The 112,582-nt window shown below is 68.5% G+C and carries 108 protein-coding genes and 3 pseudogenes (2 of these 111 cut by a window edge); 56 read left to right on the plus strand and 55 right to left on the minus strand.

Annotated features, from left to right (window positions below; all coding sequences use genetic code 11):
* Together AB0J95_RS21780 and AB0J95_RS21785 are read right to left on the minus strand one after the other, a co-directional pair.
* Positions 1-38 carry the beginning of an ABC transporter permease gene (locus AB0J95_RS21780; RefSeq protein WP_364760446.1) on the minus strand. The gene continues 1,309 nt to the left of window position 1, outside the view, so the window shows 38 of its 1,347 coding nt (coding positions 1-38); it begins with the start codon at positions 36-38; its stop codon lies beyond the left edge, outside the window.
* Positions 35-967 (minus strand): ABC transporter ATP-binding protein, encoded by a 933-nt coding sequence (locus tag AB0J95_RS21785; RefSeq protein WP_364760449.1) that lies wholly within the window; start codon positions 965-967, stop codon positions 35-37. Before AB0J95_RS21785 ends, AB0J95_RS21780 begins: the two co-directional genes overlap by 4 nt.
* 714 nt (positions 968-1,681) lie before the next feature.
* Here AB0J95_RS21785 and AB0J95_RS21790 point away from each other — a divergent pair.
* From AB0J95_RS21790 to AB0J95_RS21800, 3 genes are read left to right on the plus strand one after another with little or no spacing between them, the layout of a single operon-like run.
* On the plus strand, positions 1,682-2,944 hold the full coding sequence (locus AB0J95_RS21790; RefSeq protein ID WP_364760452.1) for an amidase domain-containing protein: 1,263 nt from the start codon (positions 1,682-1,684) through the stop codon (positions 2,942-2,944).
* A 12-nt stretch (positions 2,945-2,956) separates the two neighbouring features.
* On the plus strand, positions 2,957-3,271 hold the full coding sequence (locus AB0J95_RS21795) for a hypothetical protein (RefSeq protein WP_364760455.1): 315 nt from the start codon (positions 2,957-2,959) through the stop codon (positions 3,269-3,271).
* On the plus strand, positions 3,268-3,609 hold the full coding sequence (locus AB0J95_RS21800; RefSeq protein ID WP_364760458.1) for a hypothetical protein: 342 nt from the start codon (positions 3,268-3,270) through the stop codon (positions 3,607-3,609). Before AB0J95_RS21795 ends, AB0J95_RS21800 begins: the two co-directional genes overlap by 4 nt.
* A 1-nt stretch (position 3,610) precedes the next feature.
* Here AB0J95_RS21800 and AB0J95_RS21805 read toward each other — a convergent pair whose 3' ends face one another.
* On the minus strand, positions 3,611-3,976 hold the full coding sequence (locus tag AB0J95_RS21805; RefSeq protein ID WP_364760461.1) for a metalloregulator ArsR/SmtB family transcription factor: 366 nt from the start codon (positions 3,974-3,976) through the stop codon (positions 3,611-3,613).
* Positions 3,977-4,047: 71 nt separating this feature from the next.
* Between AB0J95_RS21805 and arsM the strand changes: the two genes are divergently transcribed.
* Both arsM and AB0J95_RS21815 read left to right on the plus strand, forming a co-directional pair.
* Positions 4,048-4,785, plus strand: a complete 738-nt coding sequence (gene arsM, locus AB0J95_RS21810; RefSeq protein ID WP_364760464.1) for an arsenite methyltransferase — start codon at positions 4,048-4,050, stop codon at positions 4,783-4,785.
* The gene (locus AB0J95_RS21815; protein WP_364760467.1) at positions 4,785-5,210 is read left to right on the plus strand and encodes an arsenate reductase ArsC; all 426 of its coding nucleotides are present in this window, start codon (positions 4,785-4,787) and stop codon (positions 5,208-5,210) included. Before arsM ends, AB0J95_RS21815 begins: the two co-directional genes overlap by 1 nt.
* Here AB0J95_RS21815 and AB0J95_RS21820 read toward each other — a convergent pair.
* On the minus strand, positions 5,195-5,605 hold the full coding sequence (locus tag AB0J95_RS21820) for a MarR family transcriptional regulator (RefSeq protein WP_364760470.1): 411 nt from the start codon (positions 5,603-5,605) through the stop codon (positions 5,195-5,197). The two genes, AB0J95_RS21815 and AB0J95_RS21820, sit on opposite strands and share 16 nt — an antisense overlap.
* Before the next feature lie 56 nt (positions 5,606-5,661).
* On the opposite strand from AB0J95_RS21820, the gene AB0J95_RS21825 reads away from it, so the two are divergent.
* The gene (locus AB0J95_RS21825; protein WP_364760473.1) at positions 5,662-6,453 is read left to right on the plus strand and encodes an alpha/beta hydrolase; all 792 of its coding nucleotides are present in this window, start codon (positions 5,662-5,664) and stop codon (positions 6,451-6,453) included.
* Here AB0J95_RS21825 and AB0J95_RS21830 read toward each other — a convergent pair whose 3' ends face one another.
* The gene (locus tag AB0J95_RS21830; RefSeq protein WP_364760475.1) at positions 6,454-6,672 is read right to left on the minus strand and encodes a hypothetical protein; all 219 of its coding nucleotides are present in this window, start codon (positions 6,670-6,672) and stop codon (positions 6,454-6,456) included.
* Positions 6,673-6,813: 141 nt separating this feature from the next.
* On the opposite strand from AB0J95_RS21830, the gene AB0J95_RS21835 reads away from it, so the two are divergent.
* Complete coding sequence (locus AB0J95_RS21835) at positions 6,814-7,245, plus strand: SRPBCC family protein (protein WP_364760477.1); 432 nt, start codon at positions 6,814-6,816, stop codon at positions 7,243-7,245.
* Between the two features lie 10 nt (positions 7,246-7,255).
* Here AB0J95_RS21835 and AB0J95_RS21840 read toward each other — a convergent pair whose 3' ends face one another.
* The 4 genes from AB0J95_RS21840 to AB0J95_RS21855 all read right to left on the minus strand — a co-directional run bounded on the left by AB0J95_RS21840 (position 7,256) and on the right by AB0J95_RS21855 (position 9,738).
* Positions 7,256-7,921, minus strand: a complete 666-nt coding sequence (locus tag AB0J95_RS21840; protein ID WP_364760479.1) for a dihydrofolate reductase family protein — start codon at positions 7,919-7,921, stop codon at positions 7,256-7,258.
* Positions 7,921-8,421 carry an SRPBCC family protein gene (locus AB0J95_RS21845; RefSeq protein ID WP_364760481.1) on the minus strand — a complete coding sequence of 167 codons (501 nt, stop codon included), beginning with the start codon at positions 8,419-8,421 and terminating at the stop codon, positions 7,921-7,923. The genes AB0J95_RS21840 and AB0J95_RS21845 overlap by 1 nt, the downstream gene beginning before the upstream one ends.
* On the minus strand, positions 8,405-8,767 hold the full coding sequence (locus tag AB0J95_RS21850) for a metalloregulator ArsR/SmtB family transcription factor (protein ID WP_364760483.1): 363 nt from the start codon (positions 8,765-8,767) through the stop codon (positions 8,405-8,407). The genes AB0J95_RS21845 and AB0J95_RS21850 overlap by 17 nt, the downstream gene beginning before the upstream one ends.
* Positions 8,768-8,829: 62 nt before the next feature.
* The gene (locus tag AB0J95_RS21855) at positions 8,830-9,738 is read right to left on the minus strand and encodes a hypothetical protein (protein WP_364760485.1); all 909 of its coding nucleotides are present in this window, start codon (positions 9,736-9,738) and stop codon (positions 8,830-8,832) included.
* Positions 9,739-10,003: 265 nt separating this feature from the next.
* On the opposite strand from AB0J95_RS21855, the gene AB0J95_RS21860 reads away from it, so the two are divergent.
* The 3 genes from AB0J95_RS21860 to AB0J95_RS21870 all read left to right on the plus strand — a co-directional run bounded on the left by AB0J95_RS21860 (position 10,004) and on the right by AB0J95_RS21870 (position 14,434).
* Positions 10,004-12,829, plus strand: coding sequence for a GH92 family glycosyl hydrolase (locus tag AB0J95_RS21860; RefSeq protein WP_364760488.1), 2,826 nt, complete (start codon positions 10,004-10,006; stop codon positions 12,827-12,829).
* 113 nt (positions 12,830-12,942) lie between these two features.
* On the plus strand, positions 12,943-13,569 hold the full coding sequence (locus AB0J95_RS21865; RefSeq protein WP_364760491.1) for an RNA polymerase sigma factor: 627 nt from the start codon (positions 12,943-12,945) through the stop codon (positions 13,567-13,569).
* A 34-nt stretch (positions 13,570-13,603) separates the two neighbouring features.
* Positions 13,604-14,434 carry a hypothetical protein gene (locus tag AB0J95_RS21870; RefSeq protein ID WP_364760493.1) on the plus strand — a complete coding sequence of 277 codons (831 nt, stop codon included), beginning with the start codon at positions 13,604-13,606 and terminating at the stop codon, positions 14,432-14,434.
* A gap of 125 nt (positions 14,435-14,559) precedes the next feature.
* Here the strand turns inward: AB0J95_RS21870 and AB0J95_RS21875 are convergent, their stop codons facing one another.
* Positions 14,560-15,462 (minus strand): NADP-dependent oxidoreductase, encoded by a 903-nt coding sequence (locus AB0J95_RS21875; RefSeq protein WP_364760496.1) that lies wholly within the window; start codon positions 15,460-15,462, stop codon positions 14,560-14,562.
* The gene (locus AB0J95_RS21880) at positions 15,462-16,919 is read right to left on the minus strand and encodes an MFS transporter (RefSeq protein WP_364760499.1); all 1,458 of its coding nucleotides are present in this window, start codon (positions 16,917-16,919) and stop codon (positions 15,462-15,464) included. The genes AB0J95_RS21875 and AB0J95_RS21880 overlap by 1 nt, the downstream gene beginning before the upstream one ends.
* A gap of 98 nt (positions 16,920-17,017) precedes the next feature.
* Between AB0J95_RS21880 and AB0J95_RS21885 the strand changes: the two genes are divergently transcribed.
* Entirely contained in the window at positions 17,018-17,686 is a 669-nt protein-coding gene (locus tag AB0J95_RS21885) for a TetR/AcrR family transcriptional regulator C-terminal domain-containing protein (protein ID WP_364760502.1), read from the plus strand.
* Here the strand turns inward: AB0J95_RS21885 and AB0J95_RS21890 are convergent.
* Positions 17,675-20,032: a hypothetical protein gene (locus AB0J95_RS21890; protein WP_364760505.1), complete on the minus strand. Its 2,358-nt coding sequence runs from the start codon at positions 20,030-20,032 to the stop codon at positions 17,675-17,677. The genes AB0J95_RS21885 and AB0J95_RS21890 overlap by 12 nt on opposite strands.
* A gap of 308 nt (positions 20,033-20,340) precedes the next feature.
* Positions 20,341-20,757 carry a hypothetical protein gene (locus AB0J95_RS21895; protein WP_364760508.1) on the minus strand — a complete coding sequence of 139 codons (417 nt, stop codon included), beginning with the start codon at positions 20,755-20,757 and terminating at the stop codon, positions 20,341-20,343.
* Positions 20,758-20,960: 203 nt separating this feature from the next.
* On the opposite strand from AB0J95_RS21895, the gene AB0J95_RS21900 reads away from it, so the two are divergent.
* The gene (locus AB0J95_RS21900; RefSeq protein ID WP_364760511.1) at positions 20,961-23,024 is read left to right on the plus strand and encodes a tetratricopeptide repeat protein; all 2,064 of its coding nucleotides are present in this window, start codon (positions 20,961-20,963) and stop codon (positions 23,022-23,024) included.
* A 31-nt stretch (positions 23,025-23,055) separates the two neighbouring features.
* On the opposite strand, the gene pafA is transcribed toward AB0J95_RS21900, so the two are convergent.
* The 6 genes from pafA to AB0J95_RS21930 form a co-directional block, all read right to left on the minus strand.
* Positions 23,056-24,414: a Pup--protein ligase gene (pafA, locus tag AB0J95_RS21905; RefSeq protein ID WP_364760514.1), complete on the minus strand. Its 1,359-nt coding sequence runs from the start codon at positions 24,412-24,414 to the stop codon at positions 23,056-23,058.
* A 70-nt stretch (positions 24,415-24,484) separates the two neighbouring features.
* Positions 24,485-24,916 carry a chromate resistance protein ChrB domain-containing protein gene (locus tag AB0J95_RS21910; protein ID WP_364760517.1) on the minus strand — a complete coding sequence of 144 codons (432 nt, stop codon included), beginning with the start codon at positions 24,914-24,916 and terminating at the stop codon, positions 24,485-24,487.
* Positions 24,913-25,398, minus strand: a complete 486-nt coding sequence (locus tag AB0J95_RS21915) for a Chromate resistance protein ChrB (protein ID WP_364760520.1) — start codon at positions 25,396-25,398, stop codon at positions 24,913-24,915. Before AB0J95_RS21915 ends, AB0J95_RS21910 begins: the two co-directional genes overlap by 4 nt.
* Positions 25,399-25,599: 201 nt before the next feature.
* Positions 25,600-26,340, minus strand: a complete 741-nt coding sequence (locus tag AB0J95_RS21920; protein ID WP_364760523.1) for a hypothetical protein — start codon at positions 26,338-26,340, stop codon at positions 25,600-25,602.
* Positions 26,341-26,517: 177 nt separating this feature from the next.
* Positions 26,518-27,498, minus strand: a complete 981-nt coding sequence (locus AB0J95_RS21925) for a cation diffusion facilitator family transporter (RefSeq protein WP_364760526.1) — start codon at positions 27,496-27,498, stop codon at positions 26,518-26,520.
* 209 nt (positions 27,499-27,707) lie between these two features.
* Complete coding sequence (locus AB0J95_RS21930) at positions 27,708-28,862, minus strand: permease (protein WP_364760529.1); 1,155 nt, start codon at positions 28,860-28,862, stop codon at positions 27,708-27,710.
* A 468-nt stretch (positions 28,863-29,330) separates the two neighbouring features.
* On the opposite strand from AB0J95_RS21930, the pseudogene AB0J95_RS21935 reads away from it, so the two are divergent.
* Positions 29,331-29,438 (plus strand): annotated as a pseudogene (locus AB0J95_RS21935) (GlsB/YeaQ/YmgE family stress response membrane protein); the annotation flags it as partial.
* 54 nt (positions 29,439-29,492) lie between these two features.
* Here AB0J95_RS21935 and AB0J95_RS21940 read toward each other — a convergent pair.
* The 5 genes from AB0J95_RS21940 to AB0J95_RS21960 form a co-directional block, all read right to left on the minus strand.
* The gene (locus AB0J95_RS21940) at positions 29,493-31,745 is read right to left on the minus strand and encodes a glycoside hydrolase family 9 protein (RefSeq protein WP_364760532.1); all 2,253 of its coding nucleotides are present in this window, start codon (positions 31,743-31,745) and stop codon (positions 29,493-29,495) included.
* A gap of 10 nt (positions 31,746-31,755) precedes the next feature.
* Positions 31,756-34,005, minus strand: coding sequence for a cellulase family glycosylhydrolase (locus AB0J95_RS21945; protein ID WP_364760535.1), 2,250 nt, complete (start codon positions 34,003-34,005; stop codon positions 31,756-31,758).
* Between the two features lie 71 nt (positions 34,006-34,076).
* Entirely contained in the window at positions 34,077-35,984 is a 1,908-nt protein-coding gene (locus AB0J95_RS21950; RefSeq protein ID WP_364760538.1) for a glycoside hydrolase family 9 protein, read from the minus strand.
* A 299-nt stretch (positions 35,985-36,283) separates the two neighbouring features.
* On the minus strand, positions 36,284-37,594 hold the full coding sequence (locus AB0J95_RS21955; protein ID WP_364760541.1) for an APC family permease: 1,311 nt from the start codon (positions 37,592-37,594) through the stop codon (positions 36,284-36,286).
* The gene (locus AB0J95_RS21960) at positions 37,591-38,466 is read right to left on the minus strand and encodes a carbon-nitrogen hydrolase family protein (protein ID WP_364760544.1); all 876 of its coding nucleotides are present in this window, start codon (positions 38,464-38,466) and stop codon (positions 37,591-37,593) included. Before AB0J95_RS21960 ends, AB0J95_RS21955 begins: the two co-directional genes overlap by 4 nt.
* Before the next feature lie 99 nt (positions 38,467-38,565).
* Between AB0J95_RS21960 and AB0J95_RS21965 the strand changes: the two genes are divergently transcribed.
* Positions 38,566-39,276 (plus strand): FCD domain-containing protein, encoded by a 711-nt coding sequence (locus AB0J95_RS21965; RefSeq protein WP_364760547.1) that lies wholly within the window; start codon positions 38,566-38,568, stop codon positions 39,274-39,276.
* Positions 39,277-39,282: 6 nt separating this feature from the next.
* On the opposite strand, the gene AB0J95_RS21970 is transcribed toward AB0J95_RS21965, so the two are convergent.
* Positions 39,283-39,675 carry a PPOX class F420-dependent oxidoreductase gene (locus AB0J95_RS21970; RefSeq protein ID WP_364760550.1) on the minus strand — a complete coding sequence of 131 codons (393 nt, stop codon included), beginning with the start codon at positions 39,673-39,675 and terminating at the stop codon, positions 39,283-39,285.
* Positions 39,676-39,764: 89 nt separating this feature from the next.
* Here AB0J95_RS21970 and AB0J95_RS21975 point away from each other — a divergent pair, with 89 nt between their 5' ends.
* Both AB0J95_RS21975 and AB0J95_RS21980 read left to right on the plus strand, forming a co-directional pair.
* The gene (locus tag AB0J95_RS21975) at positions 39,765-42,857 is read left to right on the plus strand and encodes a DUF4132 domain-containing protein (protein WP_364760553.1); all 3,093 of its coding nucleotides are present in this window, start codon (positions 39,765-39,767) and stop codon (positions 42,855-42,857) included.
* Positions 42,858-42,891: 34 nt separating this feature from the next.
* Positions 42,892-43,512, plus strand: coding sequence for a hypothetical protein (locus AB0J95_RS21980; RefSeq protein WP_364760555.1), 621 nt, complete (start codon positions 42,892-42,894; stop codon positions 43,510-43,512).
* Here AB0J95_RS21980 and AB0J95_RS21985 read toward each other — a convergent pair.
* Positions 43,507-43,830, minus strand: a complete 324-nt coding sequence (locus AB0J95_RS21985; RefSeq protein WP_364760558.1) for a hypothetical protein — start codon at positions 43,828-43,830, stop codon at positions 43,507-43,509. The genes AB0J95_RS21980 and AB0J95_RS21985 overlap by 6 nt on opposite strands.
* Positions 43,831-43,843: 13 nt before the next feature.
* Entirely contained in the window at positions 43,844-44,386 is a 543-nt protein-coding gene (locus AB0J95_RS21990; protein ID WP_364760561.1) for a hypothetical protein, read from the minus strand.
* A 503-nt stretch (positions 44,387-44,889) separates the two neighbouring features.
* On the opposite strand from AB0J95_RS21990, the gene AB0J95_RS21995 reads away from it, so the two are divergent.
* Positions 44,890-45,606: a hypothetical protein gene (locus tag AB0J95_RS21995; RefSeq protein WP_364760564.1), complete on the plus strand. Its 717-nt coding sequence runs from the start codon at positions 44,890-44,892 to the stop codon at positions 45,604-45,606.
* Between the two features lie 2 nt (positions 45,607-45,608).
* On the opposite strand, the gene AB0J95_RS22000 is transcribed toward AB0J95_RS21995, so the two are convergent.
* On the minus strand, positions 45,609-46,055 hold the full coding sequence (locus AB0J95_RS22000; RefSeq protein ID WP_364760567.1) for a nitroreductase family deazaflavin-dependent oxidoreductase: 447 nt from the start codon (positions 46,053-46,055) through the stop codon (positions 45,609-45,611).
* A gap of 105 nt (positions 46,056-46,160) precedes the next feature.
* On the opposite strand from AB0J95_RS22000, the gene AB0J95_RS22005 reads away from it, so the two are divergent.
* The 3 genes from AB0J95_RS22005 (at position 46,161) to AB0J95_RS22015 (ending at position 53,321) form a co-directional block, all read left to right on the plus strand.
* Positions 46,161-47,981 carry a LamG-like jellyroll fold domain-containing protein gene (locus tag AB0J95_RS22005; protein ID WP_364760570.1) on the plus strand — a complete coding sequence of 607 codons (1,821 nt, stop codon included), beginning with the start codon at positions 46,161-46,163 and terminating at the stop codon, positions 47,979-47,981.
* A gap of 604 nt (positions 47,982-48,585) precedes the next feature.
* Entirely contained in the window at positions 48,586-49,875 is a 1,290-nt protein-coding gene (locus AB0J95_RS22010; RefSeq protein WP_364760573.1) for an SGNH/GDSL hydrolase family protein, read from the plus strand.
* 50 nt (positions 49,876-49,925) lie between these two features.
* On the plus strand, positions 49,926-53,321 hold the full coding sequence (locus tag AB0J95_RS22015; RefSeq protein WP_364760576.1) for an alpha-glucuronidase family glycosyl hydrolase: 3,396 nt from the start codon (positions 49,926-49,928) through the stop codon (positions 53,319-53,321).
* Positions 53,322-53,325: 4 nt separating this feature from the next.
* On the opposite strand, the gene AB0J95_RS22020 is transcribed toward AB0J95_RS22015, so the two are convergent.
* On the minus strand, positions 53,326-54,669 hold the full coding sequence (locus tag AB0J95_RS22020; RefSeq protein WP_364760579.1) for an alpha/beta hydrolase: 1,344 nt from the start codon (positions 54,667-54,669) through the stop codon (positions 53,326-53,328).
* A gap of 79 nt (positions 54,670-54,748) precedes the next feature.
* Positions 54,749-56,026 carry an amidohydrolase family protein gene (locus tag AB0J95_RS22025; RefSeq protein WP_364760582.1) on the minus strand — a complete coding sequence of 426 codons (1,278 nt, stop codon included), beginning with the start codon at positions 56,024-56,026 and terminating at the stop codon, positions 54,749-54,751.
* A 79-nt stretch (positions 56,027-56,105) separates the two neighbouring features.
* On the opposite strand from AB0J95_RS22025, the gene AB0J95_RS22030 reads away from it, so the two are divergent.
* The 5 genes from AB0J95_RS22030 (at position 56,106) to AB0J95_RS22050 (ending at position 62,557) form a co-directional block, all read left to right on the plus strand.
* Positions 56,106-56,558: a MarR family winged helix-turn-helix transcriptional regulator gene (locus tag AB0J95_RS22030; protein ID WP_364760584.1), complete on the plus strand. Its 453-nt coding sequence runs from the start codon at positions 56,106-56,108 to the stop codon at positions 56,556-56,558.
* The gene (locus AB0J95_RS22035; protein ID WP_364760587.1) at positions 56,555-57,319 is read left to right on the plus strand and encodes a helix-turn-helix transcriptional regulator; all 765 of its coding nucleotides are present in this window, start codon (positions 56,555-56,557) and stop codon (positions 57,317-57,319) included. Before AB0J95_RS22030 ends, AB0J95_RS22035 begins: the two co-directional genes overlap by 4 nt.
* A gap of 127 nt (positions 57,320-57,446) precedes the next feature.
* The gene (locus AB0J95_RS22040; RefSeq protein WP_364760590.1) at positions 57,447-58,595 is read left to right on the plus strand and encodes a 4-hydroxybenzoate 3-monooxygenase; all 1,149 of its coding nucleotides are present in this window, start codon (positions 57,447-57,449) and stop codon (positions 58,593-58,595) included.
* A 257-nt stretch (positions 58,596-58,852) separates the two neighbouring features.
* The gene (locus AB0J95_RS22045; RefSeq protein WP_364760593.1) at positions 58,853-61,096 is read left to right on the plus strand and encodes a glycoside hydrolase family 6 protein; all 2,244 of its coding nucleotides are present in this window, start codon (positions 58,853-58,855) and stop codon (positions 61,094-61,096) included.
* Between the two features lie 93 nt (positions 61,097-61,189).
* Positions 61,190-62,557, plus strand: coding sequence for a cellulose binding domain-containing protein (locus AB0J95_RS22050; RefSeq protein ID WP_364760596.1), 1,368 nt, complete (start codon positions 61,190-61,192; stop codon positions 62,555-62,557).
* A gap of 54 nt (positions 62,558-62,611) precedes the next feature.
* Here the strand turns inward: AB0J95_RS22050 and AB0J95_RS22055 are convergent, their stop codons facing one another.
* The 6 genes from AB0J95_RS22055 to AB0J95_RS22080 form a co-directional block, all read right to left on the minus strand.
* A complete protein-coding gene (locus tag AB0J95_RS22055; RefSeq protein ID WP_364760599.1) occupies positions 62,612-64,168 on the minus strand; it encodes a carboxylesterase family protein in 1,557 nt (518 codons plus the stop codon).
* 124 nt (positions 64,169-64,292) lie between these two features.
* Complete coding sequence (locus AB0J95_RS22060; protein ID WP_364760602.1) at positions 64,293-64,523, minus strand: zf-HC2 domain-containing protein; 231 nt, start codon at positions 64,521-64,523, stop codon at positions 64,293-64,295.
* On the minus strand, positions 64,520-65,179 hold the full coding sequence (locus AB0J95_RS22065; protein ID WP_364760605.1) for a sigma-70 family RNA polymerase sigma factor: 660 nt from the start codon (positions 65,177-65,179) through the stop codon (positions 64,520-64,522). Before AB0J95_RS22065 ends, AB0J95_RS22060 begins: the two co-directional genes overlap by 4 nt.
* A gap of 41 nt (positions 65,180-65,220) precedes the next feature.
* Complete coding sequence (locus tag AB0J95_RS22070; protein WP_364760608.1) at positions 65,221-66,411, minus strand: cation:proton antiporter; 1,191 nt, start codon at positions 66,409-66,411, stop codon at positions 65,221-65,223.
* Between the two features lie 7 nt (positions 66,412-66,418).
* A complete protein-coding gene (locus AB0J95_RS22075; RefSeq protein ID WP_364760611.1) occupies positions 66,419-67,123 on the minus strand; it encodes a flavodoxin family protein in 705 nt (234 codons plus the stop codon).
* A gap of 11 nt (positions 67,124-67,134) precedes the next feature.
* Positions 67,135-69,081: a thiamine pyrophosphate-binding protein gene (locus AB0J95_RS22080; protein WP_364760614.1), complete on the minus strand. Its 1,947-nt coding sequence runs from the start codon at positions 69,079-69,081 to the stop codon at positions 67,135-67,137.
* A gap of 86 nt (positions 69,082-69,167) precedes the next feature.
* Between AB0J95_RS22080 and AB0J95_RS22085 the strand changes: the two genes are divergently transcribed.
* Positions 69,168-69,788 (plus strand): hypothetical protein, encoded by a 621-nt coding sequence (locus AB0J95_RS22085; RefSeq protein WP_364760617.1) that lies wholly within the window; start codon positions 69,168-69,170, stop codon positions 69,786-69,788.
* A gap of 54 nt (positions 69,789-69,842) precedes the next feature.
* On the plus strand, positions 69,843-70,388 hold the full coding sequence (locus AB0J95_RS22090; protein WP_364760620.1) for a DM13 domain-containing protein: 546 nt from the start codon (positions 69,843-69,845) through the stop codon (positions 70,386-70,388).
* A gap of 15 nt (positions 70,389-70,403) precedes the next feature.
* Here AB0J95_RS22090 and AB0J95_RS22095 read toward each other — a convergent pair whose 3' ends face one another.
* Positions 70,404-70,871, minus strand: coding sequence for a hypothetical protein (locus AB0J95_RS22095; protein ID WP_364760623.1), 468 nt, complete (start codon positions 70,869-70,871; stop codon positions 70,404-70,406).
* Positions 70,872-71,039: 168 nt separating this feature from the next.
* Between AB0J95_RS22095 and AB0J95_RS22100 the strand changes: the two genes are divergently transcribed.
* From AB0J95_RS22100 to AB0J95_RS22110, 3 genes are all read left to right on the plus strand, one after another.
* The gene (locus tag AB0J95_RS22100) at positions 71,040-71,459 is read left to right on the plus strand and encodes a nitroreductase family deazaflavin-dependent oxidoreductase (RefSeq protein ID WP_364760626.1); all 420 of its coding nucleotides are present in this window, start codon (positions 71,040-71,042) and stop codon (positions 71,457-71,459) included.
* A gap of 163 nt (positions 71,460-71,622) precedes the next feature.
* Positions 71,623-72,051, plus strand: coding sequence for an OsmC family peroxiredoxin (locus AB0J95_RS22105; protein ID WP_364760628.1), 429 nt, complete (start codon positions 71,623-71,625; stop codon positions 72,049-72,051).
* 247 nt (positions 72,052-72,298) lie between these two features.
* The gene (locus AB0J95_RS22110; RefSeq protein WP_364760630.1) at positions 72,299-73,447 is read left to right on the plus strand and encodes a hypothetical protein; all 1,149 of its coding nucleotides are present in this window, start codon (positions 72,299-72,301) and stop codon (positions 73,445-73,447) included.
* Positions 73,448-73,536: 89 nt separating this feature from the next.
* Here AB0J95_RS22110 and AB0J95_RS22115 read toward each other — a convergent pair whose 3' ends face one another.
* On the minus strand, positions 73,537-73,881 hold the full coding sequence (locus tag AB0J95_RS22115; protein ID WP_364760631.1) for a hypothetical protein: 345 nt from the start codon (positions 73,879-73,881) through the stop codon (positions 73,537-73,539).
* Between the two features lie 65 nt (positions 73,882-73,946).
* Positions 73,947-74,339: pseudogene (locus tag AB0J95_RS22120) on the minus strand (histidine kinase dimerization/phospho-acceptor domain-containing protein); the annotation flags it as partial.
* A gap of 86 nt (positions 74,340-74,425) precedes the next feature.
* On the opposite strand from AB0J95_RS22120, the gene AB0J95_RS22125 reads away from it, so the two are divergent.
* From AB0J95_RS22125 to AB0J95_RS22155, 7 genes are all read left to right on the plus strand, one after another.
* Positions 74,426-74,941 (plus strand): ribbon-helix-helix protein, CopG family, encoded by a 516-nt coding sequence (locus tag AB0J95_RS22125; RefSeq protein WP_364760633.1) that lies wholly within the window; start codon positions 74,426-74,428, stop codon positions 74,939-74,941.
* Between the two features lie 58 nt (positions 74,942-74,999).
* Positions 75,000-75,848, plus strand: a complete 849-nt coding sequence (locus AB0J95_RS22130; RefSeq protein ID WP_364760635.1) for a DUF4097 family beta strand repeat-containing protein — start codon at positions 75,000-75,002, stop codon at positions 75,846-75,848.
* A gap of 20 nt (positions 75,849-75,868) precedes the next feature.
* Positions 75,869-76,816 (plus strand): ATP-binding cassette domain-containing protein, encoded by a 948-nt coding sequence (locus AB0J95_RS22135; protein WP_364760636.1) that lies wholly within the window; start codon positions 75,869-75,871, stop codon positions 76,814-76,816.
* Positions 76,813-77,622 (plus strand): ABC transporter permease, encoded by an 810-nt coding sequence (locus AB0J95_RS22140; protein WP_364760638.1) that lies wholly within the window; start codon positions 76,813-76,815, stop codon positions 77,620-77,622. The genes AB0J95_RS22135 and AB0J95_RS22140 overlap by 4 nt, the downstream gene beginning before the upstream one ends.
* A 19-nt stretch (positions 77,623-77,641) precedes the next feature.
* Positions 77,642-78,853: a cytochrome P450 gene (locus tag AB0J95_RS22145; protein ID WP_364760640.1), complete on the plus strand. Its 1,212-nt coding sequence runs from the start codon at positions 77,642-77,644 to the stop codon at positions 78,851-78,853.
* 260 nt (positions 78,854-79,113) lie between these two features.
* Positions 79,114-79,650 (plus strand): hypothetical protein, encoded by a 537-nt coding sequence (locus AB0J95_RS22150; protein WP_364760642.1) that lies wholly within the window; start codon positions 79,114-79,116, stop codon positions 79,648-79,650.
* Between the two features lie 310 nt (positions 79,651-79,960).
* The gene (locus AB0J95_RS22155; protein WP_364760644.1) at positions 79,961-81,136 is read left to right on the plus strand and encodes a serine hydrolase domain-containing protein; all 1,176 of its coding nucleotides are present in this window, start codon (positions 79,961-79,963) and stop codon (positions 81,134-81,136) included.
* A gap of 247 nt (positions 81,137-81,383) precedes the next feature.
* Here AB0J95_RS22155 and AB0J95_RS22160 read toward each other — a convergent pair whose 3' ends face one another.
* Together AB0J95_RS22160 and AB0J95_RS22165 are read right to left on the minus strand one after the other, a co-directional pair.
* Positions 81,384-82,133, minus strand: a complete 750-nt coding sequence (locus tag AB0J95_RS22160) for an SDR family oxidoreductase (RefSeq protein ID WP_364760646.1) — start codon at positions 82,131-82,133, stop codon at positions 81,384-81,386.
* Between the two features lie 1,228 nt (positions 82,134-83,361).
* Positions 83,362-84,471: an FAD-dependent monooxygenase gene (locus tag AB0J95_RS22165; protein ID WP_364760648.1), complete on the minus strand. Its 1,110-nt coding sequence runs from the start codon at positions 84,469-84,471 to the stop codon at positions 83,362-83,364.
* Positions 84,472-84,538: 67 nt separating this feature from the next.
* Between AB0J95_RS22165 and AB0J95_RS22170 the strand changes: the two genes are divergently transcribed.
* A complete protein-coding gene (locus AB0J95_RS22170) occupies positions 84,539-85,222 on the plus strand; it encodes a TetR/AcrR family transcriptional regulator C-terminal domain-containing protein (protein WP_364760649.1) in 684 nt (227 codons plus the stop codon).
* Positions 85,223-85,240: 18 nt separating this feature from the next.
* On the opposite strand, the gene AB0J95_RS22175 is transcribed toward AB0J95_RS22170, so the two are convergent.
* A complete protein-coding gene (locus AB0J95_RS22175; RefSeq protein ID WP_364760652.1) occupies positions 85,241-85,795 on the minus strand; it encodes an AAA family ATPase in 555 nt (184 codons plus the stop codon).
* A gap of 59 nt (positions 85,796-85,854) precedes the next feature.
* Complete coding sequence (locus tag AB0J95_RS22180) at positions 85,855-86,439, minus strand: helix-turn-helix domain-containing protein (protein ID WP_364760655.1); 585 nt, start codon at positions 86,437-86,439, stop codon at positions 85,855-85,857.
* 86 nt (positions 86,440-86,525) lie between these two features.
* Between AB0J95_RS22180 and AB0J95_RS22185 the strand changes: the two genes are divergently transcribed.
* On the plus strand, positions 86,526-87,329 hold the full coding sequence (locus AB0J95_RS22185; RefSeq protein ID WP_364760658.1) for a nuclear transport factor 2 family protein: 804 nt from the start codon (positions 86,526-86,528) through the stop codon (positions 87,327-87,329).
* A 352-nt stretch (positions 87,330-87,681) separates the two neighbouring features.
* Positions 87,682-88,965, plus strand: coding sequence for a phosphopyruvate hydratase (gene eno, locus AB0J95_RS22190; protein ID WP_364760661.1), 1,284 nt, complete (start codon positions 87,682-87,684; stop codon positions 88,963-88,965).
* 46 nt (positions 88,966-89,011) lie between these two features.
* Here eno and AB0J95_RS22195 read toward each other — a convergent pair whose 3' ends face one another.
* Positions 89,012-89,521, minus strand: a complete 510-nt coding sequence (locus AB0J95_RS22195; RefSeq protein ID WP_364760664.1) for a GNAT family N-acetyltransferase — start codon at positions 89,519-89,521, stop codon at positions 89,012-89,014.
* Positions 89,522-89,705: 184 nt separating this feature from the next.
* Here AB0J95_RS22195 and AB0J95_RS22200 point away from each other — a divergent pair, with 184 nt between their 5' ends.
* The gene (locus AB0J95_RS22200) at positions 89,706-90,005 is read left to right on the plus strand and encodes a hypothetical protein (protein ID WP_364760667.1); all 300 of its coding nucleotides are present in this window, start codon (positions 89,706-89,708) and stop codon (positions 90,003-90,005) included.
* 243 nt (positions 90,006-90,248) lie between these two features.
* Here AB0J95_RS22200 and AB0J95_RS22205 read toward each other — a convergent pair whose 3' ends face one another.
* Complete coding sequence (locus tag AB0J95_RS22205) at positions 90,249-90,959, minus strand: class I SAM-dependent methyltransferase (protein WP_364760670.1); 711 nt, start codon at positions 90,957-90,959, stop codon at positions 90,249-90,251.
* Between the two features lie 158 nt (positions 90,960-91,117).
* Between AB0J95_RS22205 and AB0J95_RS22210 the strand changes: the two genes are divergently transcribed.
* Both AB0J95_RS22210 and AB0J95_RS22215 read left to right on the plus strand, forming a co-directional pair.
* Positions 91,118-91,984, plus strand: a complete 867-nt coding sequence (locus tag AB0J95_RS22210) for an alpha/beta hydrolase (protein WP_364760673.1) — start codon at positions 91,118-91,120, stop codon at positions 91,982-91,984.
* A gap of 77 nt (positions 91,985-92,061) precedes the next feature.
* Complete coding sequence (locus tag AB0J95_RS22215) at positions 92,062-92,835, plus strand: SDR family oxidoreductase (RefSeq protein ID WP_364760676.1); 774 nt, start codon at positions 92,062-92,064, stop codon at positions 92,833-92,835.
* Positions 92,836-92,887: 52 nt separating this feature from the next.
* Here AB0J95_RS22215 and AB0J95_RS22220 read toward each other — a convergent pair whose 3' ends face one another.
* From AB0J95_RS22220 to AB0J95_RS22230, 3 genes are all read right to left on the minus strand, one after another.
* Positions 92,888-94,069 (minus strand): amidohydrolase, encoded by a 1,182-nt coding sequence (locus AB0J95_RS22220; protein WP_364760679.1) that lies wholly within the window; start codon positions 94,067-94,069, stop codon positions 92,888-92,890.
* A gap of 11 nt (positions 94,070-94,080) precedes the next feature.
* The gene (locus AB0J95_RS22225; RefSeq protein WP_364760682.1) at positions 94,081-94,284 is read right to left on the minus strand and encodes a hypothetical protein; all 204 of its coding nucleotides are present in this window, start codon (positions 94,282-94,284) and stop codon (positions 94,081-94,083) included.
* A 189-nt stretch (positions 94,285-94,473) separates the two neighbouring features.
* Positions 94,474-94,695, minus strand: coding sequence for a hypothetical protein (locus AB0J95_RS22230; RefSeq protein WP_364760685.1), 222 nt, complete (start codon positions 94,693-94,695; stop codon positions 94,474-94,476).
* A 122-nt stretch (positions 94,696-94,817) separates the two neighbouring features.
* On the opposite strand from AB0J95_RS22230, the gene AB0J95_RS22235 reads away from it, so the two are divergent.
* Together AB0J95_RS22235 and AB0J95_RS22240 are read left to right on the plus strand one after the other, a co-directional pair.
* Complete coding sequence (locus AB0J95_RS22235) at positions 94,818-95,801, plus strand: response regulator transcription factor (protein WP_364760688.1); 984 nt, start codon at positions 94,818-94,820, stop codon at positions 95,799-95,801.
* A 220-nt stretch (positions 95,802-96,021) separates the two neighbouring features.
* The gene (locus AB0J95_RS22240; RefSeq protein ID WP_364760691.1) at positions 96,022-97,203 is read left to right on the plus strand and encodes a hypothetical protein; all 1,182 of its coding nucleotides are present in this window, start codon (positions 96,022-96,024) and stop codon (positions 97,201-97,203) included.
* Between the two features lie 68 nt (positions 97,204-97,271).
* On the opposite strand, the gene AB0J95_RS22245 is transcribed toward AB0J95_RS22240, so the two are convergent.
* Both AB0J95_RS22245 and AB0J95_RS22250 read right to left on the minus strand, forming a co-directional pair.
* A complete protein-coding gene (locus AB0J95_RS22245; protein WP_364760694.1) occupies positions 97,272-97,898 on the minus strand; it encodes a polysaccharide deacetylase family protein in 627 nt (208 codons plus the stop codon).
* Positions 97,895-98,983 carry a glycosyltransferase gene (locus AB0J95_RS22250; protein ID WP_364760697.1) on the minus strand — a complete coding sequence of 363 codons (1,089 nt, stop codon included), beginning with the start codon at positions 98,981-98,983 and terminating at the stop codon, positions 97,895-97,897. Before AB0J95_RS22250 ends, AB0J95_RS22245 begins: the two co-directional genes overlap by 4 nt.
* 152 nt (positions 98,984-99,135) lie before the next feature.
* On the opposite strand from AB0J95_RS22250, the gene AB0J95_RS22255 reads away from it, so the two are divergent.
* From AB0J95_RS22255 to AB0J95_RS22270, 4 genes and pseudogenes are all read left to right on the plus strand, one after another.
* Entirely contained in the window at positions 99,136-100,419 is a 1,284-nt protein-coding gene (locus AB0J95_RS22255; protein WP_364760700.1) for a HAMP domain-containing sensor histidine kinase, read from the plus strand.
* 210 nt (positions 100,420-100,629) lie between these two features.
* A complete protein-coding gene (locus AB0J95_RS22260; RefSeq protein WP_364760703.1) occupies positions 100,630-101,334 on the plus strand; it encodes a response regulator transcription factor in 705 nt (234 codons plus the stop codon).
* Between the two features lie 75 nt (positions 101,335-101,409).
* Positions 101,410-102,281, plus strand: a pseudogene (locus AB0J95_RS22265) (undecaprenyl-diphosphate phosphatase).
* Between the two features lie 179 nt (positions 102,282-102,460).
* The gene (locus AB0J95_RS22270) at positions 102,461-102,664 is read left to right on the plus strand and encodes a hypothetical protein (RefSeq protein ID WP_364760706.1); all 204 of its coding nucleotides are present in this window, start codon (positions 102,461-102,463) and stop codon (positions 102,662-102,664) included.
* A 194-nt stretch (positions 102,665-102,858) separates the two neighbouring features.
* On the opposite strand, the gene AB0J95_RS22275 is transcribed toward AB0J95_RS22270, so the two are convergent.
* Both AB0J95_RS22275 and AB0J95_RS22280 read right to left on the minus strand, forming a co-directional pair.
* The gene (locus AB0J95_RS22275; RefSeq protein ID WP_364760709.1) at positions 102,859-103,671 is read right to left on the minus strand and encodes an MBL fold metallo-hydrolase; all 813 of its coding nucleotides are present in this window, start codon (positions 103,669-103,671) and stop codon (positions 102,859-102,861) included.
* Positions 103,671-104,261 (minus strand): dihydrofolate reductase family protein, encoded by a 591-nt coding sequence (locus tag AB0J95_RS22280; RefSeq protein ID WP_364760712.1) that lies wholly within the window; start codon positions 104,259-104,261, stop codon positions 103,671-103,673. Before AB0J95_RS22280 ends, AB0J95_RS22275 begins: the two co-directional genes overlap by 1 nt.
* Before the next feature lie 73 nt (positions 104,262-104,334).
* Here AB0J95_RS22280 and AB0J95_RS22285 point away from each other — a divergent pair, with 73 nt between their 5' ends.
* Positions 104,335-104,838 (plus strand): helix-turn-helix domain-containing protein, encoded by a 504-nt coding sequence (locus AB0J95_RS22285; RefSeq protein WP_364760715.1) that lies wholly within the window; start codon positions 104,335-104,337, stop codon positions 104,836-104,838.
* 310 nt (positions 104,839-105,148) lie between these two features.
* Here AB0J95_RS22285 and AB0J95_RS22290 read toward each other — a convergent pair whose 3' ends face one another.
* Complete coding sequence (locus AB0J95_RS22290; protein WP_364760718.1) at positions 105,149-105,400, minus strand: hypothetical protein; 252 nt, start codon at positions 105,398-105,400, stop codon at positions 105,149-105,151.
* 35 nt (positions 105,401-105,435) lie between these two features.
* On the opposite strand from AB0J95_RS22290, the gene AB0J95_RS22295 reads away from it, so the two are divergent.
* From AB0J95_RS22295 to AB0J95_RS22305, 3 genes are all read left to right on the plus strand, one after another.
* Positions 105,436-106,659: an amidohydrolase family protein gene (locus AB0J95_RS22295; RefSeq protein ID WP_364760721.1), complete on the plus strand. Its 1,224-nt coding sequence runs from the start codon at positions 105,436-105,438 to the stop codon at positions 106,657-106,659.
* Between the two features lie 282 nt (positions 106,660-106,941).
* Entirely contained in the window at positions 106,942-107,214 is a 273-nt protein-coding gene (locus AB0J95_RS22300; protein ID WP_364760724.1) for a hypothetical protein, read from the plus strand.
* 42 nt (positions 107,215-107,256) lie between these two features.
* Positions 107,257-108,486 (plus strand): MFS transporter, encoded by a 1,230-nt coding sequence (locus tag AB0J95_RS22305; RefSeq protein WP_364760727.1) that lies wholly within the window; start codon positions 107,257-107,259, stop codon positions 108,484-108,486.
* 194 nt (positions 108,487-108,680) lie between these two features.
* On the opposite strand, the gene AB0J95_RS22310 is transcribed toward AB0J95_RS22305, so the two are convergent.
* Positions 108,681-109,196 carry a KH domain-containing protein gene (locus tag AB0J95_RS22310; protein WP_364760730.1) on the minus strand — a complete coding sequence of 172 codons (516 nt, stop codon included), beginning with the start codon at positions 109,194-109,196 and terminating at the stop codon, positions 108,681-108,683.
* 210 nt (positions 109,197-109,406) lie between these two features.
* Between AB0J95_RS22310 and AB0J95_RS22315 the strand changes: the two genes are divergently transcribed.
* Positions 109,407-111,155 carry a protease pro-enzyme activation domain-containing protein gene (locus AB0J95_RS22315; RefSeq protein WP_364760733.1) on the plus strand — a complete coding sequence of 583 codons (1,749 nt, stop codon included), beginning with the start codon at positions 109,407-109,409 and terminating at the stop codon, positions 111,153-111,155.
* On the opposite strand, the gene AB0J95_RS22320 is transcribed toward AB0J95_RS22315, so the two are convergent.
* Positions 111,125-111,355: a DUF6289 family protein gene (locus AB0J95_RS22320; protein ID WP_364760736.1), complete on the minus strand. Its 231-nt coding sequence runs from the start codon at positions 111,353-111,355 to the stop codon at positions 111,125-111,127. The genes AB0J95_RS22315 and AB0J95_RS22320 overlap by 31 nt on opposite strands.
* A gap of 209 nt (positions 111,356-111,564) precedes the next feature.
* On the opposite strand from AB0J95_RS22320, the gene AB0J95_RS22325 reads away from it, so the two are divergent.
* The gene (locus AB0J95_RS22325) at positions 111,565-112,509 is read left to right on the plus strand and encodes an acyltransferase domain-containing protein (protein WP_364760738.1); all 945 of its coding nucleotides are present in this window, start codon (positions 111,565-111,567) and stop codon (positions 112,507-112,509) included.
* Positions 112,510-112,579: 70 nt separating this feature from the next.
* Positions 112,580-112,582 carry the 5' end (the start) of a SigE family RNA polymerase sigma factor gene (locus AB0J95_RS22330; protein WP_364760741.1) on the plus strand. Its footprint extends 489 nt past the window's final position, so the window shows 3 of its 492 coding nt (coding positions 1-3); its start codon is at positions 112,580-112,582; its stop codon lies beyond the right edge, outside the window.

Below are 112,582 nucleotides of genomic sequence, written 5' to 3' on the forward strand. Positions count from 1 at the left end.
GGGACGGGACGGGCCACCGGGGCGTCGACCACGGTCATCGGCCGGCCTCCTGCTGTTCGGTGAGGTCCAGGAACGCGACTTCCAGCGGTGACACCGTCGGCGCGAACTCCCGCACTGCGATGCTCGCGTTCACCAGGCGCACCACCAGTTCGTCGAGCGCGGGCACCAAGCCGCGCACCACAAGCACGCCGTTGTCCTGCCTCCCGGTGTCCTCGGCAAGCTGCAGACCCGGTGTGTCGGCGGCGACCTTGCGGGCGGCGTCCGGGTCGGAGGTGCGCAGCCGGTAGTCGAGTTCCCGGTTGTCGGCGGAGAGTTTGCTCAGCGGACCGGTGAACACCACGCGCCCGGTGGCCAGAATCGTGACCTCAGAACACAATGCCTCAACGTCGTCCATCCGGTGGCTGGACAGCACAACCGCGGTTCCGTCCGCCGCCAATCGGTTGAGCACACCATGAACGTGCCTCTTGCCCGCGGGATCCAGGCCATTGGAGGGTTCGTCGAGCACCAGCAGCCGCGGTTTGGTCAACAGGGCCGCGGCCAGCCCGAGCCGTTGCCGCATCCCCAGGGAGAAGCCCCGGACCCGATCGTCGGCGACATCGGTGAGTCCCACGTCGTGCAACGCCTCATCGATCCCGCTCACACCCTCGCCCCGCAACGCGGCCAGCGCGGCGAGGTTGCGCCGGGCGGTCAACGACGGATACAACCCCGGCCCCTCAACAAACCCCGCGACCCCATCCGGAGCGGTCAACGCCCGCCCCACCACCGTGCCCAACACCTCGATCTGCCCCTCATCGGGCACCGACAGACCCAGCAGCAGACCCAGCAACGTCGTCTTCCCCGCGCCGTTCGGGCCGACCAGCCCGTGGATCCGCCCCTGCTCCACCTCCACGTCCACACCGTCGAGCGCGACGACCTCGCCGAAGTACTTGCTGATCCCTCGAGCCCGCACTGCGAGGGTTGTGCCCATTCGTCCCTCTTTCGTCGCCTAAGAAGTTAGGCGCAGCAAGCACGCCCCGAAGGAACCTAGGCACACCACATGAAATAGACAGGGACACCCGGTTGAACATTTCTGGAATACCCGCACGGTCACGTGCGGACTTGTCCAGGTCGGACCCAGCCGGGCGATATGCGAGGTTGACCACCAGCCGCGTACTACGGGCGCTTTACCCGCTTCAAGAGACGCAGGCTTGTACAGATAGTACGCGCGCCACAGGACGAATATCACGGCCGCGGAGTAGCACAGATACCCGGCGAACCAGTATGTGACCACCATCCCGAACAACCCCAGAAAATGGACTCCAGGTGTCCGGACGACCGAGGAGTCCGGCACCACACTCAGCAGCGTCAAGTACAGCTGCATGTAGTGCTGCCAACACACCGGAGCCGCAGTCGATTCTGCGGACGGTCAGATTGCCAGGTCTCGCAAAGCAGTGGCCACCGGGTCATGGACGGTGAACAGATGCCGGACGCCGGTGAATTCCAGCACAGGTACCACCGGCACCCGAGCGGCCAACAGCCGCATCGCGATCCACGCGACTCGGCATGGGCCCGTAGACCCGGCAACACTTCGGTTTTCGGACAATTCTCGCTAAGGCCCCATTCCGAGGTTCGTACCGGAGTTTGCCGAGTTTCGGAACCGTGGGCGGGTGATGTGCGTCCATCGTGGGGATGGGAGGGCTACATGGTCGACTTCGCCCAGTTGCGGGACGCGAAACCGGACTTATGGCAGACGGCGGCCGATGACTGGCTCACGCTGGCGAAAGAGGCCGAGCAGTCCGCGCGCGACATTTACGACAACGGCGCCAGTGCGCTCGACGAGCACTGGACCGACCAGGTCGGCCAGCACGCCGGTCAGACGCTGAAGGACCTGGCGAACCTGTTCGAGGTCGCCGCCGTGGAGATCCGGGCGGTGGTGTCCACTCTGGACGGTCTGGCCGACGCGGCGAAGCTCGCGCAGTCCTCGTTGCACAGCGCGGTCGACTACGCGCAGCGCAGCGGGATGGTGGTGGACGGCTCCGGGCACGTGACGATGTCCGACCCCCGCACGATGCACAACGACCCGGACGCCCAGCAGCTGCGCGGTGAGTCACAACGGCTGATCGACGAGGCCGTGGCCGAGGCCACCCGGATCGACCAGGACGCGTCCACGGAACTCAACCGGCTCAAGGACGCCGTCGGGGTCACCGACCTGGACAAGGCGATGAACGAGATCGGCGCCCAGGCCTCGCAGAACGAGGTCAAGCTGATGGCGGACGCGCTGCCCACGGACCAGGACGCACAGACCGTCGCGGCGTGGTGGAACGGCCTGACCCCGCAGCAGCGGGACGAGTTCGCCCGCGCGGTCCCGGTGCAGCTCTACGACCTCAACGGCATCCCGCAGGACGTCAAGGACCAGCTCAAGGGAAACTACGGCTACGACCGGGTCGAACTGGTCCGCTGGGCACAGGCGAACTGGGACAACAAGGACATCGACATCTTCGACAACAACTGCACGCAGTTCGTGTCCACCGGGCTGGAGCACGCGGGCATGAAGCAGACGATGAGCGACTGGACCGGCACGTTCGACGACGACGGCTGGGGCCACGGCGGGCAGACCGGCTGGGACTGGCTGGACAAGCACGACCACTCGCACACCGACAGCTGGGCGAGCGCCGACGCCAACCGCAACTTCATGGTCAGCCACGGCGGCCAGACCATCCCGCTCAACCAGGCGCGGCCGGGTGACATCGTCTACTTCGAGCAGGCGGGACCGGGCGGCCCGACCGATCCTGGCAAGGTGCACCACGCCGCCATCGTCACCTCGGTGACGCCCGACGGCGACATCCACTACACCCAGCACACCGACTCCCGGCTGAACGTCAGCCTGAACGACCGGTTGCCGCACAACGAGGTCACCGAAGGCGACCAGAACATCGTCATCGTCCGGCCACACCCCAACTACTAGGAGGAGACCCCGATGGTCATCGCGATGGACCCGGGCGGCGTCTCCGCCACCGGCGACGACCTGCACAAGATCGCCGGCGACGCCGGCACCCGGACCAAGGGGCTGTTCGCCTCGAGCGACGCGGCCGCGCAAGGCAACCAGGGCTGGGCATCCGGACCGGCGCTGACCGGGTGCAAGACGGCCTGGCAGGACCAGCTCGGCAAGCTGATCCAGAAGACCGTCCAGGCCGGCGACGGCCTCAAGGACTCCGCGGGCAACGTCGCGGGCACCGACCAGGAGGCGGAGAACCGCCTGGACCACGTGATGCACGACTGGTCGGGCAAATGACGACGACCCGCCCGGCGATCGCCGGGGGTCTGCTCGCCGTTGCCGGCGCCGTGCTGGCGTTCCTGGCCACCCAGGTCAGCACCGACCTGACCCACCAACGGTCGAGCACCTGCAACGGCCTGCTCCCGATGCCCACCTCCGCCTACGTTCTGGGCTGGACGGGCGTCGCGGCGGGCGTGATCGCGGTGGTACTGCTGGTTTCGCGGCTCCGCCAGTCCCGCGGCGGCTGGCCGGTGTGGGTGCTCGTGCTCGCTGTACTGGTCGTGTTGTTCGCCGGGTTCGTCGTCTACACCGTGTACGGAGACGCGCCCACCACCCGTTTCCAGTGCTCCGGCTGACTCACACGGACTCCAGCGCGGCGGTCCATTCGTTGGCGGGACGGGAAAGCAGGACCGCCAGCTGATCGGTGGTCTCCGGGCGCAGCCAGTAGTACACCCAGGTTCCCCGGCGTTCGCAGTCGACGAGCCCCGCTTGGCGCAACAGCTTCAGGTGATGGGAGATGGTGGGCTGGGACAGGTCGAAGGCTGGGATGAGTTCGCAGACACAGACCCCGGTGTCCCGTTGGGCCGCGGCGATCATGGACAGCAGCCGCAGCCGCACGGGGTCGCCGAGCGCCTTGAACACGACCGCCAGCTCGACGGCCCGCTCCTCACCCAGCGGAGCGGGGCCGAGGTTCGTGCAGCAGGCCACGTCCTGATTCGACATCTGTCTATATTGACGAACTTCGATGGCGCGAGCAAGATGCATCGAAGAACGTCGATGCAGGGAGCTGGGTGATGAGCGACTCGACCGATTTGCGCGAGGCTGTCCGGGCCCGATACGCCGCCGCGGCGACGGCGGTCACCGAAGACGGTGACTGCTGCGGTCCGGTCGAGGTGGACGACAACTTCGGCTCGACCTTGTACTCCGCCTCCGAACGCGACGAACTGCCCGCCGAGGCCATCGCCGCGTCCCTCGGCTGCGGCAATCCCCTTGCGGTGGCGGAGTTGCGCGAGGGTGAGCGCGTGCTGGACCTGGGGTCCGGCGGCGGGATCGACGTGTTGCTGTCCGCACGGCGGGTCGGGCCGACGGGTAAGGCGTACGGCCTGGACATGACCGACGAGATGCTCGCGCTGGCGTTGGCCAACAAAGCCAAAGCGGGTGCGCAGAACGTCGAGTTCCTGAAGGGCACGATCGAGGCGATCCCGTTGCCCGGCAACACGATCGACGTGGTGATCTCCAACTGTGTGATCAACCTGTCGACCGACAAACCGGCGGTGTTCGCCGAAATGTTCCGGGTTTTGGCGCCCGGCGGGCGGATCGGAGTGTCCGATGTGGTCGCGGATGACTCCTTGACCGCCGCGCAGCGCGCCGAGCGCGGCTCGTACGTGGGGTGCATCGCCGGTGCGCTGACGTTCACCGAGTACCGCGAAGGGTTGCAGGCAGCCGGGTTCGGCGACGTCGAGATCATCCCTACGCACGAGGTGGCCGACGGGATGCAATCGGCGATCATCCGCGCGGTCAAACCGTCATGATGTCTGCACGCCAACCGGATCGGCCGTCGGTACTGTTCGTGTGCGTGCACAACGCCGGGCGCTCGCAGATGGCCGCTGCCTGGCTGACCCACCTGGCCGGCGACCGGGTCGAGGTGCGCTCCGCCGGGTCCGCTCCGGCCGACCAGGTCAACCCCGCGGTGATCGAGGCCATGCGCGAGGCCGGGATCGACATCTCCGCTGAGACGCCCAAGATCCTGACTGTCGAGGCAGTCCAGGAGTCCGACGTGTGCGTCACCATGGGCTGCGGCGATGCCTGCCCGGTGTTTCCCGGAAAGCGTTACCTGGACTGGAAACTCGACGATCCGGCGGGCCAGGGTGTGGCCGCGGTCCGCCCGATCCGCGACGAGATCCGGTCACTGGTGGCGGGTCTGATCGCCGAGATCGCGCCCTATCCCCCGAGGTGACGGGCGAGGGTTTCCAGCGCGGCAAGGACTTCCGCGGCATTCCCGGCCCCGACGGCCGCTGCGACGGCGTCGTCGACCGGCACGGAGAACCGCTGCGCCCGCGCCGGGACATCGGGCGAGGCGCGCACCAGGGTTCTCCGGCGGTCCTTGGGATCCGTTGTGGTGATGAAGACCCCGCCCTCGCGCAGCCTGGTGACCGACGCCGACACGTGGCTCTGCGGGTAGCCGGTCCGCTGGATGATCTCCTGGATCGAGGTGCCGGGGTGCTCGAACACGTCGATCATGACCGCCCGCACGCTCACCGGCAGCGCGTGGAAGGACGCGTTGGCCGGGATGGCCGCCTCGGCGATCTTGACCAGCCTGCGTCCCAGGTGCAGCAACTCGATGCCGTCCATGACCCCAAGATACATCAACCTTGATACATCAGTTTTGATGCTTTACGGTCGACGCCATGACCAACCTGAACGTTTCCGGCGCGACCCTGCACTACCAGGTCCAGGGCGAGGGCCCAGTCCTGCTGATCGTCATGGGCGGTGGCGGTGACGCGGACGCCGCCGCAGGCATCGCCGAGCGCCTCTCCGCGCACTACACCGTGGTCACCTATGACCGGCGCGGCCTGTCCCGCAGCACTCTGAACGATCCCGCCGAACCGATGTCCATCCAGCAACACAGCTCCGACGCCCACCAGGTGCTGGCCGCGGTGACCGCCGAACCCGCGTTCGTGCTCGGCTTCAGCCTCGGTTCACTCATCGCGCTGGACCTGGTGGCCACCCACCCCGAGCAGGTCCGTCTGCTGGTCGCGCACGAACCGCCGGTCCCCTCCCTGCTTGCGGAGAGTGAACGCGCTGAGGCGCAACGGTTCCAGCGGATCATCGAAGGCGGCGGGAGCGGTCCGGAGTGGACAGAGACATTGCGTGCGGTCGCCGTCGACCACACCGACCTGGAGGAGGGCGTGACGCTCCCGGAGCCCAGTCCGCACCACCTGACCAACGCGGCGTTCTTCCGGGAGCACGACGCTCCGGCCGCCCACCGGTACCGCCTCGACCTGGACGCCCTCAAGGCCGTGTCCGACCGGATCGTGGCCGCCGGCGGCGAGAAGTCCCGGGCGGCCTTCCCGCACCGATCCACCCGCGCGCTGGCCGACCGGCTGGGCCTCGAGTTCGTCGAGTTTCCCGGTGATCACGCGGGGTTCGCGACCCGGCCGCGCGCCTTCGCCGACCGCCTGACCGAGATCCTCAGGTAGCTAGGACTGCTCGTTCTCCGGGACGTAGTCGTCCGCCGGGCCATCCCCGGAACCTTGCGCGGAGTCGTCCTGCGAGTGGGGCTTCGGGTCGCGGTACAGCAGGTCGCCGACCGGGTTCGACGGCTCCTCATCCCGCAGCTCCCGCTTGGCCTGCTCGATCTCCTCGTGCGTGCGCTTGAGGTCCTCAGGCAGCTCGTCCGGGTTCAGATGCGTGGACATGTCCCTCCTGCCCTCGAAAGCGACAGTTCTCCCCAGGCATACCACCCCACGGCCTGGCCAAACCCGGTCGGCGTCGACTATCCGGAATGGACGGTCGCCCGCCGATGCTTCGGGCCATGCCGACCGGGTACTCCCCCGGCCATGGGCGACTATGACGACACGATCACTGTCCAGGTACCACCACAGCAGCTGTTCGCATATCTCTCGGACGTACGCAACCTGCCTCACTACCTGCCACGCCTCACAGAGGCCACCCCGCAGGGCGGCGACAAGGTCGACGTGACCGCACACATCGACCCGGAGGGTCAACCGGCGCACGACGTGCACAGCGAGGCGTGGATGCGAGTGGTCAAGGACGAGCAGACCCTGGAATGGGGCGCGCCCGGTCCGGGCGACTACCACGGCCGGCTCGAAATCGCGCCGGGCGAGCACCGTGGCGAGTCCACCCTGACCGTGTACCTGCACACCGACCACGTCGAGGGCGACCAGATCCGCCAGGGCCTGGCCGAGACCCTCCGCGGCATCCGCGACACCGTCGAGAACACCCCCGACCGCCCCACCGACCACGCCTGAGTCCGTCCGGCTACCCCTTGCCGACGGTGTAGGTCAGGTGGGTCACCCGGGTCGAGGCGGTGGAGCGGACCTGGGTCAGGGCGAGGCGGTCGGGGTCCACGCGGTCGAACAGGTGGACGCCGGTGCCGAACAGCACGGGCGCGAGCGTGACCGAGAACTCGTCGACCAGCCCGGCATTCAGGTACTGCTGGACGGTCTCGCCGCCGCCGGCGATGCGCACATCGCGATCGCCGGCGGCCTCGCGGGCCTGGTCGAGCGCGCTGTGGATGCCGTCGTTGACGAAGTGGAAGGTCGTGCCGCCGGGCCGCTCCCACGGGTCACGCTTCTCGTGGGTCACAACGAACACCGAGGTGTGGAAGGGGGCCTCGTCCGGCCACGACGGCTCGCCGAGGTCGAACATCCGCTTGCCCATGACGCTCGCGCCGGTGCGCTCGTAGGTGGCCCGTGCGATGTCGTTGTCGATGCCTTCCTCACCGCCCTCGCCGATCTTGAGGTTCTCCCGGAACCAGCGCAGCGGGAACGCCCACGCCTGCAGTCGCGCCCACTTCGACATCCACCGCCGGACGCCCGGGTCGTCCTGCTTGCCGGGCGAGAAGGCGTCCTCGGGCCGCACGGCTTCGGGGGCCATGAAACCGTCGAGCGACATCGTCACGCTGAAGAAGACCTTGCCGGCCATCAGCTCCCCGCTCCTTTCGAGGTGAGGCCGGCAATGTAGGCCGCGAGGTTGCGCAGGGTCTGCTCGCCGCCCTCGATCGCGTGGTACTTCTCCACCGCTTCGTCGCGGAGTTCCTTGGTGGAGAACACCGTGCGCATCACGATCCGGGTCTCCGCACCGGCCTGCTCGAAGGCCAGGACCGACTCGAACGCGTTGGGGTCGTCGCGGGACTCGCCGTGCAGCAACACGATCCGCTCCGGCGGGACGATCTCCCGCCAGGTGATCCACTCCTGGTAGTCGGTCCCGTCCGGCCCGTGCATCACGAAGTCCCAGATCCCGCCGACGCGGAACTCGAAGGACCGTGTGGTGGTGGTGAAGCCCTCCGGTCCCCACCACCGCGACAGGTGCCGGACCTGCGTGAACGCCTCGAACACCAGCTCCCGGGGCGCGCTGATGACCCGCGACATCACGATCTCGCGGTCCGCCGTCGCGTGTCCGGGCCCGCTACTGGTCGTCGCCATCCGGTTGTTCCTCTCGCCTTGCCTGTTCCAGGTCCCGCACGTACTCGTCCAGCCGGTCGAAGCTGCCGCTCCAGAACCGCTCGAAGCCGCCCAGCCACTCGTGCACCGGCCGCAGCCCGCGGGCGTCCAAGCAGTACAGCCGTTGCTTGCCCACCCCGCGGACCCGCACCAGCCCGACCTCCCGCAGCACCCGCAGGTGCTTGGACGCCTGCGGCTGGCTCATCGACAGGTCCCGCGCCAGCTCGGTCACCGGCCGCTCGCCGCCCCGCAGCAGAACCAGGATTTGCCTGCGCTGCGGTTCGGCGATCGCGTTGAACGCGTCCGAGGTCGTCGCCGCTCGTGCCATGGCGGCCATCATATGCCTATATCGGAATGCGTCAACCGAGCCCGGCCGGCCGAGTGCACAGGTCAACGATCCGCGGTGTGATGTGGCCGGGTTTCCAGGCTCGCGGGCCACTCCCAGCTGATGCCCAGCACTCCGGCGGTCATGTCGGCGGCGGTGAGGTGGACGGCGTGGTGGTTGTTGAGGCGCAGGTCGGTGAGGCGGTGTTGTTCGGTGTAGAGATCCGCGCGCGTGTAGCCGTAGACGTTGCTGGGCAACAGATCCGGATGAAACCGGACCTCGAGGAGGTAGCTGCCTTCGGGGCGGCGGAAGCCGTGCGCGAAGTCGGATCGGCGGCCCGCGGTCGGGTCGGTGATGTGGGTTTCGAAGACCCAGGTCTCACCGCAGCGCAGCGGCTGCCCGAACAGCACCTCCGCGACCATCACGGATCCCTTGTGGTGCCGCAGGATCCGCCCGACGTGGCAGTTGCGCACCGGGTGGACCGTGACCCGGTCGATGGCGCATCCGGGCGCGCCGAAATACCGCAGTACCAGGCGGTCCACACCGTCCCGGCGGGCACGGACCAGGCTGCGGATCGCGATCAGCGACGGGCCGTGGTGGGCATCGACCGTCACGGTGTGTTCGGTGGTCAGCGTGTCCAGATCCCACGCGCGGGACCCGGGCAGCTCGTCGAGCAGCTCGCCCATCGGGCCGCTGTACTCGTCCACACCCTGCTGCGGCTGGAAAGGAAGCACCTGCCGCCCGGCCAGCAGGCCGCTCAGCGTGTGGGTGGGCAGGTTCAGGATCTCCTCGAGCGCGTCGATCGCGCGCAGCGAGTTCGGGTGCTGCGGCCACGCCCGGCCGTGCTGCCAGTCGCTCAGGCTCGCGAGCCCCACCTGGATGCCCCGCTCGGCCAGGCGGAAGCGCAACCGGTCCAACGGCAGGCCGCGCTGCTGGATCGCGCTGCGCAGCACGACATGGAATGGTCCGGACATCTCTGATCCCTCGCCGCAGGACTGGTGATTTTACCGTCGGGCCCGCGCCGAGCGGTATAGATCAGCGCCGGTGCGGATCGTCCACCGCCGCGCCCATGCCGAAATTTCGGTGCTTTCCGATGCCGTCCGCAGGGCCGATCCTCAATGACGGCAACGTTGTCATCTGTCAGCCCGCCCCTGCCCCGACCACCGGAGAATTTCCGCCGAAGGTCTCCGCCGCTCGATGACAACGTTGTCAGGCTCGGATACCCGAAGGAGGTCTCCCTTGTCCGCCCTGCATCCGTTCAGACGTGGTTTGACGATCCCGCTCGCGCTCGGCGTCGCGCTCGTGACGACCGGCCTCATCCCGCAGACCGCTTCGGCGGCGGTCGCCGACCCGGCCGCCACGGTCAACACGCTCATCGGTTCCACCAACAGCGGCGAGACCTTCCCCGGCGCGGACACGCCGTTCGGGATGGTGCAGTGGAGCCCGGAGAACACCCGCGGCGACCAGACCCGCACGCCGCAACCGGGCGGTTACGACTACAACGTGACCCGCGTGCGCGGCTTCAGCCTCACCCACATGTCCGGTACCGGCTGCGCGGGCGGCGCCGGGGACGTCCCGTTCCTGCCGTTCCCCGGCACCGTGTCCTCCTCCCCCACTGCCGACCGCACGGACGCCACCTACGCCAGCAACTTCGCGCACGCCAACGAAACCGGTACCGCGGGGTACTACCGGGTCGGCCTGGACTCGGGCGTCAACGTCGAACTGTCCGCCACCACGCGCTCGGGTGCGGGCCGCTTCACCTACCCGACTGGCAAAACCGCCTCGCTGCTGGTCCGCACGTCCAACTCGGAGGTCGGCAGCAGCGCCGCGCAGACCACCATCGACAGTGGTAACCGGGTGATCAGCGGCTCGGTCACCAGCGGCAACTTCTGCGGGTACATCAACAGCATCGGGCGGCGCAGCTACTACACCCTGTACTTCTACGCCGCGTTCGACAAACCGTTCTCCGGCACCGGAACCTGGCAGGACGGCACGGTCACCAACGGCAGCACCAGCTCCAGCGGCGGGACCACCTACGGCACCGACGGCTGGCCACCGGCGGGCAAGGGATCCGGCGGGTTCGTCACCTTCGACCTCAGCCAGGGCCAGACGGTCGGCGTCCGGGTCGGCATCTCGTACGTCAGCCTCGCCAACGCCAAAGCCAACGTGGACACGGAAAACCCGGCCGGCACGTCGTTCGACACCGTCCGCCAGCGAGCCCACGACGCCTGGAACGCCGAGCTGGGCCGCATCGAGATCACCGGCGGCAGCGCCGCGCAGCAGACCACCTTCTACACCGCGCTCTACCACTCCTTGTTGCACCCCAACGTGTTCAGCGACACCAACGGCCAGTACACGGGGATGGACCAGCGGGTGCACAGCGTCTCCGGCTCGCAGCACGCCCAGTACGCCAACTTCTCCGGCTGGGACGTCTACCGCGACCAGCTGCAACTGGTGACGTTGTTGAGACCCGACATCGGCGCGGACATCGCGCAGTCATTGTTCAACCAGGCCAGTCAGAACAACGGCGTGTGGGACCGCTGGACGCACAACCAGGGCGGCACCCACGTGATGACCGGGGATCCCGGACATGCTGCGGTGCCTAGCATCTACGCGTTCGGCGGCACGTCGTTCGACGCGGCGGGCGCGCTCACCTCGATGGTGCACGCAGCCACCACGGTGACCGCCGACGACCGCAGCAGCACTGGGTGGAACGTGATGGTGGTCGGCGAACGACCGTCGCTGGACCAATATCTGTCCCTCGGCTATGTGCCGTCCAACGGGCATGCGTGGGGCGGCGCCGGGGAGACGTTGGAAGACGTCTCGGCCGACTTCGGTATTTCCCAGCTGGCCCAAAGGCTTGGTGACGCGACCACCGCCAACCAGTTCCTGAACCGGGCGCAGAACTGGAAGAACGTGTTCAACCCGGGGACCGGATACATCCAGCAGCGCAACTCCTCGGGAGCCTGGGAGTCGTTCGACCCGGCCAGCGACGACGGGTTCGCCGAAGGCAGCGCCGCCCAGTACACATGGATGGTTCCGTTCAACGCCAAGGGATTGTTCACCAAGATGGGCGGCACGGCGTCCGCCATCACCCGGCTGGACCGGTTCTTCCACAACACCGACGGCAGCTGGGCGTTGTCCAACGCGGGCGGCACCCACTCCGATCTGAGCAACGAACCCTCGATCGGCGCTCCATGGCTGTACAACTTCGCGGGCCAGCCGTACAAGACTCAGCAAACCGTGCGCCAGGTCGTCACCACGTTGTGGTCCAACGGAACCGGCGGTATCCCGGGCCAGGACGATCTTGGGGCGATGTCGTCGTGGTACGTCTTCGCCGCCATCGGCGTGTACCCGCTCGCGCCGGGCCGGGCGGAGTTGTTGTTGTCCAGTCCGTTGTTCAGCCAGGTCGTCGTGCATCGCGGCAACGGCGTCACCCTGACGCTGCGCGCCACCGGCGCTGCTACCAACGCGCCCTACATCCAGAGTCTTCAGCTCAATGGCGCCGCGTCGACCCGCCCGTGGCTGCCCGAGTCGGTGGTCCGCGACGGCGGCACGGTCGACATGACTCTGGGCACGACCGCGAACACCTCGTGGGGCAGTGCGGCCGCTGACGCTCCCCCGTCGTTCGACACCGGTGCGACGTCGGCCAACGTGGCTCTCAACAAGCCGGCGACGGCCGATTCGTCCTGCAACACCAACGAAGGCCCGGCCAAGGCGGTCAACGGCAGCGTGTCGGGCGGCAACAGCGACAAGTGGTGCTCGACCGGCGCCAGCAAGTCGTGGCAGGTGGACCTCGGTAGCGCAACCGCGGTGAAGACCATCACCGTCCGGCATGCCGGTGCAGGCGGCGAAAGCACCGCGTGGAACACCCGCGACTACGACATCCAGGCCTCCACTGACGGCACCAACTGGACGACCATCGTCCAGGCCCGCGCCAACACCGCGAACGTCACCACACACACCGTCACCGTCACAGCCCGATTCCTGAAACTCAACATCCTGACCGCCGAACAAAGCGGCAACAACGCCGCCCGCATCTACGAATTCGAGGCCTACAACTAGGCCCGGGCCAGGCTCGCCGCGCGGTACCTGCGTCGCGCGGCGAGCCTGCATGGCTCACCCGGTTGCGGGCCCCGGTGTCGGCGGGCGATGGGCGATGGCTCAGGATGTCGCGGGTGCACAGTGCGGCCGCGTCCGAAGACGACGCCACACCCGTAACGTCCACAGCGGACTTGTCAGCGGACGGGCTGGCCGACGCGTTGCGGCGCGCGAAGAACGGCGAAGACCACGCGTTCCGGCTGCTCTACCGGGCGATCCAGCCTGGTCTGCTGCGGTATCTGCGGGTGCTGGCCGGGGCCGACGCGGAGGATGTCGCGTCGGAGGCCTGGCTGCAGGTGGCGCGGGACCTGCCTTCGTTCCGTGGTGAGCTGGACGGTTTTCGTGGGTGGGTGACCACGATCGGGCGTAACCGTGCCATGGATCACTTGCGGCACTTGCGTCGGCAGCCAGCGACCGATGGGCCGCTCGAGGAACTGACCGAGCGGCCAGGATCTTGCGACACCGAGCAGTCCGTTGTGGACGCCATGAGCACCGACGGGGCGCTGGCGCTGATCGCGAAACTGCCCCGCGACCAGGCCGAAGCCGTGCTGCTGCGGGTGGTGGTCGGGCTCGACGCGAAAGGCGCCGCGCAGGTGCTGGGCAAGCGGCCCGGCGCGGTCCGCACCGCCGCCCACCGGGGTCTGCGCAAGCTCGCCGAGCTCCTGGAAAACCAGCGGCGACCACGGGAAATCGGGTTGGAGTGACACTTTTGGACCCCTCGGCGCTGAAGGACATGAGATGAGCGCGCACCGTTCCGGCCGGATCGGCCGGCGCACCACCGAGCAACTGCTCACCGGTGCGCCGGGCCGGGAACATGCCTCGACTCCGCTGGGCAGGCTCCTCTCCGTGGCGTCAGCACCGCCTCGGGAGGGTGAGCTCGCCGGTGAACAGGCGGCTGTCACGGCGTTCCGGTCCGCTCGTCTCGCCGATGACCTTCAACGCGAGAGAGAGCCGATGCACAAGTCCACACTCGCCAAGCTGCTCACGGTGAAGATCGCGGCCGCCGCCGCTGGGGTCCTCACCGCAGGCGGTGTCGCCGTCGCGGCTGTGTCCGGTGCCCTGCCCGGTCAGGACCATGGCGCGGGCAGCGAGGAGCACGGCAAACCCGCCGGTTCCAGCGCGTCCGAGCACGCGCAGGACGGCAAGACCAACGGTGCCGAGCACCGCAACGACAACGCGACCGCCAAGGGTGACGAGCAGAAGTCCTCGCATGCCAACTCGCCGTCCGGGTCGCCGTCCCCGTCGCTCGAAGGCTTGTGCAACGCGGTGATGTCGGGCAACAAGGTCGAGCACGGCAAGGCTTTGGAGAACCCGGCGTTCGGCGCGTTGATCACCGCCGCGGGCGGCCCGGAGAAGGTGCCCGCCTTCTGCGCCGACCTGCTGGCCGGCAAGAAGCAGGAACCCAGCCACTCCACCGGAAAGCCTGCCGACCCGGGCAACGGCAACGGCAACGGCCCGGGTGACAACGGGAACGGCCAGCCCGGCAAGACCAACAACCCGCAGGACAAGGGAAATGGCCAGCCGGACAAGGGCAACGGCCCGCCTGCGTCGGTCCCGCCCACGCACTGATCCGACTTCTTCCCTCGACGGTGCCGGCCTCCCCACTGTCTGTACGGGCCGGCATCCGGGGCGAGCGGCGGTTGTACCCCCACTGCCGCTCGTCCCAGCCTCGTCCACATCAGACAGACGTTGCGTCACCCCACTAGCAGCACGAGCTTTCCCCGTCCGTGACCGGCTTCGCCGACGCGGTGCGCCCGCACGATGTCGGCGAGCGGGAACGTCTGGGCGACCGGGAGTGCGAAGCGCCCGGAGTCGATCAGCTCGCCGATCTCGGCGAGGACATGGACCGCGCGGCCGGTGTCCCCGCGGCTGAATGTCACGCCACATTCCTGCGCTCCAACGAAATCGGCGAGCGTCACCACGTGCTGTGGGGCGCCCGCGAGGTCGATCAGCTCGGCCAGTACCCCGCTCCCGGCGACATCGAGCGCCAGGTCGACGCCACCGGGAGCCAGCGCGCGAACCCGTTCGACGAGACCCGCACCATAGGCAACGGGCTCGGCGCCGAGCGAGCGCAGGTAGTCGTGGTTCGCCGGACTGGCAGTGCCGATCACGCGCGCCTCTCGTACCACGGCGAGCTGAACCGCTGCGCTGCCAACGCTTCCGGAGGCGCCGTTGACGAGCAGCGTGCAGCCGCCCTTGACGCCGAGTTGATCCAGCGCACGCGTGGCGGTCTCGATGGCGGCCGGGAGCGCGGCCGCCCCAGCGAAGTCCAGCGACGACGGGATCGGCGCGTAGTGCGACAGCACCGCCAGTTCGGCCTGCGCCCCGGCTTCGGCGGAGAAACCGAACACGCGATCACCAACAGCCACATCGGTGACGCCCGCGCCGAGTTCGTCGACGATGCCCGCCGCTTCGTGGCCGAGGGTCTGCGGGAGTTGCTCGTCCATCAGGCCTTGGCGTTTCTTCCAGTCGCTCGGGTTGAGGCCAGCGGCGCGCACCGCGATCCGGACCTGGCCCGGACCCGGGTGCGGATCGGGAAGATCCACTGTTTGCAGGACCTCTGGGGCGCCGAACGTGCTGAAACGGACTGCTTTCATCACTGAGCCTGTTCTTCTCGGGGCTGCATGGGCAGGCGGAACACCAGGGCGAAGGCGGCCGCCAGTGGTACCAGGCAGGCCCATGCGGTGACCTGAAGGGCGTGGGTCGGGATGTGCGAATTGAAGGCGGAGAAGAAGACCGTGCCCAGGACGGCGACGCCGAGCGCGGTCGAGAGTTGTTGCACGGCTTCGAGAACGCCCGAGGCCGAGCCGACCTCGTTCATGGTGACGCTGGTCAGGATGAACCGGAACAGCTGCCCGATGCTGGCGCCGACCCCGAGGCCGAGCAGGACCAGCCCGGGCACGAGGTCCCAGGTCGAGGCGGTGCGGGCACCGGTGAGGACCAGGGCCAGCGCGACCGCGCCGGCCGCGATCAGCAGGATCCCGATGTGCAGCAGGTGCCGTCCGAGCCGCTTGACCAGGACCATCGAGCCGACCATGCCGAGCACCATGCCCACGACCATCGGCGTCAGGGTCAGCCCGGCGTGGATCGGTGACCAGCCCTCGCCGAGCTGGCCGTAGAGCGAGATGCACAGCAGCAGCCCACCGAACGCACCGAACAGGGCCAGTGCGACCGCGATCCCGCTGAGGTAGGTGCGGTTGGCGAGCAGGGCCGGTTCGATCAGGGGGTCGTGCTTGCGGCGCCGCTCCCAGAACAGGAACGCGACGAGCAGGATCACCCCGGCGGCGAGCAGCCCGAACGCCCAGGCCGGCCAGCCGTCGGGCTGCCCCTGGATGAGCGGGTAGGTGATCGCGACCAGTGCCAGGCCGGCCAGCACGACGCCGACGATGTCGAGCTTGACGCCGGGATGGCTGGCGCCGCGGGGCAGCGACCGGACCGCCAGCGGCAGCATCAGCGCACCGATCGGCAGGTTGATCAGGAACACCAGGCGCCATCCGGTTCCCCACAGGTCGGCGTCGACGAGCCCGCCGGCAAGGATCGGCGCGGCGAGCATCGCCATGCCCGTGACGGGGCCGAACATCCCGGTCGCCCGGTCGAACTCGTCGTCGTCGAAGACCTGTTTCAGCAGGCCGAAGCCCTGGGGGATCATCAACGCCCCGAAGGCTCCTTGCAGGGCCCGTAAGGCGATGAGCACGCCGATGGTCGGCGCGACGGCGCAGGCGGCCGAGACGAGGGTGAACCCGGCCGAGCCGACGAGGAACAGCCGGCGGCGGCCGAGGATGTCGCCGAGCCGCGCACCGGCGATCAGCAGGACGGCGAACGCGATGGTGTAGCCCGCGCTCAGCCACTGGATGGAGCTGTCGCCGCCGCCGAGGTCACTGTGGATGGACGGGGCGGCGACGTTGACGATGGTGGCGTCGAGCAAGTCCACCATGTTGGCGGCCAGCACGACACTCGCTACGACCCAGCGCAGGCGGTAGGGCCGGGTGGTCGTCGTTGAGGTGATCATGAGGTCCTCCTGGCCGCGGACCAGCCGGGCAGGGTTGTCGTACATCGTTCGTCACGAACAACGTACGTTACGAACAGCGTTCGTGACAAACACCGTTCGTTCGGGGTACGGTTGCCATCAAGCCCGCACGGAAGGTCCACCTGATGAACGCCCCCCAGCGCCAGCGCTCGACCCGCGACCGCCCGGCCAAGGCCCCGCTCAGCGAGAACGCGGTCGTCGACGCGGCCCTGGCGATCCTCAAGACCGACGGTCTGGACGCGGTCACGATGCGCCGGGTCGCCACCGCCCTGGACACCGGCCCCGGTTCGCTCTACGTCTACGTCAACGGCCGCGAAGGCCTGCTCCAGGCGATGCAGGACCGCGTGATCGCCACCGTCGACCTCGACCCTGTGGACCCCACACAATGGCGTACCCAGCTGCATTCACTACTGGCCCGCATGCACGGCGCTTTCGTCGCCCACCCGGGAATCGCCGCGACCGCGATGACCACTCCCCCGCGGACCGAAGCGGCGCTGCGCCTCCTGGAGAACATGCTGGGCATCCTGCTCGCGGGCGGGATCGATCCGCAGCGCGCCGCCTGGGCCACCGACGTCCTCGCAGCCTTGGTGACCCACGCCGCCGTCGAAGACGACGTGCGCCGCACAGACGACGTCGGCGGCGAGTTGCACAAGACGTTCACCGGCCTGCCCGCCGACCGGTTCCCGCTCATCACCACGCACGCCGCGCAGCTCGTCGCGGGCGATGGCGAGCAGCGGTTCCGCTTCGCGGTCGACGTCGTCCTCGACGGCCTGCTCGCCGGGTCAGCCGCCTAGCGGGGCGAACTTCGCGCCCACCGAGATGTCGTGATCAAGGGTGATCGTGCAGGTCTTGCTCGTACCTGCGAACGCGCATTCGCCGACCCAGCCCTTGAAGGAGGCGATGCCGACCCCCGCGGTGAACGTGAGTGTGGCCCGGCCGCTGTTTCGCGGAATCGTGTAGTGGCACGCCGATGTGCAGTTGTGGCCGTCGCTGACGTCCACCCAGGCGTGGTGCGACGCCACCCGGTCGTATTGGTTCACCACGTCGACCTTGAACGGCGCCGGGGTGAACGTCGCCGACACGGTATGCGGACCGTCCATTGTGACCGAACACGCGGCACCACTGCAGTCGCCGGTCCACGTGCCGAACACGAAGCCCGCCGCGGGGGTGGCGGTGAGGGTGATCCTGGTGCCCTTGGGGACGTCCACGAAACACTTGCCAGGACACTGAATGCCGCCACCGGAGACCGACCCGTTCGCGGGCGACGCCACCGACAGCCGGACCGGCGGTTCGGGTTTGGGCGTGAACGTGTAGGTCACGCTGATCGGCGCGGTCCCCATCCGCACGTCGCACGCGGTGCTCGTGCCGTGGCAGCCGTCGCCCCAGCTTCCGGCGAGGTGGCCGGCGTCGGGGGTGGCGGTGAGGGTGATCTGCACGTCCTTGGCCAGGTCGACGAAACACGTTGCGGGGCACTGGATTCCGCCGCCGGACACGGTTCCGCCCGCTGAGGGGTTCACGGTCAGCCGGAACCTCGGGATCTCGCTCACCGTGATGTTGACCGACGTCGTGCCCTGGCGGCCGTCGGGCATCGTCACCTCGACCGCGACAATGTAGGGCGCCGGCCGTGCCTTGGCCCACTTGTGGTTCGTGGTCACGCCGTCGTTGACGTCACCGTCGCCGTATGTCCAATGTGCACTCTTGGGCGCCACCCCGGATGCGTCGGTGACGGTGAGCGTGATGGGTTCGTCGACCGTGGGCGTCGCCTTGTCCACCACGATCTGGAGTTTGAGCGGGGCAGCCGGGTTGCTGGGCTCGGTCGGTCCCGTGGGAACGCTGGGGTTCTGCGGGTTGTCCGGGACTTGCGGGTCGTTCGGGGCCTGAGGCTGGTTGGGGTTCTGCGGGTTGTTGTTGTCCGACGGGACAACGCCGGAGGGCTTGGGGTCGTTCACCGGCCCGCTGGGCGGGGCTGGCGCGCTCGGCTGTGAGCCGTCGCCATGGTTCGGATCCACCACACCCTTGTCGGGGTTGTTCCGGTCGTACTTCTTGATCCGGGTGAGGCTGCCGTCCACCTGGACCACACCGGCGTCCTCGGAGTTGGTGTCGTTGTAGAACACGACACCGTCGCGGGTCATCAGCTGGAACCTCACGTTCGGCTTCAGCACGGTCGGCTTGGCGATCACCCGCGAGTCCCGCAGGTTGATCACCCACACCTGACCGGTGGTGTAGTCCGGGACGAACACCCGGTCGCCCGCTTCCACCGCCGGGCCGAAGTCGCTGCCCGCGGTCAGCGGGATCGCGTTGTCACACCGCGCTTTCGCCAGATCACAGACGTCCAGCACACCGCGGGCGGCCACCACGTAGATCCGCTCGGTGTGCGCGGAGCCGCTGACCTGGAACTTGTCGTCCGGCCGCAGATCGAGGGCGAACGTGCCGGTGACGCGGCCGGTGTCCCGGTCGATGCTGACCGCCTTGCGGTCGGTGGGATCCACGATGACCGGGTGGCCGTCGGCGATGGTGATGACACTGTTGCCGGGTTTCACGACGCCGGTACGGATCGTCTTGTCCTGGCCGATGACCCGGTCGACGTCGCCGGTGGCCACATCGACCGCCCACAGTGTGCCCGTGTCGTCCACTGTGACCGTTCCGGCCGCGAGCCTGCTCGCCACCGACAGCATGCCGCCGCGCCGGTCCAGGGTCTTCGGGTCCGCGGCCGCCAGCAGCCCGCGGGTCGTGTCCAGGGCATAGACCGTGCTCGGCCCCGCGACCAGGCTCAACGCGCTGCCACGGACATCGGCGATCGGCGCGGACGGCGCCGTGGGAACGAAGTTCACGCCATCGACGCGGCGGACGGTCCCAGTGGTCTGGTCAACTGTGTACGCGGTCGCTCCTTGTTGGACCACGCTCAGCGCGTCACCCGGCTCGGCGACCCGGACTTGCGCGGACACCTCCGCCGATGCCCCGTCCAGCAACGTGATCTGCCCGACCTTGGCCGACGCGAACCATGCCGAACCGGACAGCAGGCGCACCGTGTCCACGTCATTGCCCTGGTCAAGCCCTACCAGGACCGCGCCGCCGACAGCCACCATCGCCACCACACCGGCGATCGCGCCCCGGCCGCGGACTCCCCGGAAAAGCCGCATAACAACGTCCCCTCGCAGTACCCGCGCGATCACCGGGCGGGAACACTGTCACGAAACCCAAGCGGAGCAACAGGAAACCCCTGCGAGTTCGCCAGGCTACGGAACGTGCGCCAGTATACGAACCAGACCGGCCCGGGCCACCAGTTGGCTCGTTCGCCAGCGAACCCTGACGCCCAGACTTGCCCCACTGTCCACATGTGACAGTGGGGGCACGGCTTAGGACAAGCCGTTGGCTTGCGGCTTCGTGGCCGGCAACCGCCGGACGGACTCGGTCAGGTTCTCCTGGCTCTGGTCGAGCACGTCGGGCGTCAGTTGATGCACCACTTGCCGTCGGCTTGTTTCATGTTGATTTTCTGGTCGACGGACTTCTTGTCCTCGTCACGGACCATGGTGACCGCCGCGACCGCGGTGTCGCCCGATTCGGTGACGTCATTGAGGGTGACCGTGAGTTTGGTGCCCTCCAGGCCGCGCATCGACCGGAGGAACTTCGAGTCCGGCTTGCAGACGAGCTTCTCCGCCTCCTCCATGGCGTGGTTCTGGATCACGTCGACCGCTTTCTGGCCGAGCGCCTTCGCACTTCCGGTGCTGTCGCCACCGAAATCACCGCTGCTGCTCGAGCCACCAGCCGGAGTCGTCTGCCCGCTCGACGACTTGTCGCCGTCTCTGAGCAGGAGCACCAGCACCAGCGCCACCACCGCGCCCACAATGACCACGATGAGCCCCACGATCAGACCGGTAGTGCTTTTCCGCGGTGGCGGGTACGGCGGCGGATATCCCGGCGGACTTTGGTACTGGTACGACATTCGCCTCAAGCGCTCCTGCACGGACGGCCACAGATCGATCGCACGCTATCCGAAGGCGGTTTCACGGCCTTTTCACCGGCCTGACGCCGCCATCTTGGTCACCTCGCCGTTCTACCATCGGCGTTGTGGACGAGCCTGCTGTGCGCAACGAGGTGTCCGGGACTGTCTTCGGCGCCGTGGTGCAGACGAACGCCGTTCACGGCGGCCTGCACATCCACCAACCCGAGCCACCTCGTGTCGTGCCACGGCAGTTGCCGGCCATGGCGAACCGGTTCGTCGGGCGCGCGAGCGAACTGGCCGAACTGGACACCGGCGGGGACGCCGGGATCTCGGTCATCGGCGGCCCGGGTGGTATCGGCAAGACCTGGCTGGCGGTGCACTGGGCACGGGAACACGCGGACCGCTTCCCGGACGGCCAGCTGTTCGCGGACCTCCGCGGGTTCAGCCCGGACAGCGCCCCCATGCCGCCTGAAGTCGCGTTACGCGGATTCCTGAGCGCTCTGGGCGTTCCGTCGCCGCACGTCCCGGCGGATCCGCACGCGCAAGCCGCCTTGTTCCGCAGCCTCACCGCGGACCGCCGGCTGCTCGTGATCCTGGACAACGCACGAGATTCCGCACAGGTGAGCCCGTTGCTGCCGGGTGGCGACCGCTGTCGTGTCCTGATCACCAGCCGAGACCGCCTGGCCGGACTGACCGCGACCCGCGGTGCCCGCTATCTGCGCGCGGACGTCCTGTCCGATGTGGACGCTCATGCCCTGCTTTCCCTGCAGTTCAACACCTCTGGCCCGGTTGGCGAACTGGCCCGGCTGTGCGGCGGGTTTCCGTTGGCACTGAGCATCATCGCCACCCGGAGCCACCTGGACGTCGCCGAACTGGTTGCGGACCTGCGCGAGGCCGGGCTGGACGCCCTCGACGACGGCGACCCGGCGGCAAGTCTCCCGGCCGTGTTCTCCTGGTCCTACCAGGCATTGCCGGCCGATCAGGCGCGGGCCTTCGGGCTGCTGGGCATCGCGCCCGGCGCCGACATCGGGCCCCATGCGGCGGCGCGCCTTCTCGATCAGCCGGTCTCATCGGCCAAGCGGTTGTTGCGCAGCCTGGTCGACGCCTCGTTGGCCGGTCAGACTTCCTCCGGCCGGTATGAGATGCACGACCTGCTGCGTCAGGACGCCATCGCCCGTGCCCGCAAGAACATGCCCGAGGCGGATCGCGATGCGGCACTTCGCCGGGTGGTCGAGTTCTACAACTACGCCGCACAGGTCGCCGAGCACGCATTGGGTGTGCCGGGCACCGACGATGAGTCCGACCAGGTTCGTCCTGGCTGGGAGATCTCGCGGTTCGACGATCAAGCGTCCGCGATGGCGTGGTTCGACGCCGAGTATCACAACTTGCTGGCCGCGCAGCACGTCGCGGTCGGGCACGGGTGGCATGAGGCCGTGTGGCGATTCGCCTGGAACCTGGTCACTTACCGGGAACGGAGAGGGCGCACGCACGACAGTCTGGCCGATTGGGCGGCGGCGCTGGCGGCGGCGGAGCAGCTCGGCAACAACGGCATGCGCTGCACCGCGCACCGGTTCTATGGCAACGCCCTGGCCGAACTCCGGCAGTACGACGACGCGCTCGACCACCTGCGACGCGCCCTCGACCTGTCCGACGACCGGCTGGCCAATGCCGAGACCCGGCGCACCCTGGCGTGGATCTACGGCCAGCAAGGCGATTTTCGCCAAGCCCTCGACCAGGCCACCGTCGCACTGACCACCTACCGGCAGGCCGGCGACCGGCTGGGCGAAGCCATCGCCCTCAACGCAACCGGTTGGTACACAGCACATCTCGGCGACCACGAGCGGGCCCGGCAGTTGTGCACGGAGGCGCTCGTCCTCAACCGGCTCCACCACAACCGCGACGACGAAGCCAACGCCCTGGACAACCTCGGCTACATCGCCCACCACACCGGCGCGTACGCCGAAGCGATCGAGCGCTACCACCAAGCCCTTGCGCTGCACCGGGAACTCGACGACACCTACTTCACGGCCCTGACCCTTGAACAGCTCGCGTTCAGCCACAATGCGCTTGGCCAGCACGAACACGCCGTTGCCGCGTGCCAGGAGGCGTTGCGCCTGTATCTCGCCCAAAACTGCGCCGAAGACGCGGCACGAGTCCAGAACCAGCTCGACGCACTCGGTCCGCGATGATCCCGCAACGACCGTTGTGAGTGGGTGTGGGTTAGAGGCTGGCGATGAGGCGCTCGACGCGTTCGTCCACGGCCCGGAACGGGTCCTTGCACAGCACCGTGCGCTGGGCCTGGTCGTTCAGCTTCAGATGCACCCAGTCCACCGTGAAGTCCCGGCCGGCTTCCTGGGCGGCGGCGATGAAATCACCGCGCAGCTTGGCCCGGGTGGTCTGCGGCGGAGTGTCCTTGGCCGCCTCGATCTCCCCGTCGTCGGTGACCCGGGCGACCAGATCCTTACGCTGCAACAGGTCGAAGATGCCCCGGCCGCGGCGGATGTCGTGATACGCCAGATCCAGCTGGGCGATCCGGGCACTGGACAACTCCAGCCCATGCTTGGCCTGATACCGCTCCACCAGCCGGTGCTTGATCGCCCAATCGATCTCCCGGTCGATCCGCCCCAAATCCTCCTGCTCCACCGCCTCCAACGTGCGCCCCCACAACTCGATCACCCGGTTGGTCACCGGATCGGCACCACGCCGCTCGACATGCTCGACCGCCTTGGCGTAGTACTCCCGCTGGATATCCAGCGCCGAGGCCTCCCGGCCACCCGCGAGACGCACCAGCCTGCGGCCGGTCAGATCATGACTGATCTCCCGGATCGCCCGGATCGGGTTGTCCAGGCTGAAATCCCGGAACTGCACCCCATCCTCGATCATCTCCAGCACCAGATTCGCGCTGCCCACCTTCAGCAGCGTGGTCGACTCGGACATGTTCGAGTCACCCACGATCACATGCAGGCGGCGGTAGCGCTCAGCATCCGAGAGGGGTTCGTCGCGGGTGTTGATGATCGGCCGCGACCGGGTGGTCGCGCTGGACACGCCCTCCCAGATGTGCTCGGCCCGCTGCGACAAGCAGTACACCGCGCCCCGCGGGGTCTGCAGCACCTTGCCCGCGCCGCAGATCAGCTGACGCGTGACCAGGAACGGCAACAACACATCCGCGATCCGCGAGAACTCCCCGGCCCTGGTGACCAGATAGTTCTCATGACACCCGTAGGAGTTACCCGCCGAGTCGGTGTTGTTCTTGAACAGGAAGATATCCCCGCCGATACCCTCATCGGCCAGCCGACGCTCGGCATCCACGAGCAGGTCCTCCAGGATCCGCTCACCCGCCTTGTCATGCGTCACCAGCTGCACCAGGTCGTCACACTCCGCCGTGGCGTACTCCGGGTGCGACCCGACGTCCAGGTACAGGCGCGAGCCGTTGCGCAGGAAGACATTCGAGGAACGTCCCCACGACACGACCCGCCGGAAGAGGTACCTCGCCACCTCGTCCGGGCTCAACCTGCGCTCCCCATGGAAGGTGCAGGTCACCCCGAACTCGGTCTCGATGCCGAAGATCCGCCGCTGCATGCCTCAAGCCTAGGGGTCGACGACCCTTTACCGGAGATGTCGCACGATATCTTCGCCCACCCGGGCAGCGTCAGGCAGGCTCACGGCCGAGTAGGCCCGCCCGGCGGTAGAACTCGTACAGGCCGTCGAAGACCGGCCCGGTGTGGTCCAGTGTCTGCCCGTCCGTGCACACCATGGACAGGCCGCGCAGCACCACATCCAGGCCCGGCGCCTCCGGGGCGTCGTAGCGTTCGTCGTCGACGTCGGCCTCGTGCACGATCTGGGCGATCCGCCACAGCACCGGATCGTCCAGGTCGTAGCGGCGCAGGATGGTCTCGAAGGTGCAGTCGCCGCCGTGGTGGGACAGCTCGACGCCACGCATGTCGAACGGCGTGGCGTCGGCCGGGACCTCCGCGGGGTCTCCGACGAACACGAACTCCGCGTCCGCGTCGATGTGGCGGCGGATCAGCCAGGCGCAGGCGGCGCGGTCGACGTGAACGCCCGCGCGGGTCGCCCACTTCACGAGGGCTGCTCCCGCTGGCTCATGGCCGGGGCGACGAGTGCCTCCACCGCCGCCATCGCCTGGTCACGTTCGTTGGGCGGGAAGTAGTCGCGGCGGTAGATGCGGCGGAGCTCCGCACGCAGCCGCCGGGCGAGGGACATCCGCGCCAGGTCGCCGAGCCCGGACCCCTCCAGGGCTTCGGCCGTGACCTTGGTGTACTCGTTCGCGCGTGACTTCGCCATGGCCTTGGCCAGGTCACGCTCGGTCGCCACGGCGCCGGGTTCGGCGATCCAGATCGCCGCGTTCCCACCCGCCTCCACCACCTCGTCCGCGATCCACTCCAGCTGCTCACGGGTCCGGGCATCCGCGGGCAACGCCACCAACCCATCGGAGATCAACGCGACACCCAGCCGCTTGAGCTTGCGCCACACCGTGATCCGAGGCGTCGACGGCTCACGCGGCAACCGGTAGCTCAACAACACCCACCGCCCCACATCCGCCATCACACCCTCCCGCCATGCCCGGCCATCACCCCTACTGTAACCCCGGTTACAGTCTCTCTTCGAGGCATGCCGGTGGCCGAGAGGGTGCTAGCACACCGCGGTGTTCAGGCCAGGGCAAACCACCAGCTCCCCCACCCAGCACACCCCGCAACCACGTCTACGCCTCGAGGTAGGCCGACACTTCCGCAGAAGCGTCAGCCATCACCTGCCTCCGGTGTGGCGGTTCGTCATCCTGTCCGGAGGAATCTCGACCCACGTCCTGGTTCCGTCCCATGCTGACGCACCGTCGAGGGTCTTGACCTTGGTGTTGCGGGTGTAGGAGCCGAACGAGATCCGCTTCAGCTTCGGGTTCCTGGCCGCCTCCGGGGTCTTGACCACGAGCACCTGGCTGAACCCGTCGACCTCCGCCGTGACCTTCAGGTCCACGCCCGGCAGCACTTCCGGGTACGTCGCCGTCGGGCCGGCCAGCCGCGGCTCGGGCAACGCCTCCGGCCAGCCGAGACCGACCTCGGTACCGGCCTTGCCCACCTTGACGATCGGCGAGCCGGTGCCGCCGTTGGACAGCACCACGTCGATCGGCGCGACCTTGGGACCCACTGTCCCGTCCGGACGCCGCACCAACGTCAGGTCCACCGGTGCCCACTTGCCGGACTGTTTCACCCGGACCGGTTGGCGGTGCACGGTCATCGTCATTGAGCCGTTCGGGTTCGCCCGTACCTCAGTGGACTCGTCCGTCTGGCTCAGCACTCGCACGGACTTGTTCGCGGCACGGGCGGCTAGCAGGGCCGACGCCGCATCGGGGGTCTCGTCCGGGACGGCAGCCGGGGCGGCCACAGCGGTGACCGCTGGAACGACCAAACCGGACAAACAGACTGTGAGTGAGAGCAGCATGACCGACAGTGCTCGTCTTCGGGCGCGCGGCATCGCGAACTGACGACTCATCAGGTGCCCCCCATTGGCAACCTCGGTGGTGAGCGATTGGCTCACCCGCCTTCGACACGGCCAAGAGATGACCTTGCCTGGTGTGACCGCCGGTCACAATCCGCCAAAGGGAGCGCACCAAAAAGTTCGTACCCTGCCGGTCGCGGTTGTGAACAGCCCTGTCCTATCTGGACCGGGTCAGTTCTCGCGGTGGTGATGGGCGACGAGTTCGTGTTCGCCGTCTCCGTGCGGACCGGCCGGGTGGACGTGCAGCACCGCCCGGCTCAGCCGCGGCAATGCGTGCAGCAGGCGGTGTTCGGCCTCGTGTGCGATCCGGTGGGCGTCGCTGAGGCTCAGGCCCGGATCGACCTCCAGGTCGGCTTCGGCGTGCAGGGCGTGCCCGACCCAGCGCATGCGGACCTGGTCCACCGCAAGGACTTCCGGTGTGCCCGCCAGGGTCCGCTCGGCCTCGTCGACGAGGTGCGGGTCGACCGCGTCCAGCAGTCTTGCGAACACCTCCTTGGCCGCGCCCCACAGCACCGACAGGATCGCGGCGGTGATCAGCAGGCCCACCACCGGATCCGCCCACCGCCAGCCGATCGCCGCACCTCCCGCTGAGACAAGCACGGCCAGGCTGGTGAAGCCGTCGGTCCGAGCGTGCAACCCGTCCGCGACCAAAGCCGCCGAGCCGATCTGGCGGCCGACGTTGATCCGGTAGCGGGCCACGATCTCGTTGCCCAGAAAGCCGATCACACCCGCGGCGGCGACCCAGCCGATGTTGCGCATGTCCTGCGGCTCGATCAGCCGCCTGACCGCTTCCCACCCGGCCAGTCCGGCGGAGGTCGCGATGACGGCCAGGACAACCAGGCCAGCGAGATCCTCGGCGCGGCCCAGGCCGTAAGTGAACCGGCGCGTCGCGGCCCGACGCCCCAGCACGAACGCGATGCCGAGCGGGACCGCTGTCAGCGCGTCGGCGAAGTTGTGCAGCGTGTCCCCGAGCAGCGCCACCGAACCGGTGAACGCGACCAGAACCGCCTGCCCGACAGCGGTGATCATCAACGCGGTGAACGAGATCCACAACGCGCGCATCCCCCGGCGGCTGGCCTCCAGCGCGCTGTCCACAATGTCAGCCGTGTCATGGCTGTGCGGCACCACCGCATGCCGCACCGCTGCCCACATCCGGGCTTTCGCACTGGCTCGGTGCCCATGCCCATGCCCATGACCATGACCGTGCCCGTGGCCATGCCCGTGTCCGTGCTCGGCAGTCACGCGCTCGCCCCTTCGCCTGGTCGATTCGATCCTTGTCGCAGACGGTACGGGTCCAGGTAGGTACGCGACAACGGCGTAACAGCCATCTACCTGCAACAACCAAAGAGTGTCACAGCAGACTAGTCCACTGTGGATGATTGGGCGTCCGGGGAGCCGCCCATCATGCGCAGCATGTCCCGGCCACCGCTGCGGAAGAACCGGACCAGCAGGACCACGGCGAGGGTGAGGAACGCGATGTTGAGCCAGGTGGTGTAGTTCCACGAGATGCCCTCGTTCATCACCGTCGCGGAGCGCTCCCCGGGAATCAGGCCGGTGACACCGAACAGCAGCTCGACCAGGTAGCCGGCGCCGACCATGGCCGCATAGAAGGTGCCGAGCAGCACCAGCGTCATCCGGGCGCCGTAGTACTTCCGGTAGATGTTCAGGATCGGCAGGATGAGCAGGTCGGCGAAGATGAACGCCACCACGCCGCCGAAGCTGATGCCGCCGTTCCACAGCACGGCCGCGAGCGGGACGTTGCCGATCGAGCAGACGAACGACAGGATCGCCACGATCGGCCCGACGATCGGTCCCCACACCGCGGAGACGACCGGGTGGTCGGTGAAGAAGAACGCCCGCCAGAACGATTCCGGCACCCACGCCCCGATCGCCCCGGCGATCAGCAGCCCGATCACCAGGTCGCGCAGGATCGCCGCCCACTCCATGACGAACACGTGTGACACCGAGGTGAACCCGCGCGGCGAGAACAGCCTGCGCCAGAACGAACCCTCGCCCTGCACGGACATGTCCATCGCCGCGTGGCCCTCCATCGACCCGGCCAGCCCGCGTTCGGCCTGCTCGCGCGCTTTGGCGAGCAGACGCTCACGGACGAGGATCCGGAACAGTACGGCCAGCAGCACGATCATGATCGGCCCGCCGACGAACTCGGCGGCGGTGAACTGCCAGCCCATCAGCAACGCCATGATGATCCCGAGCTCGACGACCAGGTTGGTGGAACCGATCTCGAAGGCCATGGCCGCGGTGAAGTGCGCGCCCTTACGGAACAGCGAGCGCGCCAGCGCGACCGCGGCGTAGGAGCACGACGACGACGCGGCGCCGAGCAGAGACGCCACCGCCAACGTGCGCGGCCGGTCATCGCCCATCAACCGCACGATCGTGGACTTACGCACCACCGCCTGCACCACAGCGGACAACAGGAACCCAAGGATCAGCGCCCACAAGATCTCCCAGGTCATCGACCCGGCCAGCGCCAGCGCGTGCCCTATCGCGCCCACAACCACCACCCCTTCATACCCGCATGGGGTATCCGCCCCGCGCGAAGACAACCCCCATCGTCCTCGCCCTCACCACGACTCGCAGAAGATGCCCGGACCACGATTTCGTAGTCCACAAAGCCCATCGGACAGGTGTGGGATCGGGTGCCCGCGGTCCAACTCGGCGCGAGGGGGAAGTTCGGCTGGTAACTGAGGTCGCGCCTCGGCGACGGTCAGCGTCCAGTCGGCGACCGTCCGCTGCTGCCTCCTCGGTCACATCGAGCGGACTGGTGACCGGCGACCACCGGCAGCTCGGTCATCGGTGGTTCACCGGGAGGGTGCCTACCAGGAGCAACATGCCGAGGCCACCGAGCAGCGTCTGCCCCGCGAGCATCCCGAGCAGACAGATCATGCCCCACAGGGCGATTTTCACGAGACAAGTTTACTGGCCGCGCCAGGAGTTTCCGGCCGGGAAAACGGGTATCGCTCGCGGAGGTGACCAACGGAATCGACTGGATCGAGATCATCATCCAGGTCGTGCTCGCCGGGATCGGCGTCAGCCTGGTCGCCGGCCTCTACGGACGACGAAGGGTCTAAGCGCCCAATCGGTGATGCCACCGCCCGGGAGCGGGCGGTGGCATCACCTGTCCCTCAGCGGACCGACCGGCTCACTGGCCCGCAGTGCTGCCGTTCGGCCTGGTCGGCGGCGAACCCGGCGACCCACGCCAACGCGGAGTTCCAGTTGATGGCGACCTCGTTGGTCGACCAAGACCCGTTGTCGTCGATGTAGCACATCGCCGCCGCGCAACCCTTGAGCTTGTCCTGCGCCACCGGATCCTGGATCCCCGAGTTGGGGCCGCCGGCGAGCGAACCCGCGGGCGGGTTCGGCAAAGCCGGATCGGACTGGTGGGCCCAGAAGCGGTGGTGCTCGTTGTGCGAGTCCCGCTCGCCGTAGCCGGTCACATAGGACTTGTTCAGCGGGTTGCGACCCAGCAGATAGTCCAGTCCACTGAGGACAGCGTCCCGGTACGCGGTCTTGCCGGTCAGGTCAAACCCAGTGGCCAGCACCACCAAGTTGTTGAGCACCTGGCTGTTGGAACCCCACACGTACTGTCCGCCGCTGGGCGCGTACGCGACCTCGTACGCCTGTCCACGCGCCGCGGCCAGCATGGTGTCAGCCCCAGTGACGACCGAACGCCGGACACGCTCACGGTCGGGCAGACGGCTGGGCACGGTGGCCAGATCGAGCCGGCCGAGCGCGGCGACCGACTGCCAGGAGAAACCGTCCACAGTGAACACGTCGGCGGTGTGCAGTGGCGACGACAGCACCGCGTCGCGGTACTCGGGCGCACCGGTGCTGAGGTACAACTCCGCTGCCGCCCAATAGAACTCGTCGGTCACGTTGGTGTCGTCGTAGGTGCCGCCGCCGTTGCCGTCCGAAGGCGAGGCGTAGACTGCCGGATTGGCTTTGGCGGCGGTCCAGGCCTGACGGGCCGCCGTGCGGCACCGGTCGGCGAAGGCCCGGTCGTAGGGCGCGAACACCCGTGCGCACTGGGCGGCCGCGGCGGCCAGGTTCAAGGTCGCCGCCGTGGACACCGGGTGCAGCTCACGCAGCTTCGGGTCCAGGTTCGGCAATTGCGGGATACCGGTCCACTCGTTGTCGTGCACCTTGTGGTGTGCCATCCCGGCGAACGGCTGGCCGGCCGGAACCTGCATGCGCAGCAGGAAGTCCAGCTCCCAGCGGGCCTCGTCGAGAATGTCGGGAACACCGTTGGCCCGCTCGGGGATGCGCAGCCTGCCATCGCCGAGCCCACCCGGGTGGGTACGCACGCGTTCGAACTCGCTCATCAACTGGGCGACCGAGATCCCGCCGTTCACCACGTACTTGCCGTGGTCACCGGCGTCGTACCAGCCGCCGCGCACATCCAGCCGGTAGTCACACACCCCAGGCTGGCAGGCGACGTTCGTGTCACCTTGGTTCGGTGCCACGCCGAGATGTCCGGCTGGGCGGGCGTAGGCGGCGCCGACCAGCGCCGCATCGATGGGGATCCCGCTGCGCTGGTGGTAGAAGAACGCCAACGAGTCCGACCGCAGGCGCTGGTAGAAGTCGCCGCCGATGTCGAAGGGAACGCTGGTCTCACCGTCGGCGCTGAGCGTGTACCCGGTGCCGGTACCCGCCGAGCCGAAGTCGATCAGGTGCGTGTTCTGCCGCGAGGTCGGGTCGATTCCTTGCGGCTTGGTCATTCCGTGCGCCGCGACTGTCCCGTTCGGACGTTTCAGCTGCCACGCCACCGGTTGCGTGGCGTCGGTGACGAGCGTGGCGTGCTTGGCGGAACTGGGCAGGTAGCCGGACTGGTTGACGCGCACTCTCGGTCCGGTGTCGGGAATGTAGGGCGGCGGTGCCGTCCCGCCCGCGAGCGACACGTCATCCAGGCAGAAGGTGAACCCGTCCGGGTTGCCACCAATCTGGAACACCACTTGGGCTTTGGCGGTGGAGACCGACGAGGTGAACGCGAACTCCGATCGGCCGGGCGTCTCGGTCAACGGCACCTGCTGGGAGGTTTCCGCGGTATAGGGCGGATCCGCCAGCTGGACGTTGGCCCGGACGGTGACCGGGGCGGACGCCGACGCGGTGAAGGCGAACGCGTAGGGCTCCCCCGCGACCAGGTCGATCTCGTTCTGGCCGATGCTCACATCCCAGGGATTGGTCGTGCCGGCCGGAACGGTCGTACACAGCCGGCCGTCCACCACCGCGGCGGGCGCGTTGGCCGACCACCACCAGGGCGCGGTGCCCTCGTCGAACCCGCCGTTGGCGACTTGTTCGGCTGGGGCAGCCGACGCCGCGACCGGTGTCGTCAACACCAGCGTCATCGCCAGCAGAGCAGTGAGGGTCTTGCGGGACATCCGTTTCCTTTCAGCCTGTGGTGCAGGCACTTCCGTTGAGGGTGAACGACGCCGGCGCCGGGTTGGACCCGTTGTGCGTGCCGTTGAAGCCGATGCCCGTCGAGGCATTCGGTGCCAGCGTCCCATTCCAGGCGAGGTTGGCCGCAGTCACGTTCGCGGCGGACTGGGTCCAGGTGGCGCCCCAGCCGGGCAGGGTCACCTGCTGGCCCGCGGCGTAGGCGAACCCGAGGGTCCAGCCGTTGATCGTCGTGCTGCCGGTGTTGGTGATGGTCACGTTCGCCGTGAACCCGTTGGCGCCGCCCCAGTTCGAGGCCGCGTAGACGACCTTGCAGGTGGCGGTTCCGGGAGTGGTCGTCACCGTCAGGGTGCCTGAGTTGGCCGAGAAGTTGGGGACCGCGTCACGGGCCCGTACCTGGTAGCGGTAGCTGGTCGAGCCGGCCAGGCCGGTGTCGGTAAACGTGGTCGTCGCGGTTGAGCCGACCTGGCTGAAACTGCCGCCGGTGCCGGGCGCCCGGAACACCTCGTAGCCCGTCACGCCGACATTGTCCGTGGAAGCGCTCCAGGACAGCGTGACGCTCGTGGACGTCACTGAGGAGGCCGTGGGTGTGCCAGGAGTGGTCGGTGGCTGAGTATCTCCCCCGTTGCCGCCGCCGTAGATGGTGGCTTCCTTGGCGGTCTGACGAACTCCGTTGGGACCGTTGAGGAACCGCTCGCCCCACGGGGTGAGGCTGGCCGGGTTGAAGCCGTTGACCATGTCGAGGTACTCCACGCCGCCGCTGTTGCCGCTCCACGACCAGCCGAGGTAGCCCAGGCCGCGGGCCTGCGCCTGGGCCATGATCGTGTCCTCGTCCGGGTCGCCGTCGGAGTGCCGGTTGCCGAACTCGCCGACCACCAGCGGCAGCCCGGCGGTCTGGAACGCGTCGAAGTAGGCGTTGATCTCGGCCACGGTGTCGTAGACGCCATACATGTGGATGGAGAACACCGTGTTGTGCTGCGGATCGGCGTTGAACACCGCGGCCGCGTCGTCCCGCATGACGTTCTGCCAGTCCTGGCCCCACATCGGCGCGTCGGCCATCAGCAGGTGCCGCAGGCCCGCGGCGCGCAGCCGGCCGATCGCGCTGCTCGTGGCACTGGCCCAGGTCGCGCTCACCTGCTGGTTGTTGCCGAACGGCTCGTTGCCGAGGTTGATCACGACGTAGTTTTCCTGGCCCTGCAAGGCGTTCGCGACGCTGATCCAGTAGCTGGCGGCCTGGTCGAGACTCGCCGCCGCGCCTTCCTCGCCGAAACCGGTGGTGTCATGGACTTCCAGCACACAGATCAACCGGGACTGCTTGCACAGCGAGATCACGTTCGTGACCTCGGCGGCCGAGGTCGGCCCCCAGCGCTGGCCGCTGCCGAGAACGACCCGGACGGTGTTGGCGCCGAAGGACTTGATGTTGGCGAACGAGCTGGTTTGACTGGGGTACCAGACATGTGCGTGGTTGACTCCGCGCATGACGAAGGCGGCCCCGTTGGCCTCGGTGATCTTGGTGCCGCTGATCCGCAGACCACCGGCGTCCGCGCGCGGAAGGGCGGCCACCAATGCGGGATACCATCGGGCCTCCATCTTCTGGATGCCGGTGGAACTGTTGGGGTGCACGCCATCGGTGGTGTCGGCGGCGGTGTCGAACCCGGTCCACTGGTCGGCCACGGTGATCGGCGAGGCCGCGGTGCTGTGTGCCTGAGCCCATGCGGGGATGGCGTTGTTCAGGGCGGCCACGCGCTGGCCGCACGCGGAGCAGTTGGCCGGGTTCATCGGGATGATCTGGGCGACGATGAGCTTGATCGCCGGGTTGCTCGCACGCATCTGGCCGAGCAGCGTCGTGTAGGCGTCGAGGATCGTGCTCGCCGGGATGTTGTTCCAGACATCGTTGGTACCCAAGTGCATCAGCACGATGTCCGGCTTGGTGGCTGACAGCCAGCCGGGAAGCTGGTTGTCCCGCACGATCCCGGTCGCCAGGAAGCCACCGTGGCCCTCGTTCTCGCCGTCGTAGGGAAATCCGCACCCTGGAGCGGGCAGGGTGCCGACGAAGTCGATGTCGGTGTGCCCGGTGTCGCGCAGATGCTGCCAGAGCAGGGCCCGCCAGCAGCCGGGTGAGCCGGTGATCGAGTCACCCAGGGCCATGATCCGCGTCGGCGCGGCGGCCTGGACTGGCGTGCCCACGGCGAACGCCGTCAGCAACACGCCGATCATCATCGCCCGGAGCAACCGCCAGATCATGCCTACCTCCTCGTAGCCGATCTGGGAGCGCTCCCAGTCGGGATCGTCGCGGGTCTGACGTCGTCCGGCGCTCAGCCGGGCGGGGTGCCCCAGACGGTGGTCGTGCCCTGCACGAGGGTGAGATGGTCGCTGGTCACCGGGGTCGCGCCGCTGGGCGCCAGGCCGGTCCGCGACCAGTCGTTGGCCGGGTCCCAGGTGCCGGAGCTGGTGATCCGGAACTGGATCTCCTTGCGGTACCGGGACTGCCCGCCCGGCGCGACCCCACTCGAGCAGCTGACGTCGACGTAGTACACGGCGCCGGAGAACTGTTTGACGGCAGGGGTTCCGCACTGGTTGTACGGGGACGTGACGGTGATCTGCGCGGGTGTCGTGCTGCCGTCGAGGGTGAAGTAGTAGCGCAGCGATCCGGTGAACGTGCGCGCGGGCCAGGCCGATTTGTTCAGCACGAACGCTTTCACCTCGGTGAAGCTGGGCCCGTCCGGCTGGTTGAGCGCGCCCTGGGCGAGGATCTCCGGGCCATCAGGGGTCTCCGGCTGCGGGAACGAGCCGAGCGGCGTGCCGCCGTACTCGCCGTAGAGCCGGGCCAGCGCGCTGGTGAAACCCGCGTTGTAGTCCAGCGCGACCTCGTTCATCGTGTAGTTCGTGCGGTCGTCGGTGTAGGCGTCGTTGGGCCCGGTGGGCCCGCCGACCAGGGCGCCGTAGAGCACGTGCCTGCTCGTGGCCGGTTCGTTGATGTTGTCCGACCAGGAGCCGTGCGCGGTGCGGTGATGCGGGTTGCGTGGTGGGGTGGCGCCGAAACCGACCATATAACTGGATTTCCGTGGGTTGTCGCCGAGCGCGTAGCCGATCTGCCGGACACCGAAGTCGTGATACCGGGTGGCGCGCGCGGAATCCGCGGTCTTGAGCCAGTCGCTGTAGGTCAGCGCCACGAATGCCGTGTTGGCGGCGTAGCGCAGTGACCCCCACGAGTCCAGCACCGCTTGCCCGCCGGGCGAATACGGCACCCGTTGCCCGTTCACGCCGACGGTCCAGTAGTCCAGCCACCGGTTGGTGTCGTCGATGTAGGTCTGCTTCCCGGTCAGCCGGGCCAGCAACGCATACGCGCCATAGGATTTGTCGTCCCAGGCGATGGTCCACTTGTAGGAACGCGTGCTGCTCTGCGGTTCGGTGGACAGCTTGGGGTATTCCGCCTCGGCCTTGGCCAGGTAGGCGGCGTCACCGGTCGCGCGATACAGCCAGATCGCGCCCCACACCAGTTCGTCCTGGTAGCCGCTCCACGAGCGGTAGAAGTTCTGCGCGTCGGTGATGCAGTTGGAGTACGCGCCACGGTAGGTGTCCGCGAACGTGTAGAGCTGCTTGGCGTGCGTGAGCAACGTGGTGGCGTAACTTGGATCACTGGCCTTGAACACCATCGACGTCGCCGCCAGCTGAGCCGCGGCCTCACCGGCCAGGTCGGAGCCCGGGCAGGAGGCCGTGATCTTGTACGACGGACGGGGCATCGCCATCGTCTCGGCCGGGCCCCACCACCTGTGGTCCTCGTCGCCCTTGCCGACCTGGCCGTACAGCACGTTCGGCTGCGGATGCGCCTTGACCAGCCAATCCGCACCCCACCGCAGGTTCGAGGTGATGAACGGCAACTGGCCGGAGCGCTGATAGGCGGCCTGGTCGTCCACCACGCCCCACGCCAGCATGGTCATGCTGAACTCGAACGGCAGACCGAACTTCACGTGGTCACCGGCGTCGTAGAAACCGCCGGTCAGGTCCACGCCGACATCCTGACCGTCGGTCAGCGCGGAATCGCCGCGCCACGACACCCGGTTGCCGGCCGGCAGCCGGCCCGACCGCTGGGCGTCGTAGAACCAGATCGCCTTCTGCAGCGCCTCCCCATAGTTGAACGCCGCAGCGCCAACAGGATCGGCGGCCGCGGGCACGGCCACCACACCAGCGAACAGCAGGACGGACAGAACCCGAGACAGCATTGTCCACATGGGATGCCTCCGGCGGCAGGGGTTTTCTGGGAGCGCTCCCAGCTCCTGACCGTAGCGTCTCGTCTCCACGTTGTAAACCGGCACGAACACGACTACGGGATCGTGGGCGATGTGGCCGACCTGCCGGACGTCCGGCGGCGAACGCGTGGGCCGCCGCGAAACGGCTGCTGGCGTGGGAGCCAGGGACCGGGTGGGGTTCGGCGTGATGGAGCTGGAACGGCGCTATCGGCGGATCGGCGGCGAAGCCCAGTTCGTCGCCGAGTACTGCCGCCCGGACCTCGCCGAGGATGTCAGTCCTCGAAGGTCATTTCGGGTGGGGCGGTGCGGAACACGCGGGTGAGGACGGCGAGGTACACGACGCCGATGCCCAGCCAGATCAGGCCGAGGGTCAGCGCGATGCCGTCGAGGTTGGTCAGCAGCCAGATGTCCACCACGGCGCCGATCGCGGGGAAGACGAGTCTGGTCAGCACCGGGCCGCGTTCGCGCACGTACAACGCGATGACGCTGAGGTTGACGAACGTGAAGGCGGTGAACGCGCCGAAGTTGATGAACGACGTCGAGGTGCTGACGTCGAGGGTCAACGCGACGAGGCCGACCACACCGACCAGGGCGATGCCGAATATGGGGGTCTCCAGTCGTTGGTGGAGGTAGGCGAACACACGCTTGGGCAGCACGCCGTCGCGGCCCATGGCGTACATCAGTCGGGACGCGCCGGCCTGTGCCGCGATCCCCGAAGCGAACTGGGCGACGACGAGCCCGGCCAGGAACACCGCGCCGAACAGGGTGCCGCCAATGGTTTTGGCGATCTCGAAGGCGGCCGAGGAGGAGTCGTCGAAGGTGCTGCCCGGGTGCACCAGCTGGGTGGCGTAGGCCAGCAGGACGAAGATCGCGCCGCCGATCAACGCGGTCAGCAGGATGGCGCGGGGTATGGTCTTGCGCGGCTCGTGGGTCTCCTCGATCAACGTGGTGACCGCGTCGAACCCAAGGAACGCGTACGCCGCGAGCGCGGCACCCGCCGAGATGGTGGTCAGCGACGAACCTTCGTGCAGGAACGGGGTCGTGCTCAGCAGGCTGCCGCCGTCCACCACGACCTGGCGCAGGGACAGCACGAAGAAGAACACGATCACCAGGATCTGGAAGGCCATCAGGACGAAGTTCGCGCCCGCGGCGACCTTGATGCCCAGGATGTTGAGCACGGTGGTGGTCAGGATGAACCCGACCACCCACACCCAGGTCGGCACGGAGGGGAACTGCGCGTTGAGATACGCCGCGCCGATCAGCCAGATCACCATCGGCAGGAAGAAGTAGTCGAGCAGCACCGCCCAGCCGACCAGGAACCCGACGCGGGAGTCGATCGCCTTGCGCACGTAGGTGTACGCCGACCCGGCCACCGGATATCTGGCCGCCATCAAGCCATAGCTGGCGGCGGTGAACAGCATCGCCACCAACGCCAGCAAGTACGCGCTGGGCACGGTTCCGTTGGTCGACTCGGCGACGATGCCGTACGTTCCCAGCACGATCAGCGGAGCCATGTACGCGAGTCCGAAAAGGACAACCGAGCGCAGGCCCAGGTGCGGGGTCAAACCGGTACGCTGCTTCACGCGTCATCTCCTCGAGGCCGCCAACGGCCAGGGCTGATCCGCCCCTCGTACAAGGGAAGTTCGAGCGGGGCGTCGTGGTCGGTGAACTGGCTCCACATCCGGTTGAGCCCCGCCGTGCCGTGCTCCCGGACCTCTGCCACCCGCGCCAGATCCAGCGACGCGGTGAGCACAGTGGACTCGGTACCGGCCTCGGTCAGCACGTGGCCTTCCGGGTCGACTATCAGGCTCTGGCCCATCCCGGCTGGTGCGGCCGTGTTCACGCTCGCCACGAACACCTGGTTGACGATCGCGTTGGCACGGGCCAGGACCAGCTCCTGCGCGCGGTCGCGAGTCGTGGTCTGCACCGGGTTGAGGATCAGCTCGGCGCCCATCCAGGCGAGGTGCCGGGCCAGCTCGGGAAACCAGGCGTCGTAACAGATCGAGAACCCGACCCGGCCCGCGTCTGGCACGTCGAACACCACGAACCGATCGCCGGGATCATAGGGCTCATAGGGTCGCCACGGAAAAACCTTGCGGTACGAGGCAACCAGCGTCCCCTCAGGCGAGAACACCAAGGCGGTGTTGAACAGTTCACCGTTCGGGCCGCGTTCACAGACGCTGCCCGGAGCCAGCCAGATGCCGAGATCACCGGCCAGTTCCGCGAGCTGCGTAACCCGCGGCCCGGTCAACGGCTCGGCCGCCTGGCGCAGCCGGTCGTCGCATTCGGACCGTGAACCGGTGACTCCGCACAGGTGCAGTTCGGGGAACGCGAGCAGGCGCGCCTCGGGCTGTTCGGCGATCACCGCCTCGACCTCGGCGGCGAAGCCGGTCAGCGCGCGTTCGGCCGGGTGTGGCACGGCCTGGATCAGTGCGATCGGCAGCGGTCGCGGCATCGCGGCCCTCCTCGCTGGGGACAAGCCGAAAAATAGACCATCTTGACCACTTAAACAAGAGTGCTCACTTTGAACAGTTTTGTCCGGTACGGTGGCCGCATGGCCGACGCCGGACTCACCGCACCAGCGCTCACCGGCATCCGCCGTCTGTCCGCCCTGGACACCGTCCGGGCACGCATCGCGCTGGCCGTCGAACTCGGCCTGCTCGTCCCCGGGGAACGCCTGCCGCTCAACGCGGACATCGCCCGGGCGCTGGACGTCGGCGAGATCACCGTGCGCCGGGCGCTGGTCTCGCTGTGTGAGGACGGTGTGCTCGAACGGCGGCGTGGGCGCACCGGTGGGACCCTCGTCGCCGCCTCCCCCGCCACCGGCCGGGTCCAGGAGATCGCCGCCTACACCGGAGCCACGGCGGAGATCGGCGAGCTCATCGACCACCGGCTCGCACTGGAATGCGGTCTCGTCCACCTGGCCGCGTTGCGCCGGCCCCCGGAGTGCCTGGCGGAGCTGCATTCCCTCGTGCAGCGCATGGACCAGGCCACGAGCTGGGCCGAGTTCCACGACCTCGACGCCCGGTTCCACCTCGCCGTCGCCCACGCCAGCGGCTTGGCCTCATCGAGGTATGCCGAGGCGCTGCATGAGCTCTACCGGTACTACCTGCCCTACCCCATCAACTACCTGCGCGAGTCCAATGAGGAACATCGCGCGCTCGCGCGGGCCATCACCGGCCAGGACCCGGTCGCCGCGGTCGAGGTGGCCGGCCGGCACGTGGAAGCCTTGCGCCACACCATGCTTTCCCGTCCGCCGGAGTAGACGCGTTCACCCGGTGTAGCTGATCCGGTCGGCCTGGATGGTCAGCAGCACCCGGGTCTGGGTCTGGCCCGGATACCAGCTGTAAGGCGCACCGGTGTACCGCAACGCGACTTTGTCGATGTGCTCCGCCGCGCCTTCGGTCGTGATGCTCAGGACATGACCCCGGATCGCGTAGTAGCGGAACGGGTTGTCCGGGTCCAGGATGTTCACCGCCACCCGCGGGTCGCGCTCGAGATTCCTGATCTTCTGGAAGCCCAGGGCGCTGTTGATCAGGATGTGCTCGCCGTCGGTGTCCGCCCAGGTCTGGGTGAGGTGCGGCGAGCCGTCGGCCATCGAGGTGGCCAGGAAGCACTGGCTGGGCTGTTGGAGCAACGCGATCAGGCCGTCGGGGAGGTCCATGGCCGTATCTTGGCCTGTCCGGACGCGCTTCGCACGGAGTCATGCCTGGTAGCGCGGTTTTGTCGGTGCCGTCGGGCATGATGGCGCGCATGTCAGACGAGGACGAGATCGACATCCCCGACGCGTGGCGTCATGCCGTGCACCCGCGCCGTGGTGGGATATCGGCGCTCGAGTTGCCCGGCACCGAGCACGAAAACGTGGCGAAGCTCGCCGCACCTGGTGTGGACGTGCCGGACATCCGCGAGCGCACTCTCCGTCACGCGGACACCGATCCCGCGCTGAGCAGGTTGCCGCGGGGCGGGATCGAGGCTGACGGCGTTCTGCTGGCGCTCGCACCGCACCCGGAGCGCGGAGCCATCACGTACGGCTCGTCACTCGCGCCGATCGATGACCTCGTGGCCGGCCGCGGGCTCGCCCATGCGGCGGCCGCGTTCGTGGCGAGCTGCGGGTACTTCGTTGTCGATCGGTTCACCGCTGACCAGAGCACGCCCCTGTTGCGCCACAACGAGGCCACGGACGGCCAGTATTCCGTGTGGACGGACGCCGCGCGGCAGCTGCGGTCGATGCTGGCCATCGCACCGCAGGACGTGTACGACAGCACGATCGCCGCGCTGGCCCCATTTCGCGACGGGCTGCTGCGCCAGCGGATCGTCACCTCGTATCTCGTCCCCGCCCGGCCCGGGTGGGCGGACGCGGATGTCGACGATCTGCCGCCGAACTACCGGGGATCGGTCGGTCTGCTCTTCTACAGCATGGCGACGGTCGAGCAGCTGTCCCGGTGGCGGGCGACGTCGCTGGAGCAGTTCGTCACCGCGTATGACGCGGTCGGAAACGACGTGGTGCCACTGCTGATCCGCTGGCTCGACCAGTCGCGCTGGGAGGCCGAGGCTCGGCGCGATGCGCTCAGTGTGCTGACGCGGATCCCGGCGGACGCGGCGTTCGACGGACTGCTGCACCGGTTGGAACTGCCGGACGTGCCGGTTGCGGTGCGCACTGCGGCCGAGTTGTTCCCGAGGCGCGCGGCGCGGCTGCTCGGCACCCACCGGGACGGCGACATGATCGACGCTTTGTTGTTCAGCCACGTGCGCAGGCACCCGGATGTCCCCGAGGCCAAGCTGTTCACCCGCAAGCCGGACGCGGCACCTGAGGCCGTCCCGGTGCTGCTCGCCTCGCCGCCCTGGCGCCGTAAACCACCCCCACCGGTCAAGGTCGCTCCACTCACGACCGAACCGCGGATCGTGTGGCAGGACGGTGAACAGGAACGCTGGGCCTACGACTGGCGGGCGTTCACCGCCGACCGGACACTCGTGCACCTCCCGCTCGCCGAGAAAGGCATTGCGCCGCCTGAGTTCTACATCAGGGCGCCGGACGACCTCGTCCGTCCGCTGCTGGCCCGCTGGCAGGCCGAGTCGGCCTCGTTCTACCTCGAGGCGCCGCAGGTGGTGGTCGCCAAGTACGAACTGGACGCGCTGGCGCCCTTCCTGCGGCTGGCGCGGAAGAAACCGGTCGTGGGCGCGCGGCTGCTGATGCCCTACCTTGCCGTCGAGGTCGCCGAGCTGATGGCGGAATGGCTGACGCGGTCCCGTCAGTTCCGCCCGGTCGCGCAGGAATGGTTCACCCGCCACGGCGCCGCTGCCGCCGCGCTGCTCATCCCGGCCGCCCTCGGTGCGGCACAAGCGAATTCGATGACGGTATCGATTACAGCGGCGCTCGCGCTCAGCCGTCTCGACGCGGACGATGTGCGCGCCGCGGCCAAGGAACTCGGCTGTGTCGAGGCCGTCGAGACGTTCCTTGCCCGCGACCCGCTCGACCTCGTCCCGGCCAAGATCCCGGCCGTGCCGAAGTGGGCGGACCCCCGTCACCTCCCGCAAGTGCTGCTGGCCGGTGGCGAGTACGCCCTGCCCGTCGAACCTGTCACCGCGCTGCTGCGCATGATCGCGATGTCGCAGCTCGACATGCCTTACGAGGGTCTCCGGGTGGTCGCCGAGCAGTGTGATCCGGCGAGCCTGTCGGCGTTCGTGTGGTCGCTCTACCGGCTCTGGGAGGCCGAGGACCGGCCCTCCAAAGACGTGTGGGCCATGAACGCCCTCGGCTACTTCGGTGACGACGTGATCGCCGACCGGCTCGCACCGCGGATCCGGGCGTGGCCGTCGGAAGGGGCGGCGCCACGAGCGAAACGCGGGGCGGACGTGCTCGCCGCGATGAACTCCGACCGGGCCATCGGCCACCTGTCCGCGCTGGCGCGCAACGCCAAGTCCGGACCGCTGCGCAGCCACGCCGCCGCCGCGCTCGACCGGGTCGCCGCCAACCGCGGGCTGCTGCCCGAACAGCTCGACGACCTGCTGGCGCCGGATCTCGGCCTCGACGGTGATCCGGTCGAGTACCGCGGGGTGTCCTATGTGGTCGAGCTCGGCGAGAAGGGCGACCTCGTCCTGCGGGACCCGTCCGGACAGCGGCTGAGCACGGTGCCCAAGGCTGCCAACGAGGACGAGAAGGCCGTGGCGTCCGCGTGGAACAGCAGGCGCCGCAAGGCAAAACCGGTCATCGCCGACCAGGCGGCCCGTCTTGAGGAGGCGATGGTCGTGCAACGCCGGTGGACCGCCGGCGACTTCCGGACCCGGATCGCCGGGCATCCGCTGCTGGGCCGGTTCGCCCGCCGGCTCGTGTGGGCGCTCGACGACCGCACTGCCGTCATCGACGCCTTGGGCGACCTGGTCGGCCCCGACGGCGGGCTGATCGGTGACGGCACCTGGATCCGGCTGGCCCACCCCGCGACCGACGACTTCGCCCCGTGGGCGGTCTGGCTCGCCCAACGCGGTGAGCAGCCGTTCAGCCAAGCCGGGCGGGCGGTGTTTCCCGGCGAGGACCCATCGACCTACTGGCAGTGCACCGTCGAGGCCGCGCGGCTGTTCGGCCTCCTCCGCCGGGGCTGGCAATGGGGGCCGACCGGCCACGCCGCCATGCGCCATCAACTGTTCCGCGCGTTCGGCCCGGAAGGACGCGTGGTGCTGACCATCGATCCGGGCCTGTCCGCGGTGACGGACCCGAAGGCGGAACCCGGGCAGACGATCACCGAGATCACCTTCGAGTCCGCCGCGGGCGAACTCGGGGTGTTCAGCGACCTGCCACTCGTCACCCGCTCAGAGCTGATCCGGTCCCTGCGCACACTCGAGGAGGCCTAGACTGGACTTTCGCCTGCATTGCTGGGGAGGGCACGTGGATCGCAGGGCTTACACCAGCGCGGACATCATCGTGGTGTCGCTGCAGGATGCGGTCCGCAAGCGCACCGAGATGTGCTTCGGGGTCGCCCGCGACAATCCGGATCTGGCCACGAACATCCTTCGCGCCGTCATCGACGACGCTCTCCATCCGGCGGGCGGTGGCGCTCACCGCATGGTCGACATCGAGATCGTCGGCGACCTGCGGTTCACGGTCACCGACGACCTGCCGCCGCTCCTGGATGATCTCGGCGAGCCGCAGCCGGGCTTCTACGATTCCCTTCTCTGCAAACGAAGATTTGCCCTGGCGGCCGCCGCCGCGCTCAGCCGCCACACGCTCATCGAAGTACGGGCCGGCGGTCGCGGCTGGCGGCAGGAACTCACCGGGACCACTGCCACGGCCGCAAATCCGTTTGCCTGCCCTGGAACCGTCGACGGAACCGGCGTCACGTTCGACCTCGACGCCACCTTCCTGGCGCCCGGCTCGGTCATCTCCACCTCGCCGGAGCGTCTGCGGGCTGGCGGCACCTCCTGCGACACCTGCTCCGGCACCCTTCGGGCCGAAACCCTGACGATCCAAGACCGCCGTCCGTCAACCCGCTCGGCGCCCCAGCTATAGGCCTGGCATGGACCGGGGCTGGGATCCCCAGCTGGCGGGGATGTGGGCGCTGGTTTCGTCCGGCGTGACCTCATCGGTGTGCCAGACGGCGGTCAGTTCGACGCCGAAGGGGAACTCGCGCTGGACGCCGTCTTCGAACGAGATCACCACATGGGTGTCCGGGCCTGCTGGGTGGTTGTCGTCCCAGTGCACGTGCTCGACGATCGCGGTCAGCGAGCCGTCCGGGCCGATGAGACGGTAGCCCTCGTCGACGTCCTGTGACCGCACCGGCAGCAACTTCGGCTGGTATCTCGCGGCTCGTTCATCGCGTCGGTACACGCGGGGATCGTAACTAGCCCGCCAGCAGCGCGGGCAGGGACTGGACGGTAGGTGCCAGCTGTAGCCTTCCCTGCAGCATCCTGCCGCCAAGCCGGATGTCGACGCTTGCCGTGAACTCAAGATCGTCGATGCCGTCATAACCGTGCCGGATGACCGAGTGGTAGATGTGTTCGGACACCACGAGAACCACGGGCGCGATCGACTGCTCCAGGTGGTGTTTCACCGCGGGGGCGTCCAGCAGGCGGCAGGCGAGGTCGAGGTCTTCGCCATAGCAACCTCGGGAGTCGTGGTGTACCTCTCCGGCGTGCAGGACCGCGCGAAGACGGAAGGACCGATGCGGGTTGTGTGCGTTGTGCTCGGCCAGCATCCGGGCAAGCGCCGGGACGACCGTGGTGAGCAGCATGGTCTTGGGTATGTCGTCATGGGGATGGATGAGTGCAAGCACACCGTCGCCCCGGTCCACCAGCGGGTCGTGGTGCTGGGGTGCGATACCCGCCGCCCCCAGTGCGGACTGGAGCAGGTCGTACATGTCGGACCGGAACCGGCCCCTGCCCATGTTCGTGCGTGTGGTCGACCCCTCGACGTCGAGTCCGAGAATCGAGCGGTGACAAGGTTGTCCGTGCACGAGAGCCCCCTCGCTGACGGTTCAGCTGACCCCGTCAGCCAACAGCCTGACCTGAGTGGCACGCCAGTGGCTTAGGACCGGATCCGGGCACGGTCATAGGCAAGGGCCGAACGTCCTCACCCAGATGGACGCCGCCCGGCTCAGCGCGCCCGGCGGCCGTCCGCCGCGAGTGGACCTTCGCGTTCAGCCCTCCCTCTCGATCGCGAGGGCCTCACATGACCGGACACCGCATGAACCGGCCCGGTGCGCTACCGCCACACCCGCGCCTCCCAGGGCGCGATTGCCGACGGCAGACCTTCGCGGCCGAGCCCGACACGACCGCAAACAGCCAGCGGGCCTACCCGGACACACTGTCCGGACACTGTGTCTTGACATTGCGTCCGGTGTGCATGACGCTGATGGCATGGGTGGCTGCAAGGAGGGACGGCGAGCGCATGGTGGACTGGTTCTTCACTAACCTTCCGTGGCTGTGGCTGGGGTTCATCGTGCTCGGCAGCAGCCTGGTCAACGTGCTGTGGAGCGGTGTCGTCGTGCTCCGCGCCGCGGACGTCAGGTATGACCCGCAGGCGTGTCAGGAGCGGACTCCGGTCGTCGACCTGAAGAAGGCCTTGACCCGGCGGCACAGCTGGCCCCGGTTAGCGGTGCCGTTGTTCGTGATCTGCACGGCGTTGTACGGGCTTCAGCTGGTCTCGATGACCCTCACCACGTACACCCTGATCTCCATCGGCTGGTTGCTGACCATGCCGGTCCGCGAGATCTGGGGCATCTCGGTGGCGCGCCGGGTGTTCCGGGAACTGCACGGGCACGCCGGGCCGGCCAGGTTCTGGCGGGATGTCCGCGAGTACTACTCGCTGGGCCTCAAGATGCCGTCCTTGCCACCCGAGAAGCAGTGGTTCGTCGGCAGGTTCCGGTGGCTCAACAGGTTCCAGAAGTTCCGGTTCCTGGGCCAGGTCTACCGGTTCTGGGGGATCTTCGGGGCGGCGGCCATCTCGTTGCTGTGGCCGGTCGCGAGCGCTGTGGCGATCTTCCACCACCTCGACAAGGTCGCGGAGGACTCGTACCTGCGGCCATGGTGGCGGTTCGACCGCGCCAAGCCGCAGCAGCCCGTCCAGCAGGCTCGCGTCCAGGTGTACGAGCCCCTGTCGCGGTGAGGTCAGGCGGGGTTGGGCGGTTCGGCGACCTGGAAGACCGGATGCCGGGCCGCCTCCGCGGTGAAGGCATCGACCGGATCACCCGGCTTGGCGTCGAAATACGGCCTGGTCACGGGTTCCTTGCGGGCGTACTCCTTCAGCACCGGACCGCTTTGCGCGGCGTCGCTCTCGAACACGCTTACCGTTCGGACGCGACGCCCGTGCCGGAGCTGCACCTCGCCCGCCGCCCGTGCGTTACGCACCCACGCGACGTCTCCGTACGGCGCCACAAGCCATTCGCCGCCGTCGAAGTTCAGCAGCCGGACCGGTGTCGTGTGCGGCCGGCCGGTGCGTCTGCCCCGAACCGTCAGCAGCACGTAGCTGCGCGGCGCCACGCCCGCGCGCAGCAACGCGCTGATCGCGGCGTTGCCCGCCTTCCTGAGTGTCCCGTACTCGTATTTCCTGGCCACCCACCCGACAGTACATGCGGCCGATGGTCCGGACCACTGAGTCCACAGTAGATCGATCACGCAGGGTTCACCGGATGTTCGTGCCGGACCCATAGGTTCCCGGCCATGGACGTCGCCAGAAGAACATTGCTCCAAGCGGCCATCGGCACACCAGTCGCCGCTTCTGCCATTGCCGCAGGCACGGCGGATGCCGATGAGCTTTCTGCCCGCCAGACCGATCCCGGCAGCCCGCGATTCACCCTCGCCGTGCTGCCCGACACCCAGTACCTGCTGGACGAAGGCGGCTCGGATCCGGAGCCGGTCCGGGAGACGCTGCGCTACCTCGACCGACGGCGGAGCGAGGCGAACATCGTGTTCATGGCCCACCTCGGGGATGTCACCGAACACGGCACCAGCCAGGAAATGCAGGCCGCCGACAAGGTCTTCGCGACGATCGACCGCGCGCTGCCCTACAGCGTGCTGGCTGGCAACCATGACGTTCGCGGGGACGACCAACGCAGTGACACGCCCTACCTGCGGACGTTCGGCCCGTCCCGGTTCACCCGGATGCCCACGTACGGCGGGTCGTCGCCGGATGGCTACAACAGCTTCCACATCTTCTCCGCCGCGGGCCGTCGTTGGCTGCTGCTGGCGTTGGACTGGCGGCTGTCCGCGAAGGGAGTCCAGTGGGCGCAGCAGGTGATCGACACGCACCGCGACCTGCCAGTCATCCTGACCACGCACGAGCTGGTCTGGGCCGGTGACGACGGCGCCGCGCACCTGTCCGAGTATGGACAGACGTTGTGGGACAACCTGATCCGCCGCAACGACCAGATCTTCCTGACCCTCAACGGGCACTTCTGGCCGCCCGGGCGGACCACGCTCACCAACGACCACGGCAACGCGGTGCACCTGCATATCACGAACTACCAGGACCGCTACTACGGTGGCGCGGGCATGCTCCGGCTGTACTCGTTCGACTTGGCGCGCAACGTCATCGACGTCGAGACGTTCTCGCCATGGCTGCTCGCACAACGCGACCCGGCCCAGCTCGCGGCGGAGAACCTGGAGCTCACCGGCCCGGCCGACCGGTTCAGTGTGGAGATCGACTTCCGCCAGCGGTTCGCCAGGTTCGCCCCACCGGTCCTGCCACCACCGCGACCGGCGCGCGCCGTGCTCGTGCGGGACACGGTGGCGTACTGGCGTTTCGACAAGGAGGGGTTCCCGGTCGCCGACGGACCGGTCGCGGTGGGAGCGGTTGCACGGGATCTGTCCGGCAACGGCAACGACCTGCGGATGGAACGGCTGAACAACAGCACGCCCGATGTGCTGACCTGGTCGGCCGACCACGACGAACGCCAACCGGCGCACGCCAGCCTCCGGTTCGACGGCGGCCAGTCCCCCGATCGCGGCGCGGTTCTGCGCACGTCCGCGACCGCCCCGCTCAACAGCGCGAAGTTCGAGTCCGGGTACACCATCGAGACGTTCATCAAGCTGCCCGGGCCGTTCGCCGGGCAGCACGCGTTCATGGGCATCCTGAGCTGGGAGGGCCGCAGCGGCGACGCCGGAAAGCACAGCGGCTGGTCCCCCGATGAACCGACCTGCAGCCTCAACGTGTCCGGGGAACGGTTCCTGCAGTTCGTGGTCTACCCGGTGACCGTCGACGCCGATCCCACGTCCTGGAGCCACGCCCTGCCGGCCGGCCGCTGGACGCACATCGCGGTCGTCAACGACGGCCACCACACCGTCATGTACGTGGACGGCTCGAAGATCGCGCGCAACGCCGCCGAGGAGTCGCGCGGCATCACGACCCTCGGCCGCCCGTTCGCCCTCGGCGGCACCCAGTTCGCGTTGAAGTACGGCCAGGGCTTCTACGGCTGGCTCGGCGACACCCGGATCGTCGCCCGCGCACTGCGCCCGGACCAGTTCCTGACCGGCCGACGCTGATACTCGGAGCTGGCGTACATCGCGCCCTGGCCCGGTTGCGGGTCAGGGCGCTGCTCAGAGTTCCCAGACACCAAGCGGTTTCTCGCCGGTGTCCGTCCACCCACCCTGGCCTTGGCTCGTACGGACGTCTTGTTGATCTGCTTCGCCGAGGACTTGGCATCGGCAGCCGGCCCGGAGGGCGGCGCCGAGTCTGCCTTGGCGTCAGCGGAACCGCAGGCGCTGGCGAACAGGATGGCGCCAGCCAGCACGACGCCGGTGATTGCGCGAACCATCAGAGGAGGAACCTTTCGGACTGCCGAACGACACCCGGCGTTGCGGGCCGCGCCTACTGTGCCGCCGGCTCCATCCCCTTAACATGGGAAAAATACTTATAGTCCTGTTGGGACAGCTGTGGCCATCAGGCAGGCCTGGATGTCTGATCCGCTTGTCCGCGCAGGGCGGTCGGTCGCTCGACGATCTCGCCGGTTCGAAAGTTTCGACGCACAAGGCCTTGAGGTGACTGCTTGACGGGAACGGCGAGGCGGTTCTACGTTCGGGAACGGTTGTCACGCAAAGGCTTCGAAAGTTTCGGTTTCCCCGGTGCCGAGGGCGGGAGGCGCACGCGATGGCCGGCAGGTTTTCGGTTGTCTGCCTGGGATTGGCCGGTGTGGTCACGGCGGGCGTCCTGGTGGCGGCGAATGCGGTGGGCGGCGGCGCGGCCGACGCCGAAGGGTCCGCGAGGTGGGTGCATACGTGGACGGCGATGCCACAACTCACCGAACCGGCGAACATGCCGCCACCGCCGTTCACCCAGGACAACCTGGTGCTGGCGGACAGTACGCTGCGGCAGACCATCCGGGTCACCACGGGCGGCCAGGACCTGAGGTTGCGGTTCTCCAACGCGTTCGGCGGTGCGGTGCTGCCGATCACCGGGGTGTCGCTGGCGGTTCCGGCGGGCGGGCTGGCCGGTGTGAGCGCGATTCAGCCAGGCAGCACACGAGCGGTGACGTTCCAGGGAAAGTCCTCTGTGGACGTTCCGGTGGGCGCGCAGGTGGTGTCGGATCCGATCGGCTTCGCCCCCGCGCCACGGATGAACGTCACGGTCACGATGTACCTGGCGAAGGGGCAGGCGTCGAACAGCATCACCTCCCACCCCGGATCCCGCACGACGTCGTACCTGACGACCGGCGACCACCGCGCCGACGGTGACCTGCCCGGCGCGACCTCCGTCGCCCACTGGTACTTCCTGAGCGGTGCCGAGGTGCTCACCAGGCGCGCCACCGGTGCGGCGGTCATGCTGGGCGACTCGCTGACCGACGGCCGTGGCTCCACCACGAACCTGAACAACCGCTGGCCCGACCAGCTGCTCGACCGGCTGCAGACGCGCCCAGCGACGGACGGGACAGCCGTGCTGAACGAGGCCGCGGGCGGCAACCGGGTCCTCAACGACGGCCTCGGCCCGAACGCGCTGGCCCGGCTGGACCGCGATGTCCTTGCGCAGAGCGGGGTCAGGTGGCTGGTCGTGTTCGAAGGCGTCAACGACATCGGCACCGCCCCGGCCGACGCTGCCTCGCAACAGGACATCGCCGAGGACCTGATCGGCGCGTACGACCAGATCATCATCCGGGCACACGCCCAAGGCATCCGCGTCTACGGCGCGACCCTGCTGCCGTTCGGCGGCAACACCGCCTACGACGACCCGGCCGGAACCCGGGAAACGGCCCGGCAGACGGTCAACCGGTGGATCCGGACAAGCCACCGGTTCGACGCCGTCATCGACTTCGACGCCGTGACGCGTGATCCGGCCGACGCCCGGCGGCTGCTGCCCAGTGTCGACGACGGAGACCACCTGCACCTCAACCCGTTCGGGTACAAGGTGCTCGCCGATGCGGTCCCCGCCTCCCTGCTGCGGTAGCGGACCGATCCACATCGGACAGTGCGGCCACCAGCGAGGAGGAACCTGCGATGCGATCCGGCTCACCGTGGCGGCTTTTCCCGGTGCTCGTGATGCTCATCGGCCTGACAACGGCCGTGCCCGCGCAGGCCGCACCGGCGGACGCCTATGACGGGTCCAGCATGTGGCTGCGTTACGTGCCGGTGAGCGACCCGGGTCTGCTGCACAGCTACCGGCGGACGATCGGCTCGATCGTCGTGGAGAACGCCGATCGCGACGAGGTCCACCGCCACACCCCGAACCTGGCCATGGCGCCAGGATCGGCCGAGCACCTGGCGCGGACCACGTTGGCAGCGGCCAGGGACGAGCTGGACCGGGGGCTGGACGGATTGCTCGGCCGGGATGTCCCGGTCGAGACTCGCCCGCGCGACGGCGCCGTCATCGTGGGAACCCGCAGCAGTTCGACAGCCGTGAGCCGGTCCATCTCCGTGCAGGACTTGGCTTCCGCGGGCACTGACGGGTATGTGATCCGTTCGGTCGTCCAAGGCGGGCAACGGTTCACCGTCATCGCCGGCAACACCGACCTCGGCGCCCTGTACGGGTCATACGCGTTCCTCCGGCTGCTGCAGACGCAGAAACCGGTCACGAACCTCACCATCCTCGAAACGCCGAAGGTCAAGCACCGCCACCTGAACTACTGGGAGACCGAGCGCCTCTACGCGGGCAACAACGCGACCGGAACAGGCGGGCTCAACGGCGAAAACGGTGCCATCTTCGACTTCGCCGCCACCGGCGCCAGCGCCGGCAAGAACCTGCCCGTCATCCTCGACCGGTACATCGTCGCGGCGCGGTCGCTGGCATCGGTGGGGATCAACGGGATCACGATCAACAACGTCAACGCCAACACCGCCTACCTCACACCCGCGTACATCGAGCAGGAAGCCGCGCTGGCCGATGCGTTGCGGCCCTATGGAATCCGGATCGCCGTGTCGATCAACTACGCGGCACCCACGGATCAGCGGTTCGCGCCGGACACCTTGACGCCCCAGCAGCTCAACCCGTACAGCGCCGAGTTCCAGGGCTGGTGGAACCGCAGGGCACGGCAGTTACAAGCGGCCATCCCGGACTTCATCGGGTTCACCGTGAAGGCCAACTCCGAAGGCCAGCCCGGACCACAGGACTTCGGGTACGACCACGGCGACGGCGCGAACGGGATCGCCGCGGCGATCGCGCCCCTGGGGATGATGATCTACTGGCGCACGTTCGTCTACAACGCCGAAGTGGACAACGACCGGCTCAAGCGGCCGTATCTGGAGTTCGGCCACATCGACGACGAGGTCCAGCCGGACGGGACGCGGGGCCGGTTCGCGGACAACGTGTTCCTGCAGACCAAGAACGGGCCGCTGGACTACCAGGCCAGGGAACCGGTCCACCCGATGTTCGGCCGCATGGAGAACACCAACCAGGCGATCGAGCTGCAGGTCACCCAGGAGTACACGGGCCAGAACACCATGCTCGCGTACTTGGCGCCCATGTGGGAGGAGGTCCTGAAGACCGACACGTACGCCACGGACGCCCAGGGACGGTTGCTGGGCAAGCGGTTGGTGGGGAACATTGTGGACGGAACCGCGCAGGGCCAGCGGGACACCGCCATCGTGGGCGTGGCCAACCTGGGCAACGCGGACAACCTTACCGGCCACCACTTCTCGCAGGCGAACCTGTTCGCGTTCGGCCGGCTGGCCTGGAACTGGACCCTTGACTCGCGGAGTATCGCGGACGACTGGGTCCGGATGACCTGGAGCAACCGGTCGCACGTGGTCGACACGATCGTCCGGATGATGATGGGCTCCCGGGAAGCGCTCGTGAACTACCAGACCCCGCTTGGCATCGCGCACCAGTTCCGGTCCAGTGACCACTATGGACCGAACCCGGCGGAGTGGTTCATCAAGGACGACTGGAGCCCGGTGTACTACAACAAGGCGGACAGCGCCGGCCTGGGATATGACAGGTCCGCCACGGGAAGCAACTTCGTCGCGCAGTATTTCCCTGTGCTGGCGGCGAAGTACGGCAACATCGACACGGTCCCGGAGAACCTGATGATGTGGTTCCACCACGTGCCGTGGGACCACCGGATGCGCAGCGGCCGGATCTTCTGGGACGAGCTGGTCTACCGCTACCAGGTGGGCGTCCAGTACGTCACCTGGATGCGTCAGACCTGGGACTCCCTGCGGCCGTACATCGACGCGCGCCGGTTCGCGGAGGTCCAGGCGAAGCTCGCGGCCCAGGAAACCGATGCGGCCGCGTGGCGGGACACCTGCGTGAACTACTGGCGGGAGTTCAGTGGCCGCGCCAATCCCGTTGACGACGGGCCGCTGTCGATCAAGATCGTGGTCAACGGTCGAACGGTGGGCGGGTTCGACTTGTCCGCCTCGTCGTACACGATCCCGGTGTCCGCCGGTGGGTCGACGAGAATCAGCAAGGTCATCCCGGCCGATCCGCGTGTGCGCTACGAAATCCTTTCCCAGTCCGCTGAACGGGCTGTTGTGCGAGTCACCGGGGAGAGCTACTTCGGGCCGATCGTCAAGGACTACGTCTTCACGATGGTGCCTGACACCACCCTGAAGAGCCTCAAGGTGAACGGCCGGCAGCTGGCGTCCTTCGCTCCGAACATCCTTGATTACCACGCCGTTCTGCCGAAAGCCGGTGCCGCGGCGAAGGTGGACGCCGCCGCGAACGACCGGGCGGCCAGCGTCCACATCGAACAGACACCGGCGCAGGCGAAGATCACCGTCACGAACGGCCCCGCGACCTCGGTCTATACCGTGGAGTTCGACACCGCGATCCGGGGCAGTGACGAGTTCACCTCAGCGCAGCTGGGATCACAGTGGCGATGGGTGCGACCGGACAGCGAGACCTGGCGGCTGGGCAACGGATCGCTCGTGATCACGTCGCAGACCGGCGACCTGCAGGAGGGAGTGAACACCGCACGGAACGTGGCGTTGCAGGACGTGAACGGCGACTGGTCGGCGCAGACCCGGATCGTGTTCTCCCGCCCGGTCGCCGAGAACAACGAGCAGGGTGGCGTCATCGCCTACGCCGACGACGACAACTACGTGAAACTGGCCTGGGAGATGGGGAACGCGAGCGCCCCGGTCGACAAACGCCGCGTCGTGCTCCTCCGCGAACAGGCAGGCGTCGCGACCACCCTGCAGGTCACCGGATCCGACGCGCAACGGATCGTCGGGCCGTCCGGCGCCGTGTGGCTCAAGCTCACCAAGGCTGGCAACACCTACAAGGCTTACTATTCCGGCGATGGGACCGTCTACAAGTTCCTGGGATCCTCCACTTTGGACGCTGCGCCGCAGGGTGCCGGGCTGGTCGCCTTCAACCGGGGTGGAACGTCCAGGGACCTGAACGTGGCCTTCGACTACTTCCGGATCGAAAGCCGCGGTGACCGCATCCGCTGACGCGTCACGGTTCGACTGCCGGGCAGCTGCCGGTCGGAGCCGTAAGGGTGAGCAGATAGGTGTCGGCGCCACCGCGCGTACAGGAGCTGCGCGGATAGGCGACGTGACCCCAGCCTTCGTAGGTCAGCAGCACGGTGTGGCGTGGCGCTTGCCGGTGGAGGTTGACCGCCCAGGCGTACGGGGTGACCGGATCGTGTCGCGCGTTGAGCACCAGTATCGTTGGCGCGTCACGGATGTCGAGCCGATGCGGCGGGTTGGCGGGCGGCCCGGGCACGCCGATGCACGCGGTGGGTTCGTCGTGGCCGATGAGGCTGCCGCGCATGAGGGGAGACCGGCGGAGCTCGTAGGCGCGCAGCCGGGAGTACTCCTGGAAGGTCCTGATCCGCAGCGAGAAGTCCTGGCACACGGTCGCCAGCCGGACCGACTCGTAGTTCGGCTCGAAGGCCACGACCGGGGCCGGGGCGGCGATCAACTGCGCGACCCAGGGCCAGTCCGGGTCGCGCAGCGCGCGGTAGACATCGTCGATCAGGTCCTGCCTACCGGACGGTTGGCCATCCGCGCGCACGAGTGCGGCCTCCCACGCCTGGAACACGTCCTGTCCGTGCAGCGGACACGCGGTGGTGCGGTCGCACCAGCGCGCGAACTCGACGAACGAGTCGTCCACGGCCGCGGCGCGGTCGCCCATGAAGTGTTTCGTGTCCACGCTGTGGTCGACGACGCTGTCGAGGACCATGGCACGGACCCGGTCACCGAACTGCTCGGCGTACTGCTGACCGAACACCGTGCCGTACGACAGACCCAGGTAGCTGATCTGCCGCTCCCCCAACGCCCGCCGGGCCGCGTCCAGGTCGCGGGCGACGGTGGCGCTGTCGGCGTGGTCGAAGACCGGTCCGGTGCGTTCGCGGCACTGGCCGAGCACTCGCTGGTTGAACCGGAGCAGCGCGGTGAACTCGGTCTCGGTGGCCGGGTAGGTCGTGGGCCGGCCGGTCATCAGGTCGGCGCAGTGGATCGCGAGGCTGTCGCCGGTGCCGCGCGAGTCGACGCCGACGATGTCGAACCTGGCCCGGATCTCCGGGCTGAAGAACCCGGACAGCGCGAACTGGGCCGCCGATCCGCCAGGTCCGCCGGGGTCGACCAGCAGCACACCGAGCCTGCGCGCCGGATCGGTCGCGGTGTGGCGGGCAAGCGCGAGATCGATGTGCCGGCCCGTTGGCCTGTTCCACTCCAGCGGAACGCGCAGTGTCCCGCACTCGCCCGCCGGGTTGTCCGGACATGCCGCCCACCTGATGGCGGGCGCGGGTTCGGCGTTCGCCGTGCCGGCGCCGGTCACCAGCGTGATACCGGTCATGAGGACGACAAGGTTCCGCCTGATCGGCCGCACAGCTCCCCCAAACCGTCGTGGTACGGCCCATCCTAGGGAGGAATCCCTATGCGGGAGCCCACGATCCATCGATCGCGATGCCGGCCGCCGCGGCGATCCGGTCGCGAGACGCCAGCACCTGTGCGCGCAACGCCGGCAGATCCACGCCAAGCAGCCGCCCGTCGCGTTTGACCGCCTTGCCCGCGACGAACACGCTGTCCACCAGACCGGGATGGCCCGCGGCGACGATCGCGCCGACCGGGTGGCTGACCGGGAAGATCGCGGGATCCTCGGCGTCGAGCAGGATCAGGTCGGCGTCCTTGCCGACGGTGATGCTGCCGGTCCGGGCATCGAGTCCGCACGCCCGCGCGCCGTTCACCGTGGCGAACCCGGCAACGTCCCGCGCCGTCAGGGTGCCGTCCAGGCCGCGCTGCACGGCGAACACCGTGCGCATGGCGGCGAACATGTCGCCACCGGCGGACGGGCAGTCGTCGATCGACAGCGAGGGGCGGATCCCGGCCGCCAGCATGCGCCCGGTCTCCGGCCAGCCGAAGCCCATCTTCAGCTCCACGTCCGGACTGATCGACACCGAGCAGCCCGCATCGGCCATCATCGCCACCTGGTCGTCGGACAGGCCGTTGCCGTGCACGATGGTGGTGCGGTCATCGAGCAGGCCGCGGTCGCGCATGTCGGCGATCGGCCGGAGCCCGCTGGGCCAGCGGGTCGCACCGTGGACATGCACGCTTACCCGCAGCCCGAGTTTCCGTGCCAGCGCGACATCCGCGGCCGTAGTGTCCATTGTGGTCAGTTGCGGCCCGCGCAGGCCGAGCACCATGGCGTCATCGGGCAGCCGCTCACGCACGCGCGTGATCTCGGCCTCGATCGACCCGCCCGGGCAGTAGCAGAACAGCGAGCGGCCGGGCGCCTCGGCCAACGCCTGGATCGCGGCGTCGGCGTTCTCGGGACGATCCGAGCAGTGAAACCAGTCGAGCATGGTCGTGACACCCGAGCCGAGCGCCTCGATGCGGCCGAGCAGGTTGCCCAGATAGACGTCCTCCGGCCGGTAGTGCGGCTTGAGCGTGCCGTGCATGGCGACGCCATACTGGTCGAACGTCCAGTCCGCACCGATGCCGCGGAACGCGGTCTGCCAGGTGTGCCGGTGCGTGTCGACGAAGCCGGGCATCACGATCTTGCCTGTGGCGTCGACGATCTCGGCGCCGGCCACGTCGAGGGTGGCGGCGACCGCGGCGATCCGGCCGTCCTCGATGAGCACGTCGGCCTGCGGCAGGTCGCCCACGACCGGGTCCATGCTGACCACCATGCCGCCACGCAGCAGTGTCCTCATTGGCGTCCTCCTAGAGTTGATGTGTCAACTCTAGGATCGTGGAGTTGATGCGTCAACTCCACGCCGGTACGCTTCCACCATGCTCGAACCGGACGAGTGGGAGTTCTGGGCCACCTGGATGCGCGCGCAGCAGTTGCTCGCCCAGGAGCTCGATCGCGGCCTGCAACGCGACTGCGCCATCTCCAAGGCCGAGTTCAGCGTGCTGATGACGCTGTACCGGGCGCAGGGCGACGACATGCGGGTCAGTGACCTCGTCGACGCGCTCGACTGGGAGAAAAGCCGTGTCTCACACCAGTTGACCCGCATGGAGAACCGCGGCCTCGTGACGCAGACCGAGAGCGGCGCCAGCGGCCGCCGCACCCGGGTCGGCTTGACCACGGAAGGCCGAACCGTGGCGCAGAGCGCCATCCTCGTGCACGGCGCCAACATCCGCCGCCACTTCCTCGACCCGCTCACCCCCGACCAGGCCGCGACCATCCGGGCGTGGAGTGAGCAACTGGTCGGCCGCCTCGAACCGCGTCACGACACATGATGCCCGTTGGTGTTCCGGCCGGGTCGACACCGCAAGGCAGCGGCTGGCTTCCCCACGGCTTCCGCCTGAGCAGCCATTCCCATTCCGACGGGCAGCTGGTGTACGCGGCAGCCGGAGCCTTCGCCACCACGACCGAGTACGGGACGTGGGTGGCGCCTGCCAACCGGGTCACCTGGACGCCGCCGGGTTTCCAGCACTCGCACCGGTTCTACGGCCGGACCGACGCCCGCATCCTCGCCATCCCCGCCGATGAGTGCGGCGACCTGACGGACCGCCCCTGCGTGTACGCGGTGTCTCCCCTGCTGCGTGAAGGCATTCTGGCGTTGACCGGTCGCGGGACGAAATCGGCCGGCGCCGACCGACGGCTGCGCGCGGTGGTGATCGACGAGCTCGGCGAGATTCCCGAGCAGTCGCTGCATCTGCCCGAGCCGCGCGACGACCGGCTGCGCGCCGTCACCGATCTGCTGCACGCCGACCCCGGCCGGTCCACGACCCTGGCCGAGCTGGGGCGCGCCGCGGGTGCGAGCGAACGCACCCTCAGCCGTCTGTTCCACACCGACCTCGGCATGAGCTTTCACCGGTGGCGCACCATCCTGCGCATCCACCACGCCCTGATCCGGCTCACCGACGGCGATTCCGTCACCGACACCGCGATCACCTGTGGGTGGTCGAACCCGTCGGCCTTCATCGAGGCGTTCACCGCCGTCGTCGGGCAGACCCCGGGGCGCTACCAGGCCGAGCTGCGCGACCGCGCCGAGTAGAAACCAGGTTGGCGGGTTTTCGTTATCGGGCGTCCGGTTATCGGTGGACGGTCACCATCGACGGGTTCCACAGTGGTGATCAACAGTTCACGCGCCGGTTTCCGGCGATGATCATTCCGGGGAACACATGGCTCAGGCAGACGAGAACACCACCGTGGTCGTCGTGGGCGGCGGGGTGGCCGGGCTCGCGCTCGGCACCTTCCTGCTGCGCAGCGGAATCCGTTGCGTCATCTTGGAAAAGCACAGTCGCGAGCACGTCGAGCACCGGCAGCGAGCCGGTTCTCTCGACGCCCGCGGCGTGCGCATGCTGCACGACTGGGGAGTCGGCGAGGCCGTCGAGGGGCCCAGTCCCGGCTCCTTCGACGCGGCGATGCCGTTGATCGTCGATGGCGAGAAGCGCCAATGGAAGACGGCCGACTACGAGGACGGCGCCTTTGTCCCGCAACAGGTTCTCGTCCGCAACCTGATCAGGATCTTCCTGCGCGACGGTGGCGATCTCCGCTTCGAGGCCAGGGACATCTCGCTGGAAGGGCTGGACACCGAGCGTCCGCTGGTGCGCTATCGGGACGCTACGGGCTTGGCCAAGGTGATCGGCTGCGAGCTCGTCGCGGGCAGCGACGGCTACCAAGGCATCAGCAGGACTGCTGTGCCTGACGGGTTTCTCACCTGCCACACCCACGAGTTCGGGTACGCCTGGCTGACCGTCATGGCCGGCGTGCCCGCCGATCCGCCTGCCGTGATGGCGGTGCACTCCCGGGGTTTCGCCGCACAGATCACCCGGGGGCCCGAGGCGAGCCGCGTCTACCTGCAGTGCCCGGTCACGGACACGGTCGGCGACTGGCCGGACGAACGGATCTGGAGCGAACTGGGCACCCGGTTCGGCGAACCCGTCCGGAGCGGGCCGATTGCCGTGAAGCAGGTCGTGCCGCTGCGTGGTGTGGTGTTCAGTCCGATGAGCTACGGCAGGCTGCATCTCCTCGGCGACGCGGCGCACCTGATCTCCCCGATGAGCGCGGAGGGAATGAGCCTCGCTCTGCACGACGCCGACGTGCTCGCGCGTGCGGTCGTCCACCAGGTCGAGAAGGACGATCCCAGTCCGCTGGAGAGCTACTCCGCCACCTGCTTGACCCACACGTGGGCGCGTCAGGCGGCCGCGGTGTGGATGACCGACACCATGCACGACGCCGGTGACGTCTCCTACCGCGGCGAGTTCTTCCGGCAGGTCGCCCGGGCGAACCTGGAGAACCTCGTCCAGCCGCGCACGCCGGGGAATTGACTCCGCGCATGATCGAGACGCCGGCCGGCGGCGGTCCTGGCGGTGGCGTGGTCGTGGGATGAAAACTCGGCGCCGGTATGAAACTTTCGTCCCGCGATCCGCGCTGACCTCGGTGTCCGGCGGGTGACGTCCGCGGTTCGTTGACTTCTCGGGCGTGCTGGCTCAGTTTTCGCTCAGCCGCCCATTCCGGCGGCGCGCCTTTCGCCGCTCCCACCGCGGACAACGTGGTGGGTCTCTCCCAAGAAGTGAGGACCGAAGTGTCCCGAACCGTCCACAGGCTGCGCGTGGGTGTGGTGTCCCTCGCGGTCACCGCGGCGGTGCTTTCGCCGCCGATGACGACCGCGGCGCAGGCCGCCGCGCATGTGACCAATCCGTACGTGGGCGCGACGCAGTACGTCAGCCCCGACTACGCCGCCGAGGTCAACGCGCAGGTCGCCGCCGACCAGGCGACGAACCCGGCGTTGGCCGCGGCCGAGGCCAAGATCGCCAACTACCCGACCGCGGTGTGGATGGACCGGATCGCCGCGATCACCGGCGACAGCGTCCACCACGGCCTGCGGTGGCATCTCGACCAGGCGCTGGCCCAGCAGCAGGGCAGCACCCCGATCGTGGTCCAGGTGGTGGTCTACGACCTGCCGGGCCGTGACTGCGCCGCGCTGGCCTCCAATGGCGAGCTGCCGGCCACCGCCGCCGGCCTGGCGACCTACAAGACCGACTACATCGACCCAATCGCGGCGATCTTCGCCGACCCCAAGTACGCGGGCCTGCGGATCGCGGCCATGATCGAGCCGGACTCGCTGCCCAACGCCGTCACCAACCAGAGCAAACCGGCCTGCTCCACCGCCACCCCGTTCTACGAGCAGGGCGTCGCGTACGCGCTGAACAAGCTGCACGCGATCTCCAACGTCTACAACTACCTGGACATCGCGCATTCTGGGTGGCTGGGTTGGTCGAGCAACATGGGTCCGGCCGCCCAGGAGTTCGCCAAGGTGGCCAAGGCGACCACCGCCGGGGTGGCCAGCGTGGACGGTTTCGTGTCCAACACCGCCAACACCACGCCCACCACGGAGCCGTTCCTGCCCAACTCGACGATGCAGGTCGGCGGCCAGCCACTGGACTCGGCCAAGTTCTACCAGTGGAACCCGTACTTCGAGGAGAAGGCGTACGACGAGGCGATGTACTCGCAGCTGGTGGGCCAGGGCTTCCCGGCGACCATCGGCATGCTCATCGACACCTCCCGCAACGGCTGGGGCGGCCCGGCGCGGCCGACCGCGCTCAACCCCTCGCCGACCACACCGGATGCCTACGTCGCGGCCAACAAGATCGACCAACGGGCCTTCCGCGGCAACTGGTGCAACCAGAACGGCGCGGGCCTGGGCGAGCGGCCCGCCGTGCAGCCCTACGGCGCCTCCGCCCACATCATCGGCTTCGTCTGGGTCAAGCCACCTGGTGAGTCCGACGGCGACTACCCGACGGCGTCGCACAGCCACGGCGATCCGCACTGCGACCCGAACAGCACCAACAGCGACGGCAACGGCGGCACGTACCCGACCGGCTCCATCCCGGGCTACAACGTGCCCGCCGGCCAGTGGTTCGGCGCCCAGTTCCAGCAGCTGGTGACCAACGCCTACCCGCCGGTGACCGGCGGTACCGGTTCGGTGAGCGTGACCAACCCGGGCAGCCAGACCAGTGTCGTCAACACCGCGGTCAGCCTGCGGATCACCGCCACCGACACGGCCGGCGGGACCCTGGCCTTCAGTGCGACCGGGTTGCCGGCCGGACTGTCGATCAACGCCTCGACCGGCCTGATCTCCGGCACACCGACCGCGACCGGCACCTCGGCGGTGACCGTCACCGCCAAGGACTCCACCGGACCGTCGGCCACGGCGTCGTTCTCGTGGACCGTGACCCCGCCGGGCAGCAACACGGTCACGGTGACCAACCCCGGCGGGCAGAGCACCACGGTCGGTACCGCCGTCAGCCTGCAGATCCAAGCGACCGACTCCGCGGCCGGGCAGACGCTCACGTACTCGGCCACCGGGCTGCCGGCCGGATTGTCGATCAACGCCTCGACGGGTCTGATCTCCGGCACGCCGACCACTGCCGGCACCTCGTCGGTGACCGTCACCGCCAAGGACTCCACCAACAGCTCCGGTTCGGCGTCCTTCAGCTGGACGGTGACCCCATCCAACGGTGGCGGCGGATGTTCGGCCGCGTACGCGATCGGCAGCGACTGGGGCTCCGGCTTCACCGCGAGCGTCACGGTGACCAACACCGGCAGCACAGCCACCCGGTCGTGGAAGGTCACCTGGACCTGGTCGGGCAACCAGGTGATCACCAACAGCTGGAACACGGTGGAGAGCCACAACGGCGCGAACGAGACCGCCGTGAACGCGAACTACAACGGCGTGATCGCGCCGGGCGCGAACACCTCGTTCGGCTTCCAGGCGAGCTACAGCGGCACGAACGCCAAGCCCACCCTCACCTGCACCGCCAGCTAGCGATCCTCGTGGTGGGCCGCTCCGCGCCCGCGGGGCGGCCCACCACGGTTCCGGCCCGCGGCCGAAAACCACTTCCCAAGGAGTGACGCCCTGATGTCCAGATTTCGCACGGCCGCCGCGGCGGCCGCCCTGGCGCTGGCCGCCTGCGCGGTCACGTCGGTGGTCGCCGCACCGGCCGCGTCGGCCGACACGACCACCTGCTCCCCCACCGGGACCATCTCCGCCGGGGAGTACATCATCCAGGCCAACGAGTGGAACTCGGCCGACCGCCAGTGCATCACCTACACGTCCGGCACGGCGTGGTCGGTGAGCACGGCCAACTTCAACCTCTCCGGCGGCGCCCCGGCCACGTACCCGTCCATCTTCAAGGGCTGCCACTGGGGGCTGTGCACGCCCGGCAGCGGCCTGCCGATCCAGGTGAGCAAGCTGGGCAGCGCGGTCTCGTCGTGGAGCACCGTCCAGCCCGGTTCCGGTGCCTACGACGTCGCCTACGACCTCTGGTTCAACTCCACGCCCACCACCAGCGGCCAGCCCGACGGCACCGAGATCATGATCTGGCTCAACAGCCGCGGCGGCGTGCAGCCGTTCGGCTCACCGGTCGGCAACGCCACCATCGCCGGCCACAACTGGACCGTCTGGACCGGGCAGCAGACCGGCTGGAAGATCATTTCCTACGTGCTGAACCCGGGTGCCACCTCGGTGAGCAACCTGGACATCAAGGCGATGATCAACGACTCGGTGGCGCGCGGCTCGCTCAACCCCGCGCACTACCTGCTCGACGCCGAGGCCGGGTTCGAGATCTGGCAGGGCGGCCAGGGCCTGGCCACGACGAGTTTCTCCTTCGCCGCCACCACTGGCGGGGGCGGCGGGGACACCAGCCCGCCGACGGTGCCGGGCAATCTCGCGGTCACCGGCACGACCAGCTCCACGGCCGCGTTGTCCTGGTCGCCGTCCACCGACAACGTCGGGGTGGCCGGGTATCGGGTGTACCGCAACGGAACCCAGGTCGCCACCACCGCCGCAACCAGCTTCACCGACACCGGGTTGTCGGCCTCGACCCGGTACACCTACTCGGTCGCCGCCTACGACCAGGCAGGCAACGTCTCGGCGCAGTCCGCTGGCGTGACCGCCACGACCTCACCGGGCGGTGGCGGCGGTGGCGGATGCACGGCGACCTACACGGTGAGCAACCAGTGGGCCACCGGGTTCACCGCCAACGTGACGGTCACGAACACCGGGACCGCGGCCACCACCGGCTGGAAGGTGACCTGGACCTGGGCGGGCAACCAGCAGATCAGCAACACCTGGAACGGGGTGGAGAGCCACAGCGGCCAGAGCGAGACCGTGACGAACGCGAACTACAACGGAGTGGTCGCGCCGGGCGGTAACACGAGTTTCGGGTTCCAGGCAGGCTATTCGGGGACCAACACCTCGCCCACGCTGACCTGCACAGCGAGCTGAGGTGACGGGCGGATCGTGCCGACCGGCACGATCCGCCCTGTCAGTGCTTGTCCTCTACTTCCACAGATCGCAGTTGTGTTCCCTGGCAATGCTTTGGTCGGGCACGAGAGTGGAACCGCCGGTGTCGAGCGACATCACCAGTGCCGAACCGGTGAAACCGGGCCAGGGCGTCCATCCGGCGGCGAGAGGCCGGCCGGTGCGCACGAAGTTGCCCCAGGCGTCGACCATGTCCTTGGCCAGCCGCCGTTCGGCGGCGGTGAAGGTGGGCGCGATCGGCGTGCCGTTGTCGAAGCTCGGCCACAGGTAGGCCAGTTCGGCGGCGTGGCCGGCGCCCCAGACGTAGCCGGGGATGGGAGTCAGGCCGGGGCCGGTGCGGTGGGCGAACTCGTAGGCGAAAGTGGTGGTGTACCGGGCGAAGGTGCGGGTGAGCTCCCGGTTGGGGCAGCCGCCGATGCGGGCGATCAGGCCGGAGTCGGTCATGATCGCACCGGCCAGGTACGCCGCGGTGAACCGGTCGGCGTTGGCCGGCCAGGGGTAGCGCGCGAGCACGGCGTCGGCGCGGTCCGGGAAGCTCGATCGCACGAATCCCTCGTAGGCCTTCTGGTCCTGCCCGATGAACCCTTGGGCGAACGTGCGTCCCTCGTCCCGGTTCGCTCCGATCACGACCGGTACCCGGGCGAAGGTTCCGTTGTGCACGGCGACATCCGGGGCCTGTGGCAGCGCCGGAACGCCGTCCACGAACCGGGGGTTGACCTGGGTGTCGACCAGGCGGCCGGCCGGCAGTGCCCGCAGGCAGGCGACGGCGGTGGCCGGGTCCGTGCAGCCGAGTGCCTGTGCGGCGGTGGTGCCGGAGGTCTCGGCCTGGGCGAGGGTCTGGCTGAAGCACGAACCGCTCTGGATCATCGCCGCGTGGAACAGGCCGCGGGAGCCCGGTGCGGTCAGGTGGGCGCAGACCGACCAGCCGCCAGCCGATTCGCCACCGATGGTCACCTGGCGCGGGTCCCCGCCGAAGGCGGCGATGTTGCGCTGTACCCAGCGCAGCGCGGCCTGCTGGTCGAACAGGCCGTAGTCGCCGGACTGCCCGCCGCCCTCCGCGGTCAGGCCGGGGTGGGCGAGGAAACCGAACGCGCCCAGCCGGTAGTTGATGGTCACCACGACGGCACCCGTGCGGCTGACGATCAGGCTGCCGTCGTGCTGGTTGGAACTGCCGTTCTGCAGGCCGCCGCCGTGAATCCAGAAGTACACCGGCAGCTTGCGTCCACTTTGGACGAACTTGGGCCGCTGCACGTTCAGGAACAGGCAGTCCTCGGTCTCCGATCGTGGCCCGTTGGTGCTGGCAGCGGCGGGGCACCGGTTGCCGTAGGCCGTTGCGTCGCGCACTCCCGGCCAGCGGGGTGCAGGTTGCGGAGCCCGCCACCGCAACTGTCCGACGGGTGGCGCCGCGTAGGGCACACCGAGAAAGCTGTCCACACCGCCATTTTCGCTACCACGCAGAACGCCGGTGTCCACCCGCACAATGGGTGCTCGGTGACCGGTGTCCGCCACCGCGACGGTGGCGCTCGCCAGCGGCAGCATCCCGGCGAGCAGTCCCAGCACGATCCTCATCCGCATCTTCGCCTCCTGGCAGTTCGACGAACGATTCGAACCAACGCCGCTCAGGCTCTTAGTGCGCGCTTCGAGCTAGGTGGTGGCTGAAGAAACCACCACAGGACATGCGGTTCAGGCTAGCGATGGCTCAGCGTGCGTGCCAGTCGCGGAAGGCGTCGAGCAGGGTGTCATGGGCTTGCTGGGTCAGGGTTTCCGGTGGGAGGCGGCCGAGTTCGCCGATGGTGACGCGGAACTGGTCGAGGTAGCGTTCGCAGCCGTCGCATTCGCTGAGGTGATCGAGGAACGCGGCCTCGGTGTCCTGGTCGAGGCTGCCGTCGAGGAACGCGGTGACCAGTTCGACGAACTCGTCGCAGTTCATGCGCGCTGTCCCCCAGACGCCATCGGTGTCCTGCCCAGGTACTCCGCCAGCCGTTCCCGGATCGCGGCACGCGCCCGGTGCAGCAGCACCCGTTGGTTGGCCGCGGAGATCTGCAGGATGTCACACACTTCGTCCGAGCTGTGGTCGGCGACGTCGCGCAGGCTGATCACCGCGCGCTGGCGGGCCGGCAGGCCCTCGAGGGCGCCGGCGATGACCTCCCGGATCTCCACCGTCAGCGCGGAGTGCTCGGGGGACGCCCACGCTTCGGGGAATTCGCGCCAGTGGCCGGGGTAGGCGCCGTCGCGGCCCTGGAACCGCTCGGGGTCGACGGTGGGACCGTGCTCCTCGTCCCCGGCGACCAGGCTGGCCCATGGCACCGTGCGGTGCTCCTGGGTTCCGCGTTTTTTGGCCGTGTTGACCAGGATCCGGTACACCCAGGTCTTGAACGCCGACCGGCCCTCGAACCCGTCCATGCCCTTGATCACGGCCAGCCAGGTCTCCTGGACGACCTCCTCGGCCGAGGCGTCGGTGGACACGAACGACCGGGCGAGCCGCAGCATCGACGACGACCACGCCTCGAGGACCGACGCGAACGCGCGCTCGTCACCGGCACGCAGCGCGGCGACGAGGTCCTCGTCCGGCGGAAGCTGGATCACCAGGCGAATATAGCCGCGCGGACCGGCGAAAACGGTGACCGTCATCTTACGGCCGCCGGTTCGCGCGTCCGCAGCAACGCCAGCGCGCTCGTCGGGAAGACCAGGACCGACAGCAGACCGGCGCACACCAGCGCGGCCGCGGTCACCGGGTTCATCAGCCCGGTCAGCACCCCGATCTGGGAGGCGGTGACCAGGAACGGCAACGAGGTCGCTTGCAGCAGTCCGGCGGCCAGTACCGGACGACGGCCGAACTCCCGCCAGTACAGCAGGGCGGGAACGCCACGGGCCAGCAGCAGTGCGGCGAGGAACAGCGGCACGCGGGTCAGTGCCGCCGGGTTGGCCAGCAGGCCGGACAGGTCCAGCCGCAGCCCGCTGGTCACGAAGAACACCGGGATCAGGAAGCCGTACCCGATCGCGTCGAGCTTCACCCGGAAGTTCGGGTGCGACGCGGCGTCCTTGTCCAGCAGCCTGACCACCGCGCCCGCGAGGAACGCGCCGAGAATGCTTTCCAGTCCGAAAGTTTCGGCCAGGGCGGTGAACGCGACCAGAAGCACCACCGCCGCGCGGACCCTGATCTCGGCGGTCGTGTCCTGCAGCCGGATCAGGGTCGCGCCCAGCCGCCGCGACCGGCCCGCCAGCGACACGACCACAGCGGTCACGACGACCAGCAGGACGAACGCGGCCAACAGCACCACGCGGCTGCCCGTGCTGCCGCCCGACGCGGAGAACAGCAGCGACAGCAACACAACCGCGCCGAAGTCCGCGACCGAGCAGGCGGCGATCACGACCTGCCCGAGCCTGCTGCCCGCCTGCCCGGCGTCCTTCAACACCGGCACCACCAGCCCGAGCGAGGTCGCCGACAGCGCGACCGCGATCAGCAGCGGGCTGCGTACCCACCCGGCCGCGGCGAACGCCGTGCCCGCACCAAGCCCGACCGCCAGCGTCACGAGGTAACCGATGAGGGCCAGCCGCAGCACCGGACCGCGCAACCGGTGCACGTCGATTTCCAGGCCTGCCAAGAACAACAGGAACGCCAGCCCAAGCAGGGCGGCGATCTGCACCGGCAGGTCCGGTTCGACCCAGCCCAGCCCGGAGGGACCCAGCGCGATCCCGGCCACGATCTCCAGCACCACCGCCGGGATGCGCAGCTTCGGTGCGAGCCCGAGCAGCAGCGGCGCGATCAGGGCGATCGCGGTGACCGCGAACAGGTTGACGAACCCGGTGGCGGGCATGGCGGCCTCAGCGGTACTCGGGGTTGGCGAAGTCGAACCGGCAGCCCGCGTCCCACTCGCTGCGCTGGTTGCCGTGCGCCGGTATCCCGCCGGCGTCCTTGAGCATCCGGGCCAGGTGCATCAGGTTCCAGGTCATGAACGTGGTGTTGCGGTTGGTGAAGTCGTTGTCCGGACCGCCCGAGCCGGGGTCCAGATAGGACGGTCCGGGCCCGGCCTCGCCGATCCACCCGGCGTCGGCCTGCGGCGGGATGGTGTAGCCGAGGTGCTGCAGGCTGTAGAGGACGTTCATCGCGCAGTGCTTCACGCCGTCCTCGTTGCCGGTGATCAGGCAGCCGCCAACCCGCCCGTAGTAGGCGTACTGCCCGGCTTCGTTGAGCAGGTGCGAGCAGGCATACAGCCGTTCGATCACCAGCTTGGTCACCGAACTGTTGTCGCCCAGCCAGATCGGCCCGGCCACCACCAGGATGTCAGCGGCCATCACCTTCTCGTAGATCGACGGCCACTCGTCGGTGGCCCACCCGTGCTCGGTCATGTCCGGCCACACACCGGTGGCGATGTCATGGTCGATCGCCCGCAGCACCTCCACGGCCACGCCGTTCTTCTGCATGATCTGGCGGCTGACGTCGATCAGCCCCTCGGTGTTGCTGGTCTCCGGCGAGCGTTTCAACGTGCAGTTGATGAACAGCGCACGCAGATCGTCGTAACTGGGCACGGATCGTCCTTTCAGAGCAGTTCGGCGTCTTGCTCGACGCAGAGCAGGGTGGGGCCGTCGGCGGCGAACATCGCGGTCATCGCGTCGTCGAGCTGGTCGCGGCTGGTGACGCGGATCCCGGTGGCGCCGCACAGTTCGGCGTAGGCGGCCCAGTCCGGGTTGCACAGGGAGGTCTGCCAGACCGGGTAGTCGCCGGCGAGTTGTTCCTTGCTGATCTTGCCGAGCGCGTTGTTGTTGAGCAGCACGTGTTTCACCGGGATCCCGTACTTGACGGCGGTGGTCAGCTCGGTGGCGTACTGGCCGAACCCGCCGTCGCCGGTGACCGCCACGATCGGCCGGCCTGGTGCGGCGGCCCACGCGCCGAGCGCCGCCGGGTAGCCGAACCCGATTGAGCCGAGGTACCCGGACATCAGCACTGGCTGGCCCTTGGACTCCAGGTACCGGCCAAGTGAGTAGGCGTGGTTCCCGACATCGACGGTCACCACGGCGTCCTCGGGCAGGTGGCGCGACAGCGCGTCGAACACCGCCGCGGCGGCGACTCCCCGGCCGCGGTCGTCACGGGCCCGCCGGGCCTTCTCGGCACGCCAGATCTCCTGGCGGGCGGCCACATCCGGCCGCTGGTCGGTGGCCTTGGTCTCGCCCAGCGCGTCGGTCAGGGCGGCCACGGTGAGCTGCGCGTCGCCCAGCACGGCCGCGGTGACCCCGTTGAACCGGCCGATCGCGGCGTGGTCGTCGTCGATCTGCACGATCGGTTTGTAGGTGGCGATCCCGGTGTGGTTGGCGAACGATGCGCCGACCACGATCAGCAGGTCGGCCTCGTTCATCAGCCAGCTGGCGACCGGGGTGCCGCTGCGGCCGAGCACTCCGGCGCCGAGCGGGTGGGTGTCGGGGACGAGTCCCTTGGCCTTGAAGGTGGTCAGCACCGGCGCGTTGAGTTTCTCGGCCAGCGCCAGGGCTTCTGTGGCCGCTGTCCGGGCGCCGTGTCCCACGATGATCACCGGCCGCTGGGCGTCCCGCACCAGACCGGCGGCCGCGGTCAGCGCGAACGAATCCGGCCGCGCGCGACGGTCGGACCGTCGTCCGTCCGGTGTGGACGCCGCCGCGTCGCTGGGCTGGACCTGCACCTCGTCGGGCAGCACCAGATGCGCCACACCGCGGCCGTCCACCGCGTGCTTCACCGCCAGCGCCGCCAGCTCGGCGTGGTCGCTTCCACTGTGGACGGTTGTGGTGGACACCGCCACATCCCGGAAGACCGCGGAGAGGTCGACGTCCTGGAACGCGCCGCGACCGAGCACTTCGGACGGCACCTGCCCGGAGATCGCCACTACCGGGGCGCCGTCGAGTTTCGCGTCGTACAAGCCGGTGAGCAGGTTCGTGGATCCGGGTCCCGCGATGGCGAAACACGCGGCCGGCCGGCCGGTGAGCTTGCCGTAGGCGCTGGCCGCGAACGCCGCCGCGCCTTCGTGCCGGATCCCGATGTACGTCAGCTCGCCGCGGTCCTCCGCCCGCCGCAACGCTTCGGCGAACCCGAGGTTGGAATGCCCGACCATGCCGAACACATACCGCACGCCCCACGCGACGAGGCTCTCCACCAGCACATCCGCGACCGTCCGGCTCGGCGGCACCACCGCCGGGAGTTCCACGTACACGCCATCGGCGCGCTCCTCGACCGGGAAGGTCGCGACCGAGTCGCCGAAGCCTTCCGGTGGCAGGCCGGACACCGGGTGGTAGTCGTAGCCGTGCCACGGGCAGCGCAGCCAGCCCTTCTCGATCGACCCCTCCCCCAGCGGCCCGCCCTGGTGCGGGCACCGGTTCTCCAGTGCGCCGAGCCGGTCGCCGCAGCGCGACATCGCCACGCTCCGGCCATCGACCGTCACGCTGCGAACCCGGCCGTCCGCGGGCACGTCCGCCGGATCCACCCGGTGCCACGACCTGTCCGGTGTGTCACGCTCAGACATGTAACGCCTCCCTGGCTCGCCGACACTGCGGTGACGGCATGCTCAGTGCCACCAACCCACCCAGGCGTTACACGAGGAGTCCGGACATGACCGACGCGGCACTGACCACCACCCGGCGTTTCCTGCACGGCGCCGCCGAACTGCTGCTCGCCGGACCGCAGTGGCGCACCAGCAAGAGAATCACGCTGACCGTTGTGGACGGCGGGTTCGCCACGATCACCCTGCCCGAGGTCCGCGTGGAAAGTGACGAACTTCTTACGTCATCGGCCCGCGTGCCCCTCAACGGCCGCACCTATGCCGACGTCGGCGCGCAAGCGGGTCTCGAGGCAGCCGCGCCCACGGACATCTACCACGACGGCTCGGGCGTGGGACCGGACGAAGTGATCACAATGGACACTGCGGCGCTCGGCAGGTTGCTGTCGGCCTTCGCTGAGGCCGACCGCGCGTTGCGGGACTTCGCCCCGGACCTCACGCCGGTGCTGTGGCCGGAGCACTTCGACGTCGCCATCAGTCTGGACCAGGTGAACTATGGCGTGTCCCCCGGCGACGGCTACCTCGCCGAGCCGTACGCGTATGTGGGCCCGTTCGAACCCCGGCAGGGCGAGTTCTTCAACGCTCCGTTCGGCGCGGCCCGTCCCGTCAGTGATCTGGGTGGTGCCGAGGCGATCGCGGAGTTCTTCCGGACCGGGCGGAGCCTGCTGTCCTGAGCCGTAAGCATCCGGTAAGGGCCTTTTGCGGTGTTTGTGCGGTCTAATCGGGACATGACTCGTCGTCGGAAGATCATCTGGGCAGTCGTCGCGGTCGTTGTCGTCGGCGGCGGGTTCGGTCTCTGGGCGTTCCAGCCGTGGAAGCTGTTCACCAGCAGCACGATCGACGAACCGGTGCCGGTCGCCGCAGTGTCCACTTCGGCCACTGCACCGGCCACTACATCGGCCACTGCATCGACTGCGGCGCCCGCTCCGGCTCCCAGGCAACTGGCGGCAGGCGCGTTCGTCTCCCAGGAACACAAGACCACCGGTCAGGCCGCGGTCCTGCAGCTCCCCGACGGCTCGCGCGTCCTGCGGCTGTCCGACCTCGCCGGCTCCGACGGCCCCGACCTGCACGTCTGGCTCACCGACACCCCGGCGGGTGCCGGCTGGAGCACCTACGACGACGGCCGCTACATCGAACTCGGCTCCCTCAAAGCCACCCACGGCAACCAGAACTACGCCATCCCCGCCGACGCGGCCCTCAGCGGCCTGCACAGCGTCGTCATCTGGTGTGACCGCTTCAACGTCGCCTTCGGCTCCGCCCCGCTGGACCTCTGACCCGCCGGCCGCCGATCACGAGAACGGGCATTGGTACCACTCGTTCTGCCACCCCTTGGGGAGCAGGTAGTCCTGGCACCACACGGTGTTACTGCTGCTCACGAACACCGCTACGCTGCGCGCCTTGATGGCCGGGTCTTCCTTGAACGAGTACCAGTAGGTGTTGTCGGCGTGCCCGTTGCCGCCCATCTGGTGCCAGCCGCCCGAGCCGGGCCATGTGTGCCAGATCGTGAGGTTGGGCGCGATGGCGAAGCACTCATCACTGCTGCTGACCCAGTCGACGACGATGACATCCGTGCCGGGCTTGAACGTTCCGTAGTAGCCGTAGCAGCTGACCCGGCCGGAGTCCGGCACGGGGGTGATGCGGAGGATGTGCGGGCGCTGCAGGTCCGCTGACGCCGGTCCGGGGTTGAGCACAGTGGACAGCAGGGCGGTGACGACCGCCAGGAGCACGCCCATGACGCGCATCCGGGATCTCCCCATGGTTTTCCCCTCGATTCGACTCGTGATCATGGCGCCGACAGCGTGGGTCACGTCCCGTACGAGGGACTTGCGGTTTTCTGCATTGCCCTGGTCAACGCCGGCGTCCGCGTGTCGGCGAGAATTCGCCTTGTCGATCGGTGAGGATGGCGGGGACGAGAAGGAGCCGACATGAGCGACTGGAACGACCAGACGATCGCGGAGTTCCGGGCGAACGAGGGCAGGGTCGGCGGGGCTTTCGAGGGTGCTCCGCTGGTCCTGGTGCATCACCGCGGCCGGACCAGCGGCCGGGAGTACGTCGCCCCGATGATGTACCTCCCGCACGACACCGACCCGGACGTCATCTACGTCTTCGCGTCCAAAGCCGGAGCGCCCACCGACCCGGACTGGTACCACAACCTGGTCGCAGCCGGGAACGGCAGCGTCGAACGCGGAACCGAGACGTACGACGTGACGGTCCGGGAGGTGACCGGAGCCGACCGCGACCGCATCTACGCCGAACAAGCGAGCCGCTACTCCGGTTTCGCCGACTACGAACGCAAAACCGCGGGAATCCGCACGATCCCGGTGCTCGAACTCACGCGGGCGTAGCCGGTCACACGGACGAGATCCGGGTGGCCATCGAAGTTCACCCGGAGCCACTCGCCAGGAGCACCGGTCGTCGAGTCCAGTCAGGGGACCCGGCCATGTGTTTCGCTACGCTGGCGAAGGCGATCCGACCCCGGGACGCACCGAAGATGATTGTGGAGGACGCATGCCCGTCTCGAAGGCCCACGCGAACTGGAACGGCGACATCCCCACCGGGTCCGGCCAGTTCACCGCCGGGCAGAGCATCAGCGGCGGCGTCACCTACAAGTCCCGTTTCGAGGACGGCCCCGGGTCCAACCCGGAGCAGCTCATCGCCGCGGCCCACGCCTCCTGCTACTCGATGGCGCTCGCGAGCACCCTGGCCAGCGCCGGTTTCCCCGCCGAGTCCATCGAGACCGACGCTTCGGTGACCCTGCGTCCGGTGGACGGCGCCCCGACGATCACCAAGATCGAACTCGTGACTCAGGGCCGAGTCCCCGGCGTGGACGAGCCGACCTTCCGCCAGTTCGCCGAGCAGGCGAAGGCGAACTGCCCGGTCAGCCGCGCGCTGGCGGGCGTCGGTGAGATCACCCTGGAGGCGACGCTCGCCGGCTGAGGATCGAGGTCGGTCCGTCAGGGCTGGGCGGCACACCCGGCCCTGACCTTGCCTCATCCTCAAGGATCAGGCGGCCAGCGGGTTGCGGCGGAAAGAACTCGCACCTGTTTGTCCAGCCCAGAAAATGCGACAGTGAACGCATAGCGGACAGTTCCCGCCGGCTTGCCCTTGTGGGCGGCGATGCCTGCCCAAAGGGTCGGCTCGCACGGCAACTGGCGGGCAAAGGCCTCTCCCTAACATTCGGGCCATGCCGACCCATGATCGAGGCGTGGAGCAGGATCCGGGCGTCCCAGGGGCACAGCGGCCGCCCGCTCGACTGCCTTTGGTGGGTGGACTGCCTGCGGCCGCGGGCAATCAGGCGGTTGCCCAGTTGCTGTCCGTTCAGCGGGACCCGACCGGACCCGGTACGAGCACGAGCACGGCGCCGCCGCTTGCCGATGCCGCGCTTCAACGTGCGGAGACGATCCGTGGCGCGGCGAGTGCCAGGCTGCTCAAGGTGGCCGCCTACAACGAGCGGGCCAGCGCCGCGATCGACGCCTTCCGGGCCAAACGCAGCGACTACGACCGCAACTGGGGACAAGCCTGGGGGCAGCATTCCGGTGTGCTCACCCGCGGCGGGCAACAGGCCGCGACCCAGAACCTCATCGAAGGCGTCGTGGTCGGCGCACTGGCGAGTGTCGTGGTCGCGGCGGCGGCAGCGGCGCTGTTTCCCGCCGCGGCAGGCGCGGCGATCTTCACCGGCACGTGGTGGGCGTTCAACGCGGGAACCGCGGTCGGCTCGTCGGTCGTCGGTACAGCGGCCATGACCGGAATGAGCGGCGACCCCTCACCCAACTCACTGGGCCGCCCCAGTGTGCCGGGTCCGACAACGGGCGAACACGACGCGGAGACCGACACCTGGCGCAGTGTGTCCACATTGGAAAGTCATGCCCGCGCGGTGTCGAACGCCGCGCCGCGGTTCGGACTCGAACTGGGCAACGCCGAGTACGCCATCGCCCAGGTACGCGCCCATACCGACGGCGGCACCCCGGACCAGAACTGGGACCACACCCTGGACATGGTGTCCACGCTGGCCAACTGGGAGAACGGACTCAGCGGTTTCGACACCGAGATCGACGCCAAACTCGCTGCCATGGCCGCCTTCCGCGACGCGGTGAACGCCTGGGAAGTGCCGTCGGCCACGCGGTTGGAGCGGGAGATATGGTACGCGTGGATGGCCCGTCTGGACGACACCACCGACGAAGCACTGGACCAGGACGCGATCCAGGACTACCTGACCGCCATGGGCCTGCTGCCGGACGTCTTCTACTTCAGCGACAACGACCAGCACCGCGCCGTCGCCGCCGCCCGGGCGCACGTCGCCCAGGCCACCAGCTCGGCACCGACACCCCCATAGCGGTGAGCCGCAAGCAGCGTGGGCAGGTCCGTCTTGCCTGCCCCGCTCGAGCCGCCTCGTAGTCCACGCCGCGCAGCACATGCAGCTCCTCAGATGGATGAAGCGACGAACTCGTGACGGTCCAAAGCGACGGCCGGGCCCGCAATCCCCGTGCAGGGCCTGCAGAAGCCTTGCAACTCGACCGGGTCGGTCCCCGACGACCTCGCGGATCGGCGTTCGGTCCGCCGCGGCCCGTTCGAACAGGTCGGCCAGGTCGTCGAGCAGCGATTCCGCGCTGGTGACGTCGAGCAAGCCGTGCCCTCGGCGATGTCGGAAAAGCCCTGGTCGCCCAGCCAGGCCGTGATCTCGTAGCCGTACGCCGGCCGTCCGGACAGGATCGCCAGAACAATCCCCTCCAGTACGCCCTTGAGGGTCTCCGTCACCTGTTTGCCCACCCCGCCGCACCTCCCGGGCTATTCAGCGTGGTCTTGGCGATCCGCGGCTGCACCCGGGCCTGTTCGTCCATACCGGACAGTGCGCGGGCGACGATCGCGCCGTACCCGGCCGGGTGCACGGCCGACTCGACCCCGCCCGTGGCCGGCTGCGGCGAGTCGAGCAGGTTGTCCACCAGGCCCGTGAGCCGGTCAGCGGACTCCGCCACACCCACGAGCAGCACCGCGGTGTCCTCGTGTCGGACAGGTCCAGATCCGGCGCCCTCAGGCCACCGCCAGCGGCCTTGACGGAGGTCAACGGCGTGCGCGGATCATGCCCGACCGCCGAGAGCAACGCAGTCCGCAGTTCGGCGCGGCGCCGTGCCGTACGTGCCTCGTTGGCCGTCCGCTGTTGCCGCAACGCGAGCAGTGCCTGACCGGTCCGCGGCCTCGAGCACTCGGCGGCCGTGCGCGGGCAATGCCCAGGTCAGCACCCTTGGTGCCATCTTGAGCCAGAGTGATGCCAGATAGGCTTGCGTCGCTGCCATGCCCATGCCATAGTGATGCCATGGACCTGACCTCGTATGTGGGCAACCTCGGCCGGGAGTTCGCGACGCTGGCCGAGGCCGGCGGCGAGGAGTCGCGCGCACTGGTCGAGCGGCTCACCGGGTCGCTGGAGCCGGCGATCCGGATGGCGATGCTGGAAGTGCTGTCGGCCGCCGCGGACGAGATCACCCAGGACCTGGTGCCGGGGTCGGTGGAGCTGCGGCTGCGGGGCCGCGATCCGCACTTCATCGTGACCGCTCCCCCGGCCGAACCGGCCCCGCCCATCGAGACCACCTCAGCGTCCACTGTGGACAACGAACCGCTGCTCAGCGAGGACGGCCCGGCCGCGCGGATCAACGTCCGGATGCCCGAACAGCTCAAGGCCGCGGTCGACGAGGCCGCCGCCAAGGAGGGCCGCTCGGTCAACGCGTGGCTGGTCCGCGCCGCCGCGGCCGCCCTGCGCACCGCCGGCAACCGCCCCGAGCCACGCACGACCGGCACACGGCACAAGCAACGCCTCACCGGCTGGGTCCGCTAGCCACCACACGTCTCTGACCTGCGGAGACGTTTCACCGCACCACTTTGAGGGGACAGCCATGCCTACTTTCGACACACCCCAACCCATTTCCGTCACGCTCGAGCTCGGTGTCGTGGGCCTCGTGCGGTTCGTCGCCAGTGACCGCACCGACACCGTCGTCGAGGTGCGCCCGACCGACGAGCACGACGAGTCCGATGTCAAGGCCGCCGCACAGGTCCGGGCGAAGTTCGTCAACGGCGCGCTGCAGATCGACGGAACGAGGATCCGCGCCTTCGACTTCTCCCGTAGGACCAGGTCGGTCGACGTGACCGTGGAGCTGCCCACCGGCTCGCGGGTGGACGCCGACGTGCAGCTGGGCGACTTCCAGTGCACCGGCCGGCTCAGCCAGACCAGGCTGAAGACCCCGACCGGCAACGTCCAGGTCGAGCAGACCGGTCCGCTGACCCTCAACACCGGCGCCGGTCACGTCACCATCGACCACGTCGCCGGCACCGCCGAAATCCACACCGGCTCCGGCAAAGTGAGCGCGGGCCGGATCGACGGCACCGCGACCGTCAAGAACTCCAACGGTGACATCGAGGTCGACGCGATCACCGGCGACGCCCGGCTGCGCACGTCCAACGGTGACATCTCACTCGACCGGGCGGGTGCGGGGGTCGACGCCAGGACCGCCAACGGCACCGTGCGCGTCGGCGAACTGGTCCGCGGCACGGTCAACCTCGCCTCCGGGATGGGTGCGCTGGAGATCGGCATCGCCGAGGGCACCGCCGCCTGGCTCGACGCGACCACGGGTTTCGGCCACGTGCGCAACGATCTGGAGGAGACCGCCAGCCCGCGGGAGTCCGACGAGACCGTCGAAGTCCGTGCCCACACCGGTTACGGCGACATCACCATCCACCGCGCCTGACCGTCCAAAGGAGACACACCATGTCCACCCAAGCCATCGCGGTGACCGGGCTGCGCAAGTCGTTCGGCGACAACCTCGTTCTCGACGGCATCGACCTGAACGTCCCCCAGGGCACGGTCTTCTCGTTGCTCGGCGCGAACGGCGCGGGCAAGACCACCACGGTCAAGATCCTGTCCACTTTGATCAATGCCGACGGCGGCGACGCCCGGGTCGCAGGCCACGACCTGGCCCGCGAACCCGACGCGGTGCGCGCCGCGATCGGTGTCACCGGCCAGTTCTCCGCCGTCGACGGCCTGCTCACCGGCGAGGAGAACCTGCGCCTGATGGCCGACCTGAACCAGCTCACCCGCGCCGACGGCCGCAGGCGCACCGCCCAGCTGCTCGACCAGTTCGACCTGGTCGACGCGGCCGGCAAACCCGCATCCACCTACTCCGGCGGCATGCGGCGCCGCCTCGACCTGGCGATGACGCTGGTCGGCAGCCCCAAGCTGATCTTCCTCGACGAGCCCACCACCGGGCTGGACCCGCGCAGCCGCCGGACCATGTGGCAGATCGTCCGCGACCTCGTCGCCAACGGTGTCACCATCTTGCTCACCACCCAGTACCTCGACGAGGCCGACGAGCTGGCCGACCGGATCGCCGTCCTGGACCACGGCAAGATCGTCGCCGAAGGCACCGCCGACGAACTCAAGCGCCGCATCCCCGGCGGGCACGTCCGCCTGCGGTTCGCCGACGCCCGCGGCCGCGAAGCCGCTGAGCGGGTGCTGAGCCACGCCACTCGCGAGAACGACGCGCTGGCGCTGCGGGTGCCGAGCGACGGCAGCATGCACGCCCTCAAAGCGCTCATCGACCAGCTCGACGACCCGGCCATCGAGGTCGATGAGCTGTCCGTGCACACGCCCGACCTCGACGACGTTTTCCTGGCCCTGACCGGAAACCCGAAGAACGAGAAGGTGACCACCTCATGACCACCCTCGCAGCCCCGGCCGCGGGCCTCCGGTTCCACCCGCTGCGCGACTCGATGACCATGTTGCGCCGCAACCTCAAGCACATGCTCCGGTACCCGTCGATGACCGTGATGCTCATCGGGATGCCGATCATCTTCCTGCTGCTGTTCGTCTACGTCTTCGGCGGCACGATGGGCGCCGGGCTCGGTGGCGGCGGACGTTCGGCCTACGCCAACTACGTCGCACCCGCGATCATCATCATGACCGTGACCGCGACGGTCCAGGGCACCGCGATCTCGGTGGCCATGGACATGACCGAGGGCATCATCGCCCGGTTCCGCACCATGCACATCGCCCGCGTGTCCGTCCTCACTGGACACGTCCTCGGCAGCGTCATCCAGGCCATGTTCAGCATCGCGATCGTCACCGGTGTGGCCGTGCTGGTCGGCTTCCGGCCCACCGCCGGAGTGGACGGATGGCTTGCGGCGGCTGGGTTCCTGGTGGCCGTGACGTTCGCGTTCGTCTGGCTGTGTGTCGCGCTCGGCCAGGCCGCCAAGACCGTGGAGGCCGCCAGCAACACACCCATGCCGCTGATCCTGTTGCCGTTCTTCGGCAGCGGCTTCGTGCCCACCGACTCCCTGCCGGCCGGGCTGCGCTGGTTCGCCGAGTACCAGCCGTTCACGCCGATCATGGAGACGCTGCGCGGACTGCTGATGGACAGGCCGGTCGGCGACAACTGGTGGATCGCGCTCAGCTGGTGCGCCGTCATCGCGTTGGGCGGCTACCTCTGGTCCAGGAAACTGTTCAACCGCGAGTACTCCCGCTGACCCCGAAGGGAATGTGACGATGGACCACGATCCCGTCGACCGGCTGCCCCTCGCGCGTGCCGCGGGCTGCCCCTTCGACCCACCCGCGGAGCTCGGGCGCATCCGGTCGGAAAGCCCGCTGGTGCGACTGACCTATCCCGACGGCCATGTGGGCTGGCTGATCACCGGCCACGCCCTGACCCGTGCGGTGCTGGCCGACCAACGGTTCAGCTCACGCTACGAGATCGCGCACTACCCGTTCCCCGGCTTGACAGAGTTCGCCGAACTGCCGCCCGCGCCGGTCGGCGACATGACCGGAATGGACGCACCCGAACACACCCGCTACCGCGGCCTGCTCGCGGGCAGGTTCACCGTCCGCCGGATGCGCCGGCTCACCGACCGCGTCGAGCAGATCACCGCCGAACACCTGGACGCCATGGAGGAGTCGGGTCCCGGGCTCGATCTGGTCGCCGCCTACGCGCAGCCGATCCCCGCGGTGATGATCTGCGAGTTGCTTGGCGTTCCCTACGCCGACCGCGATGCGTTCCAGGCCGACGCGGCGACGATCACCGCACCGGACGCCACTGTGGAGGAACGCACGAACGCGTACATCGGGCTGCAGACCTACATGCGGGAGCTGGTGCTCGCCAAGCGCGCCAAACCCACCGACGACATGCTCAGCGACCTGACGACCACTGATCTCACCGACGACGAGCTGACCGGCCTCGGCACCTTCCTGCTCGGCGCGGGCCTCGACACCACCGCGAACATGATCGCGCTCGGAGCGTTCGCTTTGCTGCGCAACCCCGGCCAAGTCCCTGCGCTTATTGCCGATCCAGGTAACGCCGTCGAGGAATTGTTGCGCTACCTGAGTATTGCGCACACCGGGTTGCGGACCGCGCTGGAAGATGTCGAACTGGACGGGCATGTCATCAAGGCCGGTGAGTCGATCGCCATCTCCATCCATGCCGCCAACCGCGATCCCCACAAGTTCGCCGATCCCGACACCCTCACCTTGAACCGCAATGCCGCGGGCCACCTCGCTTTCGGCCATGGCATCCACCAATGCCTGGGCCAGCAGCTGGCCAGAGTCGAAATGACCATCGCCCTCCCGGCGCTGTTCACCCGGTTCCCCACTCTGCGCCTTGCCGTCCCACCCGAAGATGTTCCACTCCGTCCCGAAGTCCAGAACATCTACGGCGTCGAACGCCTCCCCGTCACCTGGACTCGCGACACCCCTACGAACTCCTAACAGGACAGCCGCCGGTACGCGCAAGCTTCCGGCGGTTGTTTCTCGCGGAAATCCGTGTCCGCTGGAATGACTCCGCGTCCCACAGCCCCGCGTTCCAGCAGGTCAGCGACCTGATCTTGTCCCAGTGTCCCATCTTCGCCGCACCCGCTTCACCGGCTCGCGCAGCGATGCCTACCATCTCGCCGCGGCGATCTCGGCCGCCGCGGAGACCCGCATCGATGCCCCGAGGGTGAGCCCCATACAGCGATACGGGGCCATGGGTGGTGTACAGCCTGAATCCCGGGGGCATCAAGGGCGGCTTCGCGCACGACCGGATCGACGTCGACCAGGTCTTCGTCCCGCTGGGCTGCGTGGCCACGGTCACCATCACCGAATTGACCGGCGTCAAACATTCCATCTACTGGCCCGGGAACTGGGACAAGCTCGGCAGTGACCAGACCGTCGAAGTCACCGGATTCTCCTGCCACGACGGCTACGTCTACGCCTGGGACAACATCTGGAACGACGACAACTACGCGAACTTCTCCTGCCGCTGGCTCGACGACGACTACAACTGGGGCGACAACTGCGGCAACTTCCGCAACCGCGCCAGCGCGGTCCAGAACAACAGCGCCCACAACAACTCCATCAACCTGTACTTCCACCCCAACCTCACCAGCGCCTGGGCCTGCCCCGGCCCCGGCAGCGTCTGGCGAGACCTGAGGTACAACTACTTCAACCACGGATCGGGCCGCGACGGCTACACCTGGGCCATGAACGACGAGATCGCCTCCTCCAAGTGGGTCTCCTCCTGCTGATCAACCCTCGGCCGTCTGGTACCTCAGCGCGTTATCGCAGAGGTACCAGACAGTTTGGCCGTTCGGTGGACGGCGGCAGTGACGCAACAAGATCGGCGGCGGTTTCAGAGCCCCGGGTTGGGGGCTCACCGCCGTGAGGGCAGCGTGACGGGTAGCGCTGGCTACACCTTTGTTGGGGTGCCTGCTAGATCGACTGCGTGGGGTGAAGCGGGCAGGATTGATGCCCGCGACAGCTATCACCTGGAGGAAAAGGTCTATGCGCCACCATGTTTCTTCGTCGGATCGTGCTGGGCGGTCACGGTGGCGGCGTGTGGTTCTGGTGCCGATGCTGGCGGCGAGTCTGGTGGTCACTGGTGGGATTCCGGCGACTGCGGCGCCTCAGTACGACGGGCTGCGGCGGTTGGCGCGAGAGTTGGTGGATGACGGGGTGCCGGGGGTGATCGTGCGGGTGGACGATGGCAGTGGTCATCCGGTTGAGATCGCTGAGCAGGCGCGCTGGGCCAGGCGGGATCATGTGCTGAGGGCGGACGACGAGTTCCGGGTGGGGTCCAATACCAAGACGGTGATGGCCACGCTTGTGCTGCAACTGGCCGGTGAGGGCAGGGTGGCGCTGTCCGATCCGGTGTCGAAGTGGTTGCCGGGCATGGTTCCGGGCGGTGACGCGATCACGGTGCAGATGCTGCTCAACCACACCAGCGGCCTGTACGACTACACCGAGGACCCGGTGATGTGGCCGTCGGCCGTTGGCAAGGACCGGCGGATGTGGACGTCGGCGGAGTTGCTCGCCGTGGGGGCGGCGCACGATCCCGAGTTCCCGCCGGGCACGCAGTGGTCGTACAGCAACACCAACTACGCGGCGATCGGCGCCATCCTGGAACGGGTCACCGGGACCGGCCTGGCCGACCTGGTCCGGGACCGGATCGCCCGGCCACTGCATCTCGCCCACACCTACTACCCCACTGACGCCACCTGGCGCGGCCCGCACGCCCGCGGCTACGAACCGGACGCCGCACACATGCCGCCCGGTGTGCCGGCCGAGTTCCGGGACTTCGCCGGGCCGCACCGCGACGGTCATGTGAATGTCTCCGACATCAGCCCGTCCTGGGGCGGGGCGGCTGGGGCGATGGTGTCCACCGCACAGGACTGGTCCCGGTTCCACAACGCCTTGATGTCAGGGAAACTGCTGCCTGCCAACCAATTGAGCCAGATGCTCACTACCGTGCCGGTACGCTCTGACGCCGGTTACGGGCTGGGTATCCAGACGCGCACTACCGAGTGCGGCACGCTCTGGGGTCACGACGGCGGCATCCCGGGTTACCTGTCGATCGGCATTACCGACCGCACCGGCACCCACACAGCCACCATCCTGATCACGACCGAGTCCTGGGCCGAGTTCGGCACCGACCCGAAGATCAAGGCGGCCAGCGAAGCACTCCAGAACGCCACGATCTGCACCATGCTCGGCAAACCGTTACCCACCGGCTGACCGACGGGCGAGGCGAGGACGGTGCGGCCGATGCTGATCTGCTGGACACCGACAAGGCGTGGGACACCATCCACCGGTGCCTGTCGGACAGCACGTTGAACATCACCGGCGGCGACATCCGTTGATCCTCGACGGGATGCAGGTGGACGCGGGGGACGGCTACCTGCCCCGAGTAGGTCGGGGACGTCGCGCACGCCCTCGGCCCGCTCACCGATCTGTCGTCTGCAGGGAATTCAGAAGCGACGTGCTACAGGTCGAATCCGCCGGACACCTCGATGTTCTGCGCCGTGATCCACCGGCCGTCCTCGCCCACCAGCCCGGCGATCGCCAGCCCGATGTCGTCGGGTTCGCCGACGCGTCCGAGCGCGGTCTTGGCCGCGAGGACGGGGATCATCTCCGGGTAACGCTCGAAACCGTTGTCGCCGAGGCGGGTCCGGGTGGCGCCGGGCGAGATGCTGTTGACCCGGATGCGCCTCGGGCCGAGTTCCTTGGCCAGGTACCGGCTCAGGACGACCAGGGCGCCCTTCATGGTCGCGTAACCGGAGTAGCCGGGTTCGGCGCGATCCGTGGAACTGCTGGAGGTGTTGACGATCGCGCCGCCGTCGGACATGAGCGGCAGCAGAGTCTGGGTCAGGAAGAACGGGCCTTTCAACAGCACGCGGAAGAACTCGTCGAACAACTCCTCGGTCGTGTCGGCGAACATCGCGGTCTTGGCGAAGCCCGCGTTGTTGACCAGGACGTCGAAGGTGTCGCGGTCCCATCCCCGCAGCACCTCGACGACCTCCGCCCGGAAGGCGGCGAAGGTGTCGCTGCGGCCCACATCCAACGGCAGCGCCACAGCGGTGCCGCCCTCCTGCTCGATGGCCGAGACCGTGTCCTTGGCGCCGGCCTCGTTGGAGCTGTAGGTGAGGATCACCGCGGTGTCCCGCTTGGCGAGCTGGATGGCGGCGCTCTGTCCGATACCGGAGCTTCCACCAGTGACGATTGCGACTCGCATGTTCTTCCCGCCTGTTCTGTTCGGGCTGATTTCGACAACACCCATAAGACCAGCTCAGGCAGGTCAACCGGCAGACCGAAGCTCTCGACTTCTTGCCTGATCCTCCCACCATGGCGAGAAACGCACCACGCCGAAAACTGCAGCCAGCAGTGGCGCCTTGGCTGACGGCAGGCATCACGATGAGCGTGGTCGTCGTTCGGTCGCGGGAGTTGGTACTGCGTTGTTGATGCGCCGCAGGCAACCCGTGGTGACGATCCTGTCGCCACCGTCGGTGGAACTGGACGGCGCGGCGGTGTTCTGGTCGAACATGGTGGGATCGCTGCAATCCGGACCGAGTTCACCGCGGACCCGACCCAGTCAGTGGTCGCGTCGCTCTCCAGACTTCGCCGGACAAGCACGCCGTGGTGCAGATCCTGGCGCGCCCGGTCCCTGGCCGACGGGCGCGAATCGCCCGGTGCGGGAGATGCGCACCGGACAATCGGCGAACCCGTTGGTGCGATTGATCGACCAGCTCACCGCGACGCCACCCACACCGCGGCCGACACCGACGCGGCCGACGAGTACCCGGGATACGCAAGGGGTGCCGAAGTACGCGGCGCAGGACCGAGGTGATCGTGCCCAAGCAGCGCACCACACCGTTCGACACCGGAACATCGCGTCGGTGTTGCGCCACTGGCGTTCGTCGCCGCGCTTGCTCTTGATCCGCTACGCGGTGCCAATCGGCGCCCTCGGCGGGCGGGCCGCCGCCATCGCGACGACCACCGCAGGCCTCGGCGAGCACAACCTTCTATCCGCGCCAATGACTATGGCGATCGGTGCCCCCGGCGAGCGCTCCGCAGGCAGACCGCCGCCATCGCCGCGGCGACCGCGGGCTTCGGCGTGTACGACTTCTATCCGCGCCAACGACTGTGGCCGTCGGCGCGAGTGTTGGGTCGGCGATCCTCCCAGCGCGGCGACCTGTTGTCGGTCCCGGAGCCGAGTACGCCGGCGCATCTGCCGATCGACCAGGCGGCCCCCAGGATGCAGCGAGCCGGGGCGAAAGCCATCGTGCCCCGCCCGGTATCACGACGGCCGGGCTGGACGTCCTGCCGATCGGGACCGCGGACGCCGGAAGGAAGACCCAGCAGGCGTCCCGAACTGCCGAAACACCATGGGTCTTGCCTTCCGAGAGGAAGACCCAGGGTGCGCGGTGGCTGGACGGCCGGTGTCCTGACCGTATCCGGTTATCTCAGCCGGGTTGGAAGAACGCGAGCAATCGCTGGGCGGCGTCCGGTGACATGAGCAACTCCTGCATGTCCGCGGACATCCGGGCGGCGGCGCTGGTGCGTTCGAACATCTCGCGTTCGTATTCTGCGATCGCGGCGGGAAAATCGCCGGGGTGCGCGGCCAGGGCGAGTCCGAGCAGGGCGCCGTCGAGGAGGGCCATATTGGCGCCCTCGCCCACTGGTGGCATCAAATGCGCGGCATCGCCGACCAATGTGACATCTGGCTTCGACTGCCAGGTCAGGCCGACCGGAAGGGTAGTGATCGACCGCGGCACGACGGTGTCATCGCAGGCCGCGATCAGCGTGGTGAACCGCGAGTCCCAGCCGGGGAGCAGCTCGATCAGCCTCGCCCGGGCGGCGGCCGGGTCGTCGAACGGGATCCCGCTGGTGGCGAACCAGTCCTCGCCGGTGTTGTAGAAGCTCACGCCGATGCGAACCCGGCCATCGCCATTGCGTTGCGCGGCAAAGGACACCCCGTCGCCGAGCACCCAGTAGTTGCCGCGGCCGACCATCGCCGCGAGGTCGGGGTGCGTGCGGTCGATGTCGGGAATGCCTACCTCGACGACGTTCTGGCCGATGTGCGCCGGGCGGGCGTCGGTGAGCAGCGCGCGGACCCGGGACTGCGCGCCGTCCGCGCCGACCAGCAGGTCATACGGCGCAGTGCTGCCGTCGGCGAAGCGCAGCAGGCCGTTGCCGGCGGATTCGTACGCGTGTCCCCAGCGGACTGTGCCCGCGGGAAGGGAATCCAGCAGCAGGTCGCGCAGATCGGCGCGGTCGACCTCGGGCCGCGCCAGCGGGGCGTCGTCGGGTGTGTCCTCCTGGAGCAGCAGCGTGCCGTCCGGCTGGAGAAGACGCATGTCCTGGCCTTCGCGGCGGGCGATCATGAAGAACTGGTCGATCAGGCCGGCCTCGCGCAGCGCCCGCTGGCCGGAGTGGATATCGAGCATGCCACCCTGACCGCGCGCTTCGCGTGACGATTCACGTTCGTACACAACGGCTTCGATGCCGTTCACATGCAGCACCCGCGCAAGGGTCAAGCCACCTAATCCGGCCCCGACAATCGCGATCGTCATGCCTACCCCCGATTCACCGTATCTGTCGATACACTGTATCACCGCTGAACACTGTATCGTCCTGGGCATGTTGGTGTGGGAGCGGCCGGAGCCGCCGGATCGACCGACGCCCGCCCCGCTGAGCCGGGAACGCATCGTCCACGCGGCGATCCGGCTCGCCGACGCGGACGGCCTGGAAGCGGTGTCGCTGCGCAAGGTCGCCGCGGAGCTGGACGCTGGACCGATGCGGCTGTACGGCTACATCGCGACCAAGGAGGAGCTGCTCGACCTGATGGTCGACGCGGTCCACGCGGAGATCCACCCAGCCGGCACCGGGTGGCGAGAGGTGCTGCAGTCCCTCGCCGAAACCACCCGGCAGGCGGCCCACCGGCACGAATGGCTCGCCGACCTGCTCGGCGGCCGGCCCCAGCTCGGGCCGAACACGCTGGCCACGAGCGAGGCCGTGCTGGCCGCGATGGGCGACGTCGACCTGAACACCGTCATGCCGGCCGTCGCCGCCGTCAATGCGTACGTGACCGGCGCGGTCCGCCGCGAGATCACCGAGCGGCGCGCCGAGCGGGCCTCAGGGATGAGCAAGAGGCAGTGGCAAGCCACCTACGGGCCCTACCTTGAGCGGACCTTCGCGACCGGCCGATTTGCCGCGCTGGAGACGCTCGTCCGCGACGGCCCCCACCTGGACGCCGACCAGACCTTCCGCGCTGGCCTCGAGTTCCTCCTCGACGGCGTCGAAGCCCGCATCTCCGCTCGATAGCCGAAGCGGCGACTCACCTCAGTCTCCGGTGGAGCTTCGTCGCGGCACAGACGCATCCGCAATGGACAGACGGCCAGCGGCGGCGAGGATCGCGTCAGCAACCTCAGCCAGCGGCCGGGTTCCGTCGATGATCGTCGCGCCGAAGCGCCGGTAGGTGGCCTCGGCGCGATCATTGTCTTTGAGCGCGGCCGCCAGCTCCTCCGGGTGCTGGCCGAAGGTGTTCGTCGTGCGGGTCAGGAGACGGTGCCGGAGCGTCTCGTTGTCGATCACCAGGCAGATCACGAGGTCGAACAGGTCCCAGACCTCGTGCTCGTTCTCGACCGCTCCGAACATGAACGCGGTGCGGTCGTGCATCCCTGCCGCAAGGGTCTCGACCTCCGTGCGCCTGATCTTCCACCCGAAACGGTCAAGCCAGCCGGCCGGCACCGGATAAGGCGGATCGACGACCGCCTGTCCGCTCACCCGGTCGACCCAGTGGTTGTAGCCCTCCCAGTCCGCGTCGACCGCAAGCTCTCCCCGGTCCTTCAGCAGCTCGCAGACCGTCGACTTGCCCACGCCCGAGTTGCCGGTCACCCACACCAATGGCACCGGCGCAGCATCGCACGGGCGCCGGCGCGGACGCGCCCGACTTTTCAGCCGCCAGGCCGGGCCCGCAGTCCGTTCATCGACAGGGTCAGCAGTCGGCTGGCCTGAGCGGAATCGCCCTGCGCGGCCCAGGCGATGGCGCTGACCATCTTCAGCACGTCCGCCGCCTCCACGTCGGCCACGATCGCGCCGGATGCCTGTGCCCGCGCCAGCAACTGGGCACCCACGTCGAACATGTCCTTGTGCCACTTGGAGATCACGGCACTCCCCCGGTCGAGCGCCGAGTTCATCACCGCGGCGCTCAGGCCTCGGTACGTCACACCATGCTCGACCGCGGCGGTCAACCAGGTGAACAACGCGTCGACTGCGTCTTCGGCGTGCAGCAGGCCGCGGCCGTCGTTGACCAGTTCGCCGATCCGGTCGGCCAGCACCGCTTCGATGAGATCCATGCGCGTGGGGAAATGCCGGTACAACGTGCCGCTGGCCACCCCCGCCCGGCGCGAGATCTCGTCCAGGGAGGCGTCCGCGCCGAACTCGGCGAACGCGATCTTCGCCTGGTCGAGCAGGTGCTGGTAGTTGCGGCGCGCGTCGGCCCGCTGAGGACGCCCGCCGCGCGGATCCTCACCTGTCATCAACACACCCTTGCTAACCGGGGACACTCTCCGCTAGCGTCGCAGCTAACCGGACTGTGCCTCATCTTACTGGGAGGGCCGCCACCATGGCGCTGACGCACCAAGACCGGATCGACATCACCGACCTGATCAACCTGCACGGTCACCTCACCGACGCGGGCGAACTGGACCAAGCAAGCGAACTGTTCACGCCCGATGTCACCTACGACGTGAGCGACTTCGGCCTCGGCGAGCTGCACGGACCCGCGGCCATCCGGGAGGCCGCGCTGGCCCTGGGCGACGCGAACCCGGTCGGCCATCACGTCACCAACATCGTGATCACCCCGATCGACGACGATTCGGCGCGTGTGCGGTCCAAAGGCATCGGCATCATGGCCACCCACACTGCTGGCAGCGCCGTCTACGACGACATCGTCACGCGTCGGCCGGATGGCTGGAAAATCAGCTCCCGCAAGGTCTCCGCGCGTCGAGCGGCGCTCGGCAGGACCAGTCCGAGGGACGTGCTGGAACGGTTCCGCCAGGCCGCCATCACCCAGTCCGTTGAGGACATGCGGCGCCTGTACGCCGTCGACGCCGTGCACGAGTTCCCGTTCACCCGCCCGGGTCTGCCGTCCAGGCTCGAGGGGCGGGACGACATCGTGGCCTGGATCGCCGAGGCCTGGCAGGCCAACTCCCTGACGTTCAGCGGCTACCGCACCCTCGCCATCCACGACACCACCGACCCGGACACCATCATCATCGAACAGGAAGCCCTCGGCACCAGCACCGTCACCGGCGAGTTCACCCTGCCCAACCTCATCGTCCTCACCGTCCACAACGGACAGATCAGCCACCTGCGCGACTACGTCAACATCCTCGCCGCCGCGGCCGCCATCGGACGCGAACTCTAGTTCAGCCTTGCCAGGTAACGCTTCCTGAGCTTCTTGACGGCGGCGATCAGTCGCTCGGCCGTCTTGTCGCCGGAACCGACGCTTGTCACAACGGACTCACACACCCCAGTCGGTCAGCGCGAGCCAAGCTCTGGCCACCTGCGGTAGTACTCCTCCGGCGTACGAAGCTCGATCGCGGCCAGCAGCTCCGCGAACTCGTTGCGGCCGACAGCCGCATTGCATTGCGGCGGACTGCCGTCTCCGGATCACCAGGTCCAGCCATCTTGATCGGTTCTGATAGCCTCCTGCTGCCTGAGGGCGGCCCGGCGCTGCGCTGCTCTCCCTGCTCGAGAAAACTCAGTGAGGAGCGCACATGACCGCCATCATCGCTGTTCGCGGCCGCGAGGTGCTCGACAGCCGGGGCAACCCGACCGTCGAGGTGGATGTCCTGCTCGAGGACGGGTCGCTGGGCCGGGCCGCGGTGCCGTCCGGCGCGTCCACCGGGACCCGGGAGGCCGTGGAGCTGCGAGACGGTGACAAGTCGCGTTACCACGGCAAAGGCGTGCGCAAGGCCGTCGACGCGGTCAACGGCGAGATCAGCGAGGCGGTCGTCGGGCTGGATGCCGAGGCCCAGGCCGAGGTGGACCGGGCGCTGATCGACCTGGACGGCACCGCGAACAAGGCACGGCTCGGCGCGAACGCGACCCTCGGGGTGTCTCTGGCGACGGTCAAGGCGGCCGCGGCCGCAAGTGGTCTGCCGCTGTACCGGTATGTCGGTGGTGTGTACGCGCATCTGCTGCCGATGCCGATGATGAACATCATCAACGGCGGCGCGCACGCCGACAACTCGATCGACTTCCAGGAGTTCATGATCGGCCCGGTCGGCGCGCCGACGTTCGCCGAGGCCGTGCGGATGGGCTCCGAGGTGTTCCACACGCTGCGCAAGTCGCTGCACGACGCGGGCCACAACACCAGCGTCGGGGACGAGGGCGGTTTCGCGCCCAACCTCAGCTCGGCCGACGAGGCACTGGCGTTCGTGGTCAAGGCGATCGAGGACACCGGCTACACGCCGGGCCAGGACATCGCGATCCTGCTCGACCCCGCCGCGTCGGAGTTCTACGTCGACGGCGTGTACGACTACGTCGGCGAGGGCCGCAAGCGCAGCGTCGAGGAGCACGTCGCCTACCTCGCCGAGTTGACCGAGCGGTTCCCGATTGTGTCCATTGAGGACGGTATCGCCCAGGACGACTACACCGGCTGGAAGCAGCTCACCGACACGATCGGCGGCCGGGTCCAGCTCGTCGGCGACGATGTTTTCTGCACCAACGTGAAGCTGCTGCGCGACGGCATCGACCGGGGCATCGCCAACTCGATCCTGGTCAAGGTCAACCAGATCGGCACGCTCACCGAGACACTGACCACAGTGGACACTGCGCACAAGGCCGGTTACTCCGCGGTCATGTCGCACCGCTCCGGCGAGACCGAGGACACCACCATCGCCGACCTCGCCGTGGCCACCGGATGCGGGCAGATCAAGACCGGCTCGCTGTCCCGGTCCGACCGCACCGCCAAGTACAACCAGCTCATCCGGATCGAGGAGGAGCTGGGCGCCGAGGCGCGCTACGCGGGCCGCGACACCCTCCGCGGCAGCCGCTGACAGTGATCCGCGTGGTGCGCATACCCTTGCGCACCACGCGGGTCGGCTACAGCGCCAGGAGCATCACCGTGCTGGGATAGGGTTTCGTGGGCCACTGGATGGTTTCGCATCTCCGGAAACCCCAGTGTTCATACAGTTCGATCAAGGACGCCGCCGGGATCGCGGTGTTCAGCCCGACGTGTGACGCGCCGACAGACCGCGACCACCTCCGGCCCACTGCCCACAGCCGCGACGCCAAGCCCTCACCCCGATGACCGGGGTCGACCGCGAGCTGATTCAGCCACGTCCGCCCAGGAACCCGCGCCTCCCGGCTCATCCGCTGAATGGACAGCTCCGGCGGATACGTGATCGTCATCGTGGCGACGATATCGCCACCGTCGGTCAGCACCCACGAACTGCCGCCGCTCGCCCGCTCGAGCGTGGTGGCCTCATCCTGATCGATAGCGGCGAACCTCAGGCCCTGCTCGCCGAGTTCCGCATACGCCCGGTGCAGCATCCTGGTCACCCCCGGCGCGTCGCCGACCACGAACTCCCGAAGCTCGAACCTGTCCCTCATACCGCCATCGTTCCAACCGCCGGTCAAGCCGGAGTACCGTCAGGTCGCCCCGTTTTCGACATGACTAAGGAGTTCGCCGACGGACTGACGTACCTCGGCAAGCCGTGCGTCGGGGCATTCGACCGCACCTGACATTTGCCGAGATGCCGGTTGCTGCGACCAGCTTCACGCGAAAGGCAAAGTCGTGTACGGGATCTACCACCGCCCGGCTGGCGGTGTTCGGCTCGCCGTCGAGCCGCGGCTGGCCAGCTGGGACGCGACTGGGTCGCCTGGTCAGCTTCGACTGACCCGATTCCTTGATCATGTCGAGGACGTCACGCGACCGATGCTCGGCGCTCAGCCCGGGCCGGTCGCCCTCGAACTGGTCGTGGGTGTCCCGCCCGACGTGTCGCTCACGACCGGCGGGCGGGACCTCGACAACTACCTTTATCCGGTGGCCAAGCGACTCTCAACGCACCGATTCGCGGCCATCCGGGTCCGGTGACGATGGACATCCTGTTGACCACAGGCCCCGGCCGGAACTGGCGAACCTCTGGAAACCCCTGCTCGACGCTTTCGGTCCCATTTTGGGTGACAGCCCCACTCGGCTCTTCCACCCGCGGGACGACCGCATCACCAACCTCGGGCTGCATCATCACATCGACCCCGCCATCGGTCACGAGGTGGTCATCTCCGCGTGGTGGAAGGCAGGTACCTCGGCCTCGTAGGCGCGCGATCGTCGTCCACATCAGACTGGAGTTCGGACGGCATCCAGCACGAAGAACAGGAAGCCCAGGAACGCGCCGGAGGGGAACCTGGCCAGTTCATCGGCGAACAGCTCGTGGGCTTCGGGGGCTGGGGGTGGTTCGCTGATGATGGCGGTGCGGAAGCCGGCGGCGGTGAAGGCGTCGGTCATGGCGTGGAGGGGGCGGTGCCAGTAGGTGAGGACGGCGGGGTGGCCGTTGAAGGTGTACTCCTCGGAGTGCTTGCGGATGGCGAAGTAGTCGGCTTTGGGGTTGACCAGCTTGTAGATCATGGGGTGGTTGACGACCACGATCAGGCGGCCGCCGGGCTTCACCACGCGGCGTAGCTCGGCCAGTGGTGCGGTCCAGTCCTCCAGGTAGTGCAGTACAAGGGCGGCGACGACATCGTCGAACGTGCCATCGGGGTACGGCAGCGGGCCGGTGATGTCGGCGACCCGGAGGTCTGTGTCGGGGCCGAGGCGCTTGCGGGCCAGTTCCACCATCTTGGTGCTGGAGTCGAAGCCGGACACGATCGCGCCCCGGTCGCGCAGCCCTTCGGTCACCGTGCCGGCGCCGCATCCCGCGTCGAGAATCCGCCTGCCAGCCACGTTCCCGGCGAGGTTGAGGATGGCGGGCCGGGCGTAGTAGGCGTTGAGGAGGCTGGTCTCGTTCTCGGCGGCGTACGCCTCGGCGAAACTGTCGTAGTCGTTTTCCACGGCCTCGCCGGCACTCTCGGGAAGAACGGCATACACCCCATCGTGGCATAGCACGTTCGGGTGCCGTCACAACGGGCCCTTCCGTCCTGTCTTAAGGAGAGATGGGAGTGATCTGCGTGGCTGTAGGGGAACGAACGGCCTCCTCAGTGGAGTTCGAGGTGGACGATGCTGCGCTGGCCGCGGAACTAGGCGACTTCCGCAGCGCCTACGCCGAGGTGAACGGGACGAAGTTGCACTACATCACCGGTGGCCGGGGTGAGCCGCTGGTCCTGCTGCCCGGGTGGCCGGTGACGTGGTGGGAGTTCCGCCGGATCATGCCCGTGCTGGCGCAACGGTATCGCGTGATCGCCGTCGACCTGCGGGGCATGAACCTGTCGGCGAAACCTGCGTCCGGCTACGACAAGAAGACGATGGCGCAGGACATCTACGAACTCGTCCGCCACCTCGGCTACTCCACGGTCAACATCGCCGGGCACGACATCGGCGCCATGGTCGCGTTCAGCTACGCCGTCAACCATGCCGACGCCATCACCAAGATCGCGATGTTGGAGGTCTGCCACCCGGACCCCAGCCTGTACGACATCAAACTGCTCCCCCACAACGGCGCGCCGAACCTGTGGTGGTTCGCGTTCAACCAGCTTCGTGACCTGCCCGGGCAGTTGCTGGCCGACCGGATGCAGTTCGTCGTGGACCACATCTTCGACAGCCACCTGGTCGACCGGAGCAAGGTCGGCGCGCGCGACCGCTGGATCTACGCCCGCGCACACGACAGCGCCGAGGCGATCCGGGCCGGTAACGGCTGGTTCCAGTCCTTCGACCAGGACATCGCGGACTTCAAGTCCTACGGCAAGGTGACCGTGCCGATGCTGGGTCTGGCGTCTTCGCAGAACTATCCGGCCATGCGGCAGGCGTGGTCCGGGCAGGGCGTCGATGTGCGGGTCGCCAAGATCGGCGGTTCCGGGCATTTCCTGGCCGACGAACAACCCGAGGCCGTGGCCAAGGAGCTCATCGACTTCTTCGGCTGATCCGTCACAAGTGGACTGAAGGTTCTGTCTACTTAGGAGGGACCTACAACCGCCGAACACCGCAGAGGAAGAGAATCATGGATCTGAAGATCGCGGGACGAACCGCCGTGGTGTGCGCCTCGACCGCCGGGCTCGGCGAAGGAGTGGCTCGTGCGCTCGCCGCGGAAGGCGCGAACGTGGTGGTGACCGGGCGCCGGGCGGAGCTGGCCAAGTCGATCGCCGCGGAGCTGCCATCGGCGGTGGGCCTCGGCGTGGACATGATGAGCGAGGGCGCGCCCGAACAAATCGTCCAGGCCGCCACGGACGCCTTCGGTCCGGTGGACATCCTGGTGCTCAACGGACCGGGACCCAAGCCGGGCACCGCGCTGGAGGCGACCACCGAGGACATCGAGACCGCGGTGGACTCGCTGATCCGTCCACAGCAGAAACTGGTGTCGTTGGTGGTCGACGGAATGCGGGAACGCGGCTGGGGGCGGATCCTGTCGATGTCGTCCACGAGCCTGGTGGAGCCGCTTCCGCTGCTGACGTTGTCCAACGTCGGACGTGCCGCGCTCGGCGCCTACCTCAAGACCCTCGCCACCCAGGTGGCGCAGGACGGCGTAACGGTGAACCTCTTGCTGCCAGGGGGATTCCGCACCGCTCGCCGGGACGCGAACGAAGCCATCAAGGCCCAGCGGACCGGCCGGACCGCGGCGGAGATCCAGGCGGAGGAAGCCGCCCAGATCCCGATCCGGCGCTTCGGCAGCGTCCCCGAATTCGGCGCCGTGGCCGCGTTTCTGTGCAGCGACCTGGCCTCCTACATCACCGGCACCGCGGTCCGGTGCGACGGCGGCCTGGTCCACAGCCTGTGAGGTGCGCGAGCCCCAGGCCGGGTGCCCGGGGCTCAATAGTGCGCGCGTTGACTCAGCTTGCGGGGTCGAGCCAGGTTAGAGCAGCCGTGCGCAGGGCCTCGACGCCGGTGGTCAACGTCGGTTCGAGCACGGGGGCGAACTCGGGCGAGTGGTTGCTGGGCAATGCTTCGAGCCTGCCGTGTTGCAGCGCTTCGATGACGACGCCGAACTCGAGGCCGCCCCAGAACCAGAAGACCGTCGGCACGCCCGCGGCGTCGCCGAAGACGCCGACGTCCTCGCTCACCGTCAGCAAGGGCAGCGTCATCACCTTGTCGGCCCCGAGTTCCCGGGTGAACGCCGAGACGGTCCTGGTCGTCGGCTCCGGATCGTTGACCAGCACGGGAGAGCTCATGGTCCAGTCGAGCCGCGGGTCCTTCGGCGCACCACTGGCCGCCGCTTCGGCCCGGATGATCCGCTCGATCGCGGCGCGTACGACGTCGTGCGTGTGCTTGGTGTATGTCCGCATGCTGATACCCAGCTCGGCGGTGTCCGGGATGGTGTTGTCCGTGACACCCGCCTGCAGCCTGCCGACGGTGACGACCGCGGTCTCGCTCGCCGGGATCTCTCTGGCGACGATGCCCTGCAGGCGGGTGACGACGTTGGCGGCCATCAGGACCGGGTCGACCGTCGTCTCCGGTCGTGCACCATGGCCGCCGCGTCCATGCAGGACCACCTGGAGGGAGTCGGCGCCCGCCATGACCGGACCGGTGCGGTAGCCGATCACCCCGGCGGGAAGCGCGCCGACGTGCTGGCCGAAGACGATGTCCGGCTTGGCGAAGCGTTCGAACAGGCCATCCTCGACCATGGCCCGCGCGCCCTTGGCGGTCTCCTCGGCGGGCTGGAACACCAGCATCACCGTGCCGGACCAGTCGTCGTCCTTGAGCTTCTCCGCCGCACCGACCAGGCATGCCACATGCATGTCGTGGCCACAGGCGTGCGCCACTCCAGGAACCTTGCTGGCGTACGGCAAACCCGTCTTCTCTTCGATCGGCAACGCGTCCATGTCGGCGCGCAGCATCACCGTCGGGCCGTCGCCCCTGCGCAGCAGAGCGACGACACCCGTGCCGCCCACACCGGTCGTGACCTCATACCCCAGCGGCACAAGCGCTTGTGCGATCCGCTCGGCCGTCCGGTGCTCCTGTCCGGACAGTTCGGGGTGCTCGTGCAGGTCGCGGTAGAAATCAGCCAGGTCCACTCGATTTCCTTTCACGCGTGGGTGTTCTGCTTGAGCCAGTCGGCGAACGTCTGAGTGCCACGAGGGCCGGAGCCGGCCGGCAGTTCGGCCACTTCCCACACCGCGATGGGCTGGACCCCTCCGGTCGGCACCACCGCGACCGGCCCCGGCACACTGCCGAGCATCTGGCCCGCGAACTGGTGGAACTGTCTCGACCGCAGAATGGTCCACGGCACAGCCCGCCTTGTCGAAGAAGTTCACCGACACCGACTTGCGGTTCGTGATCACGTTGCTGACGTCGATCACCGCGTCCGCACCAAACGATCTTCATGGCCGCTCCGGTCCCACTCGACGCTGTACGAGAAGAGACAACGGGGCCGCGTCCGCTGTGACAGCTCGTCACAACCGCGGGGGATGTGCGGGTCTTAGCAGGGCTGATCCGGGGGGTCCGCCGGGACGCGGCCTCGCCGGGGTGTGTCCCGGTAGGCCTTGATCGCCGCCACCCGGTCCTCCTCGCGGGTATTGCGCAGCACCATCCGCAGTCCGACGAGGAACATGATGCGGTCGGCGACCCGCATGAGCACGTAGCCGAGCACCGCGACGACGGGCACACCGGTCATCGCCAGGTGCACCAGATCGCCGCCCACCTCGGCCTCCGCTCCTCACCGTCATCGCGCCACCGGGGTTATACTCGCAAGCAGTCGGGTAAACACGCTAGTGGGTCTGACAAAGCCGGACACACTCTGACAGCGACCGCTGCGAGGAGCCGATGGGACGACTGCGACGGCCGGACCTGCCCGGCGGGCCGGCGGCGGACTTCTTCCACGCCCTGTACGACCTCCATCTGCGCGCCGGCGAACCGAGCATCAGGGACATCGCGAAGTCGACCAACCAGCTCAGCCACGACACCGTGCACCGGACGCTGACCGGGCCCGCGGTGCCGAAGTGGGCGAACGTCGAGAAGGTCGTGCAGGCGCTGGGCGGCAGCCCGGAGACCATCCAGCCGCTGTGGCTGGCCGCGCGGGTGTCCGACGACGGTCAACCGGCACCGGACCTCCACGTCAAGGAACCGACGAACGCGGCGGACGCCGTCGTCCCCGACGTCTCGGACGCGTCACCTGCCCCGGGACGGATCCGGGTGATGATCGTCGACGACCATCCTCTGTTCCGCTACGGGCTGGCCGCTGTCCTCGCCCACGCTGGTTACGAGGTGGTCGCCGAAGCGGAGAACGGCGCCGAGGCAGTCGAACTGGCCGCGAAGTCCGCTCCGGACGTCGTGCTGATGGACCTCCACATGCCGGTGATGTCCGGCGTGGAGGCGACCCGGCAACTCGTCGAACGCAACCCGGCGGCTCGGGTGCTGGTGCTGACCATGTTCGACGACACGGAGTCCATCCGGTCGTCGTTGCGCGCGGGCGCCAAGGGCTACCTGCTCAAGGGAACCGGGCAGGAGCAGATCGTCGACGCCGTCCGGCGCACCGCACTCGGCGAACCCGTGCTCAGCGCCACCGCATCGGAAGCGATGCTCGCGCACTACCGCGAGGCAGACGACCAGCCTCCGACGCTGACCAGCCGCGAGCAGGAGGTCGTCCGGCTGGTCGCCCAGGACATGACCAACCGCGACATCGCCACGGCCCTGATGATCAGTCTCAGAACAGTGGAAATGCATTTGGTGCGGGCACTCAAAAAGCTCGGCTTGCGCAGCCGGGTCGGCCTCACGCGATACGCCATCGAACACGGCCTCACCGACTAGCGTCAGTATTCGAGCGTGCTCGAAACATGAGCCGTGCCTTGTGATCCAGCAGCCGCCGAACGGACTATGCCCTTGGTGGTTGTTTCGCTATACGTTGGTGTTCTTCGTTAGCAGGCATAGGCGGCCTTGGGGGGCTGCACCGCCGAAACTGCTCTTTTGTCTCAGGCACCATGTTTTGGGGAGAATTGTGCGCAGATCACGGAGAACTGTCCTACTTTCCATGGTTTTCACCGCGGTCACCGCGGTGACGATGCCGACGGTCGCCACGGCCGGCGGCAAACCGGCATCGGCCGAACCGACGCCGTTCAGCTATATGTCTCCAGATGTGCGGGCGAAGATGCTCGCACAGCAACCGATCAAGGCGGCCGCCAGCCGTATCCAGCGGACGATCGACAGTGCCGACAGCGCCGGATTCGCCGGTGTCGGCATCGGCGAGGGTCACGTAACGGTCTGGTGGAAAGGAAATCCGCCGGCCGCGGTGCAGGACACGATCGCCGAGGTGCGGCGTACGGCCAAAGTCGACCTCGTCGCGGCGGCGCATTCCCGGGCCGAACTCACCGCGGCGGCCGGCCAGGTCAAGCAGTACATCAAGGCCAACCCCAAGTCGCCTTACTACGGCGTGGAAATCGCGTACAACGGCAGCGGCCTGACCGTTGACGCCGACAAGGCCGACGGGAAGCTCAGCGCGGCGGCCCTGCCGTCCGCGCTGGCCGTGCCCGCCGGGATCAGGGTCAACGTCACGGAAAGCGCGCGGCCGACCCTGACGACCGGGCGTCTGAACGACACCGCGCCCTACTGGGGTGGCGGGCGAATTCAGAGCAACGATGGCGGCTGGTACTGCACAGCGGGCTTCCCGGTCTCGGACGGTGGGATCAGCTACATGCTCACCGCCGGCCACTGCGGCCGGCCCAACGGCAGCTGGAACAACGGCGACGACTCCGCTTACTTCGGCACGGGCAGATACGAGAACCCGAAGCACGACATCCTGCTCATCTATGCCTCCGTCGGGGGCCGGATGTGGGACGGCGGTGTGGGTTCCGGTGAGTTCAGCAAAGGCGTCGCGGGTTCGGACTACAACTTCCCGGGCGAGATGCTCTGCACCTCGGGTTCGACGACCGGTGCGTTGTGCAACTTCCGGACCGGCGAGAACTTCCAATTCAGCTACTGCTACACCGACGACTACGGCAACTACGAGTGCTACGACGACCTTCTCCTGGCCGACCAGCTCGACGGTCGACCGGGCTCGCAGGGCGGCGACAGCGGCGGCCCGGTGTTCAGCCTCTCCGGCACCGACCACGTCATCGCCGAGGGAACGATCAGCGGGGTGCGCGGCAGCCAGCTGATCTTCCAGGACTTCTTGACGGCCCAGCGTGACTTCGGGATCCACGTGATCACCGGCTGACCGGTCGCCCGGTGTGGCGCTGGGTGTCCCAGCGCCACACCGGGCTATCGAACCCGTTGATGATGCTGTCAAACAAGACCATGTTCGCCCAGTGGGCCGACGGTCAGTCCTCGGCGTTCGCATTCGTCCAGCAGCAAGGGAACCGCGCCCAACATCGAGCGCCACGATCCGGGGGACGCGAACCGGTCGGAGTCGTGCAGCAACACAGTCCCGCCACCACGAAGACTCCGAGTGACCGTTCGGAACACCGACGTCGGCGTCGCTCGCGCACTCCAGTCGCGACCCCACGCGGTCCACAGAACCGGCGTGAGGCCAAGGCGTCGCGCGGCGCTGTAGGCAGGCCAGGTCAGGACGCCGTAGGGAGGGCGGTACCACTGAAGCGGAGCCCCGATGACCTCGCCGATCAACTCGTGGGCGGCGGCGATGTCCTGGTGGGTGGCGCGTGGGGATCGGTACAGCAAGCAGCGGTGTTCCCAGCCGTGGACGGCGATTTCGTGGCCGGCTGCGGCGATTTCCTTGGCCAGTCCGGGATCGTCGCGGACCTGGATGCCGATCAGGAAGAAGGTCGCGGTCACGCCGCGCGATGCCAGCAGGTCCAGGAGTTGTGGCGTGGCTTGGCGGTCCGGGCCGTCGTCGAAGGTCAGTGCCACATGTGTGGGATCGCCAACTCCTCGCAGGCGCTTCAGGAAGGTCACGCCGCTGCCTCCGCGAGTTCCTGCACGGCGGCGAATGCCTCGATCACCTGGACCGGGTCGGCGCCGCACAGCTGCCGGTGAGGTCGTCGCACCGAAGCCAAAGCCTCGCGGAGGTCGTCCGGGCTGGTCACCCATCGCGCGATTCCGGCGCGGGCCCAGGCTTCCGCGTTCGTCTCGCCGTGTCCGGGCAGGCACCGGTAGCTCAGCACCGGCAGCCCACTGGCGCGCGCCTCCAGCAGGCCCAGACCACCGGCGTTCTGCACCACGACATCGCACGCGCGCATCAGCAACGGCATGTCGTCGACCCATCCCAAGGCCACAGCTTCGGGGATCTCACGGGAGATCCGGGCTCGCAGCGGCTCGTTCTGCCCACACACGACAACAGGCACCACGCCGGCGGCCACAACATCGCGTGTCGTCTCGAAAACGTCGCCCACGCCCCACGAACCGGACAACACCAGCGCGAGAGAACCGTTGTCCGGCAGGGAGAAGGCGCGTTTCGCCAGCTGTTGTTCGGCCGGTGATCCGGCCGGGCGGAACTTCGTGGGAACGGCGGGGGTGGTGATGGCGACGCCGACGGCGCCCAGATCGTGTGCTTGTTGCGCGGTGATCTCGTGCACGGCCAGGTAGAGGTCCACACCGGACGCGATGGCCAGCCGGTGCACCGACGGATCGGTGAGATAGGCCAGCAGCCGCGCCTGCAGCAGACCCTGTCGTTTCATCCGCGCCAAGGTCTGGGTCGCGAGCGGGTAGGTTGAGATGACGACCGTCGCTTGTGGATCCAACGCGGTCAGCAGACGAGACCGGCTGGAGGCCGACAGGCGGCCGATCGCGTTCGACAGCACCCGGCTGTGTTGCAGCCACCCGAGCAGCCAGCCCCAGCTGCGGGGCACGACCTCGAGCTGGCGGCGGTAGGCCGCCCGCAGCCTGCGGCCCCAGCCACCGGGGATCAGGTGGACGAAGTCGTGGCATTCGACCTGGTGACCGGCCGCGCGCAGGCGGCAGGCCAGTTCCCGGGCGAAGCCGTCATGGCCCGCGGCCACACTCGCGGACACGATCGCGATCCGAGTGGCGGCAACTGTCACGGTCTGTCAGCTCCTGGGTGTTCGACGCACGCCCGGCTGGGCGAGTCTCACGGTAGGAACCGGCAGGACAGCTGACCGTTCGGCGAAGGCAAGCGGACGGTAAACCTTCCCCGCAGAACGACCGTCCTGTATGGACCAGGCAGACTGGGCCCATGAGACGGCGGATTGTGACGCTGGCGATCGCCGCCGCGGTGCTGGCGATCAGCCTGTTCGGCCTTCCGCTCGCGGTCGGCGTGGCGAAGTACAACATCGACGACGAACGCGCGGAGCTGGAGCGGGTGGCGGCCCGGTCGGCGCTGTCGGTCGCGGACGACCTGTCCGCCGCGGTGTCGCCGGTGCCGCAGTACAACGAACCGCCGACCCAGATCGGGGTGTACTCCCCCGACGGCAGGCTGCTGTCCGGGCAGGGCCCCGCCGAACCGGACGAACTGGTCCGCCGGGCACACAACGGGGATGTCGCCACCGGCGGCAACCGTCACGAGATCGCGGTCGCCATCCCGATCGAGAACCACGGCAGCCTGATCGGCGTGCTGCGTGCCTCCACGCCACGCAACGAGATCACCCTGCGCACCGGACTGCTCTGGCTCGCCATGACCGGGCTCGCCATGCTTGCCGTGGCGCTGACCTGGCTGGTCGCCCGCAGGATGGCCGCCCGGCTGGCGCGGCCGCTGGAGGACCTGTCGAGCGCCGCGAAGATCCTGGGCGACGGCGACTTCACGGTTCGCACCACCAGGACCGGGATCGCCGAGATCGACTCGCTCGGCACCTCCCTGGACTCCACCGCGGAACGCCTCGGCGAGACCCTCGACCGCGAACGCTCGTTCACCGCCAACGCCTCCCACCAGCTGCGGACCCCGCTCGCGGGCCTGCGCCTGCAACTGGAAGCGGCTCTGGAGTCACCCGGCGCAGACCCCTATGCGGCGATCCGGGGCGCGATCAACGCGGCCGACCGGCTGGAGGGCATCGTCGACGACCTCCTGGCGCTCGCCCGTGACACCGGCCACGCGCATGCCACGGTGGCGGACCTGGACGGATTGCTCGACGAGGTCCGCCTGTGCTGGGACGACCAGCTCGCCCTGCGCGAACGAGACCTGCGGGTGACCGCGGGCGGCGCTCCGCAGCCGGACGCCGCGGCGGCCGCGATCCGGCAGATCCTCAACGTGCTGGTCGACAACGCGTTCACGCACGGCTCGGGCACGGTGACGGTCACCGCGCGGGACGCGGGCGGCACGTTGGCGATCGACGTGACCGATGAGGGACGGCTCGACGACGAGAACGCCGACCCGTTCGCGCGGCGCGGGCCGCGGCACAACGGCCACGGAATCGGCCTGGCCCTGGCCCGGAGCCTCGCCGAGGCCGAGGCAGGCCGCCTGTTCCTGGGCTCAGTCGACCCGACGACGTTCACCCTGCTGCTTCCGACCGGCAAGGACTGCTAGTGTCCCGCGCCGGCAGTCCGGCGCCTTTATTCGGCGGATCCAGGTTTCCGCTGGGCGTGCGGCCGGAAGGGGCTTGTACCGGGTTGTACCAGTGCCTTTCGGCCGTGCGGTCAGCGGGAAGCTGGGCCGTCGAGAAAGGTGGCGGACTTCCGGCGCGGGATACTAGCTCACGGACAGGTTGCGTCATGGGCCACGGGATACGCTCGGGCCATGTTCCAGGTGCTGTTGGTGGAGGACGATCAGGTCATCGGACAGGCCCTGGAGTCCAGCCTGCGGCTCAACGGCTACGGCGTGCGGTGGACGACCACCGGTGCCGACGCGATGGCGGCCGGTCGCGGCACCGGGTTCGACCTCGTCCTGCTCGACCTGGGACTCCCGGACATGGACGGCATCGACCTCTGCCGTCGGCTGCGCACTTCGCTGCCGCAGGCGGTGCTGGTCATCCTCACCGCGCGCCAGGACGAGATGGACGTTGTGGTCGGACTCGAGGCGGGCGCGGACGACTATCTGGTCAAACCCGTCCGGCTCGGCGAACTGCTCGCCCGCGTCCGCGCGCACCTGCGCCGCGGCCCGGCCGGACAAGCGGGTCAGCCGGTCATCACGGTCGGCGCGCTGCGGGTGGACACCGCGGGCCGCCGGGTCAGCATCGCCGGACACGAGATCACGTTGCGCGCCAAGGAGTTCGATCTCCTGGCCAAGCTGGCCGAGCAGCCCGGCGTGGCGGTCAGCCGGGACACGCTGATGACCGAGGTCTGGGACGCGCACTGGTACGGCTCGACCAAGACCCTCGACGTGCACATCGCGGCCCTGCGCCGCAAACTCGCCGCCGGTGCCCGTTCGACCGAGCAGACACCGGAGATCGCGACCCTGCGGGGGCACGGTTACCGCTTGGAGGCTCCGCAGGCCGCTCGGTAGGCGCTGGCCCGGGCAAACTCGGGTTAACCTTCGGCTTGCCGGGACCTGGCCGTGGTCTGCTTAGGGTCGCCTGGTGTGAGCCAGCTGAGCTATCTCGAAGCGATCGTGGTCGGCGCGTTCCAGGGGGTCACCGAGCTGTTCCCGGTGTCCAGCCTGGGGCACAGTGTGATCGTCCCGGCTGTCGTGGGTGGACGGTGGGCGCAGGACCTCAACGTGTCCACGCCGGAATCCCCGTATCTCGCGTTCATCGTCGGGCTGCACGTCGCCACGGCCGCGGCGCTGCTGGTGTTCTTCTGGCGTGACTGGGTGCGGATCCTCAGCGGACTCGTGAGTTCCGTCCGGTATCGCCGGGTCCGCACGGGTGATGAGCGGCTCGCGTGGCTGATCATCATCGCCACCATCCCGGTGGGTATCGCCGGTCTGCTGCTGGAACACCTTTTCCGCACCACGTTGGGGCGGCCCATCCCGGCGGCGGCGTTCCTGGTGGCCAACGGCGTGGTGCTGTTGCTCGGGGAGCGACTGCGGCGGCGCGCACCCGCTCAGCCGACGTCGGATCCGGATGAGCGGTTGGCGGCCATGCCGGTCAGGGACGGCCTGTTCATCGGCGCGACTCAGGTGCTGGCGCTGCTGCCCGGGATCAGCCGGTCCGGGATGACGATGGTCGCGGGTCTCGTGCGCGGCCTGTCGCACGAGGACGCGGCGCGGTTTTCGTTCCTGCTGTCCACTCCGGTCATCCTCGCCGCGGGTGTGCTGAAGATCCCTGACCTGTTCGGGCCGCTCGGCGCGGGTATCGGCGGGCAGGTCCTGGCGGGCAGTGTCGCCTCCTTCGTGACCGCCTACCTGGCCGTTCGCTATCTCACCACTACTTCCACACCCGCACCCTCACGCCCTTCGCCAGCTACTGCGTCGCCGCCGGGACGGCCGCGCTCGTCGTGCTGACGGTGTAAGAGAGCTGGGCAGATACACGTTGGTGACCAAAATCCGCAGCTGGCCGTGTTACGCTCAAAGCCCGTGCAGATGCACGTGCATCTGCACTCGATCGGCAGGTGGTCACGGTGCCCGGCGAGTCTCCAGGTGTGCGTGCAAGAGAGCTTGTCCGTCCTCTCCGCGTCGGCCGGGGCCTGCGATGATCCGCGCGCAGGCCGTCACCGGCGGCGATGTGGTTCATCTGTGGGCGCCGGATCCGGTCGCCGCATCCGGCAAGGCGTTGTGCGGTGAGGGCGGTCCCGCCATCGAGGACCAGGCAGGCGAGCTGTGCGCGACCTGCTGGCGGGTCCACGGCCGGCTGCTCGGCCTGGCCTTCACACGGGTCGCCACTGCACGCAGCTGACACATCGCCGGTCCGCCGCCGGGCCGACAATGCGTGCATGGCCCCTCATTGAGGTAGCGGACGCCGGAGCCCGCACATCGAGGTCCCCGGTCCGCAGTCCGGCACGCCGTTGATCTTCCATCCGCGGCTCTCCTCCCCCAACCGGGTCGCTGGCGTGCTGCCCACCTCGCCGAGGTCACCTGATCTCCAAAACGTCAGGGGGTCCGCCCGAGGTGTTGGGCTTGGCGCTCGTGCAGGTCGGGTAGCCAACCCTGGCCGAACGTCGCCGACGGGCCGAGCCGTGGGTCGTCGGGGACGGCAGCGTCGCGCAGGGCATTGACGTATGCCCGGTCCTGGTCGATCCGGGCACGGACCTGATCGGCTCCGCCGACGGATCCATGGCCGGGGATGACGACCTGGATGTCGTCTGCCATGGCCTCGAACAGGTGGAGCGCGGCGAGGTAGTCCTCGATCGGGCCGGGGGCCATCAGGTTGAGTATCGGAATCAGGATGTCGGAAAGCATGTCGCCCGCGACGAGCACACCGCGGTCCTCGATCACCAGCGCCGCATGGCCCGGGGCGTGGGCCCGATGCTCGACGATCCGGATTCCGGGGCCGTCCCAGGGAATCCGGGTCGTCCCGGCGGGCAGGCCGGTGATGCGGCCGAACAAGTCGTCGAGGGGGATCTCCTCGGCGATGTCCGGCGGCAGCATCCCGGCGACGCTGGTCCTCCAGTCGGGGGTCGACAGCCGGGCCGCGATGGCGGCCGCGCCAGGGGCCGTGCCGTACCGAGGCGCCGCACCGAACTCGGGGGACCAGAGCAGGTGATCCCAATGTGGATGCGTCGAGTAGCCCGCGACGACAGGCTTGCCCAGTTCGCGAAGGTCGTTGGCGAGGCAGGCCAATTCTTGGCTCCGCACCCCGGGGTCGATGAGCAGAACGCCGGCCTCGCCCTGCACGACGACAGCGTTGCTCTGCATGAACTCGCTCTGGTGCGTCAGCACACCCTCCGCGACCTGCTTCAGCATCAGCTTGCCTCTCTTACGTCCTGGATGGCGTAGCGGTGCATCGTGACGCCGCGCTCGAACGATCGCTGCTCGAGCAGGTCGAGCTCGATCGGCATGTCGTAGTCGTCGAACAGGGGCCTGCCGAAGCCGAGGACCGCGGGATGGGTGAACAGCAGCAGCTCGTCGAGCAACCCCGCCCGCAGCAGCTGAGTGGCGAGCGTCGCGCCGCCGACACCGATGGTGCCGTCGGTGTGGGCGCGGAGTTCGGCGAGCTGCTCGATCGCGTTGTCACCGCCGATGATCCGGGTGTTGTGATCGGCGCTGTGGCGGGTGCGGGAGACGAGCACCTTGGGTTTGGCCATCCAGATCTCGCCGTACTCGCGCAGAACGTCCGGCAGCGAGGTGTCCCTGGGCGCCCGCGGCCAGTACTCCTCCATCGTCTCGTAGACGATCCGGCCCTGGACCATCACCGCGAGATCCTGGGCCCGTGCGTTGAACTCGCGGTGCAGCTCCTCGGTGATGCGCAGCCATTCGCCCGCGCCGTTGTCCCCCGGAACCTGCTCGATCCGCAGGTCGAGGGACACGTTCATCCAGTACAGGAAGCGGCCCATCATCCCTCTCGCCCATAGTGATTGCGATTTGCAACTACTATATTGGGGGCGAACCACCTGTCAAGGAGGAGTCGTGGAACCACGGTCCGGGTGTCCGGTCAACGCCGCCATCGAGGTGCTCGGAGACCGCTGGTCGTTGCTCGTCCTGCGCGACGTGATCTTCAGCGACCGCCGCTACTTCCGCGCGCTGCTCACCGGATCGGCCGAGGGCATCGCCTCGAACATCCTCGCCGACCGACTCGTGCGGCTCGTCGAAGCCGGAATCCTCGCCCGCGGCACCGCCGCCCGTGGCCAGCGCGCCCGCTACAGCCTCACCGAAGCAGGCATCCAGACGCTGCCGATCATCCACGCCCTCGGCAACTGGGGCCTCGACTGGCGCGAAGGCAGCGCCGAACTGCGCGGCCGGCAGCAACTCATGCGCGACGAAGGTCCGGCCTTCATCGAGGACCTCATGGACGAGCTCCGCGTCCGCCACCTCGGCGCCGCACCGAAACCGCATGACGGTCCAGGCCCCTTCGAACGTCTCGACGCCGCCCAAACCGCTGCCGCTGAACAACAAGCCGCCGATCGACGGTGACGGAACGCCCCTGACGTCGCGTCTGGCGCCTACCCGGCGAGGTGATCTGGAAGGCGACGGCCGCGCTGTTCGTGCGGTTGTGCGAGGCGGCGTTGAGGATGCCTGTGGTGGGGTCGCGTTCGATGGCCACCCAGACGCCTTCGCCCCCGAACCGGGCCTCCTCGCGACCAACCTCCCGCCAGTGAACTCCGGCGGCATCCAGCACCGCGTGGTCGTACTCGCCCTCGGCGAAGGTCGCGATCGTCGCGCCATCGGCCGGATCGAAGGAGGGCAGGAAGAAGTCGGGCTTGTTCACCGCCTCCTCGAGGCGTCATACCGTCAGCGCGGCGTCCATGGCGTTCCCGCACTGTTTCATCGCCTCCAGACCCGCCCTCGCGGCGTAGGCGCCGTACGCGACGGTCACCGCGCCGTTCTTGCCGGTGGCGGTCCCGGCCCGGGTTCGCACCGCCGACTGCTCGGCGAGGTACTGCTCGCGCTCGGCCGGATCCCAGCTGGCGGTGGTGAGATCAACGTTCAACACGGACCTTCCGTCGTGGCGGGACAACACCCGTCGTGCACCCACGGCCACTAGGGTGTCGCCGGAGGTATCGACTGACGATGTGGCTGACGAACGCGACCCTGGTCGACGGTACCGGCGCGGATCCGGTTGACGGCCAGGCGGTTCTGGTCGAGGACGGGCGAATCTCGGCGATCGGCGGTACCCCACCGGCCGGTGCGGAGGTGGTGGACTGCTCCGGGCTGACCCTGACACCCGGGCTCATCGACGCGCATGTGCATCTCGGCTGGTCCAGCGACATGATCGCCACGGTCAGCCACACGCTGCCGGTCGCGGAGCTGGCGGCGGACATGTTCGCCAACTGCGCCCAGACGCTGGACGCCGGGTTCACCACGGTGCGTGACTGCGGCGGCATCGACGGCGGGCTCGCGGGCGTCGTGGCGAAAGGCAAGATCGCCGGGCCCCGGATCCTCCAATGTGGACCCATCCAGTGCCAGACCGGCGGGCACGGTCAGGTCGCGAACCCTTGGGAGCCAACCGAACTGTGGGCCACCCACGACGTTCCCGGTCTGCGGCATGGCGCGTTCCTGTCCAACAGTCCTGACGACATGCGCCGCAACGTCCGGGAGTCGTTCCGGCGCGGCGCCGACTTCATCAAACTGTGCGTCACCGGCGGCGTGGTCTCCTTTCACGACAAGCTGACCGACACCCAGCTGACCGAGGAGGAGATCCGGGTCGCCGTGGAGGAGTGCGCCGCACGCGGGACATACGTGACCGTCCACGCGCACAACAAAGTTGGGATTCAGCGCGCCGTCCGCGCGGGCGTCAAGTGCGTGGAGCATGGCACGGACATCGACGAGGAGACCGCGGCGTTGATGGCCTCGCACGGCGTCGCGCATGTGCCGACGCTCGCGGTGGTCCGGGACCTGCTCGACAACGCCGGCACCGCGGGCCTCCCGCCGGCGATCGCGGCTCGGGCACACGGTGTCTGGGAACGCATGCACACCGCCATCCTGGCCTCCCGGGCCGCGGGTGTCCGGGTCGGTCTCGGCTCCGACCTGATCGGGCTCGGCCAGGACCACCGCGGCAACGAGCTGGTGCTCCGGGCGGCGTTCGAGTCGCCGATGGCCGCACTGGTCTCCGCGACCGCCACCAACGCCGACATCCTCGGTATCGCCGACCAGGTGGGCACCGTCGAGACCGGCAAGCAGGCGGACATCATCGCCTTCGCCGGCAATCCCCTCGACACACCGACCCTGTTCGGCGACCAGTTCGCCGTCACACTCATCATCCACAATGGACGTGTCGTCAAGGACATCCGCTAGTGTCCCGCGCCGGAGGTCCGGCGCGGGACACTGGGAGGTGAGTACGGGCGGTACCCGGAGGGTTGCTTTCTCGCCGCGGCGTGTCATTATGGTGGCCGCAACGCCGTGCCGCTGGAGGTCAGATGTCGCGCTTGGACACCCGTCGGGGTGAGTGCGGCCGCGCCTTGGGCATTCGCATCATTATCGAGCGCATCGGCTGAGCCAGGCCGCCGGTGCGCCGAGCGTCGTGCCGCCGGAACCTGGTCCGGATCACCTTTTCGTTGCTTACCAAGGAGATCCGTGATGCCCAGCACCGAGTTCGACGACGGCTATCCCGCACACCGCCCCATCACGGTGTACGTCACCGGCGGCCTCAGGGAGGCCTTGCGCGTGGCGATGCTGTTGCACAGCCGTAACTATCGCGTCCGTGCGCTGTCCTTGGACATCCGTGAGGGAGTCGTCGAGAGCACGGTGAAATGCACGGTTTCGCTGACGATGGCCGAAACGGCGCTTCTGCTCGCCCGGTTGCGCCGGCTGCCTTCTGTGGTGTCCGCGGAGAACTGTTTGCTGGTATAAGGACTCTTGCTCACGAACACGCCCGTTGACCAGGGAGAGCGGATGTCCGCAGCACTCGCCGAGCCGGTAGGCAAGGTCTCCAGGCGCTGGATCGTGGCGTTCTGCGTCGCGGTGGTCGGCACGTTCGTCGGCTGGTACGGCCCGCTGCAGATCCTGCTGGCCAAGCAGGCGGACGCGTTCTTCCCAGCCGACAAGGAAAACGTGCTCGCCCTGGTGTCGTTGCTCGGCGCGCTCGTGTCCACGGTGGCCAATCCGGTCTGGGGAGCCTTGTCCGACCGCACGACCTCGCGCCTGGGCAGGCGGTTGCCGTGGGTGATCGTCGGCACGGTGGGCGGAGTGGCGGGGTTGCTGGTTCTCGCGATGGCGCAGTCGATCGGGGTGATGATCCTCGGCTGGTGCTTGGTGCAACTGGCGCTCAACGCGCCGTATGCCGCGTTGTCGGCGGCCGTCCCCGACCAGGTGCCGGTCGCTCAGCGTGGCACCGCGGGCGGGTACTTCGGTGTGGCGCAGACGGTCGGCGTGATGGCCGGCACCGGACTGGCCGTGCTGGGTGGGTCGATCATCGGCGGTTACCTGGCCTGCGCGCTGTTCGTTCTGCTGTCCGCGGTGCCCTATGTCCTGTTGCGCAAGGACATCGTGCTGACCCGCGAGCAGCGGCCGGCGTGGAGCTGGGCCCGGTTCGCCAGTGGTTTCTGGATCAGTCCGAGGGCGTACCCGGACTTCGCCTGGGCCTGGCTGACCCGGTTCCTGATCAACCTGGGCAACGCGCTCGCCTTGCTGTACCTGCTGTTCTTCCTCAAGGACGCGGTGCATCTCGCCGACCCGGACACCGGAGTGCTGATCCTGACCGTGTTGGACGCCGTCACCCTGCTGGTGGCTGTGATGGTCGGCGGCGTGTGGTCCGACCGGCTGGGCAAGCGACGGGTGTTCGTCGTCGGCTCGGGGGTGATCATGTCCTTGGCGTCGCTGTTGCTGGCGAGCTGGCAGACCTGGACCGGCGCGGTGATCGCGGCCATCGTGCTCGGCCTCGGCTTCGGCGCCTACACCTCAGTGGACTTCGCGTTGATCACCCAGGTGCTGCCGGAGGCCGCCGACCGCGCCCGCGATCTCGGGGTGCTGAACATCGCCAGCGCCTTGCCGCAGGTGCTCGCGCCGGTGATCGCCGCACCGCTGGTCCGGCACCTCGGCGGTTATCCCGCGCTCTACCTGGCGTCGGCGTTGGTCGGCCTGGCCGGCGCGCTGCTGGTGTACCGCATCAAGTCGGTCCGTTAGGACAGGCCGCGGGCAGGACGCGACGAACTTCAGTCCGGTGTGGACAGCGAGGAGCCTGGAACGACTGCCGCCACGCGTCAAGCACGGCAGGGAACACGGCCGCCCTCGATGCGCACCGCGCACCGGAACGGCCGCCGCAACCATTGGCGCCCATAGGAGTCGCGCTCACCGACGCCCGCGACCGCGTGGTAGCTCTACCGGCTGCGCTCCTCCCAGATGTTCAGCCGCACCCGCCTGCCGGTCAGCTCCTCGAGCTCGCCGCGGAGCCGGTCGGCCTCCGCACCGCGCGGACCGGCCAGCAGAATCGGCCGTGCCGCGCGGATGTCGACCCGCAGGTGATCCTCTTCCCGGCCGATCTCCACCGCCGAAACGCCCACCGCTCGTTCCGTGGCCCGTAGCACCACATCTCGGATCGCGGCGTCCTGGCTCGTCACCAGCTGCGAGCCGACGGCGAGCCGTGTGTCCCCGGACCCGGCCAGCAACCGATCCGCCAGCAACTGGCGGCCCTGCTCATCAGCCGTGGCATACGCGCTGGCCGTCTCATCGGTCAGCTCCAGATCCACGTGCGAGCGCAGGTACACCCGCAGCACCTCTGGCGGCCGGCCGGGATCACGTCCGGCGAGCACCATCCGGCGGGCCTCGGTGTACTTCTCCCCGGTTTCGGCCATCCTGGCCCTGACTTGCTTCTTGAACGCGCTGTCGTCAGTCACGCCATGTCCTTCGCAGCGACGCCGCCCCGCGCCCTGGTCGCTTGGCTCAGCAGTGACCGAAGCTACCGACAGCGCGAACCAGTGGCCCTTGTCCTCAACGCCACCGCGGGCGCGGGCCGCGGACAGCTCGGAGTGCGGCAGGCGCTCCTGCCTGTCCCCAGGCTACCCAGTGTCCCGAACGGTTTGCCGCGAGATGGCAAACAGCAGGGTGTGACGAGAAAAACGAAGCACTTCCGCAGAGGGGGTGTCCTGGCCGGTTCGGCGGTGCTGGCGTTCGGGGTGGCTGCCGCGCTGCCGGCCGGCGCGGGCACTCCAGCGCGAATCGACTTGCCCAATCCGATCCCGGACACCACCACTGGGACGTCCGTCAAGCCGCTTGACCCGGGCCAGCAGGTGCCGCTGCGCGTGTACCTCGCCGGACGGCCCGGAGTGCAGGCCGCGGCGCTCGCGGTGTCCGATCCGGCGAGTCCTCGCTATGGCCGTTATCTGACGCCTGCTCAGTTCGCCAACCGGTTCGGCCCGACCATCGAGCAAACCGGCCGGGTCCGCGACTGGCTGACCCAGCAGGGCATGGCGGTCACAGGCACCACGGCGCACTACGTGGCGGTGAACGCGACCGTGGCGCAGATCAACTCCGCCTTCGACACCCAGGTCAGCGAGTACGACACCACCGAGACCGTCAAGGGCGGTGGCACGGTCACCCACCGCCTGCCTGGCCTGGTGGGCAGGTTCTCGGGCAAGAACGCCACCATCGCCGTCCTGATCAACGGGCACGTGCCCACCCTGCTCGCGGACTCCAACCGGTTCTTCGCCGGTCACGGGCTGCCCGAGTTCCGGCCGGGACAGTACGTGGAGGACATCCCGCCGAGCGTGGAGCCCACGTGCGCGGCGACGAACGAGAGCAACGGCGACCCGCTGGAGACGGCCATCGACATCCAGTCCGCCCACATGGCGGCACCGGACGCGAAGATCGTCCAGGTCGCCGCCGACTGCTCGACCAACCCGAACGCCCTGCTCGAAACCTGGCTGGACGCGTCTGCCCGGGTGGTCGACCGGCATCTGGCCGACATCGTCACCAACTCGTTCGGCGGCACGGACACCTTGTACGCGCGCGGCGACGAGGTGGCGTGGGACCTGGTGTTCCAGCAGGCCGCGCTGGAGGGCATCGGCTTTCTGTACTCCACCGGCGACAACGGTGCCTTCGGCGAGGTCCACAACGCGCAGTTCCCCGCGAACCCCTGGGTCACCGCGGTCGGCGGGACGAGCATCGAGATCGAGAAGAACGGCAACCGGGCCAACGAGTACGTGTGGGGCGACAACAGCGCGCGGATCACCGAGGACGGCAGCGGGTACGAGCAACCGCCCCCCGGCGGTCACAGCGGCGGCTCCGGCGGTGGAATCAGCCGGGTCTTCCCGCAGCCCGCGTACCAGAAGCCGGTGGTACCGCACGCCATGGCCACCAGCGAGGGCACTACCGCCCCTGCCCGCGTGGTGCCGGACATCTCGGCCAACGCCGGTAACGCGTGGCTGATCGGCGTCAGCGGCGCGCTCGACGCGGACGACCCCAGCTACGCGGAGTTCGGCGGCGGTGCCGGTACGAGCGCGTCAACACCGCTGATGGCCGGCATCCTGGCCGACGCGATCCAGGCGGCGGGCAAGCCCCTCGGCTTCGTCAACCCGCGGCTGTACCGGCTCAAGGACACCCCGGCGATCAAGGACATCCTGCCGGTCAACCCCGCGAGCCCACCGATCCTGCGAGGCGAGCGCAGCATGGACACCATCGACCCGAACGTGCTGACCACACTGGGCGAGGACTGGACTCTGACCGCCGAGATCGGCTACGACAACGCAACCGGTCTCGGAGTACCGACGGCGTCGTTCATCCCCATGCTCGCCGGACACCGCCGACCAGTGTCCACATCGGACACTCAGCAGGCTGGGAAGTACAAGCTGAGGTAGGGGGTGGTGTCGCCCCACTGGCCGCTGGGCCGGCCGCAGCCGGACCACTGCTGGCCGACCACGGTCTGTTTCCCGCTGTCGCTGAAGTATGCGATCACGGTCAGTGTGTTGGGCCCGCCGATCGCATGCGCGGAGGTGGCCGGGATGACAGCGAAACCGGCGCCGAGTACGGCGGCACCGAGCAGCTTTTGCAGTTTCATAAGGCATTGCAACATCAACTCCTAGCACGACGCGAGCTGCTTCCGGCTCAACCCGGTGCGCCCATTCACGCCGAGACACTCCCCTGGTGTCGTCGTGATGTCATCCAAAGGCCCTGTGGGTCTCCGGAATCCGGCCGGAGCCCCACAGGGCACAGCCTGACGCCCGGAATACTGGGCCGTGGATCCCGTTGGCCAGTAAGGTCGTCCGCGTGGATGTGGAGGACATTGCCGCCCGGCTCGGGGTGCCCTTCGAGGACGTCGACCGCGTGCACCGGCTCGCCAGCGACTTGCCGTCGGCTCCGTTGCCCGGCAAGGCCGACGTGCCCGCGATTCTCGCCCGGCTCGCGGTGCCGCCGGACGACGCCGCCGAGATCATGGCGGGGTGGCCCGACCCGGACTCTCCACTGTGGACTCCGGAGTTGCGCTGGCTGCTCGACCGCTCGATCGCCCTGGTTCGCGCCGATCTCGGCGGCACCGGCTGGCTGCCGCCCGGTCCGGAGCTACCGCGCGAACGCGGCCCCGCCTGGCGGCACCTGTATGTGTACGCGTATCTGGCCCTGATCGACGTGGTGCGGGGATATCACCGTGACCACGGGATCGCTGATGCCGTGTCGTGGGCGACCCTCGCGGACCTGGGCCGCAACCTCGCGATCGACCGGCGGATGCACGGCGAGGGCTGGCCGGTCATGCAGAGCTGGCTGACCCTGCACGCGCGCGGCGGCGTCTACGAGCTGGGCCGGCTGCAGCACCAGCGCGGCGGCACGGCCATTGGCCTGCACATCCCCGAGTCGGGACCGTTGACTCCCGAGGCGGTCGACGCCTCGCTCGACGAGGCCCGCGCGTTCTTCCCGCGCCACTTCCCCGACGAGCCCTACACGGCGTTCTCCTGCGGCTCATGGCTCCTGGACCCGCAACTGCTGGAGTACCTGCCCGCGGACGGCAACATCGTCCGGTTCCAGCAGAGGTTCGAGCTGGAGCCCTACGAGGAGCCGGAAGGGCTGGACGCCGACGTCGAGGTGCGGCGGTTCGTGTTCCGCGCCCTGACCACTCCGCTCGGCCAACTCCCGCGCCACACCGTGCTCCAGCGCGCGGTCATCGACCACCTGAAGGCCGGCCGCCACTGGTACTGGCGCCGCGGCCACTTCCCGATCTAGTGCTGTGACCGGATGGGGCAACCCATGGCGGTGGTCGTTGCGTACTAAGCGGCGACCGAGGAGGGATCCGTTG

It is taken from the genome of Actinocrispum sp. NPDC049592, assembly GCF_040675465.1.
Classification (GTDB): Bacteria; Actinomycetota; Actinomycetes; order Mycobacteriales; family Pseudonocardiaceae; genus Kibdelosporangium.

What these genes read in the sequence shown, in the direction of transcription:
- AB0J95_RS21785 (WP_364760449.1), bottom strand. Translation starts at nt 967, where the DNA reads ATGGGCACAACCCTCGCAGTGCGGGCTCGAGGGATCAGCAAGTACTTC.
- AB0J95_RS21790 (WP_364760452.1), top strand. Translation starts at nt 1,682, where the DNA reads ATGGTCGACTTCGCCCAGTTGCGGGACGCGAAACCGGACTTATGGCAG.
- AB0J95_RS21795 (WP_364760455.1), top strand. Translation starts at nt 2,957, where the DNA reads ATGGTCATCGCGATGGACCCGGGCGGCGTCTCCGCCACCGGCGACGAC.
- AB0J95_RS21800 (WP_364760458.1), top strand. Translation starts at nt 3,268, where the DNA reads ATGACGACGACCCGCCCGGCGATCGCCGGGGGTCTGCTCGCCGTTGCC.
- AB0J95_RS21805 (WP_364760461.1), bottom strand. Translation starts at nt 3,976, where the DNA reads ATGTCGAATCAGGACGTGGCCTGCTGCACGAACCTCGGCCCCGCTCCG.
- arsM (WP_364760464.1), top strand. Translation starts at nt 4,048, where the DNA reads ATGAGCGACTCGACCGATTTGCGCGAGGCTGTCCGGGCCCGATACGCC.
- AB0J95_RS21815 (WP_364760467.1), top strand. Translation starts at nt 4,785, where the DNA reads ATGTCTGCACGCCAACCGGATCGGCCGTCGGTACTGTTCGTGTGCGTG.
- AB0J95_RS21820 (WP_364760470.1), bottom strand. Translation starts at nt 5,605, where the DNA reads ATGGACGGCATCGAGTTGCTGCACCTGGGACGCAGGCTGGTCAAGATC.
- AB0J95_RS21825 (WP_364760473.1), top strand. Translation starts at nt 5,662, where the DNA reads ATGACCAACCTGAACGTTTCCGGCGCGACCCTGCACTACCAGGTCCAG.
- AB0J95_RS21830 (WP_364760475.1), bottom strand. Translation starts at nt 6,672, where the DNA reads ATGTCCACGCATCTGAACCCGGACGAGCTGCCTGAGGACCTCAAGCGC.
- AB0J95_RS21835 (WP_364760477.1), top strand. Translation starts at nt 6,814, where the DNA reads ATGGGCGACTATGACGACACGATCACTGTCCAGGTACCACCACAGCAG.
- AB0J95_RS21840 (WP_364760479.1), bottom strand. Translation starts at nt 7,921, where the DNA reads ATGGCCGGCAAGGTCTTCTTCAGCGTGACGATGTCGCTCGACGGTTTC.
- AB0J95_RS21845 (WP_364760481.1), bottom strand. Translation starts at nt 8,421, where the DNA reads ATGGCGACGACCAGTAGCGGGCCCGGACACGCGACGGCGGACCGCGAG.
- AB0J95_RS21850 (WP_364760483.1), bottom strand. Translation starts at nt 8,767, where the DNA reads ATGGCACGAGCGGCGACGACCTCGGACGCGTTCAACGCGATCGCCGAA.
- AB0J95_RS21855 (WP_364760485.1), bottom strand. Translation starts at nt 9,738, where the DNA reads ATGTCCGGACCATTCCATGTCGTGCTGCGCAGCGCGATCCAGCAGCGC.
- AB0J95_RS21870 (WP_364760493.1), top strand. Translation starts at nt 13,604, where the DNA reads ATGAGCGCGCACCGTTCCGGCCGGATCGGCCGGCGCACCACCGAGCAA.
- AB0J95_RS21875 (WP_364760496.1), bottom strand. Translation starts at nt 15,462, where the DNA reads ATGAAAGCAGTCCGTTTCAGCACGTTCGGCGCCCCAGAGGTCCTGCAA.
- AB0J95_RS21880 (WP_364760499.1), bottom strand. Translation starts at nt 16,919, where the DNA reads ATGTACGACAACCCTGCCCGGCTGGTCCGCGGCCAGGAGGACCTCATG.
- AB0J95_RS21885 (WP_364760502.1), top strand. Translation starts at nt 17,018, where the DNA reads ATGAACGCCCCCCAGCGCCAGCGCTCGACCCGCGACCGCCCGGCCAAG.
- AB0J95_RS21890 (WP_364760505.1), bottom strand. Translation starts at nt 20,032, where the DNA reads ATGCGGCTTTTCCGGGGAGTCCGCGGCCGGGGCGCGATCGCCGGTGTG.
- pafA (WP_364760514.1), bottom strand. Translation starts at nt 24,414, where the DNA reads ATGCAGCGGCGGATCTTCGGCATCGAGACCGAGTTCGGGGTGACCTGC.
- AB0J95_RS21915 (WP_364760520.1), bottom strand. Translation starts at nt 25,398, where the DNA reads ATGGCGGATGTGGGGCGGTGGGTGTTGTTGAGCTACCGGTTGCCGCGT.
- AB0J95_RS21920 (WP_364760523.1), bottom strand. Translation starts at nt 26,340, where the DNA reads ATGAGTCGTCAGTTCGCGATGCCGCGCGCCCGAAGACGAGCACTGTCG.
- AB0J95_RS21925 (WP_364760526.1), bottom strand. Translation starts at nt 27,498, where the DNA reads ATGTGGGCAGCGGTGCGGCATGCGGTGGTGCCGCACAGCCATGACACG.
- AB0J95_RS21940 (WP_364760532.1), bottom strand. Translation starts at nt 31,745, where the DNA reads ATGTCCCGCAAGACCCTCACTGCTCTGCTGGCGATGACGCTGGTGTTG.
- AB0J95_RS21945 (WP_364760535.1), bottom strand. Translation starts at nt 34,005, where the DNA reads ATGATCTGGCGGTTGCTCCGGGCGATGATGATCGGCGTGTTGCTGACG.
- AB0J95_RS21950 (WP_364760538.1), bottom strand. Translation starts at nt 35,984, where the DNA reads ATGCTGTCTCGGGTTCTGTCCGTCCTGCTGTTCGCTGGTGTGGTGGCC.
- AB0J95_RS21960 (WP_364760544.1), bottom strand. Translation starts at nt 38,466, where the DNA reads ATGCCGCGACCGCTGCCGATCGCACTGATCCAGGCCGTGCCACACCCG.
- AB0J95_RS21965 (WP_364760547.1), top strand. Translation starts at nt 38,566, where the DNA reads ATGGCCGACGCCGGACTCACCGCACCAGCGCTCACCGGCATCCGCCGT.
- AB0J95_RS21970 (WP_364760550.1), bottom strand. Translation starts at nt 39,675, where the DNA reads ATGGACCTCCCCGACGGCCTGATCGCGTTGCTCCAACAGCCCAGCCAG.
- AB0J95_RS21975 (WP_364760553.1), top strand. Translation starts at nt 39,765, where the DNA reads ATGTCAGACGAGGACGAGATCGACATCCCCGACGCGTGGCGTCATGCC.
- AB0J95_RS21990 (WP_364760561.1), bottom strand. Translation starts at nt 44,386, where the DNA reads ATGGGCAGGGGCCGGTTCCGGTCCGACATGTACGACCTGCTCCAGTCC.
- AB0J95_RS21995 (WP_364760564.1), top strand. Translation starts at nt 44,890, where the DNA reads ATGGTGGACTGGTTCTTCACTAACCTTCCGTGGCTGTGGCTGGGGTTC.
- AB0J95_RS22005 (WP_364760570.1), top strand. Translation starts at nt 46,161, where the DNA reads ATGGACGTCGCCAGAAGAACATTGCTCCAAGCGGCCATCGGCACACCA.
- AB0J95_RS22010 (WP_364760573.1), top strand. Translation starts at nt 48,586, where the DNA reads ATGGCCGGCAGGTTTTCGGTTGTCTGCCTGGGATTGGCCGGTGTGGTC.
- AB0J95_RS22015 (WP_364760576.1), top strand. Translation starts at nt 49,926, where the DNA reads ATGCGATCCGGCTCACCGTGGCGGCTTTTCCCGGTGCTCGTGATGCTC.
- AB0J95_RS22020 (WP_364760579.1), bottom strand. Translation starts at nt 54,669, where the DNA reads ATGACCGGTATCACGCTGGTGACCGGCGCCGGCACGGCGAACGCCGAA.
- AB0J95_RS22025 (WP_364760582.1), bottom strand. Translation starts at nt 56,026, where the DNA reads ATGAGGACACTGCTGCGTGGCGGCATGGTGGTCAGCATGGACCCGGTC.
- AB0J95_RS22030 (WP_364760584.1), top strand. Translation starts at nt 56,106, where the DNA reads ATGCTCGAACCGGACGAGTGGGAGTTCTGGGCCACCTGGATGCGCGCG.
- AB0J95_RS22035 (WP_364760587.1), top strand. Translation starts at nt 56,555, where the DNA reads ATGATGCCCGTTGGTGTTCCGGCCGGGTCGACACCGCAAGGCAGCGGC.
- AB0J95_RS22040 (WP_364760590.1), top strand. Translation starts at nt 57,447, where the DNA reads ATGGCTCAGGCAGACGAGAACACCACCGTGGTCGTCGTGGGCGGCGGG.
- AB0J95_RS22050 (WP_364760596.1), top strand. Translation starts at nt 61,190, where the DNA reads ATGTCCAGATTTCGCACGGCCGCCGCGGCGGCCGCCCTGGCGCTGGCC.
- AB0J95_RS22055 (WP_364760599.1), bottom strand. Translation starts at nt 64,168, where the DNA reads ATGCGGATGAGGATCGTGCTGGGACTGCTCGCCGGGATGCTGCCGCTG.
- AB0J95_RS22060 (WP_364760602.1), bottom strand. Translation starts at nt 64,523, where the DNA reads ATGAACTGCGACGAGTTCGTCGAACTGGTCACCGCGTTCCTCGACGGC.
- AB0J95_RS22070 (WP_364760608.1), bottom strand. Translation starts at nt 66,411, where the DNA reads ATGCCCGCCACCGGGTTCGTCAACCTGTTCGCGGTCACCGCGATCGCC.
- AB0J95_RS22080 (WP_364760614.1), bottom strand. Translation starts at nt 69,081, where the DNA reads ATGTCTGAGCGTGACACACCGGACAGGTCGTGGCACCGGGTGGATCCG.
- AB0J95_RS22085 (WP_364760617.1), top strand. Translation starts at nt 69,168, where the DNA reads ATGACCGACGCGGCACTGACCACCACCCGGCGTTTCCTGCACGGCGCC.
- AB0J95_RS22090 (WP_364760620.1), top strand. Translation starts at nt 69,843, where the DNA reads ATGACTCGTCGTCGGAAGATCATCTGGGCAGTCGTCGCGGTCGTTGTC.
- AB0J95_RS22095 (WP_364760623.1), bottom strand. Translation starts at nt 70,871, where the DNA reads ATGGGGAGATCCCGGATGCGCGTCATGGGCGTGCTCCTGGCGGTCGTC.
- AB0J95_RS22100 (WP_364760626.1), top strand. Translation starts at nt 71,040, where the DNA reads ATGAGCGACTGGAACGACCAGACGATCGCGGAGTTCCGGGCGAACGAG.
- AB0J95_RS22105 (WP_364760628.1), top strand. Translation starts at nt 71,623, where the DNA reads ATGCCCGTCTCGAAGGCCCACGCGAACTGGAACGGCGACATCCCCACC.
- AB0J95_RS22110 (WP_364760630.1), top strand. Translation starts at nt 72,299, where the DNA reads ATGCCGACCCATGATCGAGGCGTGGAGCAGGATCCGGGCGTCCCAGGG.
- AB0J95_RS22125 (WP_364760633.1), top strand. Translation starts at nt 74,426, where the DNA reads ATGGACCTGACCTCGTATGTGGGCAACCTCGGCCGGGAGTTCGCGACG.
- AB0J95_RS22130 (WP_364760635.1), top strand. Translation starts at nt 75,000, where the DNA reads ATGCCTACTTTCGACACACCCCAACCCATTTCCGTCACGCTCGAGCTC.
- AB0J95_RS22135 (WP_364760636.1), top strand. Translation starts at nt 75,869, where the DNA reads ATGTCCACCCAAGCCATCGCGGTGACCGGGCTGCGCAAGTCGTTCGGC.
- AB0J95_RS22140 (WP_364760638.1), top strand. Translation starts at nt 76,813, where the DNA reads ATGACCACCCTCGCAGCCCCGGCCGCGGGCCTCCGGTTCCACCCGCTG.
- AB0J95_RS22145 (WP_364760640.1), top strand. Translation starts at nt 77,642, where the DNA reads ATGGACCACGATCCCGTCGACCGGCTGCCCCTCGCGCGTGCCGCGGGC.
- AB0J95_RS22160 (WP_364760646.1), bottom strand. Translation starts at nt 82,133, where the DNA reads ATGCGAGTCGCAATCGTCACTGGTGGAAGCTCCGGTATCGGACAGAGC.
- AB0J95_RS22165 (WP_364760648.1), bottom strand. Translation starts at nt 84,471, where the DNA reads ATGACGATCGCGATTGTCGGGGCCGGATTAGGTGGCTTGACCCTTGCG.
- AB0J95_RS22170 (WP_364760649.1), top strand. Translation starts at nt 84,539, where the DNA reads ATGTTGGTGTGGGAGCGGCCGGAGCCGCCGGATCGACCGACGCCCGCC.
- AB0J95_RS22180 (WP_364760655.1), bottom strand. Translation starts at nt 86,439, where the DNA reads ATGACAGGTGAGGATCCGCGCGGCGGGCGTCCTCAGCGGGCCGACGCG.
- AB0J95_RS22185 (WP_364760658.1), top strand. Translation starts at nt 86,526, where the DNA reads ATGGCGCTGACGCACCAAGACCGGATCGACATCACCGACCTGATCAAC.
- eno (WP_364760661.1), top strand. Translation starts at nt 87,682, where the DNA reads ATGACCGCCATCATCGCTGTTCGCGGCCGCGAGGTGCTCGACAGCCGG.
- AB0J95_RS22195 (WP_364760664.1), bottom strand. Translation starts at nt 89,521, where the DNA reads ATGAGGGACAGGTTCGAGCTTCGGGAGTTCGTGGTCGGCGACGCGCCG.
- AB0J95_RS22215 (WP_364760676.1), top strand. Translation starts at nt 92,062, where the DNA reads ATGGATCTGAAGATCGCGGGACGAACCGCCGTGGTGTGCGCCTCGACC.
- AB0J95_RS22235 (WP_364760688.1), top strand. Translation starts at nt 94,818, where the DNA reads ATGGGACGACTGCGACGGCCGGACCTGCCCGGCGGGCCGGCGGCGGAC.
- AB0J95_RS22240 (WP_364760691.1), top strand. Translation starts at nt 96,022, where the DNA reads ATGGTTTTCACCGCGGTCACCGCGGTGACGATGCCGACGGTCGCCACG.
- AB0J95_RS22255 (WP_364760700.1), top strand. Translation starts at nt 99,136, where the DNA reads ATGAGACGGCGGATTGTGACGCTGGCGATCGCCGCCGCGGTGCTGGCG.
- AB0J95_RS22260 (WP_364760703.1), top strand. Translation starts at nt 100,630, where the DNA reads ATGTTCCAGGTGCTGTTGGTGGAGGACGATCAGGTCATCGGACAGGCC.
- AB0J95_RS22270 (WP_364760706.1), top strand. Translation starts at nt 102,461, where the DNA reads ATGATCCGCGCGCAGGCCGTCACCGGCGGCGATGTGGTTCATCTGTGG.
- AB0J95_RS22275 (WP_364760709.1), bottom strand. Translation starts at nt 103,671, where the DNA reads ATGCTGAAGCAGGTCGCGGAGGGTGTGCTGACGCACCAGAGCGAGTTC.
- AB0J95_RS22280 (WP_364760712.1), bottom strand. Translation starts at nt 104,261, where the DNA reads ATGGGCCGCTTCCTGTACTGGATGAACGTGTCCCTCGACCTGCGGATC.
- AB0J95_RS22295 (WP_364760721.1), top strand. Translation starts at nt 105,436, where the DNA reads ATGTGGCTGACGAACGCGACCCTGGTCGACGGTACCGGCGCGGATCCG.
- AB0J95_RS22300 (WP_364760724.1), top strand. Translation starts at nt 106,942, where the DNA reads ATGCCCAGCACCGAGTTCGACGACGGCTATCCCGCACACCGCCCCATC.
- AB0J95_RS22305 (WP_364760727.1), top strand. Translation starts at nt 107,257, where the DNA reads ATGTCCGCAGCACTCGCCGAGCCGGTAGGCAAGGTCTCCAGGCGCTGG.
- AB0J95_RS22320 (WP_364760736.1), bottom strand. Translation starts at nt 111,355, where the DNA reads ATGAAACTGCAAAAGCTGCTCGGTGCCGCCGTACTCGGCGCCGGTTTC.